At 45.1% G+C, this 115,343-nt stretch carries 109 protein-coding genes, 1 rRNA gene, 1 pseudogene and 1 riboswitch (1 of these 112 running past the window's edge); of the genes and pseudogenes, 59 read left to right on the forward strand and 52 right to left on the reverse strand.

Annotation, left to right across the window (positions count from 1 at the left end; translation table 11 throughout):
- Both rrf and FTT73_RS07735 read left to right on the forward strand, forming a co-directional pair.
- Positions 1-108 (forward strand): 5S ribosomal RNA (gene rrf / locus FTT73_RS07730); the annotation flags it as partial.
- A gap of 249 nt (positions 109-357) precedes the next feature.
- On the forward strand, positions 358-1,530 hold the full coding sequence (locus FTT73_RS07735; protein WP_074383804.1) for a PQQ-dependent sugar dehydrogenase: 1,173 nt from the start codon (positions 358-360) through the stop codon (positions 1,528-1,530).
- A gap of 665 nt (positions 1,531-2,195) precedes the next feature.
- On the opposite strand, the gene FTT73_RS07740 is transcribed toward FTT73_RS07735, so the two are convergent.
- From FTT73_RS07740 to ribF, 5 genes are all read right to left on the reverse strand, one after another.
- On the reverse strand, positions 2,196-2,738 hold the full coding sequence (locus tag FTT73_RS07740; RefSeq protein ID WP_100354971.1) for an NADPH-dependent FMN reductase: 543 nt from the start codon (positions 2,736-2,738) through the stop codon (positions 2,196-2,198).
- A 135-nt stretch (positions 2,739-2,873) separates the two neighbouring features.
- Positions 2,874-3,356, reverse strand: coding sequence for a peptidylprolyl isomerase (locus FTT73_RS07745; protein ID WP_100354970.1), 483 nt, complete (start codon positions 3,354-3,356; stop codon positions 2,874-2,876).
- Entirely contained in the window at positions 3,349-3,888 is a 540-nt protein-coding gene (lspA, locus tag FTT73_RS07750) for a signal peptidase II (protein WP_005173413.1), read from the reverse strand. Before lspA ends, FTT73_RS07745 begins: the two co-directional genes overlap by 8 nt.
- A complete protein-coding gene (gene ileS / locus FTT73_RS07755) occupies positions 3,881-6,736 on the reverse strand; it encodes an isoleucine--tRNA ligase (protein ID WP_180191241.1) in 2,856 nt (951 codons plus the stop codon). Before ileS ends, lspA begins: the two co-directional genes overlap by 8 nt.
- Before the next feature lie 64 nt (positions 6,737-6,800).
- Positions 6,801-7,802 (reverse strand): bifunctional riboflavin kinase/FAD synthetase, encoded by a 1,002-nt coding sequence (ribF, locus tag FTT73_RS07760; protein ID WP_180000678.1) that lies wholly within the window; start codon positions 7,800-7,802, stop codon positions 6,801-6,803.
- Positions 7,803-8,045: 243 nt separating this feature from the next.
- Here ribF and FTT73_RS07765 point away from each other — a divergent pair, with 243 nt between their 5' ends.
- Positions 8,046-8,609, forward strand: a complete 564-nt coding sequence (locus FTT73_RS07765) for a 5'-methylthioadenosine/S-adenosylhomocysteine nucleosidase (protein WP_005173404.1) — start codon at positions 8,046-8,048, stop codon at positions 8,607-8,609.
- Positions 8,610-8,675: 66 nt separating this feature from the next.
- Here the strand turns inward: FTT73_RS07765 and FTT73_RS07770 are convergent, their stop codons facing one another.
- The 14 genes from FTT73_RS07770 to ubiG all read right to left on the reverse strand — a co-directional run bounded on the left by FTT73_RS07770 (position 8,676) and on the right by ubiG (position 20,186).
- The gene (locus FTT73_RS07770) at positions 8,676-9,296 is read right to left on the reverse strand and encodes a TetR family transcriptional regulator C-terminal domain-containing protein (RefSeq protein ID WP_005173402.1); all 621 of its coding nucleotides are present in this window, start codon (positions 9,294-9,296) and stop codon (positions 8,676-8,678) included.
- 325 nt (positions 9,297-9,621) lie between these two features.
- Entirely contained in the window at positions 9,622-10,428 is an 807-nt protein-coding gene (locus FTT73_RS07775) for an ABC transporter ATP-binding protein (RefSeq protein WP_180191242.1), read from the reverse strand.
- A 20-nt stretch (positions 10,429-10,448) separates the two neighbouring features.
- On the reverse strand, positions 10,449-11,264 hold the full coding sequence (gene ssuC, locus FTT73_RS07780; RefSeq protein ID WP_180191243.1) for an aliphatic sulfonate ABC transporter permease SsuC: 816 nt from the start codon (positions 11,262-11,264) through the stop codon (positions 10,449-10,451).
- Entirely contained in the window at positions 11,264-12,439 is a 1,176-nt protein-coding gene (gene ssuD, locus FTT73_RS07785) for an FMNH2-dependent alkanesulfonate monooxygenase (RefSeq protein WP_180077915.1), read from the reverse strand. The genes ssuC and ssuD overlap by 1 nt, the downstream gene beginning before the upstream one ends.
- An 89-nt stretch (positions 12,440-12,528) precedes the next feature.
- Positions 12,529-12,741 (reverse strand): hypothetical protein, encoded by a 213-nt coding sequence (locus FTT73_RS07790; RefSeq protein WP_180077916.1) that lies wholly within the window; start codon positions 12,739-12,741, stop codon positions 12,529-12,531.
- Between the two features lie 24 nt (positions 12,742-12,765).
- On the reverse strand, positions 12,766-13,722 hold the full coding sequence (locus FTT73_RS07795; protein ID WP_180191244.1) for a sulfonate ABC transporter substrate-binding protein: 957 nt from the start codon (positions 13,720-13,722) through the stop codon (positions 12,766-12,768).
- Positions 13,723-14,053: 331 nt separating this feature from the next.
- Positions 14,054-15,397: an amino-acid N-acetyltransferase gene (gene argA, locus FTT73_RS07800; protein WP_180191245.1), complete on the reverse strand. Its 1,344-nt coding sequence runs from the start codon at positions 15,395-15,397 to the stop codon at positions 14,054-14,056.
- A 133-nt stretch (positions 15,398-15,530) separates the two neighbouring features.
- Positions 15,531-15,917 carry an RcnB family protein gene (locus FTT73_RS07805; RefSeq protein WP_005173379.1) on the reverse strand — a complete coding sequence of 129 codons (387 nt, stop codon included), beginning with the start codon at positions 15,915-15,917 and terminating at the stop codon, positions 15,531-15,533.
- Between the two features lie 246 nt (positions 15,918-16,163).
- Positions 16,164-16,553 carry an RcnB family protein gene (locus FTT73_RS07810; protein ID WP_005173376.1) on the reverse strand — a complete coding sequence of 130 codons (390 nt, stop codon included), beginning with the start codon at positions 16,551-16,553 and terminating at the stop codon, positions 16,164-16,166.
- Positions 16,554-16,866: 313 nt separating this feature from the next.
- Entirely contained in the window at positions 16,867-17,022 is a 156-nt protein-coding gene (locus FTT73_RS07815; protein WP_005173373.1) for a hypothetical protein, read from the reverse strand.
- 181 nt (positions 17,023-17,203) lie between these two features.
- Entirely contained in the window at positions 17,204-17,623 is a 420-nt protein-coding gene (locus tag FTT73_RS07820) for a hypothetical protein (protein ID WP_180191246.1), read from the reverse strand.
- 362 nt (positions 17,624-17,985) lie between these two features.
- Positions 17,986-18,732: a YciK family oxidoreductase gene (locus FTT73_RS07825; RefSeq protein WP_180076172.1), complete on the reverse strand. Its 747-nt coding sequence runs from the start codon at positions 18,730-18,732 to the stop codon at positions 17,986-17,988.
- 39 nt (positions 18,733-18,771) lie between these two features.
- The gene (locus tag FTT73_RS07830; RefSeq protein ID WP_180191247.1) at positions 18,772-19,461 is read right to left on the reverse strand and encodes an HAD family hydrolase; all 690 of its coding nucleotides are present in this window, start codon (positions 19,459-19,461) and stop codon (positions 18,772-18,774) included.
- The gene (gene ubiG / locus FTT73_RS07835; protein WP_100357013.1) at positions 19,458-20,186 is read right to left on the reverse strand and encodes a bifunctional 2-polyprenyl-6-hydroxyphenol methylase/3-demethylubiquinol 3-O-methyltransferase UbiG; all 729 of its coding nucleotides are present in this window, start codon (positions 20,184-20,186) and stop codon (positions 19,458-19,460) included. The genes FTT73_RS07830 and ubiG overlap by 4 nt, the downstream gene beginning before the upstream one ends.
- A 227-nt stretch (positions 20,187-20,413) precedes the next feature.
- Here ubiG and FTT73_RS07840 point away from each other — a divergent pair, with 227 nt between their 5' ends.
- The gene (locus tag FTT73_RS07840) at positions 20,414-21,028 is read left to right on the forward strand and encodes a thiol:disulfide interchange protein DsbA/DsbL (protein ID WP_005173368.1); all 615 of its coding nucleotides are present in this window, start codon (positions 20,414-20,416) and stop codon (positions 21,026-21,028) included.
- Positions 21,029-21,081: 53 nt separating this feature from the next.
- Here FTT73_RS07840 and FTT73_RS07845 read toward each other — a convergent pair whose 3' ends face one another.
- Positions 21,082-21,777 carry a TetR family transcriptional regulator gene (locus tag FTT73_RS07845; protein WP_180072369.1) on the reverse strand — a complete coding sequence of 232 codons (696 nt, stop codon included), beginning with the start codon at positions 21,775-21,777 and terminating at the stop codon, positions 21,082-21,084.
- A 195-nt stretch (positions 21,778-21,972) separates the two neighbouring features.
- Between FTT73_RS07845 and rph the strand changes: the two genes are divergently transcribed.
- Both rph and FTT73_RS07855 read left to right on the forward strand, forming a co-directional pair.
- Positions 21,973-22,689 carry a ribonuclease PH gene (gene rph, locus FTT73_RS07850; RefSeq protein ID WP_005173362.1) on the forward strand — a complete coding sequence of 239 codons (717 nt, stop codon included), beginning with the start codon at positions 21,973-21,975 and terminating at the stop codon, positions 22,687-22,689.
- A 215-nt stretch (positions 22,690-22,904) separates the two neighbouring features.
- Positions 22,905-23,066: a hypothetical protein gene (locus tag FTT73_RS07855; protein ID WP_180001047.1), complete on the forward strand. Its 162-nt coding sequence runs from the start codon at positions 22,905-22,907 to the stop codon at positions 23,064-23,066.
- Between the two features lie 93 nt (positions 23,067-23,159).
- On the opposite strand, the gene nadC is transcribed toward FTT73_RS07855, so the two are convergent.
- Positions 23,160-24,011, reverse strand: a complete 852-nt coding sequence (nadC, locus tag FTT73_RS07860; protein WP_074383822.1) for a carboxylating nicotinate-nucleotide diphosphorylase — start codon at positions 24,009-24,011, stop codon at positions 23,160-23,162.
- A 180-nt stretch (positions 24,012-24,191) separates the two neighbouring features.
- Here nadC and ampD point away from each other — a divergent pair, with 180 nt between their 5' ends.
- Both ampD and murJ read left to right on the forward strand, forming a co-directional pair.
- Positions 24,192-24,782: a 1,6-anhydro-N-acetylmuramyl-L-alanine amidase AmpD gene (ampD, locus tag FTT73_RS07865; protein WP_180191248.1), complete on the forward strand. Its 591-nt coding sequence runs from the start codon at positions 24,192-24,194 to the stop codon at positions 24,780-24,782.
- A gap of 60 nt (positions 24,783-24,842) precedes the next feature.
- The gene (gene murJ / locus FTT73_RS07870) at positions 24,843-26,393 is read left to right on the forward strand and encodes a murein biosynthesis integral membrane protein MurJ (RefSeq protein ID WP_171502643.1); all 1,551 of its coding nucleotides are present in this window, start codon (positions 24,843-24,845) and stop codon (positions 26,391-26,393) included.
- A 110-nt stretch (positions 26,394-26,503) separates the two neighbouring features.
- On the opposite strand, the gene FTT73_RS07875 is transcribed toward murJ, so the two are convergent.
- Complete coding sequence (locus FTT73_RS07875) at positions 26,504-26,662, reverse strand: DUF1328 domain-containing protein (protein ID WP_004647174.1); 159 nt, start codon at positions 26,660-26,662, stop codon at positions 26,504-26,506.
- Between the two features lie 188 nt (positions 26,663-26,850).
- Here FTT73_RS07875 and FTT73_RS07880 point away from each other — a divergent pair, with 188 nt between their 5' ends.
- Positions 26,851-27,306 carry a YcgN family cysteine cluster protein gene (locus tag FTT73_RS07880; RefSeq protein ID WP_171063370.1) on the forward strand — a complete coding sequence of 152 codons (456 nt, stop codon included), beginning with the start codon at positions 26,851-26,853 and terminating at the stop codon, positions 27,304-27,306.
- Between the two features lie 17 nt (positions 27,307-27,323).
- On the opposite strand, the gene FTT73_RS07885 is transcribed toward FTT73_RS07880, so the two are convergent.
- Positions 27,324-29,462: a bifunctional diguanylate cyclase/phosphodiesterase gene (locus FTT73_RS07885; RefSeq protein WP_180191249.1), complete on the reverse strand. Its 2,139-nt coding sequence runs from the start codon at positions 29,460-29,462 to the stop codon at positions 27,324-27,326.
- 265 nt (positions 29,463-29,727) lie between these two features.
- Between FTT73_RS07885 and FTT73_RS07890 the strand changes: the two genes are divergently transcribed.
- The gene (locus FTT73_RS07890) at positions 29,728-31,002 is read left to right on the forward strand and encodes a replication-associated recombination protein A (RefSeq protein ID WP_005173345.1); all 1,275 of its coding nucleotides are present in this window, start codon (positions 29,728-29,730) and stop codon (positions 31,000-31,002) included.
- A gap of 337 nt (positions 31,003-31,339) precedes the next feature.
- Here the strand turns inward: FTT73_RS07890 and purC are convergent, their stop codons facing one another.
- Genes purC through dapA form a run of 3 tightly spaced genes read right to left on the reverse strand, consistent with a single transcriptional unit; the run spans position 31,340 to position 33,616 of the window.
- Positions 31,340-32,059, reverse strand: coding sequence for a phosphoribosylaminoimidazolesuccinocarboxamide synthase (gene purC, locus FTT73_RS07895; protein ID WP_005173343.1), 720 nt, complete (start codon positions 32,057-32,059; stop codon positions 31,340-31,342).
- A 37-nt stretch (positions 32,060-32,096) separates the two neighbouring features.
- The gene (locus tag FTT73_RS07900) at positions 32,097-32,702 is read right to left on the reverse strand and encodes a lipoprotein-34 precursor (NlpB) (protein WP_100329542.1); all 606 of its coding nucleotides are present in this window, start codon (positions 32,700-32,702) and stop codon (positions 32,097-32,099) included.
- Positions 32,703-32,716: 14 nt separating this feature from the next.
- Positions 32,717-33,616: a 4-hydroxy-tetrahydrodipicolinate synthase gene (gene dapA / locus FTT73_RS07905; RefSeq protein WP_005173340.1), complete on the reverse strand. Its 900-nt coding sequence runs from the start codon at positions 33,614-33,616 to the stop codon at positions 32,717-32,719.
- Between the two features lie 724 nt (positions 33,617-34,340).
- Here dapA and mhpT point away from each other — a divergent pair.
- The 4 genes and pseudogenes from mhpT to FTT73_RS07925 all read left to right on the forward strand — a co-directional run bounded on the left by mhpT (position 34,341) and on the right by FTT73_RS07925 (position 38,876).
- Positions 34,341-35,546: a 3-(3-hydroxy-phenyl)propionate transporter MhpT gene (gene mhpT, locus FTT73_RS07910; protein ID WP_005173339.1), complete on the forward strand. Its 1,206-nt coding sequence runs from the start codon at positions 34,341-34,343 to the stop codon at positions 35,544-35,546.
- Between the two features lie 104 nt (positions 35,547-35,650).
- Positions 35,651-36,956: pseudogene (locus FTT73_RS07915) on the forward strand (IS4 family transposase).
- Positions 36,957-37,143: 187 nt separating this feature from the next.
- Positions 37,144-37,773: a bifunctional nicotinamidase/pyrazinamidase gene (pncA, locus tag FTT73_RS07920; RefSeq protein ID WP_005173338.1), complete on the forward strand. Its 630-nt coding sequence runs from the start codon at positions 37,144-37,146 to the stop codon at positions 37,771-37,773.
- 128 nt (positions 37,774-37,901) lie between these two features.
- Positions 37,902-38,876, forward strand: a complete 975-nt coding sequence (locus FTT73_RS07925; RefSeq protein WP_074383826.1) for a bile acid:sodium symporter family protein — start codon at positions 37,902-37,904, stop codon at positions 38,874-38,876.
- 128 nt (positions 38,877-39,004) lie between these two features.
- Here FTT73_RS07925 and FTT73_RS07930 read toward each other — a convergent pair whose 3' ends face one another.
- Positions 39,005-40,258 carry a hypothetical protein gene (locus tag FTT73_RS07930; RefSeq protein WP_005173336.1) on the reverse strand — a complete coding sequence of 418 codons (1,254 nt, stop codon included), beginning with the start codon at positions 40,256-40,258 and terminating at the stop codon, positions 39,005-39,007.
- Between the two features lie 77 nt (positions 40,259-40,335).
- Here FTT73_RS07930 and serB point away from each other — a divergent pair, with 77 nt between their 5' ends.
- The 3 genes from serB to FTT73_RS07945 all read left to right on the forward strand — a co-directional run bounded on the left by serB (position 40,336) and on the right by FTT73_RS07945 (position 42,928).
- Complete coding sequence (serB, locus tag FTT73_RS07935; RefSeq protein WP_180191250.1) at positions 40,336-41,556, forward strand: phosphoserine phosphatase SerB; 1,221 nt, start codon at positions 40,336-40,338, stop codon at positions 41,554-41,556.
- Positions 41,557-41,972: 416 nt separating this feature from the next.
- Positions 41,973-42,308: a ciprofloxacin tolerance protein AciT gene (gene aciT / locus FTT73_RS07940; protein WP_074383829.1), complete on the forward strand. Its 336-nt coding sequence runs from the start codon at positions 41,973-41,975 to the stop codon at positions 42,306-42,308.
- A gap of 140 nt (positions 42,309-42,448) precedes the next feature.
- Positions 42,449-42,928 (forward strand): SCP2 sterol-binding domain-containing protein, encoded by a 480-nt coding sequence (locus FTT73_RS07945; RefSeq protein ID WP_005173328.1) that lies wholly within the window; start codon positions 42,449-42,451, stop codon positions 42,926-42,928.
- Positions 42,929-43,233: 305 nt separating this feature from the next.
- Here FTT73_RS07945 and dtd read toward each other — a convergent pair whose 3' ends face one another.
- On the reverse strand, positions 43,234-43,674 hold the full coding sequence (gene dtd / locus FTT73_RS07950; RefSeq protein WP_180191251.1) for a D-aminoacyl-tRNA deacylase: 441 nt from the start codon (positions 43,672-43,674) through the stop codon (positions 43,234-43,236).
- 228 nt (positions 43,675-43,902) lie between these two features.
- Between dtd and FTT73_RS07955 the strand changes: the two genes are divergently transcribed.
- The 5 genes from FTT73_RS07955 to asd all read left to right on the forward strand — a co-directional run bounded on the left by FTT73_RS07955 (position 43,903) and on the right by asd (position 49,342).
- Positions 43,903-45,417 (forward strand): catalase, encoded by a 1,515-nt coding sequence (locus FTT73_RS07955; protein ID WP_159516520.1) that lies wholly within the window; start codon positions 43,903-43,905, stop codon positions 45,415-45,417.
- 187 nt (positions 45,418-45,604) lie between these two features.
- Positions 45,605-46,138: an ankyrin repeat domain-containing protein gene (locus tag FTT73_RS07960; RefSeq protein WP_180050754.1), complete on the forward strand. Its 534-nt coding sequence runs from the start codon at positions 45,605-45,607 to the stop codon at positions 46,136-46,138.
- A 118-nt stretch (positions 46,139-46,256) separates the two neighbouring features.
- A complete protein-coding gene (pncB, locus tag FTT73_RS07965; RefSeq protein ID WP_100357001.1) occupies positions 46,257-47,462 on the forward strand; it encodes a nicotinate phosphoribosyltransferase in 1,206 nt (401 codons plus the stop codon).
- 183 nt (positions 47,463-47,645) lie between these two features.
- Positions 47,646-48,494 (forward strand): sulfurtransferase, encoded by an 849-nt coding sequence (locus FTT73_RS07970; protein WP_180191252.1) that lies wholly within the window; start codon positions 47,646-47,648, stop codon positions 48,492-48,494.
- Positions 48,491-49,342, forward strand: coding sequence for an archaetidylserine decarboxylase (gene asd / locus FTT73_RS07975; RefSeq protein WP_004647197.1), 852 nt, complete (start codon positions 48,491-48,493; stop codon positions 49,340-49,342). Before FTT73_RS07970 ends, asd begins: the two co-directional genes overlap by 4 nt.
- Positions 49,343-49,520: 178 nt before the next feature.
- Here asd and FTT73_RS07980 read toward each other — a convergent pair whose 3' ends face one another.
- On the reverse strand, positions 49,521-50,138 hold the full coding sequence (locus FTT73_RS07980; protein WP_004647198.1) for an SPOR domain-containing protein: 618 nt from the start codon (positions 50,136-50,138) through the stop codon (positions 49,521-49,523).
- A 256-nt stretch (positions 50,139-50,394) separates the two neighbouring features.
- Positions 50,395-52,185 carry an arginine--tRNA ligase gene (gene argS / locus FTT73_RS07985; RefSeq protein WP_100354955.1) on the reverse strand — a complete coding sequence of 597 codons (1,791 nt, stop codon included), beginning with the start codon at positions 52,183-52,185 and terminating at the stop codon, positions 50,395-50,397.
- 241 nt (positions 52,186-52,426) lie between these two features.
- Between argS and FTT73_RS07990 the strand changes: the two genes are divergently transcribed.
- Entirely contained in the window at positions 52,427-52,714 is a 288-nt protein-coding gene (locus FTT73_RS07990) for a DUF2798 domain-containing protein (protein WP_074383837.1), read from the forward strand.
- A 164-nt stretch (positions 52,715-52,878) separates the two neighbouring features.
- Here FTT73_RS07990 and FTT73_RS07995 read toward each other — a convergent pair whose 3' ends face one another.
- From FTT73_RS07995 to FTT73_RS08005, 3 genes are read right to left on the reverse strand one after another with little or no spacing between them, the layout of a single operon-like run.
- Complete coding sequence (locus FTT73_RS07995; protein ID WP_005173316.1) at positions 52,879-54,180, reverse strand: DUF445 domain-containing protein; 1,302 nt, start codon at positions 54,178-54,180, stop codon at positions 52,879-52,881.
- Between the two features lie 11 nt (positions 54,181-54,191).
- Complete coding sequence (locus FTT73_RS08000) at positions 54,192-54,743, reverse strand: hypothetical protein (RefSeq protein ID WP_005173315.1); 552 nt, start codon at positions 54,741-54,743, stop codon at positions 54,192-54,194.
- Between the two features lie 42 nt (positions 54,744-54,785).
- Positions 54,786-55,325 (reverse strand): DUF924 family protein, encoded by a 540-nt coding sequence (locus tag FTT73_RS08005; protein ID WP_005173312.1) that lies wholly within the window; start codon positions 55,323-55,325, stop codon positions 54,786-54,788.
- A 211-nt stretch (positions 55,326-55,536) separates the two neighbouring features.
- On the opposite strand from FTT73_RS08005, the gene gshA reads away from it, so the two are divergent.
- Complete coding sequence (gshA, locus tag FTT73_RS08010) at positions 55,537-57,114, forward strand: glutamate--cysteine ligase (RefSeq protein ID WP_100356996.1); 1,578 nt, start codon at positions 55,537-55,539, stop codon at positions 57,112-57,114.
- Between the two features lie 18 nt (positions 57,115-57,132).
- Positions 57,133-57,660, forward strand: coding sequence for a disulfide bond formation protein B (locus FTT73_RS08015; RefSeq protein WP_074383842.1), 528 nt, complete (start codon positions 57,133-57,135; stop codon positions 57,658-57,660).
- A 51-nt stretch (positions 57,661-57,711) separates the two neighbouring features.
- Here FTT73_RS08015 and FTT73_RS08020 read toward each other — a convergent pair whose 3' ends face one another.
- Complete coding sequence (locus FTT73_RS08020; protein ID WP_180191253.1) at positions 57,712-59,043, reverse strand: hypothetical protein; 1,332 nt, start codon at positions 59,041-59,043, stop codon at positions 57,712-57,714.
- 246 nt (positions 59,044-59,289) lie between these two features.
- Between FTT73_RS08020 and FTT73_RS08025 the strand changes: the two genes are divergently transcribed.
- Positions 59,290-59,883, forward strand: coding sequence for a YqiA/YcfP family alpha/beta fold hydrolase (locus tag FTT73_RS08025; protein ID WP_180101122.1), 594 nt, complete (start codon positions 59,290-59,292; stop codon positions 59,881-59,883).
- A 1-nt stretch (position 59,884) separates the two neighbouring features.
- Positions 59,885-61,765 (forward strand): DNA topoisomerase IV subunit B, encoded by a 1,881-nt coding sequence (parE, locus tag FTT73_RS08030; protein ID WP_100354951.1) that lies wholly within the window; start codon positions 59,885-59,887, stop codon positions 61,763-61,765.
- 110 nt (positions 61,766-61,875) lie between these two features.
- Here parE and FTT73_RS08035 read toward each other — a convergent pair whose 3' ends face one another.
- The 3 genes from FTT73_RS08035 to FTT73_RS08045 all read right to left on the reverse strand — a co-directional run bounded on the left by FTT73_RS08035 (position 61,876) and on the right by FTT73_RS08045 (position 64,073).
- Positions 61,876-62,604 (reverse strand): hypothetical protein, encoded by a 729-nt coding sequence (locus tag FTT73_RS08035; protein ID WP_100329524.1) that lies wholly within the window; start codon positions 62,602-62,604, stop codon positions 61,876-61,878.
- Positions 62,605-62,720: 116 nt separating this feature from the next.
- Positions 62,721-63,248, reverse strand: a complete 528-nt coding sequence (locus FTT73_RS08040) for a GNAT family N-acetyltransferase (protein ID WP_180191254.1) — start codon at positions 63,246-63,248, stop codon at positions 62,721-62,723.
- An 81-nt stretch (positions 63,249-63,329) separates the two neighbouring features.
- Positions 63,330-64,073, reverse strand: coding sequence for an outer membrane protein OmpK (locus FTT73_RS08045; RefSeq protein WP_180191255.1), 744 nt, complete (start codon positions 64,071-64,073; stop codon positions 63,330-63,332).
- A 1,126-nt stretch (positions 64,074-65,199) separates the two neighbouring features.
- On the opposite strand from FTT73_RS08045, the gene FTT73_RS08050 reads away from it, so the two are divergent.
- From FTT73_RS08050 to dsbD, 4 genes are all read left to right on the forward strand, one after another.
- Positions 65,200-65,568 carry an HPF/RaiA family ribosome-associated protein gene (locus tag FTT73_RS08050; RefSeq protein WP_005094974.1) on the forward strand — a complete coding sequence of 123 codons (369 nt, stop codon included), beginning with the start codon at positions 65,200-65,202 and terminating at the stop codon, positions 65,566-65,568.
- Positions 65,569-65,696: 128 nt separating this feature from the next.
- A complete protein-coding gene (locus FTT73_RS08055) occupies positions 65,697-66,239 on the forward strand; it encodes a hypothetical protein (protein WP_005094976.1) in 543 nt (180 codons plus the stop codon).
- 21 nt (positions 66,240-66,260) lie between these two features.
- Complete coding sequence (locus FTT73_RS08060) at positions 66,261-67,016, forward strand: transporter (protein WP_180191256.1); 756 nt, start codon at positions 66,261-66,263, stop codon at positions 67,014-67,016.
- A 53-nt stretch (positions 67,017-67,069) separates the two neighbouring features.
- Complete coding sequence (gene dsbD / locus FTT73_RS08065) at positions 67,070-68,878, forward strand: protein-disulfide reductase DsbD (protein WP_373686438.1); 1,809 nt, start codon at positions 67,070-67,072, stop codon at positions 68,876-68,878.
- Positions 68,879-68,900: 22 nt separating this feature from the next.
- Here the strand turns inward: dsbD and FTT73_RS08070 are convergent, their stop codons facing one another.
- A complete protein-coding gene (locus FTT73_RS08070) occupies positions 68,901-70,097 on the reverse strand; it encodes a GGDEF domain-containing protein (protein WP_180191257.1) in 1,197 nt (398 codons plus the stop codon).
- A 262-nt stretch (positions 70,098-70,359) separates the two neighbouring features.
- Between FTT73_RS08070 and FTT73_RS08075 the strand changes: the two genes are divergently transcribed.
- Positions 70,360-70,929: an FMN-dependent NADH-azoreductase gene (locus FTT73_RS08075; RefSeq protein WP_005094985.1), complete on the forward strand. Its 570-nt coding sequence runs from the start codon at positions 70,360-70,362 to the stop codon at positions 70,927-70,929.
- Between the two features lie 62 nt (positions 70,930-70,991).
- Here the strand turns inward: FTT73_RS08075 and FTT73_RS08080 are convergent, their stop codons facing one another.
- Complete coding sequence (locus FTT73_RS08080) at positions 70,992-71,903, reverse strand: alpha/beta hydrolase (RefSeq protein WP_180077944.1); 912 nt, start codon at positions 71,901-71,903, stop codon at positions 70,992-70,994.
- A 156-nt stretch (positions 71,904-72,059) separates the two neighbouring features.
- Between FTT73_RS08080 and FTT73_RS08085 the strand changes: the two genes are divergently transcribed.
- Positions 72,060-72,497 (forward strand): DUF2147 domain-containing protein, encoded by a 438-nt coding sequence (locus FTT73_RS08085; RefSeq protein ID WP_005173279.1) that lies wholly within the window; start codon positions 72,060-72,062, stop codon positions 72,495-72,497.
- Positions 72,498-72,567: 70 nt separating this feature from the next.
- On the opposite strand, the gene FTT73_RS08090 is transcribed toward FTT73_RS08085, so the two are convergent.
- Complete coding sequence (locus tag FTT73_RS08090; protein WP_034609159.1) at positions 72,568-72,918, reverse strand: Spx/MgsR family RNA polymerase-binding regulatory protein; 351 nt, start codon at positions 72,916-72,918, stop codon at positions 72,568-72,570.
- 463 nt (positions 72,919-73,381) lie between these two features.
- Positions 73,382-74,200, reverse strand: a complete 819-nt coding sequence (locus FTT73_RS08095; protein ID WP_005094995.1) for an exodeoxyribonuclease III — start codon at positions 74,198-74,200, stop codon at positions 73,382-73,384.
- A 40-nt stretch (positions 74,201-74,240) separates the two neighbouring features.
- On the opposite strand from FTT73_RS08095, the gene pyrE reads away from it, so the two are divergent.
- Positions 74,241-74,891: an orotate phosphoribosyltransferase gene (gene pyrE / locus FTT73_RS08100; protein WP_180191258.1), complete on the forward strand. Its 651-nt coding sequence runs from the start codon at positions 74,241-74,243 to the stop codon at positions 74,889-74,891.
- Positions 74,892-75,489: 598 nt separating this feature from the next.
- On the opposite strand, the gene FTT73_RS08105 is transcribed toward pyrE, so the two are convergent.
- Positions 75,490-75,699: a cold-shock protein gene (locus FTT73_RS08105; RefSeq protein ID WP_005094999.1), complete on the reverse strand. Its 210-nt coding sequence runs from the start codon at positions 75,697-75,699 to the stop codon at positions 75,490-75,492.
- A gap of 547 nt (positions 75,700-76,246) precedes the next feature.
- Here FTT73_RS08105 and FTT73_RS08110 point away from each other — a divergent pair.
- Positions 76,247-76,573, forward strand: a complete 327-nt coding sequence (locus tag FTT73_RS08110; protein WP_005095001.1) for a hypothetical protein — start codon at positions 76,247-76,249, stop codon at positions 76,571-76,573.
- Between the two features lie 149 nt (positions 76,574-76,722).
- Here the strand turns inward: FTT73_RS08110 and FTT73_RS08115 are convergent, their stop codons facing one another.
- From FTT73_RS08115 to FTT73_RS08130, 4 genes are all read right to left on the reverse strand, one after another.
- Positions 76,723-77,673: a copper resistance protein B gene (locus FTT73_RS08115; protein WP_180191259.1), complete on the reverse strand. Its 951-nt coding sequence runs from the start codon at positions 77,671-77,673 to the stop codon at positions 76,723-76,725.
- On the reverse strand, positions 77,660-79,417 hold the full coding sequence (locus FTT73_RS08120) for a copper resistance system multicopper oxidase (protein ID WP_180191260.1): 1,758 nt from the start codon (positions 79,415-79,417) through the stop codon (positions 77,660-77,662). The genes FTT73_RS08115 and FTT73_RS08120 overlap by 14 nt, the downstream gene beginning before the upstream one ends.
- A gap of 39 nt (positions 79,418-79,456) precedes the next feature.
- On the reverse strand, positions 79,457-79,837 hold the full coding sequence (locus FTT73_RS08125) for a hypothetical protein (RefSeq protein WP_257225491.1): 381 nt from the start codon (positions 79,835-79,837) through the stop codon (positions 79,457-79,459).
- A gap of 159 nt (positions 79,838-79,996) precedes the next feature.
- Positions 79,997-80,197 (reverse strand): DUF3565 domain-containing protein, encoded by a 201-nt coding sequence (locus FTT73_RS08130; protein ID WP_004281307.1) that lies wholly within the window; start codon positions 80,195-80,197, stop codon positions 79,997-79,999.
- Positions 80,198-80,341: 144 nt separating this feature from the next.
- Here FTT73_RS08130 and gshB point away from each other — a divergent pair, with 144 nt between their 5' ends.
- Positions 80,342-81,292, forward strand: a complete 951-nt coding sequence (gshB, locus tag FTT73_RS08135; RefSeq protein ID WP_180077950.1) for a glutathione synthase — start codon at positions 80,342-80,344, stop codon at positions 81,290-81,292.
- Positions 81,293-81,678: 386 nt separating this feature from the next.
- On the opposite strand, the gene FTT73_RS08140 is transcribed toward gshB, so the two are convergent.
- Positions 81,679-82,878, reverse strand: a complete 1,200-nt coding sequence (locus FTT73_RS08140) for a CynX/NimT family MFS transporter (protein ID WP_180191261.1) — start codon at positions 82,876-82,878, stop codon at positions 81,679-81,681.
- A gap of 419 nt (positions 82,879-83,297) precedes the next feature.
- Here FTT73_RS08140 and murG point away from each other — a divergent pair, with 419 nt between their 5' ends.
- The 7 genes from murG to lpxC all read left to right on the forward strand — a co-directional run bounded on the left by murG (position 83,298) and on the right by lpxC (position 91,411).
- Positions 83,298-84,395 carry an undecaprenyldiphospho-muramoylpentapeptide beta-N-acetylglucosaminyltransferase gene (murG, locus tag FTT73_RS08145; protein ID WP_180191262.1) on the forward strand — a complete coding sequence of 366 codons (1,098 nt, stop codon included), beginning with the start codon at positions 83,298-83,300 and terminating at the stop codon, positions 84,393-84,395.
- 12 nt (positions 84,396-84,407) lie between these two features.
- Positions 84,408-85,856, forward strand: a complete 1,449-nt coding sequence (gene murC, locus FTT73_RS08150; protein WP_180077956.1) for a UDP-N-acetylmuramate--L-alanine ligase — start codon at positions 84,408-84,410, stop codon at positions 85,854-85,856.
- A gap of 57 nt (positions 85,857-85,913) precedes the next feature.
- Positions 85,914-86,843 (forward strand): D-alanine--D-alanine ligase, encoded by a 930-nt coding sequence (locus FTT73_RS08155; protein ID WP_180077957.1) that lies wholly within the window; start codon positions 85,914-85,916, stop codon positions 86,841-86,843.
- Between the two features lie 2 nt (positions 86,844-86,845).
- Positions 86,846-87,700: a cell division protein FtsQ/DivIB gene (locus FTT73_RS08160; protein ID WP_180077960.1), complete on the forward strand. Its 855-nt coding sequence runs from the start codon at positions 86,846-86,848 to the stop codon at positions 87,698-87,700.
- 69 nt (positions 87,701-87,769) lie between these two features.
- Complete coding sequence (ftsA, locus tag FTT73_RS08165; RefSeq protein ID WP_005173256.1) at positions 87,770-89,032, forward strand: cell division protein FtsA; 1,263 nt, start codon at positions 87,770-87,772, stop codon at positions 89,030-89,032.
- Between the two features lie 159 nt (positions 89,033-89,191).
- Positions 89,192-90,382: a cell division protein FtsZ gene (ftsZ, locus tag FTT73_RS08170; RefSeq protein ID WP_005095029.1), complete on the forward strand. Its 1,191-nt coding sequence runs from the start codon at positions 89,192-89,194 to the stop codon at positions 90,380-90,382.
- Between the two features lie 126 nt (positions 90,383-90,508).
- Positions 90,509-91,411: a UDP-3-O-acyl-N-acetylglucosamine deacetylase gene (gene lpxC / locus FTT73_RS08175; RefSeq protein WP_005095032.1), complete on the forward strand. Its 903-nt coding sequence runs from the start codon at positions 90,509-90,511 to the stop codon at positions 91,409-91,411.
- A gap of 99 nt (positions 91,412-91,510) precedes the next feature.
- On the opposite strand, the gene FTT73_RS08180 is transcribed toward lpxC, so the two are convergent.
- Positions 91,511-91,951, reverse strand: a complete 441-nt coding sequence (locus FTT73_RS08180) for a DciA family protein (RefSeq protein WP_005095034.1) — start codon at positions 91,949-91,951, stop codon at positions 91,511-91,513.
- 107 nt (positions 91,952-92,058) lie between these two features.
- On the opposite strand from FTT73_RS08180, the gene FTT73_RS08185 reads away from it, so the two are divergent.
- The 10 genes from FTT73_RS08185 (at position 92,059) to recJ (ending at position 105,654) form a co-directional block, all read left to right on the forward strand.
- Positions 92,059-92,742, forward strand: coding sequence for a M23 family metallopeptidase (locus FTT73_RS08185; protein ID WP_005173245.1), 684 nt, complete (start codon positions 92,059-92,061; stop codon positions 92,740-92,742).
- 328 nt (positions 92,743-93,070) lie between these two features.
- Entirely contained in the window at positions 93,071-95,773 is a 2,703-nt protein-coding gene (gene aceE, locus FTT73_RS08190) for a pyruvate dehydrogenase (acetyl-transferring), homodimeric type (protein ID WP_100356978.1), read from the forward strand.
- Positions 95,774-95,775: 2 nt separating this feature from the next.
- Complete coding sequence (locus tag FTT73_RS08195) at positions 95,776-97,788, forward strand: 2-oxo acid dehydrogenase subunit E2 (protein ID WP_180191263.1); 2,013 nt, start codon at positions 95,776-95,778, stop codon at positions 97,786-97,788.
- A gap of 88 nt (positions 97,789-97,876) precedes the next feature.
- A riboswitch (yybP-ykoY riboswitch) is annotated at positions 97,877-98,017 on the forward strand.
- 73 nt (positions 98,018-98,090) lie between these two features.
- Positions 98,091-98,666: a TMEM165/GDT1 family protein gene (locus FTT73_RS08200; protein WP_180191264.1), complete on the forward strand. Its 576-nt coding sequence runs from the start codon at positions 98,091-98,093 to the stop codon at positions 98,664-98,666.
- A 188-nt stretch (positions 98,667-98,854) separates the two neighbouring features.
- Positions 98,855-99,652 (forward strand): MBL fold metallo-hydrolase, encoded by a 798-nt coding sequence (locus FTT73_RS08205; protein ID WP_180077965.1) that lies wholly within the window; start codon positions 98,855-98,857, stop codon positions 99,650-99,652.
- A gap of 96 nt (positions 99,653-99,748) precedes the next feature.
- A complete protein-coding gene (locus tag FTT73_RS08210; RefSeq protein WP_074383866.1) occupies positions 99,749-100,114 on the forward strand; it encodes a YkgJ family cysteine cluster protein in 366 nt (121 codons plus the stop codon).
- 236 nt (positions 100,115-100,350) lie between these two features.
- On the forward strand, positions 100,351-101,817 hold the full coding sequence (gene guaB, locus FTT73_RS08215; RefSeq protein ID WP_005095051.1) for an IMP dehydrogenase: 1,467 nt from the start codon (positions 100,351-100,353) through the stop codon (positions 101,815-101,817).
- Between the two features lie 122 nt (positions 101,818-101,939).
- Positions 101,940-103,271: a phosphoglucosamine mutase gene (gene glmM, locus FTT73_RS08220; RefSeq protein WP_034608847.1), complete on the forward strand. Its 1,332-nt coding sequence runs from the start codon at positions 101,940-101,942 to the stop codon at positions 103,269-103,271.
- Positions 103,272-103,282: 11 nt separating this feature from the next.
- A complete protein-coding gene (gene pdxH, locus FTT73_RS08225; RefSeq protein WP_005173224.1) occupies positions 103,283-103,939 on the forward strand; it encodes a pyridoxamine 5'-phosphate oxidase in 657 nt (218 codons plus the stop codon).
- Positions 103,940-103,953: 14 nt separating this feature from the next.
- On the forward strand, positions 103,954-105,654 hold the full coding sequence (recJ, locus tag FTT73_RS08230) for a single-stranded-DNA-specific exonuclease RecJ (protein WP_180191281.1): 1,701 nt from the start codon (positions 103,954-103,956) through the stop codon (positions 105,652-105,654).
- Between the two features lie 51 nt (positions 105,655-105,705).
- On the opposite strand, the gene FTT73_RS08235 is transcribed toward recJ, so the two are convergent.
- Positions 105,706-106,506, reverse strand: a complete 801-nt coding sequence (locus FTT73_RS08235; RefSeq protein WP_179991927.1) for a putative porin — start codon at positions 106,504-106,506, stop codon at positions 105,706-105,708.
- A 177-nt stretch (positions 106,507-106,683) separates the two neighbouring features.
- Entirely contained in the window at positions 106,684-107,463 is a 780-nt protein-coding gene (locus FTT73_RS08240; RefSeq protein ID WP_180191265.1) for a putative porin, read from the reverse strand.
- Positions 107,464-107,967: 504 nt separating this feature from the next.
- Here FTT73_RS08240 and prfB point away from each other — a divergent pair.
- From prfB to FTT73_RS08265, 5 genes are all read left to right on the forward strand, one after another.
- Positions 107,968-109,063, forward strand: a protein-coding gene (gene prfB / locus FTT73_RS08245) for a peptide chain release factor 2 (RefSeq protein WP_100329506.1) whose coding sequence is annotated in 2 segments (ribosomal slippage) — positions 107,968-108,039 and positions 108,041-109,063 — 1,095 coding nt in all. Because the reading frame shifts where the segments join, the coding sequence is not laid out codon by codon here.
- Positions 109,064-109,210: 147 nt separating this feature from the next.
- Positions 109,211-109,510 carry a helix-turn-helix transcriptional regulator gene (locus FTT73_RS08250; RefSeq protein ID WP_005173210.1) on the forward strand — a complete coding sequence of 100 codons (300 nt, stop codon included), beginning with the start codon at positions 109,211-109,213 and terminating at the stop codon, positions 109,508-109,510.
- 20 nt (positions 109,511-109,530) lie between these two features.
- Positions 109,531-110,616, forward strand: a complete 1,086-nt coding sequence (locus tag FTT73_RS08255) for an alkene reductase (RefSeq protein WP_005173209.1) — start codon at positions 109,531-109,533, stop codon at positions 110,614-110,616.
- A gap of 79 nt (positions 110,617-110,695) precedes the next feature.
- Positions 110,696-111,976 (forward strand): 3-deoxy-D-manno-octulosonic acid transferase, encoded by a 1,281-nt coding sequence (locus FTT73_RS08260; RefSeq protein WP_180191266.1) that lies wholly within the window; start codon positions 110,696-110,698, stop codon positions 111,974-111,976.
- Positions 111,977-112,227: 251 nt separating this feature from the next.
- Positions 112,228-112,941, forward strand: a complete 714-nt coding sequence (locus tag FTT73_RS08265) for a 16S rRNA (uracil(1498)-N(3))-methyltransferase (RefSeq protein WP_180191267.1) — start codon at positions 112,228-112,230, stop codon at positions 112,939-112,941.
- Here the strand turns inward: FTT73_RS08265 and FTT73_RS08270 are convergent.
- Together FTT73_RS08270 and FTT73_RS08275 are read right to left on the reverse strand one after the other, a co-directional pair.
- The gene (locus FTT73_RS08270; RefSeq protein ID WP_180077975.1) at positions 112,915-113,895 is read right to left on the reverse strand and encodes a mechanosensitive ion channel family protein; all 981 of its coding nucleotides are present in this window, start codon (positions 113,893-113,895) and stop codon (positions 112,915-112,917) included. The genes FTT73_RS08265 and FTT73_RS08270 overlap by 27 nt on opposite strands.
- Before the next feature lie 107 nt (positions 113,896-114,002).
- On the reverse strand, positions 114,003-114,581 hold the full coding sequence (locus FTT73_RS08275) for a DUF805 domain-containing protein (RefSeq protein WP_180191268.1): 579 nt from the start codon (positions 114,579-114,581) through the stop codon (positions 114,003-114,005).
- A 273-nt stretch (positions 114,582-114,854) separates the two neighbouring features.
- On the opposite strand from FTT73_RS08275, the gene acs reads away from it, so the two are divergent.
- Positions 114,855-115,343, forward strand: the 5' portion of a protein-coding gene (gene acs / locus FTT73_RS08280; protein ID WP_074383876.1) for an acetate--CoA ligase. The gene runs 1,458 nt beyond the window's last position; the window shows 489 of its 1,947 coding nt (coding positions 1-489); the start codon lies at positions 114,855-114,857; its stop codon lies off the right edge, out of view.

Raw genomic sequence — 115,343 nt, forward strand, 5'->3', positions numbered from 1 at the left:
ACAATAGCAAGAGTGAACCACCTGATCCCTTCCCGAACTCAGAAGTGAAACCTCTTTGCGCTGATGGTAGTGTGGGGTTACCCATGTGAGAGTAAGTCATCGCCAGCTCATTATTCGAAACACCCCCTGCATGAGCAGGGGGTGTTTTTTTGTGCGCGGGATAATATTATAAGTAGATGAAATTGGGGCAGGTATTTAGATGCTAGATCCAAAAGTAAAATCAAAGCCATTCAAATACTATAAAACGAGTCTCTGCTGTTGCTGCAAATATATCTGTTTACTTTTCTATGCTGAATTTCTGTGAAGACTTGTGTATTGTGATATTAATTTAGAGAATAAAAAAGCGTGGAGAGGATGATGGTAGCGCAATTTAAAATAAAAATTTTACTCAGTTGTTGTGCTTTGGCATTGACTGCCTGTCATGCCGATAACTCATCTTCTGGCAGTATTCAAGAGGCTTCCACCTCATCTTCTAAATCTGAAGCTACAGCCTCAAATGTACAAAAATATAAGATCGCACAGGTGGCACAATTTAATGAGCCGTGGGCAATTGCATCACTCAAAGATGGCCGTTTACTGATTACCGAACGTAAAGGAAAATTACAACTTTTTGATCCACGTACCAAGCAGAAAGTCGAAGTTAAAGGTATTCCTCAAGTTGCCTATGGTGGCCAAGGAGGCTTGGGTGAAGTCGCTTTACATCCGGATTTTGCAAACAATCAGTGGGTCTATCTCAGCTATGCTGAACAAGGTCAGGGTGGCTATGGCGCAGTGGTGATCCGTGGCAAACTGGATTTAAACCAGACTGCCCCTCAATTGACTCAAATTGAACGGATCTGGACTCAAGTCCCTAAATTTTCAGGGCAGGGACATTATGCACACCGGATTGTATTTGGACCGGATGGCAAGCTCTGGATCGGTTCAGGGGAACGGCAGCAATTTACTCCAGCACAGGATATGCAGTCCAATGCCGGTAAAATTATTCGTTTAAATGATGACGGTTCAATTCCTGCTGATAATCCTTTTATGAATCAGGGTAAAATTGCCCAGCAGATCTGGAGTCTTGGACACCGCAATCCTTTAGGCATGGCTTTTGATCCACAGGGGCAGTTCTGGGTGATTGAAATGGGTCCCAAAGGTGGGGATGAGCTGAATAAGATCATCAAAGCTAAAAATTATGGCTATCCAGTGGTGTCAAATGGTGATCATTATGATGGCAAGCCCATTCCCGACCATGCTACTCGCCCGGAATTTGAAGCGCCAGCACTGGATTGGACGCCGGTCATTTCTCCTTCAGATCTGTTGTTTTATACAGGAAATGTATTTCCACAATGGAAAAATAAAGCGATCACGACTGGTTTGTCTTCCAAGGCGCTTGTGATTGTGGATACGACACAGAATCCGGTCAAAGAAGTCCAGCGTGTGGATATGAAGGAGCGGATTCGTGGCGCGATTCAGGCCAGTGATGGTACGCTTTGGATAATTCAGGATGGCACGCAAGCCAAGTTATTAAAAATGACCGCACCTTAATCCTTTGTTTGAAAGGCTGCATTTGGACATGAAATATCGAGCGAGGCAGAATGCTCATGATCTGCTGACGATCTGAATAAATTTTTTTTTAAGATGATCCTGATATGAAAGAAAAAGGCCTCGACATCCTGTGAAGGCCTTTTCATATTCTGGCAAAGGTATAATGTCTGTTATACCGATCAGCATCCTGCTTTGTAAATCTTTTTATTTTTCTGACAAGACTGCCTGTCTTGGTATGACTCGAATATAGCCCGAAGTAGTGCAGCCCAATAGGGCATTTGACTGCATCGATTGTAGGTCAAAGCTGACAGGTGAATTTCAAAAATAGCAGTGAAAGAATGACTATTTAACCAAAGCAGCAGTCCATCGTTTTTATTAAATCAATCATTAAACCCAACCTGAATATTTTAGTTTGAGCAGGATCTAAGCTTTAAAACAAAAAAGCCTCAACATCCTGTTGAGGCTTTTCTGGATTTGCTTCTCAGATCTGACTCCTGTCTAATCTGTCAACGTCCTGTTGATTTGCGCTTGTTATTGTTGTCGTATCGCTTTGCAGACGTCCTGTCTGTCTATGTAGTGACTATAGTCCTAACTAAGCGTAGTACATAGCCGCTAAATGCAGCGGTCGCTGTAGGCGAAAACCTACGATGCTGTCGGCTAAAGTCTCAAGCACTGACATACTGAATTAATTTATCCACCACTACTTTTAGATTTTTAGTATCAAATTCATTGCCCTGGAACGAATAATCTTTATTTCTTGCGAAGATGTCACGGATTTCAATCACGGCATTGGTATCGATCAGTCCAAGTTGAGTCCCGACCTGACGAATCTGGTCTATTGAACGTGAACCGTTGGTGACACCATAACCAATATAGGCTGCCGGTTTGCCTTGCCATTCCTTGGCGAGGTAATCCAGCGCATTTTTTAGCGCAGGGCTGTAGCCATGATTATATTCAGGTGTGATAAAAATAAAGGCATCGCCGCGCGCAATTTTGTCTGCCCAGTCTTGCTGTTTGGGCTGATCATAGATCCCGGTCAGTGGCGGATGAGCACCGCTAAAGAGTGGAAGAGCCCATTCTTTTAAATCGACAATTTCAATTTCAAGCGTACTAAAACCATAGCTTTTAATTTCCTGCAGTACCCAGTGCGCCACTTTAAGCGCGGTACGCCCCTCACGTACACTGCCGACCACAATATAAATTTTCATGCCTATTCCTTTCTGGGTTTCTTATCATCCAATTAAATTAATCAGATTTCAGAGAGGTGACTAGAGATGATTTGTATCCTGAGCATAAAAAAGCTCCCGAAGGAGCTTTTAAAAATCATGCGATTAGCAGATGTTTTACATCAACTTTAGGCCTTGCTGACCGGCAGGGGTTACTTTAAAGATTTCCACTTCAAAGGTGATGTTCTTGCCTGCCAGTGGATGGTTAAAGTCCACTTCGGTGATGTCATCATTGACTGAACGTACCACACCATACAAAGTCGCCTTGGCTTTGTCTTCAAACTCGATCATGTGACCCTCGATCGGACGTTCTCCAAACTTCACCGTATCGAACTTCTGGATGTTTTCCGGATTCCACGGACCAAAAGCATCTTCCGGAGGCAGACTTACAGTACGACGGTCACCGGCACGTAAACCAAACAGTGCTTTTTCAAAGCCTGGCAATAAATTACCATCGCCAATCGTGAGGCTGACCGGGGCTTCACGGCTACGGGTATTGTCAATTTCTACGCCATTTTCGATCGCGACAGAAAAATGCAGCTCGACCTTAGAGCCGTCTGCAACCCGGGTTTCTTCATTAGGATGAATAAAATCAGTCATGTTGTGCTTGCGCCCGTTGAATTCGATATTTTTCTAAGAAAAAGGTATCAATTAGCATCAGAATAGTGCCAAGCGTGATGGCACTGTCTGCGATATTGAAAGCAGGGAAGTGGCTGTTCTGGTAATACACATGAATAAAATCGACCACATAGCCGAGACTGACCCGGTCGATTAAATTACCGATTGCACCACCCAAAATCAGGGCAATTGCTAGCGGTAAAACCTTCATGTTTTTTGGCATACGCATTAGCCAAAAAACAAAGATCACAGACACAATCCCTGCCAGTGAAGTAAAGAAATAACGTTGCCAACCACCCGCATCGGACAGAAAACTAAAGGCAGCGCCATAGTTATGCAATAGTGTCCAATTTAAAAAGGGCAGCACAGGGATAGGATCTGCATAGTTCAGATTCGTCACTGCAATCCATTTGGTCCATTGATCCAGAATGATCGCCACAATGGCCAGCCCAATCCACCATAAATTATGTGGATAGAACTGGAATAAGCCCTTTTTAGTCTGGGTATTAGGCATATTTTCTCTCTTCGCCTTGGCCTGTAGGAAGGTTAATAATACAACGGCCACAGAGTCCTGGATGTGAGCTATGTGTATTTACATCCGGAAGCACGTGCCAGCAGCGTACACATTTCTCGCCATCTGCCGCAGAGATTTTTACATGCAAGTCTAATAAGCCTGTATTTTCGCCATGACGAGGAGCAAATGTATTGAACTCGTTAACGATAACTTGTGAAGTGATGAGGACAAAACGTAATTCATCATCTAGCTTATCTAAGACTTCTTTCATTGCTGGGATAGCCCACAATTCAACCTTAGCAGATAGATTTGAGCCAATTAGCTTAGCATTACGAGCTGTCTCGATTTGTTTGTTTACTACTGATTTAACATCAATTAGTAGTTTCCAGTCATCTTCTGAAAGTAAATTTTCCTGAGATGCAACTGGAATGTCATACCATTCAGCAGTGAACACATATTTCTCTGATTGTTCAGGAATAAGTGGCCAAGCTTCTTGTGCAGTAAAGCTCAGGATCGGTGCCATCCAGCGCACAAAGGCCTGTACCAGATGATACAACGCAGTTTGTGCAGAATGACGCGCTTTTGAGTCCGCTTTGGTGGTGTATTGACGGTCTTTGATGATGTCGAGGTAGAAACCACCGAGGTCGTTGATACAGAAGTTAGTTAATGCGCTGGTCACGATATGGAAGTTCATATCTTCATAAGCTTGCTGAACGGTTTTCTGAACTTCCGCTGCACGTTGCAGGATGTATTGATCCAGTGCAATCAACTGATCGACTGGTAATGCATCTGTTGAAGGTTTGAAGCCATTCAAGTTGGCTAACAAGAAACGCAAGGTGTTACGGATACGACGATAACCATCGGATGCACGGCTAAAGATTTCTTTACCCGCGGTCATTTCATAACGGTAATCTGCAGAGGCGATCCAGAAACGTAAGCCGTCTGCACCCATATCTTTAATGATGTCTTGCGGTGTGATTACATTACCGATCGATTTCGACATCTTACGGCCTTTTTCATCGACCACGAAACCGTGAGTCAGCAAGCCTTTATACGGTGCGCGTTCATTGATGGCAATCGAGGTCAATAACGATGACTGGAACCAGCCACGGTGCTGGTCTGAACCTTCAAGATACAAATCAGCAGGATCAGTTAAGTCTTCACGTTCACGCAGTACCGCATAATGGGTGGTACCAGAGTCGAACCAAACGTCTAGCGTATCGCGTACAGCATTGTATTGCTCCGCGTCTGCACCGATGAATTCAGATGCATCACGGTTGTACCAACCATCAATGCCTTCTTGTTCAATCAGTTTTGCTACGATTTCGATCAATTCAGGTGTACGTGGGTGCAATTCATTGGTGTCTTTATGTACGAAGAACGGAATTGGCACGCCCCAAGTACGTTGACGTGAAATACACCAGTCCGGACGACCTTCGATCATGGCCTGAATTCGGTTTTTACCCCAATCTGGAACGAATTGGATGTCATTTTCAATCGCATTCAACGCGCCCTGACGCAGGCCTTTGGCATCCATGCTGATAAACCATTGTGGTGTGGCACGGAAGATAATCGGGGTTTTATGACGCCAGCAATGTGGGTAGCTATGCTTGATTGGCTTATGTGCCCACAGCTTATTGGCTTCACCCAGCGCCGCAATAATTTGTGGATTGGCTTTATAAATGTGCTCACCCGCAAACAGTGGCGAAGTCGGTAAATATACCCCATTTCCGCCGACTGGATTGTCAACCTTCAAGTTGTACAATAAGCCCACTTTATAGTCGTCCACACCATGACCCGGAGCCGTATGTACTGCACCGGTACCACTGGTGGCAATCACGTGCTCGCCCAAAATGACCGGTACCTGACGATCGCTAATTAAAGGATGTTGCAGAACAAGGTGTTCAAGTTTGCTACCGCTAAAGCCTGCAATTACTTCGAATGAAGTAAAACCATAACGCTCAGTTGCAGATTCCACCAGATCTTTGGCCAGGATAAAGTTTTGTGCTGCTTTTTCGTCACCACGTGCTTTAACCAGTTGATACTCAATTTCGGCATGTACGGCAACGGCCTGGTTGGCAGGTAGTGTCCAAGGCGTGGTGGTCCAGATGACGATGTCTGTTGAATCACTAACAGTTACACCCAAACGTGCAGATAAATCCGCTAAATCAACCACCGTAAAACCGACATCAATGGCATCTGATTTTTTATCTTCATATTCAACTTCAGCTTCAGCCAAAGATGAACCACAGTCCAGACACCAGTTCACCGGTTTCAGACCCGGCTCGATATGACCGGCTTTGGCAATCGCACCCAATGAACGTACGATGTCCGCTTCCTGTTTGAAGTTCATGGTCAGGTAAGGGTTGTTCCAATCACCGAATACACCCATACGCACGAAGTCTTTCTTTTGCAGTTCAACTTGGGTGTAGGCATATTCACGGCAGGCTTTACGGAAGGTAGAGGCATCTACCTTGACGCCGACTTTACCGACTTTTTCTTCAACTTTGAGTTCGATTGGCAGACCGTGACAGTCCCAGCCCGGTACATAGGGTGCATCAAAACCATCCATCACGCGGCTTTTGATGATGATGTCTTTTAATACTTTATTGACCGCATGACCCAAATGGATTTGACCATTTGCATAGGGAGGGCCGTCATGAAGTACATATTTTTTCTTGCCAATACGCGACGCACGAATCTGCTGATAAATGTTGTCGGCATACCACTCTTCTAACCATTTCGCTTCACGTACTGCCAAATTTGCTTTCATTGCAAATTCAGTACCTGGGAGGTTTAGCGTGGCTTTATAGTCCACTGCATTTTCAGGAGTTTGCTTATCGCTCATGCAAGTCGTCTTCCAATCTAATCAGTTATGTTACTGACACGTTTTACAATAAAAATATGGGATATTAAAAGGGAAATGTAGGATGATTTCGACGAAACTCCAGCAGTTTCTCGACATCATCATCAATTCCGGCTTTTAGCGCTTCAAGCGAAGGATAGTCCTTTTCGCCATGTAAATAGTTTAAGAACGTCACCCGCATTAACAGGCCATACAGATTAGCAGAAACATCCGGAAAATGTACTTCTAATCGCCATTCTGGATGGGCTTGTTTGATGGCTGGGCGTGTTCCCACATGACCCGCACCAAACAGGGCAGTGGGGTCATAACCCGCAATGCCTGTTTTAGTAGCATGATCATGTTTTACTTTATCCCTGAGGGATTCAGTTTCACAGATGACTTCAACCCCATAAATGCCATTCAGACAGGGCTTATGCCGGTTCAGTCGTACATTAATGGTTGGGAAATCAATGGTTCGGCCAATCTGATCGCCGTATTGCACCCGTCCGGTAATACTATAAGGCCGGCCGAGTAATTTGGCAGCAAGGGCTAAATCGCCTGCTTGTAAAGTCTGACGAATCCGGGTTGAACTGACCCGTTCACCCTCTAAAGCAATGGTGCTTAAATTGGTGACTTGGAAACCATAATTGCGCAGGAATTCGCTATTGCCCTGACGGTTTTTACCGAAGTGAAAGTCATCACCTAAAACCAGATGCTGTGCATTGAGTTTGTCTTTTAAAATGTCGGCAAAGGCTTCTGCGGTCAGGCTGCGAAAAGTATGATCGAATTTCGCCACCGCAATATAGTCCACACCGAGTTCAGTCAGGTATTCGACTTTTTCACGTAAGGATGAAATCCGCGGTGGGGCTTCATAACCCTTAAAATATTCAAGAGGTTGCGGCTCAAAAATCATTACAACAGATTTTAAACCCTGTGCTTCAGCCACCTGTTGCAGCTGACGGATCATCGCCTGATGACCTAAATGCACGCCGTCAAAATTGCCGATCGTCAAGGCCGTTTTGGGTAGTTCAGAATGAGATGCTAAAGCATTTAGACGGAGCAGCTGCATGGGCAAATCAAGTGCTTGGAAATATCGAGAGGCTATATATTGCCATAATCTCGCCGTTTCGTCTTGTTGTTGTGTTTTTATGCAATATTTTTCTTGAAAATTCATTTTCCTGAATATCAAATCAGATTGTTTTTCGACGCTTTAAATGGATCCGATCAGCGCATTCCTGCTTTTCATTCAGCGAATTTTGCTTTCTAATGTCAGCGCTTTTCTTTGTATTTTTCTTTGTATCAGGTATTTCAAATGTCCAATCTGGCACTCATCATGGCGCTACCCAATGAATCAAAAGGCTTGTTTGAAGCTCAAGGCATAAATGTGCATTACAGCGGAATTGGTAAAGTGAACGCAGCCTTTAAAGCCTTCGAGGTGATTCAAAAAACGGGCTGCAAAACCTTGCTGAATTTGGGTACAGCCGGCAGCTCGCATTTTAATGCTCATGACCTGATTGAAGTCAGTCAGTTTGTACAGCGTGATATGGATGTTTCACCACTCGGTTTTGAAGTCGGCGTAACACCCATGGATCAGGATTATCCTGCCGCGATTGAACTGGAGGCTTTCTTTGAACATTTACCCAAAGGAATTTGCGGGACAGGCGACAGTTTTGAAACCGGTAGTGCGAAAGTGCCATGTCATCTGGTCGATATGGAAGGTTATGCCTTGGCAAAAGTGTGTAAGAAGCTCGGTGTTCGCCTGATTTCAGTCAAGTATATTACGGATGGGGCCAATGAGACTGCGCATCTGGACTGGGAAGAAAACCTGTTACTGGGTGCGAAAAAGTTATTAGATTTATATCGAATGGTAAAATAAGAGAGAAGGGTAAGTTTGCTCGGCGACCATAGCAGCTATGGTCGTATGCCAATCAGAAGCGCTTGCTTATTTATCCGTACGTGGAATCACGCCGTATAACATCATATTGACCGTATGCTGGATAATGCGTTGCTGCATACTGCGGTTACGCAAGGTTTTCCCTGTCACCATTTCCATCTGGGTCGAAAAATCTGCATAGTTCTGGGTAAGGGCCCAAATATTCAGAATCAGCAATTCAGGATCGATATCTGCTGAAATCTTGCCCTGTTCCTGCCAGTTAGAAATGACTTTGGCCTTACGCTTCACCAGTTTCTTTAGCGGGCCTTTTAAAATTTCCAGTATATGCGGTGCGCCTTGGATCACCTCTAAAGCAAACAAACGAGATGCTTTAGGCTGGGTACGCGATACTTCAATTTTTTGCATTAAATAGTTGGTAATCGCTTCTTCAGGCTCAAGTTCGGCCTCAAGGGTTTGTAAAGGCGCCAGCCATTTTTGTAGAACGGTGGTCAATACCTCTACATAGAGGGCTTCTTTATTTTCATAATAATAGAAAATATTCGACTTATGCATTTCTGCAATCTGTGCAATTTCATCTAGACTTGCCCCATTAAAACCGTACAGGGAAAATACATCTAGTGCAGCATTCAGCAGCTGGTTGCGTTTTTGAGTACTCTTTTTTTGTTCCATTAGCAAATATAAAAAACAATGAAAAAATGGGAATCCTCAATTGTACGGCAAATCATCAGATTTGTGCACACAGTCCATGGCTAATTTTTTGAATAATGATGATTTATTCTCTAGATCAATATTTAAAATGGCTTAAATGCATCAAGCCAGAGCAAAAAATGCAAGTTTATGAAAATACTTAAATTATTGAAATATTTTTATTTTGAAATAGAGTCAGAAAATGAATGCTTTTATGACCCAGATTAGCCTGCAGTTTTAAATTCAGCTCAGGACTTGGCTTGAAGATGAAACCCAAAACTCCCCTATTCTGGGCTTCATCGGATATTTAGGTGGCCAAAACTGCCTGTAAGACTTGCTGTTCCAGTTCTGCAAATTTCAGACTTTTTTGCCGTGGACGTGGCAAGCCAACCCGAAACTCTTTGGCAATATGACCCTTATCCAGCAGGATAATCCGGTCTGCCAGTTGCACTGCCTCACTGACATCATGAGTCACCAGAATCGCGGTAAAGCCTTGCTCGGTCCATAAGCGTTCGATCAGGTTTTGCATCTCCAGACGTGTCAGGGCATCCAGGGCGCCGAGTGGTTCATCCAGCAGCAGAATACGGGGCTGATGCGATAATGCACGTGCCAGGGCCGTCCGTTGACGTTGACCACCAGACAACTGTGATGGCCACAGCCCGGCTTTCTCTTTTAAGCCCACTTTTTCCAGCATGTGTAAAGCTTTGGCATGTTGCTCTTTGCCGAGGCCTAATTGTACATTCTGTTCGATGCTACGCCATGGCAGCAGGCGCGGGTCTTGAAACATCACCCGAATATCATCTGCAGTAATTCCTTCACGGATATGCCGTGCGGATTTAAACTTGATTTCGCCATAACTCTGTTTTTCCAGATCAGCAATCAGGCGCAAAAGGGTACTTTTACCACAACCACTACGACCGACAATCGCCAGAAATTCGCCCGGTTGAATATGCAGATCCAGATCTTCCAGAACTTTGACTGAACCATAAAATTTGTGCAATTGTTCAATAATGATTTCGGCACCAAGGGCTGCATTCGGATTGATATCTTTCGCAGGTTGCTCGGGTGGTGCAATCGGGTCATTGACATGACGCCCTAAACTCAGATCAGTCATTACATGCTCCTCATTTCAATTTATTTTTGATAGCCGGCATGCCAGCGCAGCAGGAATCGTTCTAAGGCGACTGCCAGCACATCGGCCAGTTTACCGAGCAGGGCATAGAGTAAAATACCGACCAGGACGATATCCGTTTGCAGGAATTCGCGTGCATTCATGGTCATATAGCCAATACCGGACTGGGCAGAAATGGTTTCGGCAACAATCAAAAGCACCCAGACCAGCCCTAGAGAAAAGCGTAGCCCGACTAAAATGGAAGGCATTGCTCCCGGGAGAATAATCTCTTTATACAGCTGCCAACGCGTGAGGCCGTAGCTTTTACCCATCTCGATCAATTGGGGATCGACTGAGCGAATTCCGTGATAGGTATTGATATAAATCGGGAAAAATACCCCGATCGCGACTAAAAACAGTTTGGCGGATTCATCAATGCCGAACCAGAGAATCACCAATGGAATCAGCGCGAGCGCCGGAATGTTGCGGATCATCTGCAAAGTGGTATCGAGCAGGGTAGAGGCGATTTTGGATGAACCATTTAACAGACCCAATAACAGACCTAAACCACCACCGACCAATAAGCCGCTGATGGCACGTCCTGCGCTGACTTGTACATGAGTCTGGAGTTCGCCGCTGAGCAATAAATTCCAGAAGGCCAAAATTACTGCAGTGGGTGCAGGCAAAATCCGGCTTTCCAGTAGACCTGTGCTGGAAGCAATTTGCCAAATGGCAATCAATACAACTGGAACCAGCCAGGGCAGCAAATGCCGCCCCAGAATTGTTCCACGTGAAACCTGCTTTTTTGAGAGGGTTTCAACGGAAATGACTTTCGACATTAAACAGACTCCTGAATTTTCTCAGCCTGCTTGTTCTCATCCGGTGTGTAGTTATTCGCTACGATTTCACCGAATGGACCCGTCAAGTTCGGTTGAGCCAATTTTTTCTGGGTTTCCAGTGGAAGGAATGGGAACACCAGTTCAGCAAAACGGATGGATTCTTCCAGATGCGGGTAACCAGAAAAAATGAAAGTATCAATTCCTAAATCCGCATATTCCTGAATACGTGCTGCGACAGTTTCCGGGTCACCAACCAGTGCCGTACCTGCGCCACCACGCACCAGTCCTACACCGGCCCAAAGGTTTGGCGATACTTCCAGCTTGCTACGGTCGCCGTTGTGCAATTCAGCCATACGACGCTGACCGACCGAATCCATAGATTTGAACTTGGCTTGAGCTGCTGCAATGGTGGCATCATCGACATATTGAATCAGTTCTTCCGCTGCCGCCCAGGCCTGTTCATTGGTTTCACGCACAATCACATGCAGGCGGATACCGTAGCTCAGTTCACGACCCTTAGCGGCTGCCTTGGCACGGACATTTTCAATTTTTTCTTTCACGGCAGCAGGTGGTTCACCCCAGGTCAGGTAAGTGTCCACCTGATCGGTGGCCAGCTCAACCGCATCATCTGAAGAACCACCGAACCAGAGCGGCGGATGTGGCTGTTGTACAGGTGGATAGAGGAGTTTGGCATCATCGACACTTAAGCGTTCGCCGTGGAAAGTGAAGCTTTCACCAGTATGTGAACGCTTCAGAATTTCACGCCAGATGGTGGTGTATTCAGTGGCAGTTTTATAGCGGGTTTTGTGATCTTCATAGACGCCATCACCTTTTAGCTCCTGCTCATCACCACCAGTAACCAGATTTAGCAGCACCCGGCCATTGGATAAACGGTCAAAGGTTGCAGCCATACGTGCCGCCAGCGCAGGTGTGGTCACCCCAGGACGCAGTGCCACCAGGAATTTTAGTTTTTTCGTTGCATCAATCAGGCTGGCAGCTGTTAACCAAGGATCTTCACATGAACGACCTGTGGGAATCAGGACACCTTCATAACCTAAGTTATCGACCGCAACTGCAATCTGCTTCATATAGGCATGATCGACTTGGCGTGCACCTTTGCTGGTGCCCAAGTAGCGACTGTCACCATGTGTTGGGATAAACCAGAAAATTTTCATGCTCGATATCCTTAAAATTAAATTGCTCAGAAATTAATGTGGAGTAGTAGGCGACCAAATCTGTTGCTGGACGCTAATGTGATTAGGAATTAATTGAACCCGCTGGAACAGGTCAGCTTGTCATTGCTTGCTACCAGCAGATTCAAGGCTGATTTCTGAAAACTCATCGCAATGCTTTGAACCTGTTGCCGTGCTGTATGTTCTGCAGCAGTGCTTCGCTGTGGCTTCTGTTTCCGGCAAGCAGTCAGAGCCAAGCTGCGTAAGGCTAAACTGAGGTAGGAAACCGTTTTTAAATGACGCATCTGTATTCCCGAATTATTCTGTTGTTATTTAATAATCGCTGCATCAATATTCAGCTTTTGTGGAATCAGCTGCTGTGCATAAAACGCATCTGCCACCTGTTGCTGTTTTTGAATCACGTCAGGAGTGAGGGGTTTAACGCCAAAGCCCATACGGGAAATCGAGGTTTTTAAGACATCAACGGCCAGACCGGTCGGTTGTTGCAGAAGTTTGGCTGCTGCATCCTGGTTTTTTGCAACCCAGTCCGTGGTCAGATTCAGTTCATTGACGACTGCCTGTACCACCTGAGGATGGCTTTCTGCAAACTTGCGATCTGCCAGATAAAATTGGTGATTGCTCACGATGTTCTCACCCGTGGCAATCACGCGCGCGCCAATTTGATGTTCAGCAGCGGCAAAGAATGGATCCCAGATCACCCAAGCGTCCACTGCACCACGTTCAAAAGCTGCACGTGCATCAGAGGGTGGCAGGTAAATCACTTCAATATCGCTGAGTTTCAGATTGTTGGCTTCAAGAACTTTCAACAGTAAATAATGCACGTTGGAACCTTTGTTCAAGACCACACGTTTGCCTTTCAGATCCTGAATCGATTGAATCGGGGAGTCTTTCGGTACAATTAGGGCTTCGGCTTTAGGCGCTGGTGGCTGGTTTGCGACATAGACCAGATTTGAGTTCGCTGCCTGGGCAAAAATTGGGGGTGCTTCACCTGCTTCACCAAAAGACACGCTGCCGACATTCAGGCCTTCAAGTAACTGTGGGCCAGCCGGAAACTCCACCCATTTCACATTTACGCCTTGTTTTTTTAATGAGGCTTCTAGCGTGCCGCGTTCTTTTAAAATTGGCAGTACGCCGTATTTTTGGAAACCAATATTCAAGGTGGTGGTATCTTCCTGTTTTGAACAGCCAGAAAGCATCATGACGCCAGCCATTGCAGTACCGAGTACTGCAGTTTTTGCTAAAAACTGAACATTAGATTGGCGCATGAAGCAAAACTCCCGAAAGTGAAAACTAGCGAATAAAACTTAGACACACGCTAATCGTTTTTGTTTTTCTAAAAAAATAACTATTCAGGAATTTCTAATGAAGAAAAAAGATAAATAAAAAAACGCAAAACTTATGCGAAAAAGTGATTTATATGACAATGAAGATCTGCCAATAAAATTAATCAAGCTTATGAAATATATATTTATTTTTATAAATTCAATCTGCTGATATATTTAGCTAAAAAGCAGCAATGGCATTTTAAAATTTAAATTGGAATTGTCAGATATCTTTATCTGAAATTAAGCTAAGGCACTCAAAGAAAAAGTCACTTTAAAGTGACTTTTTACAAACGATTGAATTGCGTTGATAATTATAAAATGCCTGACGCGCATCCGGCAGGTCATCGACTGAAGTTGGTTCAAAGCCCTGTTCCAGAAACCAGTGCGCGGTACGCGTGGTTAAAATAAACAGCTGCTGAATCTGCATGCTTTTGGCTTTTTCTTCAAGATAATGCAAGATCTGGCTACCGCGATTGGACTGGCGATAACTTGGATGCACTGCGACACAGGCAATTTCTGCAGAACGTAATTCATCGCCCGTGGTCGGAATCGGGTAAAGGGCTGCACAGGCCAGAATCATGCCATCCCGTTCAATCACGGCAAACTGGTTAATTTCATTTTCCAGACGTTCACGGGAACGATAGACCAGAATCCCTTCTTCTTCTAATGGACGCAGCAAGCCGATCAGGCCACCGACATCCTGAATATCTGCCATTCGCACTTCTTCATAATGCGCGTCAGTGACCAAGGTGCCAGAACCATCACGGGTAAACAGCTCTTCAAGTAGCGCACCATCATAGGCATAGGAAATCAGGTGCACCCGATGTACGCCGTTCATGGAGGCCTCTTGTGCTGCCTTAAGTTGCAAGCCTCTTTCAAGCCCATCTTGTTCTGCCGGAATATAGTCATCCAGCTGTTTCGGGGTGACTTCGCGTTTGAGCTGGCCGTTACTGTCCATTAAACCATGCTGCTTGCCCAGAAAAATCAGCTTATCTGCCTTCAGTCGAATCGCAGTTTTGGTCGCAACTTCTTCAGCCAATAGATTAAAAACTTCGCCGGTGGTGGAATAACCAGTCGGGCCAAGCACCACAATATTATGGCTGTCCAGATGTCGCTGAATCGCATCGGTATCGACCGCGCGGACTTCACCAGTGAGCTGAAAATCTATGCCATCACGAATGCCATAAGGTTTGGCCGTCACAAAATTTCCTGAAACCGTATCAATACGGGCACCATACATCGGTGAGTTGGCCAGTCCCATAGACAGCAGGGCTTCAATTTGCAGACGAATCGAACCGACCGCATTCATCACACAGCTTAAGGATTCACGTGTGGTTACCCGGCGCTGCTGATGAAAGGGTGTACTGATCTGGCTCTGCGCCAGATTCTGGTTAATTTGTGGACGTGCACCATGTACCAGAATCAGCCGAATGCCCAAAGAGTGCAATAAGGCGATATCGTGAATGATATGTTGAAAATTGTCATTTAAGACCGCTTCACCATCAAACATGATCACAAAGGTTTTATTGCGGTGCGCATTGATATAAGGCGCAGAATGGCGAAACCAGTGCACATATTGCAATGTTGTGCTGTGTGAGGTTTCTGCTGAAGTCATGCCTGTGCCTATTTCAATGATTGAAGATCCAGCTTTGATTCTAATGAAAAAAAACGCAAGTGGAAGTGCAGAAATAAAAAAACACCTGAAGGGGACTTCAGGTGTCTGCAAGACGAGCAGTAATGGAGAAAAATTAATTGATGATTCGTACAATTCTATTGCTACGTTCATTGACCAGAACGTAGTCATTGTTGACTTTGTACCATTGCTGGAAACGGCCGGTATTCGGTAAACGGCGAGCTTCGCGATCACTGACTTCAAAACGCTTGTTATCGTATTGACGCGGTAAGCTTTGTCCTACACGCCAGTCACGGCTTGGATTAACCATACGGTTATTATGGCGGCGGTCATCATTCCAGCGACGGTCGTCATTCCATTTTTTACTGTCTTTGGCATTCCAGTGCGGTGCCGGTTTATGCGGATTATGGTTATAACGCGGATCATGCTGTGGTGCTGCCATTGCAGAAGTAGCCAACAAAGCACTTAGGGATAACGCAATTGTAGTTAGGACTTTTTTCATGGCTCTCACCTAAAATGTAGATCTGATTTCGATGAGATTAAATTAGCGAATAAGTACATAGAAAGCGTGAGGGCTATTTAGTTAAATTGTTAAATTCATGAAGAAATTTAGAAGATAAATCACTTGAACCAAAAGTGTGAAAATCAGCAGGAGTTTTAGTTCAAAAATTTTCAATTGCTGAAAATAAAAAAAGACCCAAACATGGTTGAGTCGATAAGAGGATCGGAGCTTGAACAGGATGGTGAATTAATCCCCCACAATCCGGATAATGCTGTTATTTTCAGAATTGACCAGAATGTAGTCATTGTTAATTTTATACCACTGCTGTTTGCGATCTGGTCGAGGCAGGTTATGCTCTTTATATTCGACTTTATAGCCATTGCCACGATAATGCTGCGGCATGACATAGCCAGGCTGCCATCTGAGCTGTTGCAGGCGTTTGACCCCGCGTTCTTCACGCATACGGCGTTTATCATGTTGCCCTTGATCATTTTCACGGAATTCACGGCCTTTCTTGCCATGCCCATGACGGCTATCCATTTGTGATTCAGCATTGAAATGAGGGGAGGCTATTGCAACATGACTCAGCATGAATGTACTGCAGGAGATCGCTAATGCCACCAAAACCTTTTTCATGTTGAACCCTCATTAAATTGTTCATGTTCTACTGTGTCTAATATACGGAAAGATTACAGAGAAACTGTGAAGAACAGGCACCAGTTTTATAACAAATGCAGAGATATTATGATTATGTCATGATTTTACATGAGCTTAGGCTGCGCATTTGTCCGATGACCCGACAGGCTGAGCCTGGTTCTTATCTCATCAAAGTGAGGGCAAACATGCAAGCTAAAATCGATGATTTAGCTCAAAAAAACAGCATTGAAGTCACACCGAAACGATATATGCTCGGCTTAAAACACAGAAAATTCTAAAAACTTTCTGGATATTAATTCCATTGCTCGGTCAAACCTTGCAAGGACTGAATCGCTGCAGCCACCGATTCAGCTTGAACTGCATCATCGAGTGCCACAATGAGAGCCTCGGATAACTGCAAATGTTCGATGCGGCGAATGGTGTCAATTTTACGTTTTTGGTCAGCCATGCTGTGTTCCTGATTTAAGCTATATGGGATCAGAAAAGCATAGCTCAGAACAATTTATTTGAAAAACCGAATAATTTTATAAATTTGATATAAAAAATCGATTGATTGTCAGGCTGATAAAACACAGGCTAAAAAAAGGCACTTTTAGGAAGTGCCCTCATAGATATAAATTGCGTGGCTTTTAATATGCGTAATTCAGATCGGTATAATCGTTAAGTGATTTCTGTACATGTGCCTGAATAAAGCTACGGACATCTTCGGCAGTCATGGCTTTCCCCTGATTGCTGATCACATGCTCGATTTCGGGTTGGCCTTCAATTTTAATGCGATAAACAAAATGCTTGGCCAGACGATAGCGATCGTCTAATTTTTCAATTCCGGTCACATAATAATACGCATGTTTAAAATTCAGATCACTATGTGAAAAAACAAACTGATCGAATAATTTCAGTTTCTGACCATTTTCGAGTGCCTTGATGTCATCCACAATACTGGCTTCAAACTTGGTGTCATATTTTTCTGAAATCGGCTGTTGATCGATCAACAGTGAAACCATGCCATCTTCCAGGTTGCTTACGGTCATGTTGTTTAATTCAGTCATGGTGCACTCGAGTGAAATTTGTTGGAGCTTAGTATGCTGTAATTTGAGGGGAACTCAAGGCTGGCTGTATCAGGCTGCGGAAGATTTATTCACTGTGCGAAGCTCAAACGGAAATGAAAAGGCAGCGATTACTGCATTGCTGTCTCATCATCTTTTCTTCAAATATTTAAATGGCTTGTGTCGGCGAAATCCTACTTTTGACAGCCCCAAAGTAGGCAAAAGTCTTTTGTTCGCCATACCCAACATCCTTGTCGTGATGGCTAAGGTGTGACATTCCTGTCACACTCGCGTATCCAAAATCAACTCAATGCAATTGTGGGACAGCAACAGCAGGCACTTGCTGATATTAAACCAAGATGATTTTAATCCTGTGCATCAATACTCTGACCATTCATATGCAGGCTGTCATTACCCATCAAATATAGATAAGCCGGCATAATGGAATCGGGTGTAGGCAGGGTCTTTGGATCTTCATTGGGATAGGCCTTGGCGCGCATGGCAGTACGTGTTGCCCCGGGATTGATGCAGTTATAGCGGATATTCGGATGCACCTGCTCTTTGGCAAATAACTGGTTCACCGCTTCAATGGCAATTTTAGACACCGAATAAGCGCCCCAGCGTTCGCGGGCTTCGCGGCCTACACCTGAACTGGCAAACACCACCGAAGCATGCTCGGATTTTTCTAATAAGGGCAACAGCGCCTGGGTCATGATAAAAGGTGCCCGCAGATTGACCGCCATGACATCATCCCAGACATTCACCGGATAATCCGCCAGCGGAACCCGTTCACCTAAAATCCCGGCATTATGCAGAATTCCGTCCAGACGGCCAAACTGACGATCCAGGGTATCCAGCAAAAGTTCATAATCACGTTCCGAGGCGCTAGAAAGCTGTAGCGGCAAGATGGCAGGTTGCGGCGCACCTAAACTTTCAATTTCATCATAGATGACTTCGAGTTTGTTTAAGGTACGTCCATGCAGCACCACAGTTGCGCCATGCAAGGCATAACTGATTGCTGCTGCACGTCCAATGCCATCGCCCGCACCTGTGATCAGGATAATACGATCTTTGAGCAGATCGGGGCGAGGTTGATATGCTGAATATTTCACTATCTACCTCCTTATTTGTTATTGTTCAGTTTTAAGCTTTTAAGATACCGCAGTCGGCTGTTTGAGTAGCAAGGTCTGAATCAGCTGATGTAATTCTGCAACAGTATCCACTATATAGTCGGCTTGCCAGGCTGTTAAGTCATCTTTGTATTGCAGTGGTAAATAACCGTAAGCTGCCAGAATGGTAGGTATTTTGGCATGGCGTCCTGCATCAATATCGCGCGGATGATCGCCAATGTAGATACAGTCTTCTGCCGCAAGCCCCAGTTGCTTGGCAGCCAGATACATCGGTTCAGGGTCGGGCTTGGTACGGGTCACATCTTCCGGACAGACCAGCACGGCACAGCGCTCGGTCAAGTTTAATGCTTTTAATAAAGATTCACTGAGCCAGCGTGGTTTATTGGTGACGATGCCCCAGGGAACATCCTGTGCTTCCAGCTGTTCCAGTAACGGATACATGCCCTTAAACAGATCGGTATCGACTGCAATGTCTGCGCCGTACATGTCCAGAAAGCGCTGACGATGTTGCAGAAATACCGGATCTTCCAGTTCCAGTTCCGGATAGACCAGTTTCACCATGGCGCGTGCGCCTTCGGAGACCTGAGTCCGGATCAGTTCGGGTTCGACCAGCGCGCGGCCTTCTTCACGGCACATCTGCTGGATAATCCGGATAAAATCGGCCGCGGTATCAATCAGGGTGCCATCGAGGTCAAATAAAACGGCTTTCATGCGCTGGTCTCGTTCTGGCTTTCTTTGACTGTATAGACCATATAGTTGACATCGACATTCGGTGCCAACCAGTAGCGTTTAGTCAAGGGATTATAATGCAGACCGGTCATGTCTTTGAGTTTTAAGCCGGCATTGCGAATATCGTGCGCCAGCTCGGACGGTTTGATAAATTTGCTGTAATCATGGGTGCCTTTGGCCAGCATCCGCAGCACATATTCTGCACCAATAATGGCAAATAAATACGATTTCGGATTACGGTTAATGGTCGAGAAGAACACATGGCCACCTGGCTTGACCAGCTTGTGACAGGCCTGAATAATCGAGGCCGGATCTGGCACGTGTTCCAGCATTTCCATGCAGGTCACAATGTCGTATTGGCCAGCCTGTTCCTCTGCCAGTTGCTCGACCGGCACCTGACGGTATTCGATATTGCTGACACCTTCCTGTTCGGCATGAATCCGCGCCACATTCAGAGGGGCTGCACCCATATCAATCCCGAGCACATCGGCACCGCGGCGCGCCATACTTTCGGCCAGAATGCCGCCACCACAGCCGACATCCAGGATTTTCTTGCCACTCAGGCCACCGGCATGTTCATCAATCCAGTTTAAACGTAGTGGATTAATCATGTGCAAGGGGCGGAACTCGGAATGCTGATCCCACCATATAGCTGCAAATGCTTCAAACTTGGCAATTTCTTGTGGATCAACATTCAATTGCGACATCGGTGTCACCTCAATCAGTCGTGATTATCTAAAAATACATAGGGGCCGAATGGCCAGAGTGACTGACTTAAAACCTTGAAAATCAGTCCTCTGCTTTAGTGTAGCGTTTCTGGCAGAAAAAGCGATAAAAGCAGCAAAAAAGTTCACAGAATGAAAACGAAATCGGCATAATTGATTTATAGTGAACCCATACACTAAGCATAATGATTTAGAGGACGATAATCCCAATGAAAAAATTCCTTTTAGGCGCTGTTGCCGCATCTGTTTTGGCCTTTTCCGGCAGTGCTATGGCCAATTTTGTGGCAGGTCAGGACTATCAGGTGGTCGCACAACCAGTCAAAGTCGAAAAACCGGGCAAAATTGAAGTACGTGAATTCTTCTGGTATGGCTGTGGTCACTGTTTCATGCTGGAACCACATATGCAGGGCTGGTTGAAAAAATTACCTAAAGATGTTCGTTTTGTACGTACACCTGCTGCGATGAATCCACTCTGGGAACAAGCGGCACGTGCTTATTATGTGTCTGAAGCTTTGGGTGTGCGCCAAAAAGCCCATTTGCAGTTATTCCATGATATTCATGACAAGCAGCGTCCAATTTTAGAACAGGCACAACTGGCCAAGTTCTATACCCGTTATGGTATTTCTGAAGCAAAATTTAACACGACTTATAAATCATTCCCGATTTCGTCAAAAATTGCGCAGGCCAAAAATCTGGCTGCTCAATATCAGTTAAGCGGCGTACCGGCGGTGACTGTCAATGGTAAATATATTGTGCAGGGCAATGATGCCAAAGTAATTCAGGTGGTGAATTACCTGATTGAAAAAGAGCGTAAAGCCAAATAAGAAATAACCGAGTATCCGTAAAAAACCTGCATCAATAATGCAGGTTTTTTTATTCAGATGGGGGGAGTACTTGTTTCTGTATTGATTGACGGATCTGCTGTTTTTGTCGGAATTCGATGCCAGTGCAAAATCCCTCGCAATAAAAGCTGCATCTGTAGCACGCTTTGGGTTTTAAAGACATTGGATAGGGTGCGGCGTAGCTCTGGATCAGCCTGATGTTGCAGATGAATCCAGCCCATGGCCCAGTTCAGCGACAGATCAATCAGCATCTGTGCCAGTGCCTGCAAATCTTGCGAAGACTGGATATGTTGGGCGGCTTGCATTTTTTCCAGTTCATGCATGACATCTTCAGTCAAAAAACGAATTTCCCGTTCTATTCCTGCACGTAACATTGCCGAGCCCCCCCAGCGTTCTGCAACAAAAAAAATCCAGGGTTCAGGGTGATATTCGACTGCCTGAAAAAATAGCTCAATTCCGGTTTTAGTCCGGGTGTTGGGCTGATACAGATAGGCCTGTCCCAGTTGATTCAGCACTCCCTTGAGATGAATCGCGACCTGATCCAGCAGCTCTAGTCCCAACTGCTCCATATCCTGAAAATGCCGATAAAATGCCGTGGGCACCAGTCCAACGGCATGCGCGACTTCACGCAGACTGATGGTGCTAAAAGCGCGACCCTGACTGCTCAAGGCCAGTGTGGCATCCAGTAGCGCCTGATGGCTTTGCTGCTTGCGATCTTCACGTAAGGACATAAATGGGTTTCCTCAAGGGGAGATTTAGTCTAGCAAAAATTAAGGCAAATCGTAGCGCCACAGGTCGGCAGAATTTCGATATTTAACCGCACTCTGATGCATCGATTTTGTAAATCAATCATCCGGCTGACCAATCTTGGCAAAGGCTTCTGTTATACTGAGCCGCAATTATTTTTAGCCTATACAGGACTTATCATGCGTATCGACCAACGAGCATTAGATCAATTACGTGAAGTGAAAATTACCCGTAACTATACACGTTATGCGGAAGGCTCGGTATTGGTTGAGTTTGGTCATACCAAAGTACTGTGCACTGCCAGTGTAGAGAGTTCTGTTCCACGTTTCCTGAAAGGTCAGGGCCAGGGCTGGGTGACGGCTGAATATGGCATGTTGCCACGTTCAACCCATACCCGTAGCGACCGCGAAGCGGCACGTGGCAAACAGAGTGGCCGTACCCAGGAAATCCAGCGTCTGATCGGTCGTAGCTTGCGCTCAATGGTTGACCTGAAAAAGCTGGGTGAAAATACCATTACCATTGACTGTGATGTGATTCAGGCTGATGGCGGTACCCGTACTGCAGCGATTACCGGTGCTGCGGTGGCGCTGGTCGATGCCATGAATGTTTTGCTGGAAAGAAAGAAAATCAAACATGATCCATTAAAAGGTCTGGTGGCTGCGGTTTCTGTTGGTATTTTCAAAGATGAAGTATTACTGGATCTTTGCTATGAAGAAGATTCGAACTGTCAAACCGATTTGAACGTGGTGATGACACAGGCCGGTGAATTTATTGAAATTCAGGGCACTGCGGAAGACAAACCATTTACCCGTGCCCAATCGGATGCCATGCTGGAAATGGCCGAGAAAGGCATTCAGGAGCTGGTAAAAAAACAGCAACAAGCTTTGGGCTGGTAATTCATTCCTGCCAAATATAAAACGCATCTCAGGATGCGTTTTTTTATGCCGGAAATTTCAGAATACAGCTCCATTGAAAATGCAGCACAAAACTTCCTGACAAAATTCCGACATGAATCGGCTAGATCCAGAGCTATTTTACCCCGATATTCAAACGATATCACCATGAGGAATGCGAGATGAAACAGTGGATTTGTGCAATGTCTTTGCTGGGCATGTTTGGACTAAGCGCCTGTGACTGGGGCAATCAGCGGAAGGATGACGAGCGTTCAGTGTTAAATCAGGATCGTGAGGAGGATAACGGAAGATATAACGACCGTGATGGTGACGATGATGACCGCGATCGTCGAGGTAATCGGGACGACGATGATGATTAAGGTCTAAAATAGAAAATTGAGCAAAATATATGCAAAAAAAATTCTAAAAATCAAAAAAGGGTGCTTCGCACCCTCAATGGTCATCTATCGAATTTAGGCTTCAGCATTAAATCGCATCGATAAATCCACAGCTTTGACATCTTTGGTCAAGACACCCATCGAAATATAATCGACACCGCTACTGGCAACTTCACGTAAATTTTCGATCGTGATATTGCCAGATGCTTCCAGTTTGCAGCGGCCGGCCACATGCTGTACTGCCTCAATCATTTGCTGCTGGCTGAAATTATCCAGCATCACGATATCCGCATTGGCCTCTAAGGCCTGATTCAGTTCATCCCAGGTTTCGACTTCCACTTCGACCGGTTTGCCCGGCGCAATCTGGTGTGCCTTGGCAATCGCCTGAACAATTCCGCCAGCGGCCATAATATGATTTTCTTTAATCAAAAAGGCATCGAATAAACCCAGACGATGATTCTGCCCACCACCAATGGCAACGGCATATTTTTGTGCAATACGCAGGCCAGGAAGGGTTTTACGGGTATCCAGTAGCTTGGTATTTAAGCCATCCAATTGTTTGACATAATGCGCTGTTTTCGTCGCAACTGCAGACAGTGTCTGGACAAAATTCAGCGCAGGACGTTCCACAGTCAATAAACTGCGTGCAGAACCGGCCAGTTTCAGGAAAGTTTCATTGGCTTGAACCCGATCACCCTCATTTTTTAGCCAGATCACTTCAACACTTGGATCATAAGCCTGAATCAAGGCATTCACCCAAGGTTGCCCGGCCAGTACCATATCTTCACGGCTGATGATCGTGGCAGTGGCCTGTTCATCTTCAGGGGTCAGCAGGGCAGTAATATCGCCGTCACCAATATCTTCTGAAAGTGCCTGTTGGATATTGATCTGAATCGACTGGTCTAGCAACGCTTGAGATATGCGCATGAGTATTTCCGTATCTTTTAAGCCGTGAAAATTGCGCATTATCTTAGCACTGTTACATAAAAAATGAGCGATTTTTCCTACAGTCTGCCGGGATGAATTGAGATTTGTGCCTGAAAGTTTTAGCATGAAGCCGGCTGCAACCCTGATCGTGCAGATTTTATTTTTGGAGAGAATGGTTTTATGCAACAGGCAGCCGAGTTTCAGGTTAAGAATGGACAACTGATGGGCGCACGTCACATTCCCTCTCCCAATTTTAACCAGCGTCCGGACAATACCGAGATTCAGCTCATTGTGGTGCATAACATCAGTCTGCCACCCTCACAGTTTGGCGGCGGTTATATTGAACAGTTTTTTCAAAATCAACTGGATTGGTCAGTCCATCCCTATTTTCAAAGCATTGAAGGGATGCAGGTTTCGACCCATCTACTGATTTTACGTTCTGGTGAGGTACTGCAATTCGTCAATTTTAATGACCGTGCCTGGCATGCCGGACGTTCCACCTATTTGGGTAAAAAAGAATGTAATGATTATTCGATTGGCATCGAGCTGGAAGGTAGTGACGACTTGCCTTTTGAACCGGTACAGTATGCTGCCTTGATCAAAGTCACTGCCTGTTTGCAAGATTATTATCCTAAAATTCAGCAGCATATTGCCGGACATTCGGATATTGCCCCAGGCCGTAAGACCGATCCGGGACCGTATTTTAACTGGGCTGATTTTCGTCGCCAGTTACAGCATTATAAAAATACCTCAACCTCGCTTGAGCAATGAAATTAAGCAATGAACTTCTGACAGAGGTTTCATTACAATAGCCACAAATTTATACATTAGGTGAATAAGATGGCGCTTTGGCGTTCGACCGTCATTGTCAGTGCGATGACCATGTTGTCACGTGTACTGGGATTGGTTCGAGATATTGTTTTACTGAATGTCTTTGGTGCGGGTAAGGACTTCGATACCTTCGTGGTCGCATTTCGTATTCCAAACTTTTTCAGGCGCTTATTTGCCGAAGGGGCATTTTCACAGGCCTTTATTCCGGTTTTGACCGAATACAAAACCAGTCGTACCCATGCCGAAGTGCAGATTCTGATTAGCCGGGTATTTGGCTGTCTGGCAACGGTAATGAGTCTGCTGACCATGTTTGCAGTGATTGCTGCACCGTTGATCATGTATATCTATGCGCCCGGTTTCCATAGCGATCCTGAGAAATTCGCCTTGGCGACTGACATGTTCCGCCTGACCATTCCTTATTTACTGTTCATGTCACTGACGGCTTTTGCCAGCAGTATTCTGAACAGTTATGGTTCTTTTAGTACACCGGCCTTTGCACCGGTCTTGCTCAATGTGGCCATGATTGCTGGCGCGCTCTGGCTGACTCCGCATATGGCAGAGCCGATTATGGCACTGGGCTGGGCAGTGATCATTGCCGGTATTTTACAGCTGGCGATTCAGATTCCTGAACTGTGGCGTAAAAACCTGCTGATTCCACCTAAAATTGACTTCAAGCATGAAGGCGTGGATCGCATCATGAAGTTGATGCTGCCGGCTTTATTTGGTGTATCCGTCACGCAGATTAACCTGCTGCTGAATACCATCTGGGCTTCATTTATGCAGGATGGTTCGGTGTCCTGGCTGTATAGTGCCGAGCGCATGACCGAGTTGCCGCTTGGCCTGATTGGTGTAGCGATTGGTACTGTCATTTTGCCATCTTTATCGGCACGACATACCGAGCAGAATCCGGAAAAATTCCGCGGCATGATGGACTGGGCCGCTAAAGTGATTGTAATGGCAGGTTTACCGGCCAGTATTGCCTTGTTTATGCTGTCGACCCCGATCATTCAGGCCCTGTTTGAACGTGGTCAGTTCAGCTTTGAAGATACCCAAATGACGGCTCTGGCGCTGCAATGTATGAGCGGTGGTGTGATTGCCTTTATGTTGATTAAAGTCTTTGCCCCGGGTTTCTATGCACAGCAGGATACCAAAACACCGGTGCGTGTCGGTCTGATGGCTGTGGCTGCCAATGCAATCCTGAACGTGATTTTTATCGGTATCTTCAAGTTGATTGACTGGGAAGCAGAACATATGGCACTGGCACTGGCATCGACCGGTTCAGCCATGGTGAATGCCGGCCTGCTTTATTACTATCTGCATAAGCGTCATATTTTCCGCTTTGGCCCGCACTGGAAAAAAATCTTCCTGCAATTCATGTTTGCCAATGTGGTGATGATCGCAGCTTTGGCTTATGCCTTAAGTTGGTATAATGCCGATGTGTCGCAATGGATGCGTGTCGCAGAAGTACTCATCTTGTGTGTCATTGGTGTGGTGGCCTATCTGGCGGCCTTGCTGGCGGCAGGTTTTAGACCGCGTCATTTAAAACCTTAAGTGAATATTGAACTTAATATTCGCTTAATAAAGCCATAAAAAAACAAGAGCCAGAAGGCTCTTGTTTTTTTCGAAGGATCATACTTGCTTCGACTCAATCTAAACTGAATCTAGACCTTACCGCGGGAAAGAAATCCAACGATCGCAAGAATCACCGCAATTACTAACAAGATAATTGCAAAATCCTTAGATAAGCCTGCTACTCCACCGAAACCAAGTAGACTCGCAATTAATGCAATAACAGCAAAAATAATAGCCCAGCGAAACATATATATTCTCCATGTGTTTTTATTTTCAAATTTAGTATAGAAATAAACGATTCCAGCGACTGTTAGTGTTTTGTTGACGAACTGTCTATGATTTAACAATAGTTTACGTGATGGTAATAAGAATTTGAGCGGTAGGTCTGCGCGGTTTGGGCTGCTATAATCAGCTGATTTTTGAGTGCGCCGACCTGATCATGACCGATACTTTACGTCCCGAATTTTGGAAAAACTATGGCCTTGCCGAACTCACGCAAGCCGAGTGGGAAGCCTTGTGTGATGGTTGCGGACTCTGTTGCCTGATTAAACTGGAAGATGAAGATACCCAGGAAGTCGCTTATACCAAAGTGGCCTGCAAACTGCTGGATTGTACGACTGCGCGTTGCTCCAATTATCCAGAGCGTTTGCACTATGTGCCAGACTGTATTCAGCTCACGCCAGAAAAATTGGAAACGATTCACTGGTTGCCTTCAAGCTGTGCTTATCGCCGGGTCGAGCAGGGCAAAAGCCTGCCATCCTGGCATTATCTGATCAGCGGTTCACGGGAAAGTGTGATTCAGGCACGCAAGTCGGCAGCAGGGCGCTGCCTGAGTGAAGCCGACATTCCTGAAGACGACATCGAAGACTATATCGTGCGTTGGGTGCGTTAATTTGCCGCGATAAGTACCTATTGATTTGCCGGCTGCAGTAGGGCCTGAGCCGAAGCACCGGCCATCGGACGATAGAAATAAAAGCCTTGTCCAATCTGACAGTCACAATGGATCAGGGTATCGAGTTGTTCGGTATTTTCGATGCCTTCGACCAGAACATCCAAAGCAATGCTGGAGCCAATCTGGGTAATGGCTTTGACAATCGCCAAGGCGGACGGGTCACTGTTCATACGCTCGACGAAGTTGCGGTCAATTTTGATGCAATCCACCGGATAGTCTTGTAAACGGGTTAGTGAAGAATGTCCGGTGCCGAAATCATCCAGTGAGATCTGGATTCCGGCCTGTTTCAGCAGGTTCAGGGCCCGGATCACATAATTGGCACCATGCTCGGACAGACTCTGTTCGGTAATTTCCAGTTCCACCTTATGCGCAGGAATATCAAAATTGGACAGGCGGGCCAACATTTTTTCAGCATAGTCATCGCGCAAAAATTCAACCGGTGCAGCATTGATTGAAATCGGTAACAGATCCAGTCCTTGGGCCTGCCAGCGACTCATATCGGCAAAGACTTTCAGTTGCATGGTTTCACTGATACGTGAGGCCAGCTCATAGTCCTGAAAGGCACCAAAAATCTCGGAAGGCAGTTGCACCTGCTGATCCTGATCTTGCCAGCGTAACAGCGCTTCAAAACCAATCACCACACCATCAGACAGACGAACTTTGGGCTGATAATAGGGAATGATCTGATCGGCCAGAATAATCTTGCGTGCCAGGGTCAGCTGCCTGGTCATATTTTCCAGTGAGCCGCACATGTCCTGACTAAACATGCGAATGCCACCACGTCCACTATTTTTCAGATCATTTAAGGCAATGTCGGCACATTTCAACAGGTTCGAAGTATTTAATGCATCACGTGGATAGATAGCACAGCCAATACTCATGGCACTGCTGATACTGTCGCCAATATAATTGATCGGTTGATCCAGCTGGCTATAGGCCAGTTGCGCCGTGGCCAGCAGCTGTTCTTCACTTTCCAGATTTTTCACCAGAACCGCAAATTCATCTCCACCCAAACGGGCCACAATGGTATTCGGGCCGAAACAGGCCTGGAAACGCTGACCCAGAACATGGAGTAGATGATCGCCAGCAATATGGCCCAAGGTGTCATTGATGTGCCGGAAATAATCCAGATCAATCAGCAGTAGACCCGCCTTGGTCTGCTGTTGTTGCGCTTTTAATAGCACCTGTTTAAAGGTTTTATAGAAGGTACTGCGATTATACAGACCAGTCAGTTCATCTCGTTTAATGGCTTCTTTTAAGCGGGTTTCTGCAATTTTTTGCTGACTGATATTGCGTGAGACACAGAGGATGCTTTGGGTAATATTGTGCTGATCCAGAATCGGGGTCAGCAGATGATCCCAATATTGGATTGGCTGGTCTTTGCTCTGAGTTTTGCTAGAAAAACGGCTATTTAAGCCTAGGACTGCCTGTTTCAGTGCACGTTGCGCAGATTTTCGGGCTTCAGGTGCTAAACGGTTCAGCCAGGACAAAGAACTGTCCTGATCTTGCGCTGTTGTTTCGCTTTCTGGTGTCAGACCGTCAGACTGGTTACTATGCCGAATCTGACCTTCAGGACTGATAATATGGATGCAGTCTGCGCTGGCATCCAGCATATTTTCCTGGGTTGAAACGATTTGAGACAGTTGTTGCTGGATTTCAAAATAATCATGCACATCCGTCAGTGAAACCGCCCACTGCAACACATCTTCCGGATCATGATGAAATTTTACCGCCAGCGTACACATACGATAATGGGTATCGCTGCGTTTAATCCGGCACTGGGTTTCAAAATTCTGATGCTGATCCAGTGCCGCATGCCACAGCTTCGAAAACAGCTGTAAGTCCTCGGTATGAATGAAACTCTGCCACGATATATTGCCCGGTTCATTCAGGTTCACACCAAGATAATCGGTCATGGCGGCGTTAAAATAGTGCAGATGTGTTTTGCTACTGACCCAGAGAGGTTGGGGTAAGGCATCAATCAGTTTTTGAAGCTGAATTAATTCAGACAGATGAACAGGGGTTGAACTCAGTGATGTTGCCAGCAGAGGTTGCGACTGGCTCACAGCTCCCTGTTCAAATTTATCATGCTTCATGCATTCACCAATACAACCCAAAAAATACCCAGGGGGGCGACATAAGTTTCTTTTAATTAGAATAAACAATATGAAAATTACACTGTAATTAATTCACAATTAATCATGTTCAAATTACTTGCTTTTATGAAGATTAATTCATTCAGAATTAAAAAAATAGAGGATTTCTACATAAATTAATTTTTTATGCTTTATGTTTGCAATCTTGGAATCAAAACTGCTGGTGTTAGAATGAGATCAGAATTTAGTTTGAGCCAATAATAACATGTCAGATAGTCATATCCCGCTTCCAGAACGCTTAAGACCACGTGACCTTGCAGAGATTATCGGGCAGGAACATTTACTGGGGGAACAGGCGCCCTTACGCCAGATGATTGATCAGGGTCATCTACCGTCGATTATTTTCTGGGGACCACCCGGCGTTGGAAAAACCACCATTGCCTTACTGTTGGCACAAGCGGTAGATCGGCCTTTTATCAGTCTGTCTGCCCTGAATACCGGAGTGAAAGAGCTGCGTGAAGTGATTGCCGATGGTGGTGATCTGCTGACGCCAGTGGTGTTTATTGATGAAATTCACCGCTTTAATAAATCCCAGCAGGATGCACTGTTAAATGCGGTCGAAAAAGGGAAAATTACCTTAATTGGTGCCACTACCGAAAACCCGTCTTTTGAAGTGAATAGTGCCTTATTGTCACGTTGTCAGGTGTATAGCCTGAATGCGTTGAGTGCGGAATCGATTCAGACTCTGCTCACACAAGCCTTGCAAAATGACCGTTTTTTGCAGGAACGACATATCCTGATTGAAGAATTTGATGCCTTGGTGCAGTTCGCAGCAGGTGATGCCCGTAAAGCATTGAATTTACTTGATCTGATTGCCAGTACTTTTGAACCGGATATGGAAAATATCATCACCAATGCAGGGGTGGTGAAAGTGGCACAGCAAAATATTGCCCGTTATGACAAGTCCGGTGAACAGCATTATGATCTGGTCTCGGCTTTTATAAAATCAATTCGCGGCAGTGATCCCGATGCAGCGCTGTACTGGATGGCACGCATGCTCAAAGGCGGTGAAGATCCGGTATTTATTGCCCGCCGTATGCTGATTGCAGCTTCTGAAGATATCGGTAATTCCAATCCGAATGCCTTATTGCTGGCGGGTGAATGTTTCCGTTCGGTGCAGGCCGTCGGCATGCCGGAATGCCGGATTATTTTAGGACAATGTGCAGTGTATTTAGCCACCAGTGCCAAAAGTAACAGCACCTATCTGGCAATTAACAAGGCGATGGAGCTTGCAGATAAAACCTCGAATTTGCCGGTGCCTTTGCATTTGAGAAATGCACCGACCAAGCTGATGAAAGAACAGGGCTACGGGGTGGATTATCTGTATCCGCATCATTATCCTGAGCATTTTGTGCTGCAAGACTATATGCCGCCAGAACTGAAAGATACCAAACTGTATGAGTCGGCACGCAATAAACGTGAAGTTGAAGGAGAGCGCTTACAGCAACGCCGTTGGCAACAACAGCAACAGCAGCAATAATATCAGTACACAAATAGATTAAACTCAGGCAAAAAAAAGCCCAATTCAAGGCGAATTGGGCATAAATTAGGATGTTTTTTCAAGGGAGAGAACATCCTAGAGGGTAGGCGATCAATCTGGTCGGCAAACCTTGAGTTAAATCAATCAGCTCACTGATTTGCCTGGTATGTGATGATATTAAGCCATAGGCTTTCCAATGTAAAAACGATCATTTTCATCTGTAATATTTGTTTTTTCGATTAAAGCTTAAAAGGTCAATCTGGCCCAGCCACAAAAAATCAGGGATAAAAAAACCGAGCTGTTGAGCTCGGTTTTTTTGAAGCAATGGACTATGCCATTAGATGTTGTCGAGGTTAATACCTAAACGACCCGCAACTTCTTCATAGGCTTCAACTACACCGCCTAAACCTTGACGGAAACGGTCTTTGTCCAGTTTTTTCTTGGTGTCTTTGTCCCATAGACGGCAACCGTCTGGAGAGAATTCATCACCCAAAACGATACGGTCATGGAATACACCGAATTCAAGTTTGAAGTCGACCAGAATCATGTTGCCGGCATCAAACAATGCTTTTAGCACGTCATTGACTTGGTAAGTCAATTCTTTCATTTTTTCCAGTTGCTCAGCAGTCGCCCAACCTAAAGCAATCGCTTGCGATTCATTGACCATTGGATCGCCAAGCGCATCGTCTTTAAAGAACAATTCGAATGTAGATGGAGTCAGTTCTTTACCTTCTTCAACACCTAAACGGCGGCATAAAGAACCTGCTGCATAGTTACGAATCACACATTCAACCGGGATCATATCCAGTTTTTTCACCAGCACTTCATTTGGAGTCAGCAGCTTTTCAAAGTGAGTTTCAATACCCGCTTCTGCCAGCTTTTCCATGATGAAGGCGTTAAAACGGTTGTTCACCTTGCCTTTACGATCTAGTTGCTCGATTTTTTCGCCATTGAATGCAGAGGCATCATCTCGAAAGACTAAAATCAGATGGTCTGAACTGTCTGTGGTGTAGACAGATTTCGCTTTACCAGTATAGAGCAAGGTTTGTTTTAACATGAGGGAACCTTTTACAAAAAAAAATGCCTAGAAATGTCTAGGCTGGCCAATTTTGGTAAATCTGGTTGAGCAGTTCTGCGGCTTTTTCACGGTCGGCAAAACTGTTATCGGCATTGAACACAGCGAGGTTATTACTTGAACCGACAGAAGATAATCTTAATACATAGGTTTGCTGGTCGACCCGAATCGTGACTTCGTAACGGTTTTTATTCTGCGCAACGATGCTATGATTCAGGCTGCTGAGGGTGGCAAGCGTATATTGCCAAATTGTAGCAGAATTTCCGTCAATTTTAAGCAGCGGATTAAGATTTCCGTCTGTGACCAACTGTGGTTTACCAACAGCATTGCTTTCAGTCAGCTCAGCTTGAGCGGTGTTCTCAGTCTGGGCCTGAGGGCGTGGCAAGGCAAAACGGTTGCCACGCTGGTTTTCAAGCTTCGGTGCATTTTCAATTGCAAGCGGATCGACTGTTGGAGCAGGATACAATGGCGTTGCAGGACGTACCATGGCGCCTTCAGGATATTGTAAAGCGTCCAGAGTTGTAGTTTCTTTATAGTCTAAAGTGCCGTTATTAAAGGCCATTGAACTACAACCTGCCAAACTGAATACTGAAAGTGTAAGGCTAAGTCCTAAACGTAATTGCATAATCTTGTGCTCTTTTATTTAATAACGCCCGCTTCGACCAGTGCTTCATGAAGCGGAGCGCGATATTGTTCTGCAAGTGGTGTTAATGGAAGGCGAATGCCAGTACCAATTAAGCCCATGTCATGGAGTGCCCATTTCACAGGAATTGGGTTTGATTCGCAAAATAAAATATTGTGTAAATTTGCAACCTGAGCATTTAACTGTTCAGCGTCTGTAGCATTACCTGTAATGGCAGCGGCACACACTTCACTCATGGCTTTCGGAGCCACATTCGCTGTGACCGAGATATTGCCTTTGGCGCCATGACCCATCAGCTGATATGCCGTTGCATCATCACCTGAGTAGACCACCATGTCTTTGTCTTTCAGACCTTGCAAGAGTTCAGCACCACGCGGTACATCACCCGTCGCATCTTTAATCCCGACGATTTGTGGAATATCGGCCAGACGAATCACGGTTTCATTCAGCATGTCGACACCGGTACGGCCAGGGACATTATACAGAATCTGCGGAAGATCGACCGCTTCAGCCACAGCTTTATAATGCTGGTACAAGCCTTCCTGGGTCGGTTTGTTATAATAAGGCGTCACCAGAAGAGCAGCATCGGCGCCGAGCTCTTTGGCTTCACGGGTAAGTTGGATGGCTTCACGGGTCGAGTTTGCGCCTGTGCCGGCAATAATAGGAATACGTTTGTTGGCCACACGAATGATTTCTTTGATCACCTGGGTGTGTTCACTCATGCTCAGGGTCGAGGCTTCGCCTGTCGTTCCAACGGCAACAATACTGTTGGTGCCCTCTGCAATATGCCATTCAACCAGCTTCTCGAGACCCTTCCAATCTACGCTGCCATCTTCAAACATAGGGGTGACGATTGCGACTATGGAACCTTGAATGGTCTGTGCTTGCTGAGTCATTTTAAAAAACTATCCTATTTGTCCATCCGAAAGGAATGAGAAAACATAAATTGGGATGGATTTGTATTTTGATTTATAGCAAATTCAATGGACTTGCGCTGAATTGAAGATTGCTTATGCAAATTATGACTGATCAAACGCATAAGAACAATATGCTTTAGTCAAAGCCACTCAATTCTTTATACAAAGCCTTTTGAAAACAATCAAGTAATAAATTAGATGATTTATCCGGCGAAATACTGTGGTCAAACTGCGACTTAAGTCCCGGCTCAGCAAGATATTATGGAATTTTGTCTGCAAAATTAGCTCGATTTGAGTAAAAATCTCGGCCAAGTCGTGAATTTCGTTGTTTTTAGCTGCTGAATTAATATTTTTATTGGATGAATCTATATGTAAAACATCTTTGTCTGGAGGCTAAGCTGATGTAAACAGGTTGAAAAATTGAATCTATTAATCTTTTTTTAATATCAATGAATTGCATAATATTTTTCTAATCGGTTGGTTTTTTAACTTGATGTATAAGTCTTAAAGCATAAATTGTGAATTTTAAAACTTTTTGATTAATTGCTTTTGCGACTTTATCTCAAGGTCTATTGCATGGAGCTGCTTCAGCTGCTGTGGGGATATCCAAGTAAAACGTTCAACTTATTGATAGTTATTTCTGCGCTCAGGCTCATAGATGATGGTCTTTCTTTTGTAACGCTGATTGAACAAGGATAATCCAATGGAAAAATCAGACAATAAGCATGCTATCGTCACGGTCGCCATCTGTTTTCTGATAGCGGTGATTGAAGGCTTGGATATTCAGGCTGCTGGTATTGCTGCAGCCGGTGTGCGTGAACACTTCGGTCTCGATAGTTCCCAGTTGGGTGTGTTTTTTAGTGCAGGGATTCTGGGTTTATTACCCGGTGCACTGATCGGCGGTCGATTTGCAGACCGTATCGGCCGTAAGAAAGTGTTGATCTGGTCGACAGCAACATTTGCCATATTCACTTTATGTACAGTTTGGGTCAATAGCTTTAACAGTCTGCTGGCAGTACGTTTTCTGGCCGGAGCAGGTCTGGGCGGTGCGATGCCGATTCTCATCACACTCGCTTCTGAAGCGGTATCGCCGCAAAATCGTGGTCGTGCAGTCGGCTTGATGTATTGCGGTATGCCTGTGGGTGCTGCGATTTTATCTTTAATTGCTGCGACTGAATTTGGTGCCAACTGGAAAAATGTTTTCTATCTGGGCGGCTTGTTACCGATTTTTGCAATTCCATTGATGATGCTATTTTTGCCTGAATCGAAGGAATACCTGAAAACACAGAACAAAACTGCAGCAGAACTTGCCGTTGCACCACAAGGTTCATTTAAGGACCTGTTTAATTCGGACAACCTGTTACGTACCATGTGCATCTGGATCAGCTACTTCTTTACGCTGATGGTGGTTTACATCATGCTGAGCTGGTTACCCTCATTGTTTATGGAACTTGGCTTTAGCCGTAAGGATGGTTCAACCGCACAGTTCTACTTCATGGTCACGGCGACGATTGGTACAATTATCCTGGGTATGCTGACCGATCGCTGGAAAAAAGCGTATGTGATCCTGTTGATGTACGGCGGTATTCTTGCAGGTCTATTGGCACTAAATGGTGCAAGCTCACTGAACCAGATGTATATGGCAGCAGCATTGGCAGGTGCCTTCGTAATTGGCTGTCAGGGTGTACTTTATGCCTTCGGTAGTATCGTGTATCCAACAGAAGTGCGCGGTACCGGTGTCGGTGTTGCTTCTGCAGTCGGTCGTATTGGTGCCATGCTAGGCCCAGTCATCGCAGGTCAGCTCCTGGTGGCAGGTTTTGGTGCCGCAGGGGTAATTACAGCCGCAATCCCATGTATCATCATTTCTGCACTGTGTATGCTGTTCCTGGTGAACCGTACCAAAGTGTAATAGGCCAAGATTTGAAAAAGCCTGCTTTTGCAGTAATGCCAGTCAGTTAAGCAAAAAAAGTTAAAATGCTGTAAAAAGAGCGTATGTAAATACGCTCTTTTTTTATGAATTTATCTCAGAATCTAGATTTAACATTAAAACAAACCCTACCTTCACTTTCACAATTCAGTGAATTGATTGATTTAAACTGGATTGAAGATTGCTTAGACCAAACAGGTAAAGCATCAATTCGAAAAAGAAAACTGCCTGCTGAACATGTTGTTTGGCTGGTAATCGGACTTGCTCTATTTCGAAATCAGCCGATTTGGTATGTGGTTCAACAATTGCAACTTGTTTTCGGTACGGCAGAATTACTGTGTACCGAGTGCATCCGTACAAGCAAGACAGCGCTTAGGCTTAGAACCCATGAGTGCTTTATTTTCGACATTAAGTCAGGCATGGTTTAAAGACTCACAACAACAATATAGCAGCTTTCACGGTCTATGCGTTTGTGCTGTAGATGGTGTGGTTTGGTCTATGCCTCATACAGAAGAAAACTTTAAGCACTTTGGTTCATCCAAAGGCAAAACAGCAGCTGCACCTTACCCACAAGTCAGAGCGACTTGTCTGGTGAATACCAATACCCATGAAATGATTGATGCCCAAATGGGCAGTATGGATCAAGGTGAATTAACCTTAGCCAGTCAATTAAAAGCACCAGTTCGCAGTATTACCCTATTTGATCGTGCTTACTTCTCTGCTGATTTTTTAGTGAGTTGGCAATCTCAGGCAGAAGAGAGTCATTGGTTGATGCGAGCAAAGGACAACCTACGTTATGAAGTGATTCATCATAATGCGGCCCATGACTTTCAGATCAAAATGCCTGTTTCAGCAAGAGCAAAAAAGATAAATCCGTCATTGGGTGACTATTGGGAAGCACGTTTAATTGAAGTTGAATATGCAGGGAAAATAAGACGTTACATTACATCATTAACAGATTCTAAAGTTTATCCATTCAAAGACCTTGCAATGCTTTATATCCAGCGTTGGGAAATAGAAATGTGTTATCGGGAAATTAAAAGTGATTTACAGGATGCAAGGATTTTAAGAAGCAGACAACCTGATTTGGTCTATCAAGAATTGTGGGGAGTATTTATTGCTTATAATATCTTAAGAAGACAGATGAGGTTTATCGCTGAACATGCAAAGGTGAGTCCTTTAAGGATCAGTTTCCATATTGCATCCATGAGTATTATCAATATCTTAAGGCACACACCTTTAGAATCAGCAGGAAACCTACCCAAACATTTAGCGCAATTATTTGAACAATCTAAAATATTTGTATTACCTGAAAAAAGGCAAAGGCAATGTCCGCGAGTAGTGAAAATTAAAGCACAAAAATATCCAAGAAAATGCCAGTCAATTTCTTAACTGACTGGCATTACTGCTTTTGCAGGCTTTTTTGTGTTTAAAATTCAAGGAATCAGATCCGCAGTGCGGTTAAAAACAGGCAGAATCAGAATATGCAGTCACAGGGTTTTTAGCAGCCGCTCTAAAAATCCGATAACAATTTGCGCTATGCTTGGACATAAATCGAGATTTCAATGGATGAAAATACATGCAAAATAATATCGCTTTGCTGGTCGTAGATGTACAAAGAGGATTTACCCCAGGGGGTAATCTGGCAGTGGCCAATGCTGACCAGATTATCCCCAATATCAATTTATTGGGGCAGTATTTTCAAAATATTATCCTGACGCAGGACTGGCATCCAGAAAACCATATTTCTTTTGCAGACAATCACCCCGCTAAAGCGGCTTATGACAGCATTCAGCTGGATTATGGCACTCAGGTTTTATGGCCAAAGCATTGTGTGCAGGGGACAGTAGATGCCGAGTTGCATCCGGATTTAAATTTACCGCAAGCGCAACTGATTATCCGCAAGGGTTTTGATTCCCGGATTGACAGTTATTCCGCCTTTATGGAAGCAGATCAGAAAACCACAACCGGTTTGGCCGGCTATCTGCGTGAACGTGGTATTGATACGGTATTTGTGGTTGGGATTGCTACCGATTTCTGTGTGGCTTGGACCGCCATCGATGCCTGCAAACTGGGCTTTAAGACCTATGTCATTGCCGATGCCAGCAAGGGCATTGATCTGAATGGTTCCTTGCAACATGCCTGGCAAGATATGCTGGCGCATGGGGTAAAACGCATCTATACCAAAGATATCGTTCAGCCGGTTTAAAATTTTATCATGATGCGCTTCGGATATTTATTTGATCTTCGGCGCATTTAAATCTTCAGATTTCTGGTATTGAGAGATGCCTGTTTTATCTTGTTATTATTCTCCCTTTGTACCCCTGGATGAACCCCATGTCAGCCTTGCTCCAGTTTAGCCAATTTGTCCAAAAAACCTTTGCTTTATGGGTGCTGCTGTTTTCCGGCATTGCCTTAATGCTGCCCGAGGGCTTTGTCTGGTTACGCGCTTATATTCCATGGATGCTGGGCATCATCATGTTTGGTATGGGCATGACCATGACCGTAGGCGATTTTAAAAGTGTGCTACAAAGTCCGAAAGCTGTCGGGATTGGGGTCGTGGCTCAGTTTGTAGTGATGCCGGGTCTGGCTTTTCTCTTGTGTCAATTGTTCCAGTTGCCGCCGGAAATTGCGATCGGGGTGATACTGGTCGGTTGCTGTCCGGGTGGTACTGCCTCCAATGTCATTACCTATATGGCCAAAGGCAATACTGCTCTGTCTGTGGCCTGTACTTCCGTCTCAACCTTATTGGCTCCGATTTTGACCCCTGCGATTTTTTATCTCTTGGCCAGCCAATGGATCGAGATCAATGCCTTATCCATGCTGGTGTCGATTCTACAAGTGGTGCTATTTCCAATTCTTCTGGGCTTGATTGTACGGAGTCTGCTCAAGCAAAAAGTAAATGCCTATATTCAGGTGATGCCGCTGATTTCTGTGATTGCCATTGTCGCGATTGTGGCAGCAATTATTGCCGGCAGCAAAGCTCAGATTTTGCAATCTGGACTACTGATCTTGGGGATTGTGGCCTTGCATAATGGTCTCGGTTATTTGCTGGGTTATTGGGCCAGTCGTATCTTTAAGCTGGCGGAAATAGACTGTCGTGCGGTATCGATTGAGGTGGGAATGCAGAATTCGGGTCTGGGTGTGGCTTTGGCTGCGACCCATTTTGCAGCTTCTCCACTTACGGCTTTGCCCAGTGCAATCTTTAGCTTATGGCACAATATTTCAGGGCCAGCTCTGGCCACCTATTGGGCAGCCAAAAGCAGGGTAACGACATTAGAGCCAAAGCAAAATCTGGATACAGACAGCTAGAATTTTAAAATGCGGCAGTGATTTTAATTGCTGCAAGGCGCTGAATAATAGAACTTGACGAGTAACAGCTTAAAAATTCTGCGCATAAAAAAGCCCGATTTAAAGTCGGGCTTTGTACTGTACAACCTTTATGAGGCTTTGGACTGTTTGGATTTTAAAATCTCGGTTCTAAAAGTCTGTGCCAGTTCAGCCGTTTCTGCATCCATGCCATTTACCACAAAGGCATGACGGGTCAGGACATTGGTTGGGTTCGGCATACTGACCAGCTGGAAATGTTCGCTCACATCTTTCAGCAAGCTATTCGGGACATGTAAGGCACTTTCTTTTGCGACCAGGTGCTGGCTAAGACGCTCAGAGGCCTGCACCGAGCTGAGCTGCATCTCCTCGACTTTAGACGCAATTGCACTACGGGTTTGCAGTACAAAACGTTTTTCTTCACGATAGCGTTTATACAGTACCTCCGAGAGTAACTGGAATACCGCACTGATCATGGTCAGGCAGGCCAAGGCATTTGGCTTGTCTGCCGCAATGCTGATAGTGGCACCTTTTTCATCAAATTTATGCACAGTACTAATATCACTGCCATTCAGTTTGTAGCGCTGCACACAGAGTTCAGTGGCTTTATTCAGGAAAATCTGACACAGGTTGAAATAAGGCACCGATACGGTTTTATTCACGCTATCGAGTAACTGTTTTGGATCATAGAACTGGATATTCAAGCTCAGGCTATCGCTTTCTAGTACAGCTGGCTTATGTTCTTTTTCTTTGGCTTTATTTTTTACTGCCTGCTGGGCTTGGGCAATGGCCAGCGCAGCATTGTGCTTTTCCTGTTCCAGAGCTTGGGTCAGGGTCTGAATCTCGAATTTTAAACGGGATTCATTGTTAATGCGTGCCAGATATTCGGTTCGGCTAGGACGCGCGATCGCGCGGTACGCCACCCAAATCAAAGCATGAATAATGAAAGAGAACAGAATCGCCAGCCATTGCGTCCGCAGAATTTCACCCATACTTGGCTCAATCAGGGTGATTTCAATCAGACCGACTTTTTTCTCGTTTTGCAGTGCATCACGGACAAAAACTTCACCATCGCGAGTTTTGGTCAGTCCGCCGGTGGCTAAAACCTGACCTTTCGCATCCAGAATTCGAATCGAAGCCACACTCGGGTTGGTCGCATAACGATTTGCCAGCAAAGCCAGGGAAACACGATTGGCGGGTTCCAGCTCGGACAGGCTGTCTGTCACCAGTTGACTGGTGATCAGCTGCCCCTGACTGGTGCGGTTTTCATTCAGTTGGTGAGTGGTTGCCAATACCAGTAAAAAGGTATGCAGAGCAAAACTTACAATCAATAGGCTAGCAAATAGCCCTTGTCTAGGCGCATTCAACGTAAACTTCCAAGGCAATTCTGTTCAATTTCGATTATGATTCTAACAATAGTTGTAGCTCAGACCCGAGTCAATTCATGCGAGAAATCATTCTTATATCATTTTTAGGACCTGACCAGCCTAATCAATTTACACGATTAATGCAGGTTTTGTCCGCCCATTCCCTACAGATTTTAGATGTGGGGCAAGCGGTTATTCATAATCAGTTAACCTTAGGTATTGTTGTAGCGTCTGATGACCAAACGGCGACAGCATTAGCCATGAAGGAAATCCTGATTCTAGCACATGATATCGGGTTAACTGTGCGCTTTAAACCGATCTCTGCGACTGAATATGATCAGTGGGTCAAAGAGGGTGGGCGCACACGTTATATCGTAACGGCATTGGCCCCTGAATTAAATGCCTCTCATTTGCAGGCCGTGACCCAGATTGTCTCGGCTCAGGGTTTTAATATTGAAACCGTAACCCGTCTGTCTGGCCGTCCGGCCCTGGATGGCAGCAGTACCGGTCCGAAACGTGCCTGTATCGAATTTGGTTTAAAAGGACAAATGCTGGATGCCGCAGCCATGCGTGCTGCCTGTTTGCGTTTGTCCAGTGAACTGAATGTCGATGTTGCGGTTCAGGAAGACAATGCCTATCGCCGTAACCGCCGTCTGGTCTGTTTTGATATGGACTCGACCCTGATCGAACAGGAAGTGATTGATGAACTGGCGATTGAAGCAGGAGTCGGTGCGCAGGTTGCTGAAATCACCGAACGTGCCATGCAAGGCGAACTGGATTTCCAGCAAAGTTTCCGGGCGCGTGTCGCCTTGTTAAAAGGCATGGACGCATCGGTACTGCCGAAAATTGCCGAGCGCCTGACCATTACCGAGGGTGCTGAACGCCTGATTTCGACTTTGAAAGCATTGGGTTACCGTACTGCAATTCTGTCGGGTGGTTTTCAGTACTTTGCCGAATATCTGCAAGGCAAACTGGATATTGATGAAGTGCATGCCAATGCGCTTGATGTTCAGGATGGTGTAGTCACGGGTGAAGTCAAAGGTCATATTGTTGATGGCGCGCGTAAAGCTTTATTGCTTGGCGAAATTGCCAAAGAGATGGGAATTTCCCTGGAACAGACCATTGCAGTCGGTGATGGTGCCAATGACTTGCCAATGTTATCGATTGCAGGACTCGGTGTGGCTTTCCGTGCCAAGCCACTGGTGCGTCAAAATGCCACGCAGGCGATTTCCAGTGTCGGTCTGGATGGCGTGCTGTATCTGCTCGGGGTACACGATAAAGACCTGAATCAGGCATAAACACTCGTTTGGATAGATATAAACGCGACCTCAGGGTCGCGTTTTTTGATTGCCTTTGAACCAGGGTGACCAAGCCAGCAGAGAAGGTTGACTATAAAAACATCGATCATCTTAAACGGAAAAATAATTTTTTCAGTCAATAACAGCCCTGATAATTTTGTAATGACACGCCAACATTGACGCAGTCATTGATCCACAAAAATGCCAAAAGCAAAAAATGTAATGACAATATAATATCGCGACAAAGTATGTCGTGAGACCAGATCACAGGACTTTTTTTATGCAAAAAACTCAGCATAATGCAGGCATAGAGATACAAATCAACAGATTCCATTTTATTGATTGAACGAAATTCAATAGATAGAACCGTTGCAATATCAAACAGGCAAACTATCTATTTGGATGGAGGGGTTTATATGGTAACAGCGAATTTAGCAACGATCGTGGGCTTCAGTTTAGTCGCTGCAGCTGTAGTTGCTGTGTTCTTCTCGCCTTATCGTCGCTGGTTGAGTTTTATGGCAGCCGGGATGTTGGTCTGGGGCTTGATTGAGATGATTCGTGTAGGCACACAAGCCTGGTTTGATCTGCCAATGACCTATAGTTATCTGAGTGCATTGACAGCAGTCATGATGGTGGTCACTTTCTTATTATTGCGTGAAGACCGTCGTGCAGAGCGTGCCTTGGCAAAACGCCGTTGTATCGAACATACGCCAGTCTATGAAGATGATCAGCAGCAGCTTTCGAGCCGTTAAGTCTACAAATCGCAAAGAAAAAATGCACCCACGGGTGCATTTTTTAGCTTAGAAATATGATACAAACTGCTTAATCAACCTAGCCAAGAATTATGCTAGGATATTTGTCAATTTTCGTACAATTAGAATAGGCATCCTCCATGAAACTGTCGTCCATTCCTGTGTTAAAACTTCCTCTTATTGATATGAGTACAGATCCACTGGACTTGTTGGTCGCGGGTCTGGCTTTACGTATGAAGCAATTGGCACGTACCAGCCCAAAATTTATTGAACTGGTACATGAGCGTCAATTCCGGATCCAGATTGGCACAGATGAAGGTATGGCACGTCAGATCATTGTCAATAATGGCCAGATTGAGACGGTTTCAGGTGATGCAGAGAAAGCAGATTTTGTATTGCAGTTTGCTGATAGTGAACAGGGTGTAAAGACCTTGGTCAAAGGTGACCCGACAGCATTCATGACCGGTATGCAAAGTGGCACCATCAAAATGGAAGGTGACTTTGGCCTGCTGGTCTGGTTTAACCAGGTGGCGAAGATGATTCCACCCAAATTGCCCAAACCGGTCAAAGAAAAAATTAAATTTGCCCGGGCGTTTATTAAAGAAAAAACGGGTAAATAAAACTCTGCTCCTGACTTCCTCTCCTTTTTCAAGGAGGGCTGAGGGCAGGATTCAGCCAGTTTCAATCTGGGTAATGCCAGTCAGTTAGGGAGTTTAGATCTAAGCTCCTTAATTTTTTTAAATCTTTTGCAGAAACAATTATTTTCTAATCTTGCGGTACAATACACCTGATGCCCCAGACCGTTGGGGATGAGGTTTCCAGCTACCCCATATCATTATGAATAACAATAATAAAAAACCAGACAGTTTCCTGCCTGATCTCGATTACTGAATCTGAGGGCTTTTTAATGTGGAAAATAATGTCGCTATTCAACTTCTAAATTAAAGGTCACCGGCCCATCATTGACCAAATGTACTTTCATATCCGCTGCAAAAATACCAGTTTGTACATGTTCAAATTGTGACTTTGCATAGTCAACCAGTTGCTCATACAGCTCTTTTGCAGCAGCAGGTGGCATGGCAGGGCCAAAATCTGGACGTAAACCTTTTTGGGTTTGCGCCATCAGGGTAAATTGCGAAACCAGCAGTAAACCGCCTCCGGCCTGACCGACATTCCAGCCCATTTTGCCCTGTTCATCATCAAAGAATCGGTATTTCAATATCTTATCAATCAGCTTTTTACCTTTTTCCAGATTGTCGTCCTTGCCCAGACCCAGAAAAACCAGAATTCCCTTATTTATTTCGCCAGTGGTTTCACCCTTGACCACGACTTTAGCTTCTAAAACTCTTTGTAATAAGGCACGCATTTTACATATTGACTGATAACGATAGATAGGCGTGATTGTAGCAAGAATAAAACCTGAAGCAGTATCAGATGCTAATTTTTATGAGTTTTAAATATTTGAAAATCAATTGATTAATTTTTATAAATTCATTAAAACGATTGAAGTGATAAAAATAATCTGTTTTAACAATTTTTAGTTTTTATATATCTTAGCACCTGCAGGAAAGGTAATAAATTGAGAGATTTAGAAATGTTTAAGCGTTCATTACTGGTTGCAATGCTTGCAACTGTCACAGCCACACAAGCTGCTCCTCTAACTAAAGACAATGGTGCGCCAGTCGGTGATAACCAGAACTCAATCACAGCAGGCCCAAATGGTTCAGTCTTGCTTCAAGACGTTCAATTGGTACAAAAACTACAACGTTTTGGTCGTGAGCGTATTCCGGAGCGTGTGGTACATGCGCGTGGTACAGGGGCTTATGGTGAATTCGTTGCAACTAAAGACCTGTCTGACTTAACAATTGCTTCTCTATTCAAGACCGGTACTAAGACTCCAGTTTTTGTCCGTATGTCTACGGTAATTCATGGTAAAGGTTCACCGGAAACCCTACGTGACCCACACGGTTTCGCGATCAAGTTCTATACTCAAGAAGGGAATTGGGATCTGGTCGGTAACCAGACACCGGTATTCTTCATCCGTGATGCGATCAAATTCCCGGACTTCATTCATGCAATGAAGCCAAGCCCGGTGACAAACGTACAAGATGCCAACCGTGTATTTGACTTCCTTTCGAGCCAGCCATGGGCTACCAACATGCTGACTTATGTGTACGGCAAACAAGGTGTGCCCACCAGCTACCGCGAACAGGATGGTTTCGGTGTACATGCTTACAAGCTATATAACGACAAGGGCGAATACAAATATGTGAAATTCAACTTCCGCTCGCAACAAGGCGTGAAGGGTTTGAATGTGAAAGAAGCTGCCGTGCAACAGGGCAAAGACTTCAATCACTTGACCAATGATCTTTATAACAACATTTATGCCGGCAACTTCCCGAAATGGGATCTGCATATCCAGGTACTGGATCCAAAAGATCTCGGCAAATTTGATTTTGACCCACTTGATCCCACCAAGATCTGGCCAACTGACTTAGTTCCAGAAGTGAAAGTGGGGACATTGACCCTGAACCGCATGCCAAAGAACTTCTTCAATGAGACTGAACAGTCGGCATTTGCACCAGGTAATCTGGTTCCGGGTATTGAGCCATCGGAAGACCGTCTGCTACAAGGCCGTATCTTCTCTTACTCAGATACGCAAATGTACCGTCTGGGTGTGAATCACCAGCAAATTCCGGTGAACCGTCCAGTGGTTGCTGTAAATAACAACAACCAGGAAGGTTATATGAACGTGTCTGAGCGTGACTCGGATGTGAACTATGAGCCAAGCCGCAAAGAGCCAAAAGCTGCAACTGCAAAAGCACGTGCGGTACAAACACCATTATCGGGTCATGTACAGCAAATCGGTGTGAAAGAGCAGAACTTCAAGCAGGCAGGTGAGCTGTACCGCTCGTATACTGCCAAAGAGAAAGATGACCTGATTATGAACCTGGCTGCGGACTTAGGTGCAGTAAAAGATTCAGAAACCAAGCACATCATGTTGTCTTATTTCTACAAGGCAGATGCCGACTACGGTACACGTATGACCAAAGCGGTAAATGGCAACATCGCAATGGTCAAAGCCAAAGCAGCACAACTTAAAGACTGATTTCGATTGGTCGATCAGGATTGGTGACTAGGGTTTAAGAATTCACCTCCGCAAAGTCCTGTAGAACTCCAAACCTTTCCTGCACCCTAGGGGGAGTTCTACAGGCACTCCGTTTTACTCATCTTATCTAATCTGAATAGAATCATTTTCGATTCATGTCTCTATTTGATTTCTGTTGGAGTTCATCATGAAAGCTATGCAGCATGCAGTTTTAGCCAGTATTCTCGCGATAGGTTCCATGTTCGCAAACGTGGCCACCGCCAAGGAGATCTCCTCCCCCGCTAAAACTGTGGAAAATGTTCAGATGAGCTCACAACAGGAATTAGTTGCATTGTTTTTTGCCGCAGCCAAAACCGGCAATGACGAAGTGATTCATGAATTTCTAAAGTATGGTTTTCCGGTTGATGTACGCAATAGTGCCGGTTTTACCCCACTGATGATGGCGACCTATTATGGCCATCAAACTATTGTGACGACCTTGCTCAATCATGGGGCTGATCGCTGCGCCCGCGACAATAAAGGCAATACCGCATTGATGGGGGCACTGTTTAAAATGGAATTTGCGATTGCCAAACAGCTGCGTCAGGTCGACTGTGATGCCCAAGCCAAGCAGACCGGGCAAAAGACCACAGCCGAATTTGCCAAGGTGATTGGTCAGGAAAAACAGCTGCAGAAAATTATTCAAGAACAGGGGAAAACCCCAGGCCAGTTGCCGAAATAATACCCATTATACTCTGATACTTTTGTCGCGAATTCAGCTAGCTGTACGTAAATCCTGCAATATTACATAAAATTTTATGCTTTAATGTTGAGATAAGCACAGCGATATTTCCTTAGTTATGGCTCCAATTATCCGTTCCCTGTTAGATACTGACTTGTACAAATTCACCATGTTACAAGTGGTATTACACAAGTTTCCGCAAACGCATAGTGTCTACCATTTCCGTTGTCGTAATCTGGAAGATACAGTCTATCCACTGACGGATATTCTGGATGATCTCAATCATCAACTTGATCTGTTGTGTCAGCTCAACTTCAAAGAAGACGAGTTGCAATATTTAAGAAGTCTGCGTTTTATCAAGAGCGATTTCGTCGACTATCTGGAACTGTTTCAACTGAAACGCCGTTTTATTCAGGCCAGTATCGATAGCGAAGGTCGTTTAGATATCACCATTGAAGGCCCGATGGTTCAGGCGATGATGTTTGAAATCTTCGTACTGGCAATTGTCAATGAACTGTATTTTAGCCGGATCCGTAGTCCTGAAGTGCTGGCTGAAGGTGAGCGCCGTTTACAGGCGAAAATACAATTATTAAAAGAATACGATGCATCGCAACATCCACATGATCCGCCATTTTTAGTGTCGGATTTTGGGACACGTCGCCGTTATAGTTTCGAATGGCAAAAGCATGTGGTAGAAGAATTCAACAAGGCTGCACCACATGTCTTCCGTGGTACCAGTAATGTGTTATTGGCGAAAGAATTGGGAATTACCCCGATTGGCACCATGGCGCATGAATTCCTGCAAGCATTTCAGGCGCTTGACGTGCGTCTGCGTAATTTCCAGAAATCTGCGCTGGAAACCTGGGTACAGGAATATCGTGGTGATTTAGGTATTGCCCTGACTGATGTGGTCGGTATGGATGCTTTCCTGCGTGATTTTGACCTGTATTTTGCCAAACTGTTTGACGGCCTGCGTCATGACAGTGGTGATCCCTATGTTTGGGGTGACAAGGCCTATGCACATTATAAAAAACTGAAAATTGACAGCAAAACCAAAATGCTGACTTTCAGTGATGGTCTGAATCTGGAAAAAGCCTGGAAACTGCATCAATACTTTAAAGACCGTTTTCAGGTCAGTTTCGGGATTGGCACCAACCTGACCAACGACATGGGCCAAACCCCCTTAAATATCGTATTGAAACTGGTGGAATGTAACCGTCAGTCGGTGGCAAAAATTTCGGACAGTCCAGGCAAAACCATGACTGATAATGATACTTTCCTGGCTTATTTGCGTCAGGTTTTCGAGATCACTGAACCTGCTTAAGCACATTTTAGACATGAGCAATTTTAAAAACCGCTTCGCTACAGGGGCGGTTTTTTTATACGAGATGGATTTTTAGCATGACTTATCTAAAATCCTGCTAATCATCTTAAAAGAAACCGCATAAGTGTAAAAATGAGCTGTGCTAAGATCAAAACAATTTGACCCATCATAGCCATGATAACGATGACAGCTTCAGCTTTTAATTTTGGTCTGCTGATCGAGGCAGAAGATTTAGTTCCCTATTTGGGCCATGAAAAACTTCGTATTGTCGACCTCAGCCGGGCTTCTGTGTATGAGCAGTTGCATATTCCACATGCCCTGCATTTACAACCCAAGCTGCTGGTGCGTCAGGAAGAAACGGCGATGGGACTGTTGCCGGACGCGGAAGGCTTGCAGGCTCTCATTGATTATCTGAATATTTCTTCTGAGCATCATGTGGTGGCTTATGATGATGAGGGCGGGGCATGGGCAGGGCGTTTGCTCTGGAACCTGCATTGTCTGGGTTTTGAAAATACCAGTCTGTTGAATGGCGGGATTCATGCTTGGCTCGGTGCCGGTTTGCCGACTTCTTCCAGTCAGGAACAGTTTGCACCAGTGAAGGATGTATTTCAGGTCAATCTTGACCATCAGGCAAATTTTCAGATTGGCTATGATGAACTGCGCCAACAGGTTGAAAATCAACAGGTTCAAATTTGGGATTGCCGTACGCAAGATGAATATACCGGTTTACGTTTAGCGGCTCGACGCGGCGGTCACATTCCGGGAGCACGTCATTTTGAATGGAGTACTGCCCTTAATCGCGAAAATCATTTAAAATTACAGCCTTTACCACGTACTCAGCAGCGCCTGGAACAACTGGGCTTTGATTTGAATCAACCCGTTGTGGTGTACTGCCAGTCCCATCACCGCTCAGGTTTGGCCTATATTTTGGGTCGTTTACTGGGCTGGAAAATTCGAGCCTATGATGGTGCGTGGAGTGAATGGGGCAACCGCCTCGATAGTCCAATCGCTACAGGGGAGCTGCCATCTTGAGCATCACGTCACGTTTAAAACAACAGTTTTTTATTAAAGCTCAACGATTAGTACCGCAACATCGCTTGTCTCGGGTGGTGGGTAAAATTGCCGCCAGCGAAAACCCGATTATCAAAACTGCTGCAATTACTGCCTTTAAGGCGCAGTATGGTATTGATATGTCGATTGCTGAACAGGCCAATGCCCTGAAATTCAAGTCATTTAATGAATTTTTTACGCGTGCCCTAAAAGAAGGTATCCGTGCAATTGATCCAGATGCTACGAGCATTGTTTCGCCTGCAGATGGTGCGATTTCCCAGCTGGGTAAAATTGAAAATGGCGATGTGTTCCAGGCTAAAGGCCAGAAATTTACCGTTGAAGCCCTGATTGCTGATCCGCAACTGGCCGAGCCATTCAAAAATGGTGAATTCGCGACCGTGTATTTGTCGCCACGTGATTATCATCGGGTGCATATGCCATTTGCCGGAACATTAACTGAAACGCTATATGTTCCAGGCGAGCTGTTCTCGGTAAACCAGGTGACCGCAGAAAACATTCCGGGCCTGTTTGCACGCAATGAACGTATGGTCTGTCTGTTTGATACTGAAATCGGCCGTATGGCGGTGGTATTGGTCGGTGCGATGATTGTGGCGGGTATTGAAACCGTGGCAACCGGCAAAGTGAAGCCTTCAGGCCGGATCGAACTTAATCAGCATGACCTATTCCTGGAAAAAGGGGCAGAACTGGGTCGTTTCTACCTCGGTTCAACAGCAGTGATTTTATTCGAAGAAAATAAAATGCAGTGGGATGCCGCATTCAAGGCCAATTCTTTGGTGAATATGGGTGAAGCGCTGGGGCATACAGTTTAAAAATTTTAGCCTCCCTTTATTAAAGGGAGGTTGGAGGGATTAAATATTTTCTCGTTTAAAATAAATAAAAATCCCCCTCAGTCCCTTTAAAAAAAGGGGGGCCTCTCCTATTCAGGAGAAGGTTAGAGAGATCCAAATAAAAAAAGCGCCATCAGGCGCTTTTTTTATTTCTAGAAAATTATCGTTTCACGACGATGGAATCGATTCCGCTATTTTGCAAGGTTTGCTGCGCGATAATCGCTGCTTCTGCAGAATCGTAAGGGCCTGAAACCACGCGATACCAGACTTTACCATTTTCTACACTGCGTACCACATCGGCAGATAAACCATTGAGAATAATTTCGGCACGGCGGGCATCGGCCTGATCCGGATCATCAAAACTACGGACTTGCAGAATATAACTGGCCGGTGTGGCAACAGGCGTTTCACTGGCTTCTAAGCCAGGTTCAGTCGTCGTCGCTTCAGGTGGAGCTACTTCAGGTCGAGGTGCTTCTACAATCACTACTGTATCCTGATTTTTGTTTTCAGGGACGGCCTGTTCAGGAATCGGCGTCACTTGTTGCTGTGGTAACAGATCATAAAAACGGTAATCTTTATTGGTATCTTCTTCTTGGACAGATTCAGCACTTGTTTGAGTTTTCGGTTTAACCGGTTCCCATGGCTTCCAGAGCATCAGTGCCATTAAAAAACTTAACACGATTAAAATGATCACGAGTGTGCCGAGCCAGGTCGGAATCAGTGGCTTTTTAGGCTTATTCGGTCTTTCAGATACACCGCGTTGCGTTTTTCCAAACACTTGGGATTTCCTCTATATGGGGTTGCCTCATAGAAAAGGCATAACAGTGGTTATGCCTGACTATTATTTCATCCTATGTGATTAAGATCCAAATGTCATTATTTAGATCAAACTGCACACCAGATTTATACTTGAACTATTTTTTCAAATAGCTGGCAGAATCTAGCCAGGTATTTTCTGAACAGCTAAAACAACAGTTTTCGTTGTGGCTTCGAGTAGAGCTTTTGTCTTGCGAGCATGCAAAGCGGTGCTTTGCTTACATGCTCTCAGGCGCAGACACACCTAAAAGTTCTAAGCCATTACGCAATACCTGACGTACGTTCACTGATAACAGTAAACGCGCCTGAGTCAGTTCAGCATCATCACCGAGTACTTTATTGTCGTTGTACCAGCCGTGGAACAAGGCTGCCAGCTCTTTCAGGTAGTTGCCGATTTGATGTGGCTCATGGCTGTTTGCAGCACGCACCAGAATTTCTGGATAGGCAGCCAGTTTAGCCAGAACTTCAGTTTCAGCATCCAGCTCGAGTCGGGCCGCCAGAGTACGCGCTGCCGCAGCGTCAAAATTCACGCCTGTAGAGGCCGCTTTTTCTAACATACGGCAGATTCGGGCATGCGCATACTGGATGTAATATACAGCGTTGTCTTTGCTTTGCGACACCGCTAAGTCTAGATCGAAATCGATGTGTTGTTCAGATTTACGCATCACATAGTAGAAACGTGCAGCATCGTTGCCGACTTCTTTGCGCAGATCACGCAAGGTCACGAACTGACCTGAACGAGATGACATTTGTACCATCTCGCCACCGCGCCACAGGCTGACAAACTGAACCAGAAGCACCGTTAATTTCTTCGAGTCATAGCCCATCGCATCAATCGCTGCTTTTACACGTGCGATATAACCGTGGTGATCGGAACCCCAGATATCAATAATATCGGTATAGCCACGTTGTAATTTATTCAGGTGATAGGCAATGTCAGAGGCAAAGTAGGTGGTCTGGCCATTACGGCGTTTCACCACACGGTCTTTTTCATCACCAAATTCAGTCGACTTGAACCAGATATTGCCATCTTTTTCGTACAGGAAACCACGTTGATCTAAGGTCTGTAAGGCTTCTTCAATTTTGTCGGTTAATGATTCTTCGCTGAACCATTGGTTGAAAGTGACACCAAATTCGCCCAGGTCATCTTTAATATCGTCCAGAATCGCTTTGAGTGCTGCCTGTAGGAAGACACGATAGCCTGTACCAATCAACGCCTGAGAATTAAAGATCAAACCATCAATGTGCTTTTCTTTGTCGCCAGACACCACCACTTTGTTGCCATCTGCATCCAGTTCAGCAGCGAATTGCACATCTTCCGGTACATCTTTATACACATCCGCAACCGGGCGGACATAAGCATCGCCATCCTGGTCAATAATGCTTTGCGCGATTTCTTTGACATAGTCGCCTTGGTAAGCATTTTTCGGGAAGACCAGTTCCTGACCATTTAACTCTAAATAACGCAGGTAAGTTGAAGTGGCCAGAATGTCCATTTGACGGCCAGCATCATTGACATAGTATTCGCGATCTACTTTGGCACCAGTCGCCTCTAAAAGATTGGCAACGGTCATGCCATACGCGGCACCACGACCATGACCCACGTGCAGACTAGAGGTCGGATTGGCAGAGACAAATTCAACCTGAATGCGTTTGTCCGCATTGACCTGGGTGCGACCATAAGCATTTTGCTGTGCTTGAATCTGATCGAGTACCACAAAGCGCTGGTCTGCATTGAGGAAGAAGTTAATAAAACCAGGACCTGCGATTTCCGCTTTGCTGATATCCGCCACTTCAGGAAGAACAGCAAGCATTTTTTCTGCTAAATCACGCGGCTTCATACCCGCAGCTTTAGAGGCAATCATCGCGATATTTGAGGCGAAATCACCGTGTGTTCGGTCTTTGGTACGCGTCAAACTACTGCTATTTTTCCAGTCAGATGGGAGGACACCTTCAGCTTGAAGGGATTGCACTGCATGTTCTAGAGCTGCTTGGATTGCCGTGTTCATAATCAGTCGAAAATAAATGTCGCAGAAAAACAGCAAATATAGCAAATTTCATGCTCTTTAGGTAAAAGCATTTCTAGGGAATAAAAATTATACGATCACTCCACAGATTTTTTACAATCTGGTCTTTGGGAGAATGTGATCAATCGGGTGAAAATAACATCAATTTTAATAAAAATGCACCTTCAGAAGTATAAAATTTGGCTTATATTAGTGATCTTAAAATATAGAAAAAGAGCAGTCCGTGGATTCGCAACAACATCCGACCATTATTGGCAATATTCCTAAACTTCCAGCGAAATGGGCACTGATTATTGTGCCGTTTATCTTGTCTGGTCTGATGAGTGGCATCATTTCCATGATCAATATGCTGCGCAATTTAGGCTGGATTGATGGATTCATGCCACTTTGGTTTCACAACTGGATGATTTCCTGGGCAATTGCCTTTCCAGTCGTGTTGACCTTATTGCCTGTTGTCCGCAAATTTACCGGACTATTGGTGGATATGTCCGGCCCTCAAGCACCGAAGTGATTGATTAAAACAACTCTGACAATAGTAAGGGTTTCAGCCTTTTAAAAATGCCGATGTAAAAATAGGGCAGGCAAGTTTTATTTTAAGGTTGGGCTGATTTTATTCTGTCCCCAAACAGCCTGAATCTGTTGAAGAGCCAAGCTGTATCAAAGAGAAAAGGGTTTTTAAATCAGATGCTCCACCGCCGCCCGGATAATCCCGAGCACCAGACCGATACAGGCACCGACCACGACACCATTGACCCGGATCATATGCAGGTCACCACCGACTTCATTTTCAATCTTGTCGATCATTTCGGTCGAATCCCATTCGTGAATGCGCTCGCTAATAAAACGAATCACTTTTTCACTGTACTGATCACTCAGATCCACCGCGATCCCGCTAAGACGTTTATTCAGCAGCTCACGTACTGAAGCATTCGAGATAATATTTTCTCCGACCTGCTGAATCGCAATTCTGAGATTCTCGGCAATACCGGAATCCGGTTTTTGCAAATCCTCTTTAATGGCATCACATAAAATCACCACGGCACCACTGATAAAATTCAGCACTTGCGGACTATCGAGCAAGGCATCCTTGGTTTCATTCAGGCGCTGGCTGGCGTCACTGTCATTATCGGCCAGTTGCAACATCCAGTGATGTCCAGTTTCCTCAATTTTAAGCCGCCAAGGATGATCCGGGTCGGCCAGCATCGCTTCAACCCTCTGAATGACAGAATCGATACTGCGTTGCTGTACATCAATTCCAATCCAGCTCGCGCCTTTGGCCAGTTTCCAGACTCCCATTTCCTTGAACAGGTTGCGGGTCAGTTCCCGGGTTTCTTCAGGATGTGAGCTCATCCAGGCATGTACCACGTCTAGGCCGCGTTGCAGTACATCCTGATGGAAATCATTTTCGAGTACGGCGCGCAGCATCTCGCTGGCCAGGGTATTGATCTGGGTGTTCTTGACCCATTGCACGCTATTATTCTGGATAAATCCGGCAATCTGTTCCTGCCCGACAAATTCGAAAACTTTAGGCACGGTTTGCTGGATCACCTGGGTGACCTGGGCATTATTCTGCGGATTCGCCAGCCAGCGCCCCGCGGCCAGACTCAGGTCGGTACTGGCCAGACTGCGCTGTACAATTTGCGGAGAGAGAAAATTTTCCTGCACAAAACGGCCCATTGACTCTGCAATACGGGCCTTGTTGCGGGGAATGATTTCGGTATGGTCACGTAAAAATTTCGGGATCGGCAAGCGGCCAAAAGGATTACGGAACAGTACGGTAATCGCATACCAGTCAGCCAGACCACCGACCACACCGGCTTCTGCAGAGAGCATCAGGATATGAATCAGCCAGACATATTCGGGCAGCAGCTTGGCAGCAAGCATGAGTGCCAACCAGATCAGTACCGCGACCACCAGCGCGATGGTCGCAAAACGTTTACTGCGTTGTAAGCTCGGTGAGATACGCTCTGTCTGCATAGATCATCCTGTCAAGAGGGATTGGCCGGTTGCGGTTGCAGCACTGCGCCGGATGGACTTAGACCATATTTAGCCCCAAGTGACTGTAAAATCAAGCGCGCATCGAAAGCATCACTGGGTGCCTGACCGGCTTTAAAGCATTCAATGGTATAGGCCACCTGAGCAGGATCCAGGGTGACAGTATAAGGACGGTCATAGAACGGGTCTGGCCAGAACCCCGGATAGCGACGGTAATAACCATATGGATAATAGCTCGGTGCCGGATAGACGATCGCCTGACGTGGCGGTTGCTGGGTACGATTACTTGGATCATTCAGCACTCTAAAGAACTGAAAGCCATTTTGCACAGTGGTCTGCGCGGCTTTGACCAGGGTAATTTCCTCAGCCGTGCCAAAGCTCATATTGGGCCGGGCCTGAAACCCAATCCGATAGGTGTTGTTGTTGAGTGGCGTGGTACTGTAGCGGCCCAACTGATCAAACGTTAATGGTTTTGAAGGCGTCGTGGCACAACCACTCAGGCTGATGGCAGCGATCACACTCAATCCCAGTAGCATATTTTTCATGTTCGATCTCCTGATGCAATGATCCAGTCACAAAAACAGGCTTTAAAAACTGCTGTCGGGCTGGGTCAGGAAGGTTAACTCTTCATCGGTCGAGTCACGACCCAGGGTCTGGTTGCGATGAGGGTAGCGCCCAAAGCGGTCGATAATCACCTTGTGCTTTTTCTCGAACTCCAGATTGGTCGGATTGCCCAGACGCTGGAACAGCTTTAATGCGAATTCATGGATCAGTTTAGACTCACTGTGCATGAAAGGCATATATAAAAAAGCGCGTTGTTCCGGGCTGAGCTGTTGATCCAGATCCAGGCTAATAGCTTCTTGCGCCAAGGCCAGTGCCAGACTGTCCTGAGCAAAAGCTTGCGGCGAATCACGGAATAAATTTCGTGAAAATTGGTCTAGAACGATAACTTCAGCCAGACGGCCTTCGGCGGTTTTACGCCAGGACCAGAGTTCAGCCTGGGCGGCCTGCTGATGCGTGCTCATGAACTGCCGCGCGATACTTTGGTCGAATTCATGACTCTGGCTAAACCACAACGGCTGGCTGTCAGCATGGAACCAGAAGTCTAAAATATCTTGATAATTCATAACATTTACAATTCATTAGCATTTATTTATTCATAAAATCACAAATTTCACATGTCTTATAGAGGAACTTTGTGTTAAAAAATTGCCAAATTAAAAATCAATGGTTTGCCTGAAAACTAGACAGCCTATCATGTGCCGGCCAGAAATCACGTTATACTGATTAAACTGATGATTTTAATTTAATAGTTTAGCCCCTTTAAGCGAGATTGTAATGAGTCAACCTGAACCGACTTCCCAAAATGTGTTACCGACCTGGGTAGAGTCGTCACTCATCAAAGGCATGCTGCGTGGTATTGAGCGTGAAAGCTTACGTATGCAGAGTGATGGTTTCCTGTCACAGGCAGGGCATCCGCGTGCCTTGGGTTCAGCCTTGACTCATCCACATATCACCACAGACTATTCTGAAGCCTTAATGGAGTTCATTACGCCGCCGCAGGACACTATCAAAAAAGCCTTGGACTATCTCACTGATATTCACGCGATTGTGCATCGTCATCTGGAAAATGAGGAAAAACTCTGGCCGATGTCGATGCCCTGCATGCTGGATAGCCGCGATGAAAGTATTCCGTTGGCGCAGTATGGCAGCTCGAATATCGGCTTATTTAAAACCTTGTATCGTCATGGCTTGGGGGTGCGTTATGGTCGCCGTATGCAGACCATTTCAGGGGTGCATTATAACCTGTCTTTCCCGGATCATCTGTTCGAAGCCTTACAGCAGCAGGAGCAGGATGAAGCACTCAAGGACTTAAGCCTGCAGGATTATCGCAGCCACCGCTATATGGGGCTGATCCGTAACTTTATTCGTCTGACCCCACTGGTGATGTTCCTGGTCGGTGCCAGTCCGGCAGTCTGCCAGTGCTTTATGACCGGTCGTGATCATCATCTATTGCCCTTGGTAAAAGGCACCCTGTATACCCCTTATGCGACAGCATTGCGTATGGGACGATTTGGCTACCAGAACTCAGCCCAGAAACAGCTCGGCATTCACTATAATAACTTGCAAGACTATCTAGAAGGACTGCAAAAAGCAGTCAAAACGCCGTATAAACCCTTTAGTCGTCTTGGACTAAATGCAGCAGATGGCCAGCCGACTCAGATCAATGATCATGTGCTGCAAATCGAAAATGAATATTACAGTCTGGTACGTCCGAAGCAGGTGCCACAAGAGGGTGAAACCCCATCTCAAGCCCTGGAAAATCGCGGGATTGCCTATGTCGAGCTGCGGGCAGTCGATGTCAATCCATATAGCCCGATTGGCATCAATGAAGACACCGCCGGCTTCCTGGAAGTGGTGGCCTTGTATTGTTTATTGCAGGACAGTCCAGCACTTTTCGGTGAGGAGCAGGAGATCATTGAGCAGAATCAGACCGAAGTGGTAAATCGTGGCCGTGCGCCGAATGCTGCAATTCTGGCAGATGGTCAATGCTATCCGATTGAAGACTGGTGTGCCATGCATCTGCAACGCATGCAACCTCTGGCCGAGCTGCTCAATCAGACCTATGCAACCGATCTGTATAGCAATGCCATGAAAATGATGCAGATCCGGGTCGATGAAGTTGATGCGACTTTATCTGCCCTGGTGGTGGGCGATACACGCACTCAAGGCAGTATGTGGCACTTTGGCCAGCATCTGGCTCAGCAACATAGCAGTGTTTATGAAGCACACCAGCTTAGCCCGGAAACACTGGCTTATTTTGAAGAAATGTCACAAAAGTCATTGCAGCAACAACAGCAACTCGAGCAAGATAGCAGCGTCAGTTTTGCTGATTATTTAGCCCAATATCGATAAAAAATAAGAGGATTCACCATGCAATGGGGTTATCGCTTCGTGAGTGGTATGTTATTTTTGGCTGCTGTCATTGGAATGGCATTTGCCTTATATCTTGAGCATGTACAAGGCCTGGTGCCTTGTCCACTCTGTGTGTTTCAGCGTGTGGGATTAATTGGACTGGGGATCATCTCACTCATCGCATGTCTGCATAACCCTAAATCCAATATCATGAAGCGGCTCTATGCCTTGCTAGGTTCGCTGAGTATTTTATGGTCTGTGGGCGTCGCTGCCCGGCATGTCTGGTTACAGAATCTGCCACCGGATCAGGTGCCGAGCTGTGGTCCTGGCCTGGAATACTGGCTGGAAACCTTGCCAATGCAGTCGGTATTGCAACAGGTACTCAATGGTTCTGGCGAGTGTGCCACCATTGACTGGATTTTCTTGGGGCAATCTTTGCCGGTCTGGTCTCTGATCTTCTTTAGTATTTTATTGCTGGTCAGTCTATGGCAACTGCTGCGCAAATATAAAACTGCACCGGTTAAACGGCTCAGAGATAAATATTAATAAGTTCGCATTAACAAGCCCTCAATTGAGGGCTTGTTAATGCGCTGAAAGTTAAGTCAGGGCAATACCTTCCAGACTTTCCAGATCAATTGTATATTCACGAATTTGATCAAAGGCTTCATCTTCTACACTTGGATAGAACCAGCGTGCCACCTGTTCGGCGACCAGCGGATGATATTGAATCTCGAAATGGTTCAAGCCATAGAAAATAGCCTTGTGGGCATCCGGAACTTTGAGCTGGAAACGCGGATTGGGATGCTCGCCCAAAGCGCTTTTGATACTGACCAGATAGTCGCCAATCACGTGCAGGGTCTTGTTTTTGCGGTTTTCAAATTCGATCGTACCTGCAACCAGATAGGTGTCGATATGCGACGGGATCGGGGCAGGTTTACGGTTGTCATCCATAAAGCCGATCCGAAGCGCATTATGCTCCCAGTCATCATCACGGACGCTGCCATGGCGTAAATCCAGAATTCCGTTACTGCGAATATTGACCAGATGACCAATCAGCCGGATCAGCGGGAAATGTCCAAGTTTGTCCTGCAAGCTAAACCCAAAACGTTCCAGAACAGCACCATGATGCGGTGAACCGAGACAGACCAGATTCTCCACCATATTGATCCAGCCATACATATTCTGCTTGCCATAAAACAGCGCACTACGAGAGACCAGACCCCCCATGCTATGCCCGATCAGGTCAATACTGGTAATTCTCGGATTGCGAGCAACCAGATCCTGCAAGGTATTGGCCAGACTGCGGCCATTGGCTGAAATTCGCCGACCGGTATTGTAATTCAGATACAGCATGGTATTGCGGTCGCGCTGGGCCAGTAATTTTTCTCCAATCCCTTCATATTTGCGATTTGACCAGTCTAAATGGTTCATGCATAAGCCATGTACAAACAGGGTAATCCGTCCGCTCAGTTCACCATTTTGCAATGAGCCATAATGATTATAGATCACCATGGGCAAGGCCAAAGGGTTTTGATATTTCAGCAGATAATCCCCAATAATGCCATTTAAGGCACTGACCAGAAAATACAAGGAAGGTGTCAGCGGCTTATTATGCAGTTTGGGAAAACGTTCAATAATCTGGCGTAGACCGGGTGCAATCAGGGTATTGCCATAATGAAACAGCATGTCATAGGACATTTGATAGAGCCGGGCAATCGATGGAATATTCTGAATTTTTTGTGAATTATTTTCACTTAAACCAAAAATACTCATTAAAATTTCACGTTGAATACTCTTGATCAGTTCCTGAATCACGTCGTTAAAGCGCGTCGTCACCAGCTGCGCCAGACCTTCCAGTACATCGGCCTGACTCGGTGGGGTTCGGTCCCAGCGACAATAGGTTTCATGTAACGGTGTCAAACTTGGCATCTGATGCTGTCCTTTCAATGAGCCGCATGATTTGTCATCTTTCTTTTTAAAGAACTTCGCGGTATAAATTCTTTTTCTTGTCGAGTTTCCAGATATTGAGGCCTTCATTCTAAAATAGCGAGAATTACAGAATACTTCTGGCTTTTTTGTCAGACAATTTAAGTAATTAACGGGTCTGATATTGTAGTGTACTTCACATTTTTTAAATTAAATTTTGATGATGAATGGGTTTTTTGTTGGTAGTTCATGAATATTATTTATTTGCATGGCTTTAAAAGTAATGCCCACTCGATCAAGGGGACATTGCTGCAACACTACTGTGCAAAATACTCCGGGGTTCAGGTGCATTTGCCTGATTTAAATATGTCGCCACTGGCTGCGATTCAGCAGCTTTCCGAGCAGATTCAGTCAATGCAAGATGTGGCGCTGGTGGGCAGCAGTCTTGGCGGATTCTATGCGACATATCTGGTCGCACAGCATGCTGTGCCTGCTGTACTGATTAATCCGGCAATGCGACCATGGCAACTGTTTCGTGAACTGTTTGACGAGCAACTGCCTTTGCAGGTGCATCCGAACTGGTGTCTGGATGATGCAGATCTTCGACAACTGCAACAATTGGCCCTGCCAGTTGCACAAGATGCAGACAAAATACTGGTTCTACTGCAACAAGGCGATGAAGTTTTGGATTATCGTGAAGCACATCGTTATTATAGTGCTGCGCGTCCCCCTGCAATGCTGATGACCGAAGCGAATGGCAGTCACGGGATGGATGATTTTGCGGAGAAAATTCCGCTGCTCTTACAGTTTTTGTTGGACTGCATAAAAAAGGAAACCGAATAACGTGTCTCAATATACGGCTCAATCTCTTGAAGTTTTATCTGGTCTGGATCCGGTACGTCGTCGTCCGGGCATGTATACCGATACCTCTCGTCCGAACCATCTGGCGCAGGAAGTGATTGATAATGCTGTCGATGAGGCCTTGGCCGGACATGCCAACAAGATTACCGTCACGGTCTGTAAAGATGGTTCATTATCTGTCGAAGATAACGGTCGTGGTATGCCAGTCGATATTCATCCCGAATATGGTCAAAGTGGTATTGAAATCATCATGACCAAACTGCATGCCGGTGGTAAGTTCAGCACCGATAACTACCAGTTTTCCGGTGGTTTGCATGGCGTGGGGATTTCAGTCGTTAATGCACTTTCGACCCGTGTAGAAGTTGAAGTTCAGCGTCAGGGCAACCTGTATAAAATGGCCTTTGAAAATGGTGAGCCGGTTGCACCTCTTGAAGTGCTGGCAGGCAAGGCGCCTAAACGTGCCTCGGGAACTACGGTACATTTCTGGCCTGAAACCAAATACTTCGATTCACCCAAATTTGCCTTAAAAGCTTTAAAGCATAATCTCAAAGCCAAAGCGGTTTTGGCTGCGGGCTTACAGATCAATTATATTGACCAGATCAATGACGAAAAGATCAGCTGGCAGTTTGAAAATGGTCTGGTCGACTATTTGATGGATGAGCTTGAGGATCGTGAAATCATTCCTGCACCGGCTTTTGTTGCAACAGGTGACGCTGAGCGTGCCAGTGCCGAGTTTGCGATTTGCTGGAATGTAGAAGGCGGCGATAGCATTCAGGAATCCTATGTCAACCTGATTCCGACTGCGCAGGGCGGTACCCATGTCAATGGTTTACGTTCAGGCGTGACCGATGCCATGCGTGAATTCTGTGAGCTGCGTAATCTGTTACCGCGTAATATGAAACTCTCTGCGGAAGATGTCTGGGATGGTGTCAACTATATTCTGTCGCTGAAATTCCAGGAGCCGCAGTTCTCGGGACAAACCAAAGAGCGTCTGTCGAGTCGTGAAGCCTCAGGTACGGTGCAAAATATTGCCAAAGATGCATTTGCACTCTGGCTAAACCAGAATTCTGATATCGCGATGCAACTGGCTGAAATGGCCATTTCTAAAGCGGGTCGCCGTTTAAAAGCCGCGAAAAAAGTAGAACGTAAAAAAATTGTGGCCGGTCCAACCTTGCCCGGTAAATTATCCGACTGTGTTGGACATGATCTGGATCAGTCGGAACTGTTTATTGTGGAAGGCGATTCTGCGGGTGGTTCTGCCAAACAGGCGCGTGATAAAAACTTCCAGGCGATCATGCCCATTCGCGGTAAAATTCTAAACACTTGGGAAGTCTCTTCGGATGAAGTTTTGGCATCGCAAGAAGTACATAACATCGCGATTGCGATCGGGGTCGATCCGGGTTCAGATGACCTGTCAGAACTACGTTATGGCAAAATCTGTATTCTGGCCGATGCCGATTCCGACGGTCTGCATATTGCAACTTTACTCTGTGCCCTGTTCGTCAAGCATTTCCCAACCTTGGTGGAAGAAGGGCATTTATTCGTTGCCATGCCGCCCTTGTATCGGATTGATGACAACAAAGACGTGCACTATGCCCTGGATGATGACGAGCTCAATGGTATTTTGAAAAAATGCAAAAGCAAAAATCCGCAAATTACCCGATTCAAAGGTCTGGGCGAGATGAATGCCAGCCAGTTACGTGAAACGACCTTAGATCCAAATACACGCCGTTTGGTGCAGCTGGATTTGGATGATAGTCATTTTACCGCAGGTTTACTGGATAAGTTACTTGCGAAAAAACGTGCCAGTGACCGTAAGGAATGGTTAGAGCAAAAAGGCAATCTGGCAGATATTATCGTGTAATAGCACTCTTTTCTTTAGATCAAGAGCCCGCAACTGCGGGCTTTTTGCTGGCTTGAATCTAAGTACTATTTTTTCGATCTGAGCGCTGATATTTTTATATCTGAAACCGATTAATTCTCTACTTTTAAGAAAACTCCTGCCGCTGAAACATTATGCCCAAAGCCACAACCTGAATCACCACTATTTTGCTTAAGCACTGCACGACTTCCGAGTTTGGCATCAAAGCCGAAAGAGATATCGATTTTGCAGTCTTCAGAGCGATATTGTGCCTGTGTTTTATTCAGTGGCATCGTGGTATTAAATCCACCTAGATTTGGTCCATAAATCAAACTGCGTAAGCCCATATAGAGACCTTCATATTCGATCGCATAATGTTGCTGCTGTTTGACAATTTTCAGCGTACTCCAGGCACCAAAACCGGCATGCTGTACATAAGTACCTGCAAGTTCAGTGTCCTTTTTAGGTGGAGGAAGCTGTTTTAAATTAAATTGACTACTTTTAGCATCGGGGTAAACGGAGAACCAGGCACGTGCCCATTGAGGCTTGCCAAGTTTGCTGTAGCTTAAACCCACATTATTAAATGCTGTTGTAATGGCTTGTTCAGAGAAAGAGGTTTTAGCTTCATCCCGGTTCATTTCACAAAAAGATGACCAGGCAGCTTGTTGCTTAAATTGTGCTATGGCCTGTTGATAGTGTTTTTGATCATAGAATTTTTTGCCATTATTGGCGTAGCTCTTCACTTTGCTGCAGCTTGTACGAAGTTCTTTTTCAAAATCTGAATCGGCAAAAGTTAGTGTACTTAAAGTTAAAATACCAATACAACATAGAGATTTATACATTGTTTTACTCTGGACGGCTTTGATCTGAATAAAACATAGCCAGCTTTGGAAGTAAATAGAGTGTCTGTTTCGATACCAGTTTAATAAAAGAGAAGCCGGTCTAAATAACAGGAGATTTAAAGAGCCGTTACTTCGGCCTGCTCCAAATTCAGTTGTAATAGCACCAGATCGCGCCATTGACCAAACTTTTGTCCAACTTGCGGCATATAAGCACTTTGCACAAAGCCCAGTTTTTCATGCAGGCGAATCGACGAGATATTTTCTGAATCAATCGCTGCGACCATGATATGCAATTGCTGTGCTTGAGCCTCTTCAATTAAATGCTTTAATAAGCTAGAACCTAAACCTTGTCCTGCATAATTCGGATTTAAAAAGATGGAATGTTCTACCGTCTGTTGAAAGCCCTGAATACTACGAAACTGGTCATAACAGGCATAGCCAGCAACGACTTGATTTTGAGTATCTTCAACCACAAAAACCGGGAAATTCTGATTTTTAAGCTGTTTAAACCAGATTTTAAAATAGTTCAAATCAAAGGCTGTTCTGTTCCAGGTCGCAGTACCATAGAGTACTTCCTGATTATAAATCTCGAGGATGGTTTCAAGATCATGTTCGGTCGCAGGTCGAATATCAAAATCAGGCATATTCTTGTTCTAGTAGAGGTGAGCTGAAATCACAGTTTAAAAAAAAGCAGAACCGGAGTTCTGCTTTCGATCATACATCAATTAGAAATGATATTTCACAAGTGCGCTGACGTCATTTTGGTCTACGCCTTTATAACCATATTTATTGTTCCAAACTGAATGTTCGATACCTACATAAAGTTTAGTGTCTGGAGAGATATGCTTACCTACATTCCATTTGTACTGGCTAGTCCAGTTCAATTCACTAGCATGGGTATCTTCAGCCGTTGACCAATCCAGGAAAGCATCTGCCAGGAACTCTTCACTGCCAATTTTAAATGGTACTGCGTAAGTGATCGTCATTTGATAATCATCTTTTTGCAGATCATTGTCGGCTTTATAGAAGTTGATGGTTGCATAGTTGGTATAAGGGATCGCTAAATTAAAACCAACACCATATAGGTAGTTGTTAAAATAACTACCCTTGGCACTGTTGCCTTCCCAAGTCGTTGCAATCAATATGTCTGTGATAGGGCCTAGTTCAAGTTTCTGGCCAGTTACCGCGCCAAGGCTTAAACGTGGTGCAACTTCAAAATAGGTTTCGTTACCATTTGGATCATTGTTGGTACGATCCGCAAAGGCAAAGAAATCGCCATATTTAAAACCAGCGGCATATTCAGCAGTAACTGTGCTTTGCTCAATTTTTTCATCTTGAGTTGAAAATGGTACTTTATAGTTTTCACCATAAAGGCCGGTCAGGCTAAAGTCTTGCCAGATTGGTTTTGCCTGGGTAAATGTTGCAGTGGTAGCCAATGCACAAAGTGCCGCGAGTTGTGTCAATTTCATTTAAATCTCTCCCCCAAGAAAGCAGAGTAAGCATACAGATTAATGCGTAAAAATAAAGTTAAAATTGATCGCTGACCTAAATATCTCCAAGTCTTCAGCATGAGGAAATATTTGATCTCATCGATAGGCATTTCCGAAAATAAGAGATGAGCTTTTAAGTCATTATTATTCAAAAAAATTTAAATCAGGCAGTATAAAAACCAAGAAAGCTTTATTGAAATAAAAAAGCTGAAACTCTGTTCAATCGAATTTAAATCTCACTGTTTTTTTTAGTATTTTGAGTTTGCAAGATTGCCATCTCATCATTCATCAAAAAGAGAAAGCACAATAGCGATGTATTTTTAGAGCGAATATTTTGCTAAAAAGCATGAAAATGTTTGGCTCGATGAAGCTATTTGGCCGGTATTTAAGCGACTCTAGCTGCCAGAATCTTTAAATTCCTGTTCATTTTGTGTAATAAATTCAAGCTTTAATTAAAGTTTTTTGTTTATTTATTAAACTGTTTGGCTTGTGTGGAAATCATCCTGACCGGTCATTTCCTGCATACAAAAATCCATAAGAAAATTGTGTTTAGGGGAAGATATAAGAATTTTTGAAAATCTTTAAGACGAGTAGAAAACAATCACCAGCCTAGCAGAGGGAAGAACCATTGTAAGGCTTGTCACGCTTATATTCTCCAGAAAATCCACCTGATTATTGCTCCTGAGATTTTCAGATAAACTCTTCAGATTTTGCCATTATTTCAGCTCATGAACAGAGTGATCTGGATGTTATTTGTACTTTTTTATAAGAATATTTCGCTATCAATTTTTGATGAAATCATATGAATGATAATGTAATTGAGAGAGGTCAATAACCCTATTTTAAGCTGAGTAAACAGTTGTCACAATCCATTATTCTTTTGCTAAAAAGCCAAAATAGGACTTGCATATTTTCAAGATAGGGCTGATATTCAAGATATAAGGACACGGTTCTGCAGACTCAAAAATGTGTTCATCATTCAAAGTGGAGGGTGTAATTCCAATCATTTGAAGAAGTGAAATGCGATGCGAAACAGCAAGTTACAAACGTGCCAAGATAAAAATTTTTGCACTCAAAAAGTTACAAAGATTGAGGATGGTAATTTATGAATATTGAACTTCGTACAGATAAACACATTCAGAATAGCGAGCGTTTAATTGATTATGTACGTGAAGAATTAAATCAAGAATTCCAGCGCCATAGTGAGCGTATTACTCATTTTTCAGTCCATCTCAGTGATGAAAATGGCGCCAAAGGCGGTGATGATGATATTCGCTGCATGATAGAAGCGCGTCCTGCAGGGTTAAAACCCGTGGTCGTCAATCATCGCGCTCACAATGTGGATACTGCCATTCGTGGTGCGATTGACCGGCTAAAACGCAGTCTGGAACATGTGATTGAGAAAAAAGACAATGTTCGTCCTGGTGCCTTAGCACTGGCAGATACAGATACTGCAGCAGAGATTGACGAGTAATGCTGACCGATTTTAAAAAGCCCTGCGGGGCTTTTTTTGTATGAAATAAAAATATAATAGTGAGAAGCGCAACAAAGCCGCACGTTATTCGGCATAATAGTCGAAAACGAATGAAAGTGAGCTCCATCATGTTAACTGCGCAACAACAGCTTTTTGTGCAAGCACTCGAAGAATTAAATCTGGATCAGGTAAAGCAGCTTTTGGCAGATGGACTCAATCCAAATTTTATTGATCATGACAAAGGCCCGGTAATTTCGGTCTGGTCAGATGGTTTATTTAAATGGTGGGAAGAGGTATGCGAGTTATATGAAGCCGGCACCCCACTTTCAGCTGAAGAAAAACAGGCAAGATTGGCTGTACATTTACAAATTCTGGAAGAATTGATCCAGGCCAAAGTGAATTTGCATCTCTGGGATGCAGAAGAAATTTATGGCCCATTATGGGATGCTGCAAGTGCCGCATGTGCACCTGCCGTGCAGCGTTTACTCGATGAAAAAGTTGATCCAAATAGCAAAGATGAAGATGGCATGACCATTTTATCTTCGATCAGTGACCTGTTCTTCGATTGTGATTTTGATGAAATTAACTGGTCAGAAGCCTTGGATGAAGAAAAACAGACGCTAGAACTCCTGCGTAGTCATGGCGCAAAAATGAGCAAAGAACTGGGTTAAATTTTAATAAAGAGCACCAAGATGACAATATTAAAAACTTTGGGTTTAATTGCACTGACTGGTTGCAGTGCATCACTTTTCGCAGCAGATTTTGAATTTGATCGACCAGGTGAAGGTCTGAGTACAGGCATTACCCCGGTCGGAAATGTTGCCTGGGAGCAAGGTTTGCCCACAGCCCGCTACAGCAAGTCGGGCGAGAAAACGGTAACGACACTGAATGCAGATATGTTGTTACGTACCGGACTTAGTGATGGTCTGGAGTTGCGTCTGGGCTGGGAAGGACCTGTCTGGTCACAAGTCAAATCCAACGGTCAGACGAATGAAAATGATGGTCTGGGCGATGTCAGTATTGGTCTGAAAAAAGCCATTGATCTGGATGATGACAAACTGAGTCTGGCCTTGCTGGCCGAAGCAGTTATTGCGACAGGCAATGCCGGTTTCAGTAATGAAGAAGATATTTACAGCCTGGGTTCTGTCGTATCGTACCAATATAATGACTTGGTCAGTACCGCATTGACTATGCGTTATGAATGGCAGGACAGCAATTGGGCCATAGCTGCGATTCCATCGATCGGCTACCAGATCACCGATCGCTGGTCAGGCTATTCGGAACTGATTTACCGTAAAGCTGAAAGCATCGACAATGAATACGCGCTTGGCACTGGCCTAATGTATGCATTTAATGACCGTGTTCAGCTGGATGCCAGTGTGGGGGTTGATCTGGACGGTGCAGAGCGAAGCTACTTTTCAGGTTTAGGCGTATCCTTCTTATTCTAGGACACTCCAGTTTCGTGATGATCAGAAACCCGCAATTCCAGAGCTGGGGCAAAATGCTTGCCCCGGTCATCCTGGGAAGCCTCGTGTTTAGCAGTCCGGTTCAGGCCGAAACAGCGCTCTTGTCTGCCGAGCAGGCTTTTCCTGTTCATGTGATTTCTACCAGTCAGCAACAGGCTGAGCTGAGCTGGCAGATTCCGGATAACTATTATCTGTATCAGCATAAAATTGAAGTGCGGCAGGGCAATCAGCCTGTATCGCTTGAATTACCGCCTGCTAAAGATCTGTATGATGACAACTATGGGCATACCCAGGTGTATTATCAGCAGTTAAAGTTTCAGATTCCGACGCAGGCCAACCAGTCCTATCAGGTGAGCTGGCAGGGCTGTGCCAAAGACCGAATCTGTTATCCGCCGCAAAGTATTCAGTTCAAGACAGATCTGTCAGGTCTGGTGCAATTTGAAGCTGCCGGCCCAGGAAGCAAGCGCTTACTTGATCTAAACGGGTCATCACTGCAACACAATACCCTGTTTAATACAGCGGATTCCTCAGAATCTACAGCAGATGCATTTTCTGCATCCCCTAGCGGGCAACCCGCAGTCGGTGCGGCACAAGACCAAAAATGGTCAGCTCAATTGCTTGAACGCTCTTTGGGTTATGGACTGTTACTGTTCTTTGGCTTAGGAATCTTGCTGGCTTTTACCCCATGTTCCTTGCCGATGCTGCCGATCCTGACCTCGCTGATTGTACGGGACAGCAAAGGTGTCAAAGCCTGGATGATCGCCCTGACTTTTGTCAGCAGTATGGCCGCGGTCTATGCGGTGCTGGGTTTAATTGCGTCTTCGGCCGGCCTGAATTTCCAGCGTTGGTTGCAGCAACCCGGTACCCTGATCGCGTTTAGTGTGTTGTTTGTCCTGTTTGCCCTGAATCTGTTTGGACTGTTTGAGATTAAACTGCCACAACGTCTGGTTCAGCGTCTGGATCGGGCTCAGGCCATGCAGCAGGGCGGTAGTTTGGTCAGTGCTGGAGTCATGGGCATGATCTCGGCGCTGCTGGTCGGGCCATGCATGACCGCACCGTTGGCGGGTGCACTCTTGTTTATTTCCCAGACCCAAAGCCAGTGGCAGGGTGCCTTGCTGCTGTTTACCCTCGGTTTTGGCATGGGCACACCTTTACTGCTGGCCAGTATTTTGGGTGCACGGGTACTACCTAAAGCCGGGCACTGGATGAATCAGATCAAAGTGCTCTTTGCCTTTATCATGCTGGCGCTGGCACTGTATTTTATTCGCCCACTGATTTCAGAAGCGACTTTACAGTGGTTATCCTTAGGCTTGGGCATGGTCTTTGTGACCTATGTACTGTTCCGGATTTTCTGGCATCGTACCAGTCTGAGGTGGTTGTATATCCTGTGTCTGGTGATAGCGCTGCCTTATATCAGCTATAGTCAATATCAGCATAGTCAGCGGTTTTTTGTTGAGCAGTCCAGTACAGAAGCCCAGTGGCATGTGGCACGCAGCGCAGCAGAATTTCAGCAGATTTTGAATATAGCACCGCAAGGGCAAAAGATCGTGATTGATGTCTATGCCGACTGGTGTGTCGCTTGTCAGCCGATTGAACATCGTATTTTAAAATCTGCACAGGTACAGCAGGCTCTGGCACCTTATTTCCTGATCAAGCTGGATTTAAGCCAATACAATGCCTCGCATCAAATGCTGTTAAATCAATGGGAAATTCTGGGACCACCAACCTATTTATTTCTGAATGAGCAGCAGCAGGAAATTCGCGGTTTACGTTTGACCGGTGCTTTTAGCGAAGCAGAATTGCTGGCCCAGCTGCAACGTCTGGCTCAAAGCTCAACTTCATAATCATCGAAAAAGCTGAACCCGTTTAAGAAACCTGCATCTGTGCAGTCACCGGCTCAACATAGGCTTTGACCCGATTACGTCCACCGGCTTTGGCCTGATAAAGCGCCTGATCGGCCTGACTGAGTAGCTGTTGTGGGCGTAACTCGGCTTTGGAAATAGCAATTCCGAAACTGGCAGTCACCGGAATCGGCTCACCTTCATCACTCATCATCTGTAATTGCTGAATCGCGCTGCGGCAGCGTTCTGCTACTTGTTTGGCTTTTTCCAGACTGGTATTTTTCAGCACCAAAATGAACTCTTCACCGCCAAAGCGGCCCACTACATCACTTTCGCGTAACTGTTGGCTTAATACAGCACTGACTTCAACCAAGGTTTCATCGCCCTTATGATGACCATACAGATCATTAATTTTCTTAAAGTGATCCAGATCTAAGAGAACCAGGGCGTAATGGGGTACAGCCGTAGCATTGAGCTGATCCAGACATTGATTGATACTGCGCCGGTTAAACAGGTTAGTGAGCGGATCAATCTGACTGAGCTGCTTGATGAGTTCTTCACGATGACGCCATTGGCTGAGTAAAATTTCAAATAACACCATGCATACAGCTAAAATTGGGACAATGAAATACAGCATTGAAAACAGCCAGAAAGCATTATAAAAATGTTTGTCCTGAATGTTGAATAAAGGAGAATAAGGCAATTGCTGACTGAAGCTCAAATAAGCGCAACCGCCTAAAAAGAGCGAGGCTGGAATCAGCATGCTATAAACCAGCCTGCGATGAAACAGCACCAGTCCCACCATAATTAAACAGACATAGGATGTGGTGGCCACAGGACTGATCACCCCCACGACATAGGCATCACGGCACAGCGAAATCACAAAAGTACCAACTGCCAGATAGGGCAAATAACGTTCCACCAGAGGATTGCTCTGAAATTTATAACAGGGATAAATCAGTGCCAATAAAATCGCTAAAAAGCTGCTGTTCAGGATAACTTGGGTATGAACCCGTTCTAACTGAACATATTGCCAATACTCTGGATTGAATAAAACAAAGATATCCCAACCGAGCCAGGTCAGATGTACGCCGCAGCCCAAAGTTAGCATCAGGATGCACTTTTTGAGAATACTCCAGTTCATCACGACTTCATCTTCGACCAGATATTTCGTGATTCTGTGTTTGATTATTTTTTGTAATACAGGCGATATTCGCTTCATGTTGTCGGTCTGACTTAAATTATTATGGCAACTTTTTAAGATTTATTGACTATTTATAGCTTTATTTACATAAGATAACATAAGTTTTAACACTTGATAAACCACAATATTTAAGGCGTCTGCAAAATAGGAATTTCTAATATTAAAGCTGGTTTTGTTCTAAATTCAGAATGATGTGTTTTATCTGTGCTAATTATTTCATGCAACCTAAGCCTTAAAATGGCTGCATTAGTTAGATAGCCCCATAGATGAGAGCGAAGCCATGAAAGTTTTACAGATTGATTCCAGTATTTTAGGCGATGCCTCTATTTCGCGTCAGCTGACTCAGGCGTTGGTGAGTCAGTTACAACAAAAACATGCTCAGGCCATCGAGCTTGAATATCTCGATCTTGCTGCACAGCCGATTCCACATCTCACGGCTGAAATTTTAATGGGTCAGAATGCAGAACAGACTGCATTAGGCGAAGACATCCTGCAGCAGTATTTACAGGCAGATATCGTGGTGATTGGCGCGGCCATGTATAACTTCGGTTTGCCATCGACCTTAAAAGCCTGGATTGACCGGATCTGTGTGGCGGGACGTACGTTTAAATATACCGAACAGGGCCCTGTCGGTCTGGCTGGCAATAAAAAAGTATATATTGCCAGCAGCCGTGGCGGAGTTTATGGGGAGCAAAGTCCTGCCGATTTTCAGGAAGCTTTTTTGAAAACCGTGTTTAACTTTACCGGCGTAACCGATATTGAAGTGATTCGTGCTGAAGGCGTGAACATGGGCGAAACGATCAAGGCACAAGCCTTAGAGACGGCACTGCAGCAGGTTCAAGCCATCTAAATATCCAAAAACAACTCAAAAGGTCAGCCTATGCTGGCCTTTTTTATATGGATGAACAGTAATTAATCTCGATCCAGACGGTGCGCGAAGGCTGCCAGATCGCTCAGCGCCTGTTGGGCTTCCTCAAACCAGGCACTGAACATCTGAAAGTTATGCCACATGCCGGTATACAGTTTAAATTCCACATCGACACCCGCCTGTTCGGCTTTTTCCTTAAAACGACTGGCATCATCCAGTAGAATTTCCTTGGAACCGACCTGAATATGAGTTGGGGGCAAGCCGCTTAAATCGGCGAAAAAGGGCGAAACTTCCGGATCACCCCGATCGATGGCACGCGGGACATAATATTCAATGCCAGTTTCAACTGTTTCTAGAGACAGCAGGGCATCATGTTTCTTGTTATAGCGCAACGATTCACTGGTCAGGGTCAAATCCAGCAAAGGAGACAACAGAATCAAACCACTCACTTGTGGGAGGTTTTCTTTTTGTAATTTGAGCGCCAAGGCCAGCGCCAGATTGGCCCCACAAGAATCACCGGACAGGATGATATCTTTGGCCTGAACGCCTTGATCGAGCAATAAGTTATACACATCAAACAAGGCTTCCAAGGCCTCTGGATAGGCAGATTCCGGTGACAGCGGATAATCTACATGCAGTACCTGCATCTGGGTTCGAGCCGCAATTTGAGTCATAAAGGCACGATGGGTATTTAAAGAGCCTAAATAAAATGCCCCGCCATGAATATGAAAAATCAGCTGGGTCGACTCTTGCTGCGGCTTAATTTCCTCTGCGCGCAGACCCGCCAGACGTAGCGAACGAATCTGTACGGTTTTGTCTTGTGGAAAGAGTTTGCACATCTGCTCCAGTGCAATGCGCATTGAACTCGGTGGAAGATTGAATCTGCTTGGGGCACGAATGACTGTCTTTAAGATGCTTTCTGTAATTAATTGTTTTGTTAACGGGCTTATCTTCATTTTCCTTCCATCTTTTTGTGCTTTTATTGATCATGTAGATTATTTACCAACCATATTTACAAGGTTACACTAAATAGTCACAGCTAAAAATTGAAAAATTGTTGTGACTTTTTAATACTACAGAGGTCTATTTTCAGACTAAGGAAATGAAGAAAAATGAAAAAAATAGCGCTTATGTTAGGACTACTAGGCTTATCTGTACTGGCAAATGCCGCAGATCCTTTAAATGGCACGGTTTGGAAAACCATTGATGATAAAACCAAGCAGCCTAAGGCCATGGTTAAATTTACTGAACAAAAGAACGGTACGTTGTCAGCAAGTATTCAATCTGTGTTAACACCAGGTGAAGAAAATGCCTGTACCAAGTGTGAAGGTCCGTACAAGAACAAGTCACTCAAAGGCTTGACCATTGTGAAAGGTCTTAAGAATTCAGGTGGTACCAGCTATGACAGTGGTTCAATTCTGGATCCGCAATCTGGTAAAACTTACAAACTGAAAGGCCAACTGGCAGATGGTGGCAAGAAACTTGAGCTTCGTGGCTTTATTGGTGTGGCAGCATTAGGCCGTAACCAGACTTGGGTTCGTGCAAACTAATCCAGTTCGATAGAAAGATAAAAGCCTGACTGCTGTCAGGCTTTTTTGTATGAATTATTTAGGATAATAATTAATTACTTAGGGTGCGATAAGCCGCGTCATCAAAACCGGCAATAAAACCTGTGGGCGTGGCCAAGATCGGACGTTTAATTAAACTGGTATGAGTGCTTAATGCGGCAATTAAAGCATCTTCACTGGACAGCGCCGTTTGCTGCTGTTCTTCAGTCAGTTTGCGCCATGTGGTTCCTTTTTTATTTAATACCACATCCTGACCCAGCGCATTCAGCCAGACTTTAATGGTATCAGCATCGATGCCCTGTTTCTTATAGTCATGAAATTCATAGCTCAACCCCAGCTCAGTCAGTAGGTCAAAAGCTTTTTTCATCGAATTGCAGTTTTTAATCCCGTAAATTTTTAACATATTCGCCATCTAACACATCTTAAATCATGGCCTAGCTTAACCAAATTCGCAGCAGTCGACCATGCAAAATAGAATGATTAGAAAACAATTTAAAATAGGGAGGCAGAATCGTCATCAAAATGACATCAATGCGCTTTAAAATGATCAGCAAGAAAAACAACAATAAAAAAAATAATAATTTTAGGCAGTGGAAATAGAAAACCCGCATTTAATCATCCTGATCATGCGGGTCTCAATTCAACGTCCATTGTCACATCCATGAAAAACAAGCTAAATGTTCTAGTTTGTTTTATTTTCTTCCTACGGCGTCCTGTCCTTATATTGTCATCCTGACATGTCCCTGTGCCGTGAGGCTATAATGCTCTGTTATGACATCGAGATAAACCCAAAAAATACGTCATGTCATGTAAGCAATAAGCCTTAATTGAGTGAACAGGTGTGCACTCAATTGATAGGTATTTTTTTATAGTTTGTAGTCGATGATCACTGGGGCATGATCGCTAAACCATTGTTCCTTATACACCCAGGCATTGACGGTACGCTCTTTCCAGTCTGGTGAGCAGGCCTGATAATCAATGCGCCAACCGACGTTCTTGGCTCGGGCTTGTCCGCGGTTTGACCACCAGGAATACAGTTCTGCTTCTTTGCGTACTTCGCGAAACGTATCGACATAACCGAGTTCATCATAGATATGATCTAGCCAGGCGCGCTCATGTGGTAAACAGCCGGAAGCTTTCTGGTTGCCGGACCAGTTTTTAATATCAATCCGTTTATGCACGATGTTGTAATCACCGCAGACAATCACCGATTTGTTTTCATCGCGCCATTGTTTCAGGATTTTGGCATATTCTTCCAGAAAGTGATCTTTACGCGCTTGTGCTTCATCGCCTGATGAGCCGGAAGGTAGATACAATGAACAGATATGGGCCGTTTGCTCCAAACCTAAATCAAATTCGGCTGCAATAAAACGGCCTTGCGAATCTGCCAGTTCAAAGCCCAGACCATCGGTTAAAGAGACGAAGGGCAGGCGGCTATAAATTGCGGTACCGGCATAACCTGGACGTTCGGCAGGGAATAGATGGGTATACCAGCCTTCCGGTTTAAATTTATCGGTCCACTGCACATGGGTGATCCGGCTTTCCTGCATACAGATCACATCGGCATCCGACTGTTCCATCCATTCCAATAGGCCTTTGCTCACCGATGAGCGTAAACCGTTGACATTAATTGAAACGACACGAAGAATTTTTTGATCACCTGGATAGCTACTCTTTGGTATCATGCGCAAGTCTTACCTTAATTAATGGATTTAGGAGCACCTCATGCCAACGCCAGCTCAGTTTAACCCGCAAGCTTTTATCGAACTCGCATTATCACGCGGTGTGCTTAAATTTGGTGAGTTTACTTTAAAATCGGGACGTGTGAGTCCCTATTTTTTTAATGCGGGTCTGCTGAATGATGGTGAAGCCTTGACATTGCTGGCTTCTGGCTATGCAGCAAAATTAACGGCATGTGACCATGTGGAAGTGGTTTTTGGTCCTGCATATAAAGGTATTCCTTTTGTGGCAGCGACCGCTGTGGCGCTATCACAAAATCATGGGGTGAGTGTGCCTTGGGGTTTTAACCGCAAAGAAGCCAAAGATCATGGCGAGGGTGGCGTGCTAGTCGGTGCTTCTGTAGCAGGTAAAAAAGTCTGGATCATTGATGACGTGATCACGGCAGGAACAGCGATTCGTGAAGTCGTGACAATCTTGAAAAATGCCGGTGCACAAATCACAGGTGTTTTGGTTGCACTTGACCGTCAGGAAAGAGGTCAGGGCGATTTATCAGCCATTCAGGAAGTGCAGCAAGAGCTCGAGATTCCTGTACATGCCTTAATTACCATGAAAGATTTGATGGACTATCTGGAAACCAAGGGCGATCAAGAAGCTTTAGCTAAAATGGAAGATTATCGAGTTAAATACGGGATCTAAGCGGTGATCCTTATCGTAAAGGAAGCTACAGCTTCCTTTTTTGTTTTAAAGTTCAATTGATGTAGAAATTAAGCATGCAAATACAGGGTGAATACTTAAAAAACTAAGTCAAAGTGCTGTAATTCAAAGATTTTTAATATTAAAGACTTTCAGTCTTGATGTAGATGAATACAGTTTAAAATACTGGAAATTGACAATAATATTCAGTGATTCTGTACGCATTTGCTTACATGAGTTCAAGCCGTTTGCGTCTATACGCAGCTTTGCTGCATTACCTATAATGAATTCATCAGGAACAGGATGTTCCATAAAAGAATAACAAGAGATAAATACAAGGAAAGTAAGGTAAGACAGGAGTCATACCCAGCGAACCAACACGAAAAACCCCCGGCAGGATGCTGGGGGGTTTTCATTTTTAGCGATTCATGCAGGCCCAGATGTAACAGGCTTAGACGCGGGGAGAATAAATAAGATGATTTACTGGTTTAAATGACTGGAATAGGTCTAGAGAGTATCACCAACCGATCACTTTTGAAGATTGTTAATCTTTAGAGCCAAAAAAAGCACCTTAAGGTGCTTTTTTTATTGCTGGGCTAAATTATAGCGCAACGATATTGATCGCGTTCGGGCCTTTTTGACCTTCAACTACGCTGAAAGAAACGCGTTGGCCTTCAAACAATGTTTTGAAGCCAGAACTGCTAATTTCTTTAAAATGAGCAAAAACGTCAGGACCTGATTCTTGTTGAATAAAACCAAAACCTTTAGTTTCGTTAAACCATTTCACTGTACCGGTAACTGTAGTAGACATAATATAACCTATCAAATTTTTAATAATTTTAGCCATTGAAATGACTATGGATAACTTTGAAAAACAACAAGAATTGAAATAAAGATCTGAAAAAACTGAGGATTATAAAATAACACTGCGGTACTTAAAGAAGTTTAACTAAACAACACTTTTTTCTAGTTGAGTACAGCATAACCTAAATCAGCAAATATTCAAGTTTTTTATATTTATTATTTATTTTTCTTATAAATATACGTGGATCTTTCTTTTTAAATATGTGCTGGTCAATTTTTTTAGTATGACTGACTGTATAAAAGATTTACTCAAGCAAAACAACAAACATACATTTTACTTACGTTACTTTATGTTAATCAAACTGAACCAGTACGCGGCAATATTTTTCTAAGTGAATGTATTTTATAACATTGGGTAAATTTGTAGCTGGCTTGTTTAAGATAGTTCTGGTCATTGTTCAGCTATTCAAAGGCCCCTATATTAAAAACACATGGAAAAATTAACTATAAGAATTTCTTAATTTTAATTTAAAACCAGAATAAGAGTGAGTCTCATGGATTACTGGAATTGTGTTTTATTAATCTCCATTATTGCAGTTGTAGGCCTAACGATTATTATCCTGCTAGTCGGCTGTAAAATCTGGAAAAACCTGATCGTCACTTTACTGATTTCGACCATAATGAGTTTTTTGATTATCTATGCCATCAACTTTATCTTTGGAAAGAGTCTGCATTTCCTTTGGGGTCACCGGGAAGTCGGGAATCTTGACTTTATGCTTGAAATTGGGCTGATGAGTCTGGTGATTGGTGGGGTAATCACCTTTATGATTATGTTAGGCACCTTGATTGCCAAAAGTAATGATAAACAGAGTGAGGAATAGAAACAGAGAGCAGGCAGTAGCAATGCTTTCTCTGGACAATACACAGCCTCCTTCTCTTGAGTCAATTTAATAACAGCCGACGAAGTATGAATGGGTTTTTCATACTTCGTCGTGGTCTTACCTTTTATCTTAAAAATGATAATCCGTCCTTAAAACATCATTTTAAGTCCTAAAGCATAGATCCAGACCCGGTCAGAGCCGGATGCCTGCTGCCAGACAGCCTGTTTGTTTCCTTTGCTATATTCATAGCCAACCTGCAGATAAGGCATGACTTTTTTACTGATCTCATAACGGGTTTCCAATCCTAATGTCGCATGACTCAGACCAGATTTTTTCGCACTCGCAGCTTGATCATTGAAAATGATATCCAGTTCAATAAAGGGCTGCATAATCAGTTTCTGAGTCAGCAACAGGTCACGTTCTGTTTCCAGTTTGAATCCGACAAAATCATCTTCACCGACATAGAGATAGGCATTGGTTTCAAAAAAATAAGGGGCCAGGCCATGCAGTCCAAGCACTGCATCGAAACGTTCATTTTGTAGGGAAGCTGTATGCTGGCTTATATTTTCCTGACGGTAGCGCAAACCGGTTTGTACATCCCAGAAATCGGAAATATTACGGCTATACAGGATTTCGGCCGCATAGTCAGCCTGACTCGATTCAGATTTATCTGCCTGCAGCTTGAGAAAAACCTTGTTTTCATCAGTACCAATTCTGGCTTCATTCTCTGATTTAAAAGCGCCATTTCCAGCTGAATTGATTTGCCATTTCTGGTCCAGAATGACTTGGCTATAAATCTGTGCACCATGTTCTTTCCGATGGTCATGCTCCGCAGTAGCGCCAACAGGTTTTTCGTGCCCTACAGATTCTTGATCAGATAAAGATCGAGCTTGTTGGGTATGTGAGCGTAGATCCGGCACTGCAATAGGAGCGCTGTGATGTACTGCGGTTTTGCTAGGATGATGATCCTGATGATCCTGATGATCCTGATGATCCTGATGATCCTGATGATCCTGATGATCCGCTGCCAATATACCGAAACTCGCCATGAGCAGTGCACTGCTTAATACCGATTTTAAAAAGAGCTTAGTGATGTGCATGGCTTTCTCCTTGATCCACTGCTGGCTTTGACGGCATTTGTTGCGGCGAAGCATGAGAAGCTTGATCGTCATTCACATGTGCCACAATCAGCTTATTCATCATGCCGGCACTCATGTGATAGAGCAGATGGCAGTGAATCGCCCATTCTCCCAGTTCATCTGCCGTTAATAAGGTTGTGAGCGTTTTTCCAGGTGGCACAATCACGGTGTGTTTATTTGGCATCTGTGCAGCAGATTGACCATTTTCCAGCTGCATAAACATGCCATGTAAATGCATCGGATGCGCCATCATGCTGTCATTGATAAATTTCAAACGGATCCGTTCGCCATATTGCACCTGCAATGGTTCGGCATCACTGAATTTTTTACCATTGATGGTCCAGATATAACGTTCCATGGTTCCACCCAGACGAATCACCAGTTCACGTTCTGCGGCTCGGGTATCGGTTTGTGGCGTCAGGGCTTTGAGGTCTTGATATTGCAATGCTTTATGCCCTGCAGGCGTAGACATATTAGCCCAACCCTCAACCGGTGGATGAGACGGATTTGTCTCGGGTATAGCACTGTGACCTGCGTGCTGGGCATGCTCATCATGTTTAGGCGTATCTGTTGCAGATTGCGTGGTCTGACTGCTGTGTGCGGTATGAGACATGTCATGCTGTTCGCTATGTCCCATATCTTCCATGGTCAATAAGGCACGTGGACGTGGCGTCGGTAATTGAATCGGATGCGTAGCTGGATCAGCCTCATTGTGCAAGCTGCCAATGGCAAAGCCTGAACGGTCGATCGATTCGGCTTCAATCTGGTAATGAGGTGCAGTTGGTTCTACAATCACATCATACGTTTCAGCAGTTCCGATACGGAATTCATCTACAGCGACCGGCTGTACAGCTTGTCCATCGGCGCTGACCACGGTCATTTTAAGCTGGGGAATACGTACATCGAAAAACGACATGGCCGAGGCATTAATGAATCGCAGACGAACCTTTTCATTCGGTTTAAATTGGCCGCTCCAGTTCTGTTGCGGGGTTTTGCCATTGATCAAAAAGGTATAACCGCTGACATCAGACAGGTCGGTTTTCAACATGCGCATCTGGTTCCACATTTTGCGATCTGACCAGGTGGCCTTGAGGCCGTCATGTTTTACTTGCTGGAGTACATCGCCTACGGTTTCACGCTGATTCTGATAATATTCGGCCGATTTTTTTAAATTATTCTGAATCTGTTGGCTGCCCTGTTCATGAAAATCCGACAGCATCACCACATAATCCCGCTCGGTTTTTTCATGCTCAGGCATCGGTGTTTGTGCTTTAGGATAAATCACCAAGGCACCATATAAGCCGTCCTGTTCCTGGCCTTTGGAATGCGCATGATACCAATAGGTACCGTTTTGACGAACCTTGAAACGATAAGTAAAAGACTGCTTCGGTTTGATACCCTGAAAACCATTAAATCCAGGGACACCATCCATTAGGCCGGGCAGGAGCAGGCCATGCCAGTGCAGCGAGGTATCTTGATTCTTCAGGTTATTTTGCACATGAATCACCGCATCATCACCTTCTTCGAATTCCAGCAAGGGGGCAGGGAATTTTCCGTTTACGGTAATCCGTTTGACCGTCTTTCCGGTGAGATTGAGCGGACTTTCATCAATAACCAGATGATATTCTTTAACAGCTGCAAAAACTGCAGACGATGACATCAGGCAAATGCCCAGACATAGGCATTGGGGAATTTTAATTAACATTACTTAATCCTTAATTAATAAAAAATTGAATATTCAGGATTAAGTTTTGGGTGGGCGCAGGATTTCCTGCCAATAACCGGCAAGGTGTTTGGCATGATAAGTTGGGAGGAGGGTTCTTTCTAGAGAATGATGGTCGAATACTGTCAGTTCAGGGGCCGAAATTTGCAAGCCGCTCATCTGGCTTTGACAGGCCATCGTACTGCAATCCAGACAGTCTTGTGAGTGCTGTGGCATATCCGGAAAACAGTCAGCCTGTGTCAGGTCTTGATCTGAGTTATACGCAGATTCATGCATAGCATGAGAGGTGGAGGCTTTTACCATGTCCAGACAATGGCTGCTCATCTGTTCAGACGACATGACCAAATGCATGGTTGTTGCAGAAGCAACAGACACACTGCTCCAGCCTATGGCAAAAACCATAAGCATCACCAACCAGATTTGTTTGACGAGCCGTGTGAGCAAAGTCCACCCTGAAAAAAACGCTGCATGTTTGAGCAATAAAAGCATAAACGCAGTGACTGCAATTAGCAAATCCTGTGCGAGATTATTTTTAGTCAGCTACATCACACTTTTATAGGTTCAGGTTTCAGTTTCGCACTTTTCACATTTTTTACAGTCCAGCAGCATGCCAAGCTTTTCTTTGCGACCTTGCTCGGTCATCACCCAGGGCCGATTTTGCCACGGCGGGGTATGCCGTACATGCTGGCCATGTCCGCAGGCCAGCTCTGCAACCCAATGCTGTTCTTCATCCAAATGAAAACCGATAATTGCCTGTTGCATGGCAAACCTCCTTTTGAGCTCAATCTGCCTCAGTACTTATCTAAAAATCTATACAGAACAAGTCATGCAAAATCACCATAAACAAAAGAATCCACACAAGCTATACTCCTTGCTAAGTCATTTTTTGAAAAAGAGCAGAGACACATGCGCGTACTTGTTGTGATGGATCCCATCGAAAATGTAAACCTGAAGAAAGACTCGACCATGGCCATGCTTTGGGCAGCAGCACGCCGTGGGCATGAGCTTGGTTATGCATTACAACAAGATTTATATATTGAGCAGGGCAAAGCTTTTGGTTTGATAGCGCCGCTACAGGTGTTTGAAGACTATGATCACTATTATGAACTCGGTGAAAAAAAGAAAGAATCCATCGCTGCTTATGATGTGGTGTTGATGCGTAAAGATCCACCTTTTGATATGAATTTTGTCTACACCACTTATATTCTGGAGCAGGCAGAACGCGAAGGTGCATGGATTATTAACAAGCCACAAAGCCTGCGTGACTGTAATGAAAAACTGTTTGCGACCCAGTTCCCGCATCTGCAAGTTCCGACACTGGTGACTTCGCAGCAAAGCCTGATTCGTGAGTTTCTCAAAGAACAGGTCGATGTGATTGTGAAACCGCTGGATGGCATGGGGGGTACTGGAATTTTCCGCCTGTATCAGGATGGCATCAATATTGGTTCAACCATTGAAATGCTGACCAATAACGGTACCCAGCCGATTATGGCACAGCGTTATATTCCTGAAATTGTCGAAGGTGATAAACGTATCCTGATGATTAATGGCGAGCCAGTACCATATTGCTTGGCCCGTATTCCACAAAATGGTGAAGTGCGCGGCAATCTGGCGGCAGGCGGTCTGGGAGAAGCACGTCCACTGACTGAAAATGACCGCGCCATTGCGGCAAAAGTAGGCCCTTATCTTAGAGAAAAAGGTCTGGTTTTTGTAGGACTGGATGTGATTGGTAATTATGTCACTGAAATTAATGTAACCAGCCCAACCTGTATTCGTGAAATTGATGACCAGTTTGGAACCTCAATTGCCGATGATCTGTTTGCTGTATTAGAGGCAGGCCGTTCGCGGCAGGTTTAAACCAGACAGAAAAAGAGCCTCATCTGAGGTAATGCTGATCAGTTAAGGAGTTTAGAAGTAGACTCTTTAACTTTTTAGTCGTTCACGACGGAGTCTTAACTTTATAAATCAAATGCTTGAAAATAATTTGTTACTTTGGTTTCGCCCAAATGAGAAGCGAAGCTTCGCAAGGAAGGCATCTTGCGGAGCAACACTCCTCACCGCAAAACTCGGCAGCCACCATCGACTAGTAAATTTGTCGCAGAAACAATCATTTTTAAATCTAGTCCTGCCTCAAACAGTTGCGGATGACTTTTCTACTTGTCAAATATGATCATGAATTTAAAAAAGAAAATGCTAGTCAATTTCTTAACTGACTGGCATTACTCATCTGAGGCTTTTTTTTATTAAGCATATCGCTTAAATAAAAGCAGCGTCATCAATATCCCTAAGATAGAAAGACAGGCTGTGACTGTCGCGATATGGGCCCATTGTTGTGTCGTGGATACCAGTGCCGCACTCAGAGGAGGTACAAAGAATTGCGCACAGGCTGAAACCTGTAAAACCAGACCGACACTGGCGGCTGCGGCATTGGCACGCGGTGTATAGCGCAGGGTAATCGCAAAGATCGTGGTCGGAATCATTCCGCCAATGAGTGAAAACAGTACGGCACTCACAAACTGTAATTCAAATGACAGCCAAGAGCTTGCCGCAAAAGTCAGCAAGCTGCTGCACAGCATGGCGATAAATCCTGTGCTTAACAGGGTTTTGGGTTTCCAGCCACCTTGCAGCAACATACCTGCGCCAAAGGTACCGCCTAAATTAGCAAGCACCACCATCGAGACCAGAGCCCCTGCGACTTTTAAATCAATCCCATGTTCGATATACAGGGTAGGCAAGAATCCAGTCACGGTTATCCACTGACTGGTATAACAGGCAAAAATAATGGCCAAACACAAAATCGGTGGGTGAGTCAGGGTCACTTTAATAATTTGCCAGAAGGAGGTATTTTCTGTGCTGGCTTGCGGGCGATTCGGCTGTACCGGTGTGACCGCTTCAATATATAAATACCGTTTAATCATCACTGCAATGAGCAGACAGAGACTCCCTAAAATGGCCCAAATACTTTGCCAACTCAGGTATTCAAGCAGCATGGGAATGGTAAAAACAGCAAGACTGACACCAACCCCCATATAGGAACTCCAGAGTCCCATTTTAAAATTGAGTGTTTCAGCTCGGCTGATACGTTTGAGAATGGCAGGGGCACATAAGGAGATAGTTAAAAATCCGATCCCTTCAGTAAAACGGAAGAAATACAACGCCGCGACATGCTGAATCCAGAGGCCTGCCATACTGCTGAGGCCTAAAATGATCAACGCCAAGATCAGACAGCGTTTTAAACCGACTTTTTCTGACAATGCACCAATACACAAGGCAAACAGCATCCCCGCGCCTTGAACCAGAGACAGGGAAAAACCGGCTTGCGTAAAGCTGAGACCTAAATCCTGTTGTAAAATGGGAATAACCGCAGAAAGTTTCCCGACATGAATAGCCGCCAAATAGCCGGCCAAAATAATCCATAGGTCACGAATTGATATTTTTGACATTTATAATGATTTAATCCATTCAATCAATGCGCTAATACAGCTAAAAAAGTATATAGCGATATGGATAACATAAAATTTTATTAAGATTTATATGATTTAGGCATAAGTTAATAGAGCAATTAAACTGGTGAATGAATAGAAATTGCTGAGAAAATCCCGAAAAACAAATAGATCTAACAAATACAGTGAGGGAAAGATTAAATGAAAGAGGGTTAAAATTGTGTTTATATGTCACTTAAGTCTAAGGAAAAATGCCTGCCTGATAACAAAACTAGTTTAAACTTTAAAATCGTATGAAAAAAACAATTAATGCCTTGTTGAAATAAAGTAAATAAACTTTCAAGGCCCTACAATTGTGATTACAATTGACCACTTAAATCAGATTTCCTGTTCCATTTTTTAAATTGAAGAATTAGACCGTGACCGACGCTCAGCAAAAACAGCCTAAACATGTCATGATGATGGCCGCAGGTACGGGTGGACATGTGTTTCCAGCGTTAGCCGTTGCAAAAAATTTACAACAACAAGGGATTGAAGTGTCTTGGCTGGCTACGCCTGCAGGCATGGAAAATCGTTTATTAAAAAATCAGAATATTCCTATTTATCAAATTGATATTCAGGGTGTGCGTGGTAATGGTTTTGTACGTAAGGCCTTGGCCCCTTTTAAAATCATGAAAGCGACTTTTAGTGCCATGAAATACATGAAGCAGCTAAAAGTCGATGCCGTAGCCGGCTTTGGTGGTTATGTGGCAGGGCCGGGTGGTCTGGCTGCGCGTATCCTAGGCATTCCGGTGCTGGTTCATGAGCAGAATGCGGTGGCCGGTTTTACCAATAGCCAATTGTCGCGTGTTGCCAAGACGGTGTGTCAGGCGTTTCCGGACACCTTTCCCGCACAGGATAAAATCGTGACCACGGGCAATCCGGTGCGCCAAGAAATTAGTGACATTTTAAATCCGTCCTGGCGTTATCAGGAGCGTGAAAAAGCAGGATTACCCTTACGCATTTTAATCGTGGGCGGATCTTTGGGGGCGCAGGCCTTAAATGAACGGGTGCCTGAAGCCTTAAAACAGTTCAATGTGCCTTTAAATGTCTATCATCAGTGTGGTCAAAACCATGCTGAGGCGACGCGTGCATGTTATGCCAATGCTCCGGCAAATCTGCACGTCGAAGTCCAGCCTTTTATTGAAGATATGGCCAAAGCCTATAGTGATGCCGATGTGGTGATCTGTCGTGCTGGCGCATTGACGGTGACCGAAATTGCGACGGCAGGTGTGGCTGCGATTTTTGTACCGCTTCCAAGTGCGGTGGATGATCACCAGACTGCCAATGCCGGTTTTCTGGCCAAGATTAATGCGGCAAAAATCTGCCCACAGGCCAGCATGACCCCGGAAAGTTTAAAAACCTTATTAGAGCCGATGCTGAATCGCCAGCTATTAATGGAAATGGCGGTAAAAGCACGTCGACAGGCTCAACCCGATGCGACTCAACATGTGGTCCGTTTAATTCAAGAATTGTAATCCGAGTAAACTATGTCTCCAACAACCCCAGCTGAACAAGCGAAAAAGTTAATTAAAGTGCCGGAAATGCGCCGTATCAAACACATTCATTTTGTGGGGATCGGCGGCGCAGGCATGTGTGGTATTGCAGAAGTACTGAAAAACCAAGGCTATAAAGTTTCCGGTTCAGATATCAAGGCATCCAATACCACCGCACAGCTGGAAGCGAATGGCATTAAAGTCTATATCGGACATGCGGCAAATAATATTAAGGGTGCCAATGTGATCGTGGTCTCTACCGCGATTGATAAAGAAAATCCGGAAATTAAAACCGCGATTGAAAACCGTATTCCTGTGGTTCGCCGTGCGGAAATGCTGGGTGAACTGATGCGTTACCGTCATGGTATTGCCGTTGCCGGCACGCATGGCAAAACCACAACCACCAGTCTGATCACCTGTATGCTGGCTGAAGAAAACATGGATCCAACCTATGTGATCGGTGGTTTGCTGAACCGTACCGGTATGAACGCAGCCTTGGGCGCCAGCCGTTATATCGTAGCCGAAGCCGATGAGTCAGATGCTTCTTTCCTGCACCTGGAACCGATGGCTGCCGTGGTGACCAATATTGATGCCGATCATATGGATACTTATGGCGGTAGCTTCGATGTCCTGAAAGATACCTTTATCCAGTTCCTGCAAAAACTGCCATTTTACGGCCTGGCCGTAGTCTGTGGTGATGATGCCAATATCCGTGAAATCATGCCGCGGATTGCACGTCCATTACTGACTTATGGCTTCAATGAAGACAATGACATCCGCGCAGTAGATGTTGATCAGGATGGCATGCAAACCCACTTTACCGTATTGCGTAAAGAGCGTGAGCCATTGCGTGTAACGGTCAACCAGCCAGGTTTGCATAATGTGCTGAATGCCCTGGCCGCGATTGGTATAGCAACCGATGAAGGCGTGTCTGATGCTTCAATCTGCCGTGCACTGGAAGGTTTTAGTGGTGTGGGTCGCCGCTTTGAGGTTCAGGGTGAGTTTGCGATTGAGGGCGGTGATGTGAAACTGGTGGATGATTATGGTCATCATCCAAAAGAAGTAGAAGCGACGATTAAAGCCGCGCGTCAGAGCCATCCGGACCGTCGCCTAGTGATGATGTTCCAGCCACACCGTTATAGCCGTACCCGTGACTGCTTTGATGATTTTGTGGAAGTGCTTTCTACTGTAGACCAGTTATTGTTGCTGGATGTTTATCCTGCCGGTGAAAAACCGATTGTCGGGGCAGACAGCCGTACTTTGGCCCGTAGCATTCGTCTACGTGGTGAAGTCGAGCCGATTCTGGTCGATGCGGCGGACGGCAACCTGAATCAGATCATGAGAAAAGTATTGCAAGCAAATGACTTGTTATTAACCCAGGGCGCAGGTAATGTTGGAGCAATCTCAGTCGAGCTTGCGCAAAATCACTTATATATAAAATAGTCATCTTGCGTGACTGAATTGAATTGACCAGATTGAAAAAAGTTTAAGGATATAAACGTGTCAAATGCTTCAAAATTCGGAAAAGTTGCCGTGTTGCTTGGTGGTAAATCTGCAGAGCGTGAGGTTTCTCTAGACAGTGGTACGGCGGTACTTGAGGCATTAGTGCGTTCAGGGGTCAATGCGGAAGCTTTTGACCCGCAGCAACGTAGTGTCACAGAACTGGTAAATTATGACCGTGCTTTCATTGTATTGCATGGTCGTGGTGGTGAAGACGGTCAGATTCAGGGTGTACTGGAATGGCTAAATGTGCCCTATACCGGTACAGGGGTACAAGGCTCTGCAATCGGCATGGACAAGGTCAAGACCAAGCAGGTCTGGCAGGGTTCGGAATTGCCGACAGCACCATATCGCATTGTCACCAAAGACTCTGATGCGACCGATATTGTCAATGCTTTAGGCTTGCCTTTGATCATCAAGCCGGTGCATGAAGGTTCAAGTATCGGCATGAGCAAGGTCGAAAAAATTGAAGACTTTGCAGAAGCAATTGCCAAGGCAACTGAACATGATGCCGTGGTGATGGCAGAAAAATGGATTACTGGCCGTGAATACACCATTGTGGTTTTAAATGGTCAGGCGCTGCCCGTGATTCGTCTTGAACCACCTCAAGATGTCGCCTTCTACGATTATGAAGCTAAATATAACCGTAATGATGTGCAATATGGCATTCCGTGTGGCTTAAGCGAAGCTGAAGAGCAGCAGTTAAAAGCCTTGAGTTTGCGCGCATTCCAGGCAGTCGGTGCCAGTGGTTGGGGCCGGATTGATGCCATGCAGGATGAACAGGGCAACTTCTGGTTGCTTGAAGTAAATACTGTACCGGGTATGACCAGTCATTCTCTGGTGCCAAAAGCGGCAGCTGCAGTTGGATACAGTTTTGATGAGCTGTGTGTTGCGATTCTGGAACAGACTCTGACCGGTTCGGCACACTAAATATGGCTCAACTTCCTGTTTCCATGCGCCGTAAACGTGCTGCGATTACTTCAATTCACGACAAGCCGCCAACACGTAAAGAAAAGCTGACCAATTTTGGTGGCTGGTTATTGTTGTGTATTGCGGTATTGGTGCTGGCCTTTGGAATATTGGGCTTATATAAAGTCATGACCAATAGTGACGTGGCAGAGCTGGGCGTGATAGGTACGCGCTCGGCTGCTGAACAGCGTCAGGTCATGCAATATGTGTCACCGATTGTGACCGAAAACTATTTTACTTCGGATCTGGAAGCGATCCGTGATCGTACCCTGGAATTGTCCTGGGTAGATCGGGTCGTGGTGTCCCGAGCTTGGCCAAATGGCATTCGGGTACGGGTCATGCCGCATCATGCGATTGCGCGTTGGGGGACAGGGCGTTTACTAAGTGACAGTGGTGTTATTTTCACGGAAGTCACACCCAAGAATTATCAGGCATTACCGTTACTACATGGGCCGGCGAGCCATGCAGAAACCATGATGCGTCGTTATAATGAAATTAATCAGTTATTTTTGCCACACGGCATTCGTCTAAAAGAACTCTATCTCACCGAGCGAATGACCTGGTTTATGCAGTTTGATTCGGGTTTAAGAATAATTGTGGATAAAGATCAGACCATGAGCAAATTACAGCGCTTGAGCTATCTATCTCAAAGCGACTTAAAGCCGGTCTGGTCTAAAATTTCGGCCATCGACCTGCGTTATCGCAATGGATTGTCGATACAGTGGAAAAATTCAATTCCGCCTAAAATTGTAAATGGGCATTTTATTGTAACCATTGATGACACGGGCGTTGAGAATAATGTAACAGTAAAGCCATAATGATCGGCTTTAAAAAATAGAGGCATTCAAGCCATAAATCTAACAAACATGTAATGGTAGTAGTGAATAATGAGTGAAGCTGTTCCCTCGGTTGTGGCGATTGACATTGGGACACACAAAGTTTCAGTTTTGATTGGCAAGGTACACGCGCCAGACAATATCCAAGTGATTGGTATGGCTACCGCTCGTAACCGAGGCATGAGTAAAGGGAAAATTGTCAGTCTCGATAAAGTTATTACCGCAATTAAAAATGCCGTCCAAGAAGCAGAAGATATGGCGGAGTGTCGGGTGCATTCTGCTTGGGTCTCTATTCCAAGTGCCGAATTAAAAAGTTTTTATGCTTCAGGTCGAACCTCGATCGACAATAGCGAACATGCGATTACCACCAGCGAAGTGGTTCGTGCACTGGAGTTGGCCAAAGCCAGTCATTTGACTTCAGACCATTATCTGGTCAGTGCTGTGCCTCTGGGCTTCGAGCTGGATGACTCATCAGAGTGGGTGCTGAATCCGATTCGGATGTCTGCACATAGCATGACTGGTCATTATCATCTGATGATGCTGCCGATTAGCACCATGCAAAATATTGACCGTGCCCTCAAGGGCGCCAATATTGGTGTGGAGAAAATGGTGGTCTCAAGTCTGGCAACTGCTGAGGCCAGTCTGCTCAAAGATGAAAAAGAATATGGCGTCTGTCTGGTCGATATCGGTGCCGGCACCACCAATGTGGCGGTGTATGTGGATGGTCGTCTGGCCTTAACCCATACCTTCCAGCGTGGTGGCGAGCATGTGACCCGTGATATTGCGGCGGTGTTGCAGACCACGACCGAAGAAGCTGAACGCCTGAAACTGCTGTATGGCTGCGTAGACCTGAAAGTGGTCAAGCCTGACCATATGATTCAGTTCCAGGGGATTGATGGGCCACAAACCATCAGCCGGATTGAGCTGACCGAAATTATCATGGCGCGTTATGACGAGATTCTTGGATTGGTGCGTGATGAACTGGTGAAAAATGGCGCGATCCAGGGCTTGTATCATGGTGTGGTCCTGACCGGTGATGCCAGTCATATTGAAGGTATGGTGAGTTTTGTACGCCGTACCTTGGGTGTGTCAGCTCATTTGGGTAATCCACCAACGCAGGTGTATGCCGATGAACAGCATCAGGCAGCGCTACGCCGTTCGCAATATAGTACGGTCGCGGGTTTGCTGATGTTTAGTCAGAGTGATACTCAAGACACGATTGTAGAACAGGATGATGTAGAGCGATTATCGTTAACTCAGCGCGTCAAGCGGGCTTGGTCTGGCTTTAATGACACCTTGAAATCAATCTTTTAAGTCGATTTTTATTGTGAATATTGTTGAGAAGATGTAGTTAATCGGGCTTGTACTTGACAAGTTAACGCATGAGCAGCATTCTTAAAAACAATTTTATTAAGATTAAGGCAGTGTACGGGCTTAGTGACTGCCAATTATGAATTAGGAATTTTATAGGTCATGGCCTCATTTGAATTTTTCGAAGACGATCATAGCGATAGCAATGGTCAAGCCCGTTTCACTGTGTTTGGTGTAGGCGGTGCGGGTGGTAATGCTGTACAACACATGTTGCAGTCTGATATCCAGGGCGTAAAGTTTGTTTGTGCCAATACGGACAAGCAGGCACTCGATCGCATGGAAGCCGAATTTAAAATTCAGCTGGGTGAGCAAAGTACCCGTGGTCTGGGTGCAGGTGCCAATCCGCAAGTGGGTCAGACTGCCGCAGAAGAAAGCCGTGAACTGATCCGCCAGCAGCTTGAAGGGACCGATATGGTCTTTGTCACTGCGGGTATGGGCGGTGGTACCGGAACGGGTGCTGCGCCAGTGGTTGCTGAAATTGCCAAAGAAATGGGTATCCTGACGGTTGGTGTAGTGACGACGCCATTCAACTTTGAGGGCAAGCGCCGTTTACAATCTGCGGAAAAAGGCATTGAAGCGCTTGAGCAGCATGTCGACTCATTGATTATCATTCCAAATCAGCGTTTATTGAAAGTCTTCCGTGATATTTCAATGAAAGATGCCTATAAAAAAGCGGATGATGTGCTACTGAATGCGGTACGCAGTATTTTTGATCTTGTGGTACGTCCGGGTCATATTAACCTTGACTTCGCCGATTTGAAAACAGCGATGAGTACTCGTGGTTATGCCATGATGGGTGTTGGTTTAGGCCGTGGTGAAAACCGTGCCCGTCAGGCTGCTGAACAGGCTATTCGTAGCCCATTACTCGATAACGTAACCATCATGAATGCCAAAGGTATTCTGATTAACGTAACGGGTGGCGATGATGTCACTTTCGGTGAAATTGAAGAAATCACCGATGTTGTTAACCAGATTGTCGATTTGGATGAAGGTCAGGTGTTCTACGGTACGGTATTTGATCCGGATGCACGTGATGAAATCAGTGTGACCGTGATTGCAACGGGTTTAACCCGTCATGCAGCGGATTCAGTTGAACCGACCAAACGTACCAATGTACAGGCAACGCGCCCAGCAGCAGCCTCACAGGCTGTGGTAGAAGATGATGATGTACCAGCGATTCAGCGCCAACAGCATGAAACCGCTACGCCAGCGAATGCTGCAGCATCAGTTTCAAGCCCGCGTCCAACGCCAATGAGTATTCAGGATTATCTTAAGAATCAACAGCGTAAATAACATGTAACATCATGTGTTTACCATGATTACACAGGAAAGGTGGCTTTTAAGCCACCTTTTTGTTTTTTCTCAATGGCCAAATATGCTAACGTATAGCGGTTTTATTGATGAACAGATGAAAGAAGCATGTTGAAACAACGTACCCTGAAACGTATCGTGAAAGCGAGCGGAATCGGTCTTCACAGTGGGCAAAAAGTCATGATTAACTTTGTGCCGCACCATGCCGATGGGGGAATTGTGTTTCGTCGTATTGACCTGAATCCGCCGGTCGACATTCCTGCCGATGCGATGCTGATTCAGGAAGCTTTCATGTGCTCGAATCTGGTTCAGGAAAATGCCAAAGTCGGTACGATTGAACATGTCATGAGTGCGATTGCCGGTTTAGGAATTGATAACCTGATTATCGAAGTCTCTGCCTCGGAAGTGCCGATTATGGATGGCAGTGCAGGCCCGTTTATCTATTTGCTCATGCAAGGTGGTCTGCAAGAACTGGATGCTGCGAAAAAATTCGTCAAGATTATTAAACCGGTTGAAGCACTGATTGATGATAAGCGTGCTATTTTTAGTCCGCACCATGGCTTTCAGCTGAATTTCACCATTGATTTTGATCATCCTGCTTTTAAAAAAGAACATCAGTCCGCTAGTATCGATTTCTCGACTGAAACTTTTGTTTATGAGGTTAGTGAAGCGCGTACCTTTGGTTTTATGAAAGATCTGGATTATCTCAAAGCCAATAATCTGGCACTGGGAGCCAGTTTGGAGAATGCCATTGGTGTGGATGAAACCGGAGTGGTGAATGAAGAGGGTCTAAGATTCTCTGATGAATTTGTACGCCATAAAATTTTGGATGCAGTCGGGGATTTGTATCTGCTTGGACATCAGATCATTGCCAAATTTGATGGTTATAAATCTGGACATGCTTTGAATAATCAGCTGTTGCGCAATGTGAAAAGTGATCCAAGCTGCTATGAAATTGTAACATTTGATGACGAGGCCAATTGTCCAATCATGTATGTGAATGTGACATAAGTCATTGTGTTTGTGTCTTTATGTTTTAGTTATTGCGTCAATAGTGTGACATGTGTCGCATAATACTGCTTTTCTAATTTATTACATTTGATTGCTATGTTACTTTTTATTGCTTGCCAAACGTAGCAAAGCTTGGCTAAGCTTAGGGTCGCTTATAAAGTCAGCAGCACCACGAAGTAATTCCTGTGTTTCTGCATTTAAGGCTCTTTCAGGTGTTGCTGCAACAGGTTGCGTTTGTGAAGGATTCCGCAAACAAACTTGAAGTTTTGTAAGATCTGTTAATTCATTTATTTGAGAGAGTTGTGAAATGTATTGCTTTTGAAGATAGGCCAATTGACTGATCATGGCCTGGTTTTCACCGGTAATCGTTAACACACCATTTTGATAGCACACAACTTGCCAGCGTTCCGGTTGGGGCAATAGCGGTTGTACGAGTTTCGTAAGTTTCTGCCAGGCAGCAACTTGTGATGAGAGAAACGAAAAGTTTCCTGTTTTTATCTGTTTTCTGGTTTGTTGAAAAACGTTGACAGGTTCCGACATACATAATTCCTACATGTTTATGTCTTAATCTTATGCGCTTCTTTTAGTGGATATCAAGGATAGAGATCTTCAAGGAACTCGATTAAAGCAGTTTAGAGAGGTTTTTTATGCATATGCGACGTATTTTGTTGGCATTTTCTTTATCAGTTTCAGCTGCTTCGGTAGCGTTTGCAGATTTAGTCAATCTAAATCAAGAAAATGGTTCAACAGATCGTATCGAGCAATTGACGCGTACTCTGGCACAGGGTGCATATACTCATCCAGATGATATCGATATTCCAGCGCAAACCAAATTGAATGTTCAGCTACGTGAAAAGCCAGTTGAGCTTAACAATCGCACGCTGGCACAGAAGTATGCAAATACCTCATCTAATCGAGCTGCTGCAAATAGTGCTTATTCCTGGCTGATCGCTCATCCCTTACCCAATTCTCGCGTAAGTTCAAATTACGGTGGTCGTACCATGGGTGGCCGTGCTGAAAATCACTCAGGTCTTGATCTTGCAGCGCCAAGTGGTACACCAATTTATGCCACAGGCCCAGGTATTGTAACCAAATCAGGTTGGGGTACGGGTTATGGTCAATATGTTGAAATCAATCATGGCAATGGCTATTTAACACGTTATGCTCATGCTTCACGTCTTATTGCACGTGTGGGAGAACAGGTACAGGCAGGTGATCATATTGCCAACGTTGGCTGTACTGGCCGCTGTACCGGTCCACACTTGCATTATGAAGTTGTAAAAGACGGTCAACGTAAAAACCCATCTACTTATTTGGCTATGTTACCTTAAGTATAGACCTGAATTTCTATTAGGCTCTTTATACATAAGCATCTCTCCAATAAGCATTTCAAAGCGATTAAGCTAAGGCTCTTCAACCCACATTGAAGGGTTCTTCAGATAATCGCTTTTAAGTCTGATATTATCACCAACTATTATAATGAATGTATAATAAATCTCCTATATTGACTATTTTTTGTTATGTTGTGTAATTAAACGTCACCAATCATTTAGTTCCTAAATAGTACTGCCAAATCGCATTCAGCCAGAGCCATACCTGCTGAGGTCTCAAATATGGTACATATAAGACATTAAATTAGGCTTTTAGGAACTGTAGATTATGGCGTTTTATGGCGATACAGACGCGCAAGAAACCCAAGAATGGCAAGATGCATTTGACTCTGTTTTGCAACACATGGGTACCGAGCGTGCAGCATTTTTATTAGAAAAACTTTATCAACGCGCAATTGCAAAGCATGTTCCTATTCAGCGTTTAAATACTCCCTACTTAAATACGATTTCGGTTGAAGAACAACCGGCAATGCCGGGCGACCAGGATATGGAACGCCGGATTCGTGCGCTGGTTCGCTGGAATGCCTTGGCAATGGTATTGCGCGCAAATAAAACCGGTGATGACCTCGGTGGTCACTTGGCCAGCTTTGCCTCTTCCGCAACTTTATATGATGTCGGTTTTAACCATTTTTTCCGTGCCAACAGTGACAGCTTTGGCGGCGACATGATCTATTATCAAGGTCACTGTGCCCCCGGTATTTACGCGCGTTCGTTTTTAGAAGGCCGTTTGACTGAAGATCATCTGAATAATTTCCGTCGTGAAGTCGGTGGCAAAGGTTTGCCATCTTATCCGCATCCTTATTTGATGCCGGATTATTGGCAGTTCCCAACGGTATCGATGGGTTTGGGCCCAATCATGTCGATTTATCAGGCGCATATTCAAAAGTACCTGATGAACCGTGGCCTGATCAAAGAAGAAGATCGTAAGGTCTGGGCTTATTTGGGCGATGGCGAGATGGACGAGCCAGAAAGCCTCGGTGCAATCTCGCTGGCAGGTCGTGAAAAACTCGACAACCTGATCTGGGTGGTGAACTGTAACTTGCAACGTCTGGATGGTCCGGTACGTGGTAATGGCAAGATCATTCAGGAACTTGAGTCACTATTCCGCGGCGCAGGCTGGCGTGTGATTAAAGTGGTGTGGGGCCGTCATTGGGACCCATTACTGGATAAAGATAAATCTGGCGCACTCAAAGCGGTGATGGAAGAAGCGGTTGATGGTGATTTCCAGCGTTACCAGGTCAAAGGTGGGGCCTATGCACGTGAAAAGTTCTTCGGTAAATACCCAGAAGCCAAAGAGCTGGTCAAGGATTTAAGCGATGAAGATATTGATAATCTGAACCGCGGTGGCCACGACCCGTACAAAGTTTTTGCTGCCTATGCTGAAGCTTGTACTGCCAAAGGTCAACCGACCGTGATTCTGGCGAAAACCGTCAAAGGTTATGGCTTGTCAGAAGAAATCGAAGCAGTCAACAAAACACACCAAATCAAGAAGATGCAAATCAACTCTTTGAAATACGTGCGTGACCGCTTCAACCTGCCATTTACCGATGAGCAATTGGAAGAAGTACCATTCTATCGTCCAAGCGAAAATTCACCTGAGCTGAAATACATGAAAGCACGTCGTGAAGCATTGGGTGGTTATCTGCCTGCACGTCGGAAGGAAAGCGAGCAACTGGCGATTCCTGAACTTTCGGTATTTGATTCGGTCTTGGCGGGTTCAAATGGTAAAGAACAGTCGACCACGATGGTGATGGTACGTTTAATCTCTGCGCTTCTTAAAGAGAAAGCAATTAAAGACCGTGTTGTTCCGATTGTGCCAGATGAAGCACGTACTTTTGGTTTGGAGGGCATGTTCCGCCAGCTCGGTATCTATGCTGCGCATGGTCAGAAATATACGCCTGAAGACCAAGAACAGTTGATGCATTATCGTGAAGCCAAAGACGGACACATGTTGCAAGAAGGAATTAACGAAGCCGGCGCCATGAGTGCCTGGGCCGCGTTAGGCACCAGTTATTCAACCAATAACCTGCCAATGATCCCGATGTACATGTACTACTCGATGTTCGGTTTCCAGCGTATCGGTGATATTGCATGGGCAGCAGGCGATGCACAGGCACAAGGTTTCTTGCTCGGTGCGACTGCTGGTCGTACTACACTAAACGGCGAAGGCTTGCAGCATCAGGATGGTCATTCCCATATTCTGGCCAATACCATTCCAAACTGTGTCTCTTATGACCCATGTTTTGGTTATGAACTGGCAGTGATCGTGCATGACGGTTTACAACGTATGTATGTGAATCAGGAACGTGTGTTCTATTACCTGACCGTGATGAACGAAAACTACGAGCATCCGGAAATGCCAAAAGGTGTTGAAGAAGGCATCAAGCGTGGTATGTACTTACTGGAAGAAGATGAAAAAGCCACGGTTCAGTTACTGGGCTCGGGTGTGATCCTGCGTGAAGTGATCAAGGCGGCGAAGATTCTGCGTGAGGAATATCAAATTCACTCAAATGTCTACAGTGTCACCAGCTTCAATGAACTGGCACGTGATGGTATGGCATGTGAAGAATACAACCGCCTGCATCCACTTGCTGAGGATGTGAAAGAAGCATGGATATCGAAACAGCTACGCGGTACCGAAGGTATTGTGGTTTCTGCAACTGATCATATGCGTGCCTATAGCGAACAGATTCGTGCCTATCTTCCAGATGGCCGCCCATTTGTGGCACTCGGTACCGATGGTTATGGCCGTTCAGATACACGTGGTAATTTGCGTAGCTACTTCGGTGTCGATGCTGCCCATATTGTGGTGGCAACTCTGAAAAAACTGGCAGATGAAGGTGAAGTTGATCCGCGCCTGGTGAAAGACGCGATCTCGACGTTTGAGCTGGATACCGATCGTCCGGTGGCTTGGGCACCGCAAGACACCCCATCTGTACATGCTGTTGCTGACTACAAAGAGGAGAACTAAGCATGCAAATTACGACTCCCGATATTGGTGTAGATCAGGCTACCGTGGCCGAAATTCTGGTCAAAGTCGGTGATACGATTGCGATTGATGACAGCATCGTGTTGCTTGAATCCGATAAAGCTTCTGTTGAAGTGCCCAGCACTTCAGCAGGGGTGGTGAAAAGCATTCTGGTCAGTCAGGGTGATGAAGTGACTGAAGGCGCGGTACTGATTGAACTGCAAGCTGAAGATGGCAGTACGGATGTGGTCGAGCCACAGCAAGCAGATGCCTCACAAAAAACCTCAGAAAATACACCTACGTCTTTGCCTGATCAGGAAATCATGCAAGAACTGGCATCACATCAGCCAAAAGTTTCTGCTGCGCCTGAGGCTCAAGCAAGTTCACAAGTGGTCGATGTTCAAGTCCCCGATATTGGTGTAGAGAAAGCCACTGTCGGTGAAATTCTGGTCTCTGTCGGTGATGAAATCGAGGTGGATCAAAGCATCGTGGTGGTGGAATCGGACAAGGCGACTGTTGAAGTGCCAAGTACGGTTGCAGGTACGGTGGAATTCATCGACATTAAAGAAGGCGACACGATTAAAGAAGGTGTGGTGATTCTAAAAGTGAAAACTTCAGGATCGACCCCGACTGTTGCAGCAGAAGCGCCAAAAGCTGAAGCTGCGCCAGTTCAAGATGCTAAAGCGGAGCCAGTGGCTCAAGCTGCAGCAGCACCTGCGGGTGATGTTGAAGTGATGGTGCCTGATCTGGGTGTAGACAAAGCAGCTGTGGCTGAAATTCTGGTTTCTGTCGGTGATACGGTTGAAAAAGACCAGAGCATCATCGTGGTGGAATCAGACAAAGCCACGGTTGAAGTGCCAAGCACAACTGCTGGGGTGATCAAGGCGATTCATGTTGAGCTGGGACAAAATGTCTCTGAAGGCATTGCACTGATGACAATTCAAGCTGAAGCGCAAGCAGAGGCTGCACCTGTTGCGGCTAAAGCGGAAGCACCGAAAGCAGCTGTTGCACCAGTAGAGACCACCAAAGCAGCACCTGCGGCATCTTCTACTCCAGCGGTGGCGACCTCTGACAATGCCGACAAGCTGACGAAAGAGCAGAATGTCGCCAACTCGAAAGTCTATGCCGGCCCTGCTGTACGTAAACTGGCACGTGAACTGGGCGTAGTATTGTCAGAAGTTCAGGCTTCAGGTTCCAATGCCCGGGTGATGAAAGAAGATCTGAAGGCTTATGTCAAAGCGCGCCTGACTGCGCCGCAGGCTGCTCCTGTAGCCGCTGCTGTTCAAGCCGCAGGTCTACCAAAATTGCCAGACTTTAGTGCTTTTGGTGGTGTGGAAGAAAAAGCCTTGACGCGTTTGCAACAAGTGTCTATTCCGCAGTTGTCGCTGAATAATTTCATTCCGCAAGTGACCCAGTTTGATGCAGCCGATATTACTGAACTGGAAGCGTGGCGTAATGAGCTGAAAGGCAACTTCAAGAAAGAAGGCCTGAGCCTGACCATTATGGCCTTCATCATCAAAGCAGTTGCGCACTTGTTAAAAGAAGAGCGCGAGTTTGCTGGTCACTTGGCCGATGATGGCAAGTCAGTCCTGCTACGTAACGAGATCCATATGGGGATCGCGGTGGCAACGCCAGATGGTTTAACGGTTCCGGTATTGCGTCATCCCGATCAGAAGTCGATTAAACAGATTGCCACTGAGCTGGGAAGCTTGGGTCAAAAAGCGCGTGACAAGAAATTGTCGCCAAAAGATCTGCAAGGGGCGAACTTTACCATTACCAGCCTGGGCTCAATTGGTGGTACTGCATTTACGCCGCTGGTGAACTGGCCGCAAGTGGCAATTCTGGGAATTTCACCTGCCACCATGCAACCCGTCTGGAATGGTGAAGGCTTTGATCCACGCTTGATGCTACCGTTGTCTTTGTCATACGATCACCGTGTGATTAATGGTGCAGATGCTGCGCGTTTCACCAACAAGCTGACCCAGCTGCTCAAAGATATCCGTACTTTATTGATTTAATCTGATCAGATTATTTCAATCATAGACCCTGCTTCGGCGGGGTTTATTTTTGCCACATTGAAAAATAATGGATTTGATTCTATACTTGGCGCACTTCATTGGGGAGTAGCCGCCTTTTGCGCAAAGCAGAAGGGTGATGGTCAACATATTTGCTCAACCGAGCATGGTCATCATAGCAAAGAACCAAGTCAGCTTTTCCAAGCTTTCTTTTGTTGGCAAGACCTTTGATTTACCACTCTGCAGATTTTGGCTAGCAGGAGCGGTGAGTCATTGGTATTGGATGCTAGCCAGAGAAAAACCTCATGTATGAATTCCTACTGTCGACTGCAATCGTAGCGCTGGCTGAAATGGGTGATAAAACCCAACTGCTGGCTTTGCTGCTTGCTGCACGTTTTCGCAAACCTGTTCCTATTTTAGTTGCCATTTTATTGGCGACGCTGATTAACCACGGCCTTTCTGCGGTATTAGGGCAATGGGTGACCACGGTGATTGGGCCGGAGGTGCTGCTGTGGATCGTCTCGATTGGCTTTATCGCAATGGCTGTCTGGATGCTGATTCCGGATGAACTCGGTGATGAAAATGCCAGTATCAATAAATGGCAAAAATTCGGGGTCTTTGGTGCAACCTTCATTTTGTTCTTTCTGGCAGAAATTGGCGACAAGACCCAGATTGCTACAGTAGCACTGGCGGCACGTTTCGACAGCGTCTTCTGGGTGATGTTAGGTACTACGCTGGGTATGATGCTGGCCAATGCACCTGCAGTATTTTTGGGTGATAAACTGGCGAACAGACTGCCGATCAGCCTGATCCATAAAATTGGCGCGGCCATTTTCCTGGTCATAGGTGTCGCGACACTGGTCCAATACTATTTATTCTAAAGCCTGAAACAAGAACTGCATGAATCCAATCCTGAGCTAAAAACTCAGGATTTTTTCTGCTTAAAATTCTCTGAAAACCTTGATAAATCTCGTGATATGGCCAGTTTTATGGATTGTAAATTCTATTAATTCCTTATATGTTGTACGGGTATAAAACAGCAGTTTTAACTATAAATTGGGGAATTTACATGGTTTTTGAGCGCACCACATCGCAAGTCCTGTTTGATAACGGGACACATAAATGCATTAGTTTTACCAGTCTGGTCAAAGGTGAAGGCGTTCAGGCAAACCAGTTTTTGATTATTGACAATGAGCGCGCTGCGGTACTCGATCCGGGTGGCGATTTGACCTATGTTCCGCTGACCATGGAGCTGAATAAATACACCCGCTTGACCCATCTGGACTATGTCATGGCTTCACATCAGGACCCGGACATTATCACTTCCATGCCGCGCTGGCTGGTATATACCGATGCCAAAGTGGTGGCTTCCAAGCTCTGGGCGCGTTTCTTGCCACATTTAAACTCGGCTTTTATGAGTGACCGCATGAAAGGCAACTGGCTGGATCGGCTGGTCGAGCTGCCGGATCATGGCCAGATTATTCCCTTGGGTAATTCTAATATCGTGGCAGTCCCGGCGCATTTTCTGCATTCGGTGGGCAATTTCCAGTTTTATGATCCGATTGCCAAGATCCTGTTTTCGGGAGATATGGGTGCATCGATGGTCGATGATGCTGCCAAACCATTGGAAAACTTTGCTGCGCATATCCCAAAAATGAAAAGCTTTCATCAGCGTTATATGTGCAATAACAAGGTGATTCGTCTTTGGGTGAACATGGTGCGGGGCATGGATATCGAGATGATTGTGCCGCAGCATGGCACGCCTTTTATGGGTAAAGAGCAGATCACCCAGTTTCTGGACTGGATTGAAACGCTGCAATGTGGCACCGACCTGATGGACGAAACTGTTTTTACCTGTCCTGAATAGTTCACAGAAAAATAAAATTTTTCTTGTGTAGAAAAACAACATTTTTTATATTTCTTCTCCAAAAAACTTTTTTTTGATCATGAGAACTTATAAGAAATGTTATCTCAAGTTCCAACACCAGATGCATGTTTAAGCTGCGGGGCGTGCTGCGCCTATTTCAGGGTTTCGTTTTACTGGGCTGAAGGGATTCATATGCCTGAGCATTATACGGAACCTGTAACAGCAGTTTATTCATGTATGGCTGGAACCAATCAAAAAAATCCACGCTGTATTGCACTGGATGGCACCATTGGCCAGCAGGTCAGTTGCGGTATGTACGAGCTGCGCAGTTCATCCTGCAAAGAAGTACAGATCGCCGATGATCAATGCAATAAAGCCCGTTTGGCACATAATATGTTGCCTTTTATTCAGATTGAAAATGATGAAGCTGACAATGATGACAGTTTTGAATACGTCAGCTAAATCGACCCAAAGCAGAGTTTAGGCTCTGCTTTTTAGCTTTTCAAAGTATCGGGATTGAGTTCAAGCATCAGACTACTGTGGTCAGTTCTTTTCTGATGTCGTAGTTCTCAAATTGATTCACTGGAAAAAATCCAGCCCTCAAAACTATTTTAATGCAAAAATAATTTTGCAATTGCAATGAAATTTAAGTCGATATTTGTTTATAATAGTGCACGGAAATTACCAGTGAGACTGTTATGTTGACCATCGTTCAAGACGCGTTAACCTTCGATGATGTCCTATTACTCCCTGCCTATTCTACTGTTCTCCCAAAAGATGTCTCTCTAAAGACACGCCTGACCCGTGGCATTAACCTGAATATTCCTCTTGTGTCTGCAGCGATGGATACGGTGACTGAGTCCCGTATGGCAATTGCAATGGCGCAAAACGGTGGTATCGGTATTTTGCACAAGAACATGGATATCGCTGTTCAGGCTGCAGAAGTGCGCCGTGTGAAAAAATTCGAAGCGGGTATGGTCAAAGACCCGATTACAGTTACTCCTGAAACCACAGTACGTGAATTGATTGCTTTGACTCAAGCCAACAATATCAGTGGTGTACCAGTGGTGAAAGATGGCAAAGTGGTCGGTATTGTCACCGGTCGCGATACACGCTTTGAAACCAATCTTGAGCAGCCAGTCAGCAACATCATGACTGGTCAGGATCGTCTGGTAACAGTTCGCGAAGGCGAATCGAAAGAAAATATCCAAGCCTTATTACAGCAGCACCGTATTGAAAAAGTATTGGTGGTGAATGATCAGCAAGAGCTGAAAGGCTTGATTACGGTGACAGATTTCCGTAAAGCTGAACTTTATCCAAACAGCTGTAAAGATGATTTAGGTCGTCTACGTGTCGGTGCTGCAGTCGGTACCGGTGCAGAAACCCCAAGCCGTGTTGAAGCACTGGTTGAAGCTGGAGTCGATGCGATTGTTGTCGATACAGCACATGGTCATTCTGCGGGTGTGATCGAGCGGGTACGTTGGGTGAAAGCCAACTATCCACAAGTTCAGGTGATTGGCGGTAACATCGCAACTGGTGATGCTGCATTGGCCTTACTTGATGCAGGTGCGGATGCGGTTAAAGTCGGGATTGGTCCGGGTTCAATCTGTACCACACGTATTGTGGCCGGTATTGGTATGCCGCAAATTTCTGCAATCGATTCTGTGGCCAATGCGCTGAAAGATCAGATTCCTTTGATCGCGGATGGTGGTATCCGTTTCTCTGGCGATATGGCCAAAGCGATTGGTGCGGGTGCAAGTACCATTATGGTCGGTTCATTGATGGCCGGTACTGAAGAAGCACCGGGCGAGGTTGAATTCTTCCAGGGCCGTTACTACAAAGCCTACCGCGGTATGGGTTCGTTGGGTGCCATGGCGGGTGCAACCGGTTCGGCTGACCGTTACTTCCAGGACTCTAAAGCCGGTGCCGAGAAACTGGTTCCTGAAGGCATTGAAGGTCGCGTACCGTACAAAGGTCCAATGGGCAATATCGTGCATCAGATGATGGGCGGCCTACGTTCTTCGATGGGTTATACCGGTTCTGCCGTGATTGAAGACCTGCGTCAAAATGCCAAGTTTGTGAAAATCACTTCTGCCGGTATGTCGGAATCACATGTGCATGATGTGACCATTACCAAAGAAGCACCCAACTATCGCGTGGGTTAATCTCCTGTGATTTAAAATTTTTAAAAGCCGTCATGCAAATGACGGCTTTTTTATTTTGGTGTAAAGTGTGGCACAGGGAAAAAATGGGTGAGATCAATCATCCGCTAAGAAGTGAGATAAAGATGAGTTATTTTGGTACGGATGGTATTCGTGGAAAGTTTGGCGAATTGCCGATTACCCCTGAGTTTGCCCTGAAATTGGGGTTTGCAGCCGGTAAGGTTTTAAAGCGTCATAGTAAAAAAGCCAAGCCCTTGGTGGTTTTGGGTAAAGATACCCGTTTGTCTGGCTATATCCTGGAAGCCGCCTTGCAGGCAGGTTTAAATGCGGCTGGCGTCTATGTTCATCTTTTAGGCCCACTGCCAACACCGGCGATTGCCCATTTGACCCGCGCCTTGCATGCCAGCCTGGGAATTGTAATTTCTGCTTCGCATAATCCGTATTTCGATAACGGTATTAAGTTTTTCTCGGCGGAAGGCAAGAAATTACCGGATGCCTTGCAAGAAGAAATCAATCAGGAACTCGAACAAGATTTCATCATTGAAGATACCGCGAGCCTGGGTAAAAGTATCCGGGTCAAAGATGCCAATGGTCGCTATATTGAATTCTGTAAATCGACTTTCCCCTATCATCTGGACTTGAATGAACTCACCATTGTGGTGGATTGTGCCAATGGTGCCGCCTATAACGTCGGGCCTGCTGTGTTCCGTGAGCTGGGCGCACGTGTGATTGCCATTCATAATGAACCGACCGGGTTAAATATCAATAAAGACTGTGGTTCGACTCATCCTGAAAGCTTGCAACAAGCCGTGATCCAGCATCAGGCCGACTTAGGTGTTGCTTTTGATGGCGATGCCGACCGTGTAGTTCTGGTGGATAAGTCTGGAAAGCTGATTGATGGCGACCATATTCTGTATATTCTTGCCACGCAAAGCTCGAAAAAGCCGGCAGGTATCGTCGGTACCTTAATGAGCAATATGGCACTGGAACTGGCACTGGAAAAAGCTCAAGTGCCATTATTACGTGCCAAAGTCGGCGACCGTTATGTGTTGCAAGGTCTGGAAGAAAACGGCTGGACGATTGGTGGCGAGCCTTCTGGGCATATTCTGACCTTGGACAAGAGCACCACCGGCGATGCCATTATTGCCGCCTTGCAAGTGCTGACAGTCATGGTTGAACAGAAGAAAGCCCTGCATGAGCTGGTGGCTGATTTTCAACTGTTGCCAAATGTCCTGGTCAATGTGCGTTTAGATGCCATGTTTGATCCTTATTCAGTACCGGCCTTGGCCGCTGAATTTGAAAAAGCCGAACAGCAGCTTAAAGGGCGTGGCCGCTTGTTGATTCGTAAATCAGGCACTGAACCGGTGATTCGTGTCATGGTGGAAGGCGAAGATTTAAGTGAAGTGACTGCACTGGCAAATTCATTAGCTGATGCTGTACGTGCCAATGCCGCTTAGAGGAAGAAAGAATGAGTGATCTGATCAAAGATCTGAGTGAGCTACGCCTGAATTATCAGAAAGGCGAGCTGCAAGAACAGCAGGTCAACCCGAATCCGCATATGCAGTTCTTGCAATGGTTTAACCATGCACTAGAAGCGAAGCTGCATGAACCCTATGCCATGTCATTGGCAACGGCGGATGCTCAAGGTCGTCCGCATGTGCGTACCGTATTACTGCGCGGGGCGACTGAAGCCGGCTATGACTTCTATACCAATTATGACAGCCAAAAAGGTTTGGATCTGGCCGAAAATCCGTATGCTGAATTATTGTTCTATTGGCAGGATCAGGAACGTCAGATTCGGGTGAGTGGTAAAGTCATCAAGATTTCTGAACAGGAGTCGACTGATTACTATCATAAACGCCCACGTGACAGCCAGATTGCTGCGCATATCAGCACCCCGCAAAGTGGGGTAATTGCCAGCCGTGAAGAGCTGCAACAGCGTTTCTGGGATTTGCATAATCAGGTGGCGAATCAGCAACAGCTGGATAAACCGGAGTTTTGGGGCGGTTATCGTCTCGAACCCGATTATTATGAATTCTGGCAGGGCCGTCCGAACCGTCTGCATGATCGTTTAAGCTATGAGAAAATTGACGGTGCATGGCAATTGCAACGCTTGATGCCTTGATTATGCCAAAAATCATGCCAAAACTTGACATCAAACAGCGCCCCTTTCTGACCCGTCCTGAAAATTTTCAGGGTGTTCCAGCGTTTGTGGCTGAAATTCTGGCCCGTCGCGGGGTGGAGTCCGAGCAGGAACTTGAGCTTAAACTCAAGCATCTGCTGGCACCGACCATGAAAGGCCTGACGGATGCGATTCAGTTGATCGATCAGGCAATTGATCGTGGCCAGAAAATCGTGATTGTCGGCGATTACGATGCCGATGGTGCAACCAGTACTGCACTCATGGTGCTGGCTCTACGTGATATGGGCGCCAAGGTCGAGTATCTGGTACCAGACCGTTTTAAGTATGGCTATGGTCTGACTGCTGCCATTGCCGATCTGGCTTTCGTCAATTTCACGCCTGATCTGCTGATTACCGTGGACAATGGTATTTCCAGCCATGCAGGAGTGAAACAGGCGCAAGATCATGGTATGCAGGTGATTATTACCGATCATCACCTGACCACCAAGCCGACACCTGAAGCCGAAGCGGTGGTCAATCCGAATCAGCTGGGTTGTGATTTCCCCAGCAAAGCCTTGGCCGGGGTCGGGGTGGCGTTTTATGTGCTGGCCAATCTGTCGACCCATCGCAAAAAACTTGGAAAATCGACCACTCAAATTATTCATTATCTTGATCTGGTGGCACTCGGTACTTATGCCGATGTCGCCAGTCTGGACTATAACAACCGGATTCTGGTCGATGCGGGCCTGAAACGGATTCAGCAAGGGCAGTGCCGCGCAGGGATCAGTGCGCTACTGGATATTGCAAAACGTGATCCGGCAGGTCTAAAAGCGCAAGATCTCGGTTTTGTCTTAGGGCCGCGAATTAATGCAGCCGGACGGATGGAAACCATGGACATCGGGATCGAGTGTCTATTGGCGCCGGATCTGGCAAACGCCTATCCACTGGCCGAACAGTTGAATCAACTGAATGTTGAACGCCGTCAGGTCGAAGCTAAAATCAAGCAGGACGCTTTAAACGAACTTGAGAAAATCCAGCTGGACGAAACTGAATTGCCGGCTGCATTAATCATGTTTGAACAGCATTGGCATCAAGGTGTCATTGGTATTGTGGCGGGGCGTTTAAAAGAGCAATTTCATCGTCCGAGTATTGTCTTTGCGGCAGATGAAGATGGAATACATATCAAGGGTTCAGCGCGTTCGATTGACGGGATTCATATCCGTGATGCGATTGAACAGGTGGCGGAGCAATATCCACATTTAGTCAGTCATTTTGGCGGGCATGCAGCGGCAGCGGGTTTAACCCTGAAAAAAGAAAATTTTGCTGAATTTAAGCAGGTCTTTGAAGCGCTGATTGCTACGATGGACGCGGATTTATTCACTGCGACTTTATGGACGGATGGGGAGCTATCCGCTTCGGCTTTCCAGATCGAAACAGTCGATATCCTGCAAAATTTAAGTCCGTGGGGGCAAAAATTCCCTCCACCTATTTTTGAAGGGATCTTTAAGATTATGGACTATCGTTGGCTCAAAGATGTACATCTTAAATTACGCGTGGCTTTGGAAAATGGGCAGGTGATTGATGCGATCGCCTTCAATGCAGCGGATAAATATGAATTTGATCCGATGAAAGATACGCGCTTGGTGTATGAGCTGGATAAAAATGTCTTTAATGGCAATGTCAGCCTGCAAATGCGGATTATCCATTTAGAACAATAGGCCATAAAAAACCGCTCGAGTGAGCGGTTTTTTGACTTTTAATCGGAATGATTAGAAGCGGAAAGTACCATTGATACCAAACGAGTCAATACCGTCAGTTGTGTGGTAATTTACACCTGCTGCAATAGTTGGCGTAAAGAATTTTTGAGCTTTAATACCGAACAGTGTATCTGAACCATCTGCAGTAGAATCAGCAATAGATAGACCTACACTGAGAGTTGGATCGATATAAAGATCAGCAGCTAAGCGATAGGTTGTTTCATCACCAATATAAGTTAAACCTTCAAAATTGGTGAAATGATTGCCAATTTGAGTCACGTATTTGGCACGTAAAGATAATGCAGTGTCATCACCTACAGTAAGTGCATTTGAAAGATTTGCGGTGAAACCATAGTTTGCCACTTGAACTGGGTCTACGCTTTCATTTGCGGCACCTACTGCTAGCAACAAGCCAGTAACTGGTAGGTAACCTACTTCAAGCGCATAACCGGTATTATCGTCACCTGCAAAATCAACTTGGTTAATAGTACCGCTTACATAAAATTGAGTATTTGGAATATAAAACTCACCACTTACACCAAACACATCAATATCTTCATCGCCATCACCGCTTGCATTTGCATAACCTAAGCCAATATTACTTGCTTTATTTAGGAAAGCCGCTTCTGCAAGTGGAGAGTTCTTAACTTGAACATCATTTAAATAATATTTTCCATTGATGAAAAATGTATCTAGATCCCCAAGGTTATCGATATCAGTGTTTTCATACCCTACATTAAGTTCAGCTTGGTAAGCATGTGCAGTTCCTAGGCTAGCAAGAAGTGCTGTAGCAAGAGCAAGTTTCTTAAACATTTAGATTTTCTCTCTTTGTTATAAAAATATGACTGTATTATTAACAGTTGTAACAAATTGTACAGTTTATATTCGTTCAGTCAATGTGCAAAAAATACCTAAATGCTGGTTAAGAGTGCAATAAAAAAACCCATCCGAGGATGGGTTTTTTATAAATGACTAATCTGTGGTTTTAGATTAGAAGCGGTATTTCGCTGCTACACCAAAAGTATTATAGTCATTGTTGAACTGTTCACCAAAGCCGACACGGCCTTCCAGGCTCACTTGCTGGTTAATGAACTTACGTGCATTGATACCGAATTCGCTGCGATCCGTAATATCATTGTTGTGATAATCAGCACCGACACTGAAGGTTTTGTCAATGAAATAATCTGCTGCCAGATTGTATTCATCTAGATCACCAAAAGCTGCACCTGCTTCCAGGTTGATATCTTTACCATTACTAAGTGTAGTCACGTATTTGGCGCGAAGTGTTGGATCTACACCATCATCATTGTCGTTATCCCAACCTTTTATACCCGCCGCAATCAATAGACCTGGAGCTGGTAAATAACCAACTTCTACACCGTAAGTAGTTAAATCGTTATCAATCTCATCATTATCTTGCAGATCATGACCATTCACGTTACCGCTCAGGTAAAAGTCAGAATTCGGTACGAAATACTCTGCACCTACGCCATAACGATGCGCTTCACTGTCACCAATCTCATTATATTGATAGTGAGCATTTACGTTACTGGCACGATCAAGGAAAGCTGCCTCTGCTAATGGTGCATTACGTGTTTGAACTGGATTGAAGTAATATGTACCATCAACACCGAAAGAGCCACTGGTTCCACCGTTATCAGGATCAAATACGCCTGCTGATGCACCAATTTCTGCCTGGTAAGCATGTGCTGCTGTACCTGTCATTGCTATTGCTGAAAGTAGTGCCGAAGCAATCGCTAATTTTTTCATGGTTACTACCCCTCAAATCTTTAGTTAAAAACATTACACTTTTTGTTACAACTTTCAGTCTAGAGCAATTTCAAAGATCGTCAATCAAAGGAAAGTTACAGCAATGTGAATAGCGTAATCTTATGTAATCTTTTCTAAATAAGTAACTGAATAATAAAATTAAATTTATAATGTAGTGTTTTATTAAAACTGTGTAGATATTGTGGAATGTATTGAATTTGCTGATTTTTTATTCAATTTGGTAGGTTTTTTTAGACGATAAAATTAAGTGAAAAAGTATATTTTGATAATGAATGCGAGACGTGAAATCCGATCAAGCTTCAGATCAAAACGACATTTAATAACCGATTCAATTGTCAAAAATTTTCTGACGAAAACATAACTCTAAATTGGGATGACATTCGAGCTTTGGACTGGATCCATCACACTGAAATAGCAGAAATAGACTGTGCTATAATATGGGGCTAAATAATTTGTGCCTAATTTTGATTGAGAGTAATTCACGTGGAAATTAATCCGTATCTAAACCAATTAAAAGACTTAAACGAACGTGGTCAAACACTACGGGGGTATCTTTGACTACGATCTGAAAAAAGAGCGTTTAGAAGAAGTCCTGCGTGAATTAGAAGATCCCACCATCTGGAATGACCAGAGTCGTGCCCAGGCCATGGCCAAAGAAAAAGGCGAACTTGAGAACGTATTAAATGTGCTGGATGGTTTGACCACACAGCTTGAAGATGCGCAGGCCTTGCTTGATCTGGCAGTGGAAGCGGATGATGAAGGCTTACTGGAAGATGTACAGGCTGAACTGACTACAGCTGAAGAAGAACTGGCTAAACTTGAATTCCGTCGTATGTTCAACAATCCGATGGATCCTAATCCTTGTTATTTAGAAATTCAGGCCGGTTCGGGTGGTACTGAAGCGCAGGACTGGGCATCCATGCTCATGCGGATGTACCTGCGCTGGATTGAACGTCATGGCTTTAAAGCAGAAATCATGGAAGAATCGGACGGTGATGTTGCAGGGCTTAAATCAGCGACGATTCGTGTAGACGGTGAATATGCCTATGGCTGGTTACGTACAGAATCTGGGGTGCATCGTTTAGTGCGTAAATCGCCATTTGACTCGGGCAACCGTCGTCATACCTCATTCTCGGCTGTGTTTGTTTCGCCTGAAGTCGATGACAATATTGAGATCGAAATTAATCCGGCAGATGTGCGTACTGATACCTATCGTGCATCGGGTGCCGGTGGTCAGCATATTAACAAAACAGATTCTGCGGTTCGTTTAACGCATGCACCGACCGGGATTGTAGTGGCCTGTCAGAACCAGCGTTCACAGCATGCCAACCGCGACCATGCCTGGAAGCAGTTACGCGCCAAACTTTATGAACGTGAAATGCAAATTCGTAATGATGCTGCAAAAGCGCTGGAAGATACCAAGTCTGATATCGGCTGGGGAAGCCAGATTCGTTCATACGTTCTGGATGATTCACGTATTAAAGACTTACGTACCAGTGTCGAAAGTTCCAATACCGGCGCGGTTCTGGATGGCGATCTGGATAAATTTATCGAAGCAAGCTTGAAACAGGGCTTGTAAGAAATTGTTTAAATAGCTGGCGTAACCAAGTTAGTACAGACTGTGACTCTTATATCTAAATTTATCGATATATAAATCGATAAAATGCGATATAATCGGTTTAGATGCTGAAACAAATTTTGTTACGCTACAGATTGTGATGTACCTATGGATCTTGATCTAATTTTTAAAGCCTTAGCCAATCCGATACGCCGGCAGATTCTGGAATGGTTGAAATCGCCAGAACAATATCTGTCTGTGGAAGAGTGTGGCGGCTTTCAACGTGGGGTCTGTGCAGGGCAGATTGAAAAGTTAGGACAAGTCTCTCAGTCCACCATGTCCAATCATTTGTCTGTCTTGCAGCAGGCCGGTTTAATCACCGCGACCAAGCACGGACAATGGTCTTATTTCTCGCGTAATGAAGCTTTGATTCAGCAATATATCGACTATATGCAACAACACCTTTAATCCAACAGGTGGGAGTACCGATGGCTGAATTAAATTCTCCTTTAACGCTCGGCGCGTTAGAACTTAAAAACCGTGTCATCATGGCACCGCTTACGCGTAGTCGTGCAACTGACGACCGCGTACCAACGCCAATGATGGCCGAATACTATGCACAACGTGCAAGTGCCGGTTTAATCATTTCTGAAGCCACGGTGATTTCTGAAGAAGCCAATGGTTACCGCAATACTCCTGGTCTCTTTACTGATGCGCAGGTAGCAGGCTGGCAGCAGGTGACTCAAGCGGTACATGACCAAGGTGGCCTGATTGTGGCGCAGCTGTGGCATGTGGGCCGTGTGTCTGATCCAGAACTGTTAAATGGTGAAACGCCAGTATCGGCGAGCAGTGTACAACAGGCCGGTCATGTCAGTTTATTACGTCCAAAACGTCCTTATGTGTTGCCGCGCGCGCTGGAAATTTCTGAAATTCATGCGATTACCGAACAATATAAACAGGCGGCAATTTGCGCCAAAGCTGCCGGTTTTGATGGAGTTGAACTGCATGCCGCCAATGGTTATCTGATTGACCAGTTCCTGCAAACCAAGACCAACCAGCGTGAAGATGAATACGGTGGTTCAGTCGAAAACCGTGCCCGTTTCCTGCTGGAAGTCATGGATGCACTGATTGATGTCTGGGGTGCAGGCCGTGTCGGAATTCATTTGGCACCGCGTGGCGATGAACACGATATGGGCGACAATGATCCACGTGAAACCTTTGGTTATGTGATGGAACAGTTGGGCAAGCGCCAGATCGCGTTCTTCTTTACCCGTGAATATCTGGCGGAAGACAGTATCTCGGAGTATATGAAACAGCGTTCAAACGGCGTGCCGTATATGGCCAATATGCGTTTAAGTCGTGACGATGCGATTGAATTGCTGGCTTCAGGCAAAGCAGATGCGGTAGCTTTTGGTAAGGCTTATATTGCCAATCCGGATTTATACGAGCGCCTACTCGAAGATGCACCGCTAAATGAACTAAAGCTGGAAAATATGATCGGAACCAATGTCGCAGAAGGCTATATTGATTATCCGACATTGGCTGAAGCAGACGCTTTAACTACTGTAGAATAATCTAAAAATGAGCCACATCGATTAACATGTCGATGTGGCTCTGTTATATTTTGTCGATTGAATCTGTTTCGAGGCGCATTTGGCTACTCCATTTTGGTATAACGCAGCGTTAGCTCTGATTAAACCCTTATATCAATCGCGTATTCGTAAACGTGCGACCGATCCTGAACAATTACAACAAGAACTGACAGAACGTTTCGGCCCATTTCAGCCGCCCAAAAATCTGCATGCCATCTGGTTTCATGTGGTCTCGGTCGGTGAGACCAATGCTGCCCAGCCTCTCATCGAACATTATTTAAAATCGGGTCATCCGATACTGGTCACCAATACCACCAAAACCGGTCAGGCACGGGCCAAATCACTTTTTTTAAAAACACCTTATCTGGATTTATTTCAAGCCGTCTATTTACCCGCGGATCAAAAAGAACTGATTGGTGATTTTTATCAGAAGTATCAGCCAAAACTGTTATTGCTGATGGAAACCGAGCTTTGGCCGAATCTGCTGGATCAGGCACCAGAATTTGATGTAGCCACGATTTTGTTAAATGCGCGTCTTTCGGAAAAGTCGGCCAAGGGCTATGCCAGGGTTAAAGGTCTGACCCGGAGCATGCTACAGCAGTTAAGTCAGCTTTTGGCACAGGATACTGCCACCCAGCAGCGTTATATCGAGTTGGGAATCACCGCCGAAAAAACCCAGGTTTTGGGCAATATCAAATTTGATATTACTGCACCACAAAGTTTTGTAGAACATGCTGCAAACTTGAAGCAAGCATGGCAACTGGCAGGTCGCAAAATTATGATACTGGCCAGTACCCATGCGCCTGAAGAAAAAGAAATTCTAAGCGCTTTAAAATCGGCTTTAGATAGCAACCCAAAACTTTTATGTATCGTCGTACCCCGTCATCCGGAACGTTTTGATGAGGTGTTTCAGGCTGCACAGAGTTTAAATTTAATAACTCAGCGCCGTAGTTTGGCCCAGAACATTGAAGCAGATACCCAGGTTTATCTGGCGGACTCGATGGGGGAAATGTGGCTCTGGTATGCTTTGAGTCAGGCCTGTTATGTCGGTGGCTCGCTGAATGAGCCGGGTGGCGGGCATAATATTCTGGAGCCGATTGCCTTGAATGTACCGACTGTTTTAGGCAAAAACTATTTTAATTTTCAGACCATCGTCGATGAATTCGTTCAAGCAGATGCAGTAGAAGTTGTGCAGGATGCGCAGCAGGCGGCAGAGGTATTGCTGGAACTTTTGCAAGATCAAATCAAGGCACAACGTTTAAATACAGCAGCGCAGAGAATTATGCAGTTAAATACGGGATCGCTTGCCAAGCATATTCAGGTGATTGATCAGTATCTTTAATTGATATTGATAAGTAACAGATATTGGATTTACCAAGACGGCAAGGATGCCGTCGTTAGGCTGTGTGGATTGAAGTTTTTTCAATATTTCTAAGCTGGCTTATCTAGCCTACTTTTCAAAGATGAAAAGTAGCAAAAATCTTTTGTATCACTGAAGGGATGTCCTTATCCCTCAGGGATACGCGCGACATCCATGTCGCCACCCTCTAGCGGATAGAGGTCATTCAACAGTTCTTCGGTATAAAATCTTCTATGAATATTGTCCTGCTTGACCATCGACAAACACAATCGGATCTCTGGACGATTTCAGCGAAACGTCAACTGGAACATTTACAACAGCATGTGCAGATTCAAGTTGGAGATACCTTAAAAGTAGGGGTGCTGGAAGGTCAGCGTTATCTCACCGAGATTGTCGAGATTTCTGAAAAGGCAGTGCGACTAAAACCGCTTCAAGAGGATGCTGTTCCAAAAAAATTACCCGTAACTTTAATTGTGGCCTTGCCACGGCCGAAAGTGCTGCGCCGTCTGATCATGGACAGTGTCACTTTGGGCGTGGAAAAAATCATTTTACTGCATAGCTACCGCGTCGATAAAAGCTACTGGCAAACCCCATTTTTACAGCAGTTAAATCATTATATTGAGCTGGGACTGGAACAGGCCGGGGATACAATAGCTCCGAAAATCGAGCTGTATAAACGTTTTAAACCTTTTGTTGAAGATGTTTTGCCGGGCTTGATTACGGCTGACCGACCCGCTTATGTGGCACATCCTTATGCCGAACAATCCATGCCTTTTGCGATTCCACATCCTTGTACGATGATCATCGGCCCGGAAGGTGGATTCATTCCTTATGAAGTAGATTTACTGGTTAAAAACGGCTGCCAGGCTGTGAGTCTGGGCAACCGTATTCTCCGCACTGAAACCGTGATTCCCTATGTTCTAGGTCGACTGTTTAGCACGAGCTGAGGCATCTTCATTGCCTTCGCCGCGATAGACTTTGACTTCCTGTACCGGATAAGGAATTGAAATATGATGTTCGGCAAATGCCTGAATCACGCGTTCCTGCACCGCACTGATTGAGGTTCCTGTGCCTGTCTCAGTGGTATCGACCCACCAGAGCGCTTTTAAGGTAATGGAAAAATCAGCCAGCGCCGTGACATTGACACTAAAGCCCGGCTGACTGAGGATGGTCGGGTCTTTATCTAAAATGGCGGTAATCAGGTCTTTGGCTTTCTGGATATCATCTTCATAGCCAATGCCCACTACAAACTCACAGCGACGGCGGGTATAGGCCGTGTTTACCGTCACGGCACTGGTATAGACCGTGGCATTGGGAATCACGATACGGCGGCCATCCGGTGAACGCAAAAAAGTCGCACGAATCTGGATATCTTCGACTGTGCCTTCCATGCCATTAACGATAATATCATCGCCAATCTTGAAGGGTTCACTGAGCAGAATCAGCACACCAGAAAGCAGGTTCTGGAAAATATCCTTGAAGGCAAAACCGATCGCAACCGAACCAATCCCGAGGGCACTCATCAGCTGACCCGGAGTAAAGCCAGGAACGGCAATCACCAGTCCAATCAGAATCCCAAAGAAGATAATAAACGTACTGCCGACCCGGTTCAGGACCAGTACCAGATTCTGGCGGGTATAAGAGCGGTTCTCTAAGGTTTTGCGCACAAAAAACTTAAACAGTTTTGACAATAGCCAGAAGATGACAATGACCACCAGCGCAATACAGAAATAAGGCACACGTTCCCAGAAACCTTCCATGATCTTGTCAATGGTGCTATAGGCATCGTTGTATTTGGCAGTATGTTCAATCACGGTCTGGGTGGTTTTTTCAGTTGCCTGATGCAACAACTCCGTGGTGCCCTCAGTGACCTGGCTTAAGGTATTATTTTGCTCTGCCACAAAAATTCCATCATTTAAATTTTGCCTATTTTGCCTGATGTTGAGCAAAAAATTAAGAAGCGCTATCCGCCAGGAATGGATATTTCCTAAAAATAAGCAGACAGTTGTTAAAAATATTGTGTGGTTTTTTGCATGATCTCAGGCGGGATATGTGGCTGTTCTCCACCGCTCATATAACCCAATAAAGCCAGCGATCCCAATAGGCTCAGTAGTATCAGGACAATCATCAGCCAGGCCAGCATCTTTTCCCAGAGCAGGGTCATCCGCGCAGGGCCGTAGTCATTTATGCCGCGATCTCCCGAACCAAAAACGATATAAAGCCATACAAAAATGTTCACCAAGGGCAGCAACAGCAGCAGCGCCCACCAGCCACTGCGGTTCATGTCATGCAAACGGCGAACGGTCACCACTAAAGCGAAATAGGCATAGACCAGAATCATGATCAGCACGCCGATACCGGCCAAACCTTGTATTGAAAGTAGCCAGTTAGAATCCATTGAATGGACTGCAAGATTCACAATATCAATACTTAAGCCCAGTGCAATACTGCTAAACAGGAAGATGAAATGTAGAAATGCTGACCACGCAATAAAACTCAAACGCCCGAAACGGCCTTTTATCGACAAGGGATGATCCGTTGCCGCCAAAGCGGGAGGGGTGAAATAGGGAGATTCGGGCGATTTCATAAATATGATCCTGAACTGAACAAAATGAAATAAGAGCGAGAGCTAAATTCTATTTTTTAAAGGGCATTGCTACAGATCATACACAGTTATGCAGAATATTCTGTACTGTAAGTTATGCTTTATTTTGTTTGAATTTGAATAAATAATCTACGACGAAAGCATGATTGCCGGATTCGAAATAAGCAGGCCATACTGCCATTATGCATAAAAAACAATCAACAACACAGCATTAACCTCTCGTGATGAGATAGAACAAAATCAAGGAAGTGACATATGCAAGAGATCTATCCAGTACCCGAAGATTTTAAAAAAACAGCACGCACGCTTGAAGACCAGTATTTCGAACGTTATCAACATTCCATCGAGCAGCCAGAAGCATTCTGGACAGAACAGGCACAACGTCTGGACTGGATCAAGCCTTTTACCCAAGTCAAAAATACCAGTTTCGATCCCGACAATTTTAAAATTGAATGGTTTGCTGATGGTCAGCTCAATGTCAGCGCCAACTGTCTGGACCGTCATCTGAAAGAACATCCCTATAAGCCGGCCATTATCTGGGAAGGGGATCATCCTTCACGGCACAAGATTATTTCTTTTGCCGAGTTGCATGACGAAACCTGCCGTTTCGCCAATGTGCTGAAAAAAAATGGCATTGCTAAAGGCGACCGGGTGATGCTGTACATGCCCATGGTCTCTGAAGCCGCGATTGCCATGCTGGCCTGCGCGCGCATCGGGGCGGTGCATTGCGTGGTATTTGGTGGG

The organism is Acinetobacter sp. YH01006, from assembly GCF_013420445.1.
In the GTDB taxonomy this organism is placed as follows: domain Bacteria; phylum Pseudomonadota; class Gammaproteobacteria; order Pseudomonadales; family Moraxellaceae; genus Acinetobacter; species Acinetobacter pseudolwoffii.

Excerpts from the sequence above, each read along its gene's own strand:
- argA (WP_180191245.1), bottom strand. The coding sequence starts at position 15,397 with ATGACTTCAGCAGAAACCTCACACAGCACAACATTGCAATATGTGCAC.
- FTT73_RS08255 (WP_005173209.1), top strand. The coding sequence starts at position 109,531 with ATGGCTGAATTAAATTCTCCTTTAACGCTCGGCGCGTTAGAACTTAAA.
- ampD (WP_180191248.1), top strand. The coding sequence starts at position 24,192 with ATGCAACAGGCAGCCGAGTTTCAGGTTAAGAATGGACAACTGATGGGC.
- FTT73_RS07945 (WP_005173328.1), top strand. The coding sequence starts at position 42,449 with ATGAAACTGTCGTCCATTCCTGTGTTAAAACTTCCTCTTATTGATATG.
- FTT73_RS08120 (WP_180191260.1), bottom strand. The coding sequence starts at position 79,417 with ATGTTAATTAAAATTCCCCAATGCCTATGTCTGGGCATTTGCCTGATG.
- rph (WP_005173362.1), top strand. The coding sequence starts at position 21,973 with ATGCGTATCGACCAACGAGCATTAGATCAATTACGTGAAGTGAAAATT.
- FTT73_RS07740 (WP_100354971.1), bottom strand. The coding sequence starts at position 2,738 with ATGAAAATTTATATTGTGGTCGGCAGTGTACGTGAGGGGCGTACCGCG.
- murC (WP_180077956.1), top strand. The coding sequence starts at position 84,408 with ATGTCTCCAACAACCCCAGCTGAACAAGCGAAAAAGTTAATTAAAGTG.
- FTT73_RS08140 (WP_180191261.1), bottom strand. The coding sequence starts at position 82,878 with ATGTCAAAAATATCAATTCGTGACCTATGGATTATTTTGGCCGGCTAT.
- pncA (WP_005173338.1), top strand. The coding sequence starts at position 37,144 with ATGCAAAATAATATCGCTTTGCTGGTCGTAGATGTACAAAGAGGATTT.
- FTT73_RS07775 (WP_180191242.1), bottom strand. The coding sequence starts at position 10,428 with ATGACTGATCTGAGTTTAGGGCGTCATGTCAATGACCCGATTGCACCA.
- FTT73_RS07735 (WP_074383804.1), top strand. The coding sequence starts at position 358 with ATGGTAGCGCAATTTAAAATAAAAATTTTACTCAGTTGTTGTGCTTTG.
- FTT73_RS08130 (WP_004281307.1), bottom strand. The coding sequence starts at position 80,197 with ATGCAACAGGCAATTATCGGTTTTCATTTGGATGAAGAACAGCATTGG.
- FTT73_RS07890 (WP_005173345.1), top strand. The coding sequence starts at position 29,728 with ATGTCAGATAGTCATATCCCGCTTCCAGAACGCTTAAGACCACGTGAC.
- guaB (WP_005095051.1), top strand. The coding sequence starts at position 100,351 with ATGTTGACCATCGTTCAAGACGCGTTAACCTTCGATGATGTCCTATTA.
- FTT73_RS08095 (WP_005094995.1), bottom strand. The coding sequence starts at position 74,200 with ATGATACCAAAGAGTAGCTATCCAGGTGATCAAAAAATTCTTCGTGTC.
- dtd (WP_180191251.1), bottom strand. The coding sequence starts at position 43,674 with ATGCGTGCCTTATTACAAAGAGTTTTAGAAGCTAAAGTCGTGGTCAAG.
- FTT73_RS08020 (WP_180191253.1), bottom strand. The coding sequence starts at position 59,043 with ATGCCAAGTTTGACACCGTTACATGAAACCTATTGTCGCTGGGACCGA.
- FTT73_RS07855 (WP_180001047.1), top strand. The coding sequence starts at position 22,905 with ATGTTTGGACTAAGCGCCTGTGACTGGGGCAATCAGCGGAAGGATGAC.
- ileS (WP_180191241.1), bottom strand. The coding sequence starts at position 6,736 with ATGAGCGATAAGCAAACTCCTGAAAATGCAGTGGACTATAAAGCCACG.
- FTT73_RS08080 (WP_180077944.1), bottom strand. The coding sequence starts at position 71,903 with ATGAAGATAAGCCCGTTAACAAAACAATTAATTACAGAAAGCATCTTA.
- ssuC (WP_180191243.1), bottom strand. The coding sequence starts at position 11,264 with ATGTCGAAAGTCATTTCCGTTGAAACCCTCTCAAAAAAGCAGGTTTCA.
- gshB (WP_180077950.1), top strand. The coding sequence starts at position 80,342 with ATGCGCGTACTTGTTGTGATGGATCCCATCGAAAATGTAAACCTGAAG.
- FTT73_RS08205 (WP_180077965.1), top strand. The coding sequence starts at position 98,855 with ATGGTTTTTGAGCGCACCACATCGCAAGTCCTGTTTGATAACGGGACA.
- glmM (WP_034608847.1), top strand. The coding sequence starts at position 101,940 with ATGAGTTATTTTGGTACGGATGGTATTCGTGGAAAGTTTGGCGAATTG.
- FTT73_RS08055 (WP_005094976.1), top strand. The coding sequence starts at position 65,697 with ATGTTAACTGCGCAACAACAGCTTTTTGTGCAAGCACTCGAAGAATTA.
- pyrE (WP_180191258.1), top strand. The coding sequence starts at position 74,241 with ATGCCAACGCCAGCTCAGTTTAACCCGCAAGCTTTTATCGAACTCGCA.
- FTT73_RS07900 (WP_100329542.1), bottom strand. The coding sequence starts at position 32,702 with ATGCAATTACGTTTAGGACTTAGCCTTACACTTTCAGTATTCAGTTTG.
- FTT73_RS07970 (WP_180191252.1), top strand. The coding sequence starts at position 47,646 with ATGACAGCTTCAGCTTTTAATTTTGGTCTGCTGATCGAGGCAGAAGAT.
- FTT73_RS08045 (WP_180191255.1), bottom strand. The coding sequence starts at position 64,073 with ATGAAATTGACACAACTCGCGGCACTTTGTGCATTGGCTACCACTGCA.
- FTT73_RS07765 (WP_005173404.1), top strand. The coding sequence starts at position 8,046 with ATGTCCAATCTGGCACTCATCATGGCGCTACCCAATGAATCAAAAGGC.
- FTT73_RS08015 (WP_074383842.1), top strand. The coding sequence starts at position 57,133 with ATGCAATGGGGTTATCGCTTCGTGAGTGGTATGTTATTTTTGGCTGCT.
- aciT (WP_074383829.1), top strand. The coding sequence starts at position 41,973 with ATGGTAACAGCGAATTTAGCAACGATCGTGGGCTTCAGTTTAGTCGCT.
- pdxH (WP_005173224.1), top strand. The coding sequence starts at position 103,283 with ATGAGTGATCTGATCAAAGATCTGAGTGAGCTACGCCTGAATTATCAG.
- aceE (WP_100356978.1), top strand. The coding sequence starts at position 93,071 with ATGGCGTTTTATGGCGATACAGACGCGCAAGAAACCCAAGAATGGCAA.
- purC (WP_005173343.1), bottom strand. The coding sequence starts at position 32,059 with ATGTTAAAACAAACCTTGCTCTATACTGGTAAAGCGAAATCTGTCTAC.
- nadC (WP_074383822.1), bottom strand. The coding sequence starts at position 24,011 with ATGCGCATATCTCAAGCGTTGCTAGACCAGTCGATTCAGATCAATATC.
- FTT73_RS08125 (WP_257225491.1), bottom strand. The coding sequence starts at position 79,837 with ATGGTTTTTGCCATAGGCTGGAGCAGTGTGTCTGTTGCTTCTGCAACA.
- FTT73_RS08210 (WP_074383866.1), top strand. The coding sequence starts at position 99,749 with ATGTTATCTCAAGTTCCAACACCAGATGCATGTTTAAGCTGCGGGGCG.
- FTT73_RS07960 (WP_180050754.1), top strand. The coding sequence starts at position 45,605 with ATGAAAGCTATGCAGCATGCAGTTTTAGCCAGTATTCTCGCGATAGGT.
- lpxC (WP_005095032.1), top strand. The coding sequence starts at position 90,509 with ATGTTGAAACAACGTACCCTGAAACGTATCGTGAAAGCGAGCGGAATC.
- FTT73_RS08090 (WP_034609159.1), bottom strand. The coding sequence starts at position 72,918 with ATGTTAAAAATTTACGGGATTAAAAACTGCAATTCGATGAAAAAAGCT.
- serB (WP_180191250.1), top strand. The coding sequence starts at position 40,336 with ATGCGAGAAATCATTCTTATATCATTTTTAGGACCTGACCAGCCTAAT.
- FTT73_RS08040 (WP_180191254.1), bottom strand. The coding sequence starts at position 63,248 with ATGCCTGATTTTGATATTCGACCTGCGACCGAACATGATCTTGAAACC.
- FTT73_RS08005 (WP_005173312.1), bottom strand. The coding sequence starts at position 55,325 with ATGAATTATCAAGATATTTTAGACTTCTGGTTCCATGCTGACAGCCAG.
- gshA (WP_100356996.1), top strand. The coding sequence starts at position 55,537 with ATGAGTCAACCTGAACCGACTTCCCAAAATGTGTTACCGACCTGGGTA.
- dapA (WP_005173340.1), bottom strand. The coding sequence starts at position 33,616 with ATGACTCAGCAAGCACAGACCATTCAAGGTTCCATAGTCGCAATCGTC.
- FTT73_RS08265 (WP_180191267.1), top strand. The coding sequence starts at position 112,228 with ATGAATATTGTCCTGCTTGACCATCGACAAACACAATCGGATCTCTGG.
- FTT73_RS08050 (WP_005094974.1), top strand. The coding sequence starts at position 65,200 with ATGAATATTGAACTTCGTACAGATAAACACATTCAGAATAGCGAGCGT.
- FTT73_RS07875 (WP_004647174.1), bottom strand. The coding sequence starts at position 26,662 with ATGTTTCGCTGGGCTATTATTTTTGCTGTTATTGCATTAATTGCGAGT.
- FTT73_RS08185 (WP_005173245.1), top strand. The coding sequence starts at position 92,059 with ATGCATATGCGACGTATTTTGTTGGCATTTTCTTTATCAGTTTCAGCT.
- ftsZ (WP_005095029.1), top strand. The coding sequence starts at position 89,192 with ATGGCCTCATTTGAATTTTTCGAAGACGATCATAGCGATAGCAATGGT.
- dsbD (WP_373686438.1), top strand. The coding sequence starts at position 67,070 with ATGCTTGCCCCGGTCATCCTGGGAAGCCTCGTGTTTAGCAGTCCGGTT.
- FTT73_RS08160 (WP_180077960.1), top strand. The coding sequence starts at position 86,846 with ATGGCTCAACTTCCTGTTTCCATGCGCCGTAAACGTGCTGCGATTACT.
- mhpT (WP_005173339.1), top strand. The coding sequence starts at position 34,341 with ATGGAAAAATCAGACAATAAGCATGCTATCGTCACGGTCGCCATCTGT.
- lspA (WP_005173413.1), bottom strand. The coding sequence starts at position 3,888 with ATGCCTAATACCCAGACTAAAAAGGGCTTATTCCAGTTCTATCCACAT.
- FTT73_RS07845 (WP_180072369.1), bottom strand. The coding sequence starts at position 21,777 with ATGTCCTTACGTGAAGATCGCAAGCAGCAAAGCCATCAGGCGCTACTG.
- FTT73_RS08000 (WP_005173315.1), bottom strand. The coding sequence starts at position 54,743 with ATGAAAAATATGCTACTGGGATTGAGTGTGATCGCTGCCATCAGCCTG.
- FTT73_RS07955 (WP_159516520.1), top strand. The coding sequence starts at position 43,903 with ATGTTTAAGCGTTCATTACTGGTTGCAATGCTTGCAACTGTCACAGCC.
- argS (WP_100354955.1), bottom strand. The coding sequence starts at position 52,185 with ATGAACACGGCAATCCAAGCAGCTCTAGAACATGCAGTGCAATCCCTT.
- FTT73_RS08115 (WP_180191259.1), bottom strand. The coding sequence starts at position 77,673 with ATGCACATCACTAAGCTCTTTTTAAAATCGGTATTAAGCAGTGCACTG.
- FTT73_RS07770 (WP_005173402.1), bottom strand. The coding sequence starts at position 9,296 with ATGGAACAAAAAAAGAGTACTCAAAAACGCAACCAGCTGCTGAATGCT.
- FTT73_RS08085 (WP_005173279.1), top strand. The coding sequence starts at position 72,060 with ATGAAAAAAATAGCGCTTATGTTAGGACTACTAGGCTTATCTGTACTG.
- FTT73_RS08110 (WP_005095001.1), top strand. The coding sequence starts at position 76,247 with ATGGATTACTGGAATTGTGTTTTATTAATCTCCATTATTGCAGTTGTA.
- FTT73_RS08200 (WP_180191264.1), top strand. The coding sequence starts at position 98,091 with ATGTATGAATTCCTACTGTCGACTGCAATCGTAGCGCTGGCTGAAATG.
- FTT73_RS08105 (WP_005094999.1), bottom strand. The coding sequence starts at position 75,699 with ATGTCTACTACAGTTACCGGTACAGTGAAATGGTTTAACGAAACTAAA.
- FTT73_RS07815 (WP_005173373.1), bottom strand. The coding sequence starts at position 17,022 with ATGGCTGACCAAAAACGTAAAATTGACACCATTCGCCGCATCGAACAT.
- FTT73_RS08070 (WP_180191257.1), bottom strand. The coding sequence starts at position 70,097 with ATGAAGCGAATATCGCCTGTATTACAAAAAATAATCAAACACAGAATC.
- pncB (WP_100357001.1), top strand. The coding sequence starts at position 46,257 with ATGGCTCCAATTATCCGTTCCCTGTTAGATACTGACTTGTACAAATTC.
- FTT73_RS08025 (WP_180101122.1), top strand. The coding sequence starts at position 59,290 with ATGAATATTATTTATTTGCATGGCTTTAAAAGTAATGCCCACTCGATC.
- FTT73_RS08235 (WP_179991927.1), bottom strand. The coding sequence starts at position 106,506 with ATGTTTAAGAAACTTGCTCTTGCTACAGCACTTCTTGCTAGCCTAGGA.
- FTT73_RS08195 (WP_180191263.1), top strand. The coding sequence starts at position 95,776 with ATGCAAATTACGACTCCCGATATTGGTGTAGATCAGGCTACCGTGGCC.
- FTT73_RS08060 (WP_180191256.1), top strand. The coding sequence starts at position 66,261 with ATGACAATATTAAAAACTTTGGGTTTAATTGCACTGACTGGTTGCAGT.
- FTT73_RS07790 (WP_180077916.1), bottom strand. The coding sequence starts at position 12,741 with ATGCGTCATTTAAAAACGGTTTCCTACCTCAGTTTAGCCTTACGCAGC.
- FTT73_RS07795 (WP_180191244.1), bottom strand. The coding sequence starts at position 13,722 with ATGCGCCAATCTAATGTTCAGTTTTTAGCAAAAACTGCAGTACTCGGT.
- FTT73_RS07840 (WP_005173368.1), top strand. The coding sequence starts at position 20,414 with ATGAAAAAATTCCTTTTAGGCGCTGTTGCCGCATCTGTTTTGGCCTTT.
- FTT73_RS08250 (WP_005173210.1), top strand. The coding sequence starts at position 109,211 with ATGGATCTTGATCTAATTTTTAAAGCCTTAGCCAATCCGATACGCCGG.
- ssuD (WP_180077915.1), bottom strand. The coding sequence starts at position 12,439 with ATGAAAATTTTCTGGTTTATCCCAACACATGGTGACAGTCGCTACTTG.
- FTT73_RS07810 (WP_005173376.1), bottom strand. The coding sequence starts at position 16,553 with ATGAAAAAGGTTTTGGTGGCATTAGCGATCTCCTGCAGTACATTCATG.
- recJ (WP_180191281.1), top strand. The coding sequence starts at position 103,954 with ATGCCAAAACTTGACATCAAACAGCGCCCCTTTCTGACCCGTCCTGAA.
- FTT73_RS07830 (WP_180191247.1), bottom strand. The coding sequence starts at position 19,461 with ATGAAAGCCGTTTTATTTGACCTCGATGGCACCCTGATTGATACCGCG.
- FTT73_RS08275 (WP_180191268.1), bottom strand. The coding sequence starts at position 114,581 with ATGAAATCGCCCGAATCTCCCTATTTCACCCCTCCCGCTTTGGCGGCA.
- ftsA (WP_005173256.1), top strand. The coding sequence starts at position 87,770 with ATGAGTGAAGCTGTTCCCTCGGTTGTGGCGATTGACATTGGGACACAC.
- FTT73_RS08075 (WP_005094985.1), top strand. The coding sequence starts at position 70,360 with ATGAAAGTTTTACAGATTGATTCCAGTATTTTAGGCGATGCCTCTATT.
- FTT73_RS08180 (WP_005095034.1), bottom strand. The coding sequence starts at position 91,951 with ATGTCGGAACCTGTCAACGTTTTTCAACAAACCAGAAAACAGATAAAA.
- FTT73_RS08035 (WP_100329524.1), bottom strand. The coding sequence starts at position 62,604 with ATGTATAAATCTCTATGTTGTATTGGTATTTTAACTTTAAGTACACTA.
- FTT73_RS08240 (WP_180191265.1), bottom strand. The coding sequence starts at position 107,463 with ATGAAAAAATTAGCGATTGCTTCGGCACTACTTTCAGCAATAGCAATG.
- ubiG (WP_100357013.1), bottom strand. The coding sequence starts at position 20,186 with ATGTCGCAATTGAATGTTGATCCACAAGAAATTGCCAAGTTTGAAGCA.
- FTT73_RS07820 (WP_180191246.1), bottom strand. The coding sequence starts at position 17,623 with ATGACTGAATTAAACAACATGACCGTAAGCAACCTGGAAGATGGCATG.
- FTT73_RS07745 (WP_100354970.1), bottom strand. The coding sequence starts at position 3,356 with ATGACTGATTTTATTCATCCTAATGAAGAAACCCGGGTTGCAGACGGC.
- FTT73_RS07925 (WP_074383826.1), top strand. The coding sequence starts at position 37,902 with ATGTCAGCCTTGCTCCAGTTTAGCCAATTTGTCCAAAAAACCTTTGCT.
- ribF (WP_180000678.1), bottom strand. The coding sequence starts at position 7,802 with ATGCAGCTGCTCCGTCTAAATGCTTTAGCATCTCATTCTGAACTACCC.
- FTT73_RS07805 (WP_005173379.1), bottom strand. The coding sequence starts at position 15,917 with ATGAAAAAAGTCCTAACTACAATTGCGTTATCCCTAAGTGCTTTGTTG.
- FTT73_RS07995 (WP_005173316.1), bottom strand. The coding sequence starts at position 54,180 with ATGCAGACAGAGCGTATCTCACCGAGCTTACAACGCAGTAAACGTTTT.
- FTT73_RS07885 (WP_180191249.1), bottom strand. The coding sequence starts at position 29,462 with ATGAAGCATGATAAATTTGAACAGGGAGCTGTGAGCCAGTCGCAACCT.